The 109,915-nt window shown below is 72.4% G+C and carries 122 protein-coding genes (2 of these 122 cut by a window edge); 58 read left to right on the top strand and 64 right to left on the bottom strand.

Features of this window, described 5'->3' with window-relative positions; all coding sequences use genetic code 11:
- Positions 1-1,045: the 3' portion of an MFS transporter gene (locus FHX44_RS06840; RefSeq protein ID WP_147254693.1), read on the top strand. It extends 272 nt beyond the left edge of the window; only the last 1,045 of its 1,317 coding nucleotides appear in the window; its start codon lies beyond the left edge, outside the window; its stop codon occupies positions 1,043-1,045.
- A gap of 34 nt (positions 1,046-1,079) precedes the next feature.
- On the opposite strand, the gene FHX44_RS06835 is transcribed toward FHX44_RS06840, so the two are convergent.
- Together FHX44_RS06835 and FHX44_RS06830 are read right to left on the bottom strand one after the other, a co-directional pair.
- Positions 1,080-1,847 (bottom strand): alpha/beta fold hydrolase, encoded by a 768-nt coding sequence (locus tag FHX44_RS06835; protein ID WP_147254692.1) that lies wholly within the window; start codon positions 1,845-1,847, stop codon positions 1,080-1,082.
- Positions 1,847-2,221, bottom strand: a complete 375-nt coding sequence (locus FHX44_RS06830; protein ID WP_147254691.1) for a DUF1330 domain-containing protein — start codon at positions 2,219-2,221, stop codon at positions 1,847-1,849. Before FHX44_RS06830 ends, FHX44_RS06835 begins: the two co-directional genes overlap by 1 nt.
- A 79-nt stretch (positions 2,222-2,300) precedes the next feature.
- Between FHX44_RS06830 and FHX44_RS06825 the strand changes: the two genes are divergently transcribed.
- Together FHX44_RS06825 and FHX44_RS06820 are read left to right on the top strand one after the other, a co-directional pair.
- Entirely contained in the window at positions 2,301-2,924 is a 624-nt protein-coding gene (locus FHX44_RS06825; protein ID WP_147254690.1) for a TetR/AcrR family transcriptional regulator, read from the top strand.
- Between the two features lie 54 nt (positions 2,925-2,978).
- Positions 2,979-3,929, top strand: a complete 951-nt coding sequence (locus FHX44_RS06820) for an ATP-binding protein (RefSeq protein ID WP_147254689.1) — start codon at positions 2,979-2,981, stop codon at positions 3,927-3,929.
- A gap of 50 nt (positions 3,930-3,979) precedes the next feature.
- On the opposite strand, the gene FHX44_RS06815 is transcribed toward FHX44_RS06820, so the two are convergent.
- The gene (locus FHX44_RS06815) at positions 3,980-4,663 is read right to left on the bottom strand and encodes a PadR family transcriptional regulator (RefSeq protein ID WP_170308803.1); all 684 of its coding nucleotides are present in this window, start codon (positions 4,661-4,663) and stop codon (positions 3,980-3,982) included.
- Positions 4,664-4,808: 145 nt separating this feature from the next.
- Here FHX44_RS06815 and FHX44_RS42000 point away from each other — a divergent pair, with 145 nt between their 5' ends.
- Positions 4,809-4,979 (top strand): hypothetical protein, encoded by a 171-nt coding sequence (locus FHX44_RS42000; protein WP_170308802.1) that lies wholly within the window; start codon positions 4,809-4,811, stop codon positions 4,977-4,979.
- A 454-nt stretch (positions 4,980-5,433) separates the two neighbouring features.
- On the opposite strand, the gene FHX44_RS06810 is transcribed toward FHX44_RS42000, so the two are convergent.
- On the bottom strand, positions 5,434-5,928 hold the full coding sequence (locus FHX44_RS06810) for a hypothetical protein (RefSeq protein ID WP_147254687.1): 495 nt from the start codon (positions 5,926-5,928) through the stop codon (positions 5,434-5,436).
- Positions 5,929-6,165: 237 nt separating this feature from the next.
- Between FHX44_RS06810 and FHX44_RS42690 the strand changes: the two genes are divergently transcribed.
- Entirely contained in the window at positions 6,166-6,444 is a 279-nt protein-coding gene (locus FHX44_RS42690; RefSeq protein WP_212612365.1) for a YkvA family protein, read from the top strand.
- 53 nt (positions 6,445-6,497) lie between these two features.
- Positions 6,498-6,887, top strand: a complete 390-nt coding sequence (locus FHX44_RS06800; RefSeq protein ID WP_147254686.1) for a tautomerase family protein — start codon at positions 6,498-6,500, stop codon at positions 6,885-6,887.
- A gap of 23 nt (positions 6,888-6,910) precedes the next feature.
- Here the strand turns inward: FHX44_RS06800 and FHX44_RS41995 are convergent, their stop codons facing one another.
- The gene (locus FHX44_RS41995; RefSeq protein WP_170308801.1) at positions 6,911-8,590 is read right to left on the bottom strand and encodes a hypothetical protein; all 1,680 of its coding nucleotides are present in this window, start codon (positions 8,588-8,590) and stop codon (positions 6,911-6,913) included.
- A 244-nt stretch (positions 8,591-8,834) separates the two neighbouring features.
- Between FHX44_RS41995 and FHX44_RS06790 the strand changes: the two genes are divergently transcribed.
- A complete protein-coding gene (locus FHX44_RS06790) occupies positions 8,835-9,359 on the top strand; it encodes a TrmH family RNA methyltransferase (RefSeq protein ID WP_147254685.1) in 525 nt (174 codons plus the stop codon).
- A 36-nt stretch (positions 9,360-9,395) separates the two neighbouring features.
- On the opposite strand, the gene FHX44_RS42685 is transcribed toward FHX44_RS06790, so the two are convergent.
- Positions 9,396-9,563, bottom strand: a complete 168-nt coding sequence (locus FHX44_RS42685) for a hypothetical protein (RefSeq protein ID WP_212612364.1) — start codon at positions 9,561-9,563, stop codon at positions 9,396-9,398.
- A gap of 69 nt (positions 9,564-9,632) precedes the next feature.
- On the bottom strand, positions 9,633-10,244 hold the full coding sequence (locus tag FHX44_RS06785) for a TIGR03619 family F420-dependent LLM class oxidoreductase (RefSeq protein ID WP_212612363.1): 612 nt from the start codon (positions 10,242-10,244) through the stop codon (positions 9,633-9,635).
- Positions 10,245-10,309: 65 nt separating this feature from the next.
- Here FHX44_RS06785 and FHX44_RS06780 point away from each other — a divergent pair, with 65 nt between their 5' ends.
- A complete protein-coding gene (locus FHX44_RS06780) occupies positions 10,310-11,248 on the top strand; it encodes a LysR family transcriptional regulator (RefSeq protein ID WP_212612362.1) in 939 nt (312 codons plus the stop codon).
- On the opposite strand, the gene FHX44_RS06775 is transcribed toward FHX44_RS06780, so the two are convergent.
- From FHX44_RS06775 to FHX44_RS44155, 14 genes are all read right to left on the bottom strand, one after another.
- The gene (locus tag FHX44_RS06775) at positions 11,208-11,567 is read right to left on the bottom strand and encodes a MerR family transcriptional regulator (protein WP_147254684.1); all 360 of its coding nucleotides are present in this window, start codon (positions 11,565-11,567) and stop codon (positions 11,208-11,210) included. The two genes, FHX44_RS06780 and FHX44_RS06775, sit on opposite strands and share 41 nt — an antisense overlap.
- An 18-nt stretch (positions 11,568-11,585) precedes the next feature.
- Positions 11,586-11,792, bottom strand: a complete 207-nt coding sequence (locus tag FHX44_RS06770; protein ID WP_147254683.1) for a hypothetical protein — start codon at positions 11,790-11,792, stop codon at positions 11,586-11,588.
- A 110-nt stretch (positions 11,793-11,902) separates the two neighbouring features.
- Positions 11,903-13,033, bottom strand: coding sequence for a YeiH family protein (locus FHX44_RS06765; RefSeq protein WP_147254682.1), 1,131 nt, complete (start codon positions 13,031-13,033; stop codon positions 11,903-11,905).
- On the bottom strand, positions 13,033-13,176 hold the full coding sequence (locus tag FHX44_RS41990; RefSeq protein ID WP_170308800.1) for a hypothetical protein: 144 nt from the start codon (positions 13,174-13,176) through the stop codon (positions 13,033-13,035). The genes FHX44_RS06765 and FHX44_RS41990 overlap by 1 nt, the downstream gene beginning before the upstream one ends.
- Before the next feature lie 121 nt (positions 13,177-13,297).
- Positions 13,298-14,185, bottom strand: coding sequence for an ABC transporter permease (locus tag FHX44_RS06760; protein ID WP_147254681.1), 888 nt, complete (start codon positions 14,183-14,185; stop codon positions 13,298-13,300).
- Entirely contained in the window at positions 14,172-14,951 is a 780-nt protein-coding gene (locus tag FHX44_RS06755; RefSeq protein WP_147254680.1) for an ABC transporter ATP-binding protein, read from the bottom strand. The genes FHX44_RS06760 and FHX44_RS06755 overlap by 14 nt, the downstream gene beginning before the upstream one ends.
- Complete coding sequence (locus FHX44_RS06750) at positions 14,948-16,033, bottom strand: ABC transporter substrate-binding protein (protein ID WP_147254679.1); 1,086 nt, start codon at positions 16,031-16,033, stop codon at positions 14,948-14,950. The genes FHX44_RS06755 and FHX44_RS06750 overlap by 4 nt, the downstream gene beginning before the upstream one ends.
- 477 nt (positions 16,034-16,510) lie before the next feature.
- Positions 16,511-17,323: a sirohydrochlorin chelatase gene (locus FHX44_RS06745; RefSeq protein ID WP_147254678.1), complete on the bottom strand. Its 813-nt coding sequence runs from the start codon at positions 17,321-17,323 to the stop codon at positions 16,511-16,513.
- A gap of 4 nt (positions 17,324-17,327) precedes the next feature.
- On the bottom strand, positions 17,328-18,638 hold the full coding sequence (locus FHX44_RS06740; RefSeq protein WP_147254677.1) for a sulfate adenylyltransferase subunit 1: 1,311 nt from the start codon (positions 18,636-18,638) through the stop codon (positions 17,328-17,330).
- 1 nt (position 18,639) lies between these two features.
- A complete protein-coding gene (cysD, locus tag FHX44_RS06735; RefSeq protein ID WP_147254676.1) occupies positions 18,640-19,563 on the bottom strand; it encodes a sulfate adenylyltransferase subunit CysD in 924 nt (307 codons plus the stop codon).
- Positions 19,560-20,264: a phosphoadenylyl-sulfate reductase gene (locus FHX44_RS06730; RefSeq protein WP_147254675.1), complete on the bottom strand. Its 705-nt coding sequence runs from the start codon at positions 20,262-20,264 to the stop codon at positions 19,560-19,562. Before FHX44_RS06730 ends, cysD begins: the two co-directional genes overlap by 4 nt.
- Positions 20,265-20,337: 73 nt before the next feature.
- Complete coding sequence (locus FHX44_RS41985; RefSeq protein ID WP_170308799.1) at positions 20,338-20,493, bottom strand: PDDEXK family nuclease; 156 nt, start codon at positions 20,491-20,493, stop codon at positions 20,338-20,340.
- A complete protein-coding gene (locus FHX44_RS06725; RefSeq protein ID WP_246170251.1) occupies positions 20,490-22,178 on the bottom strand; it encodes a nitrite/sulfite reductase in 1,689 nt (562 codons plus the stop codon). Before FHX44_RS06725 ends, FHX44_RS41985 begins: the two co-directional genes overlap by 4 nt.
- A 63-nt stretch (positions 22,179-22,241) precedes the next feature.
- Positions 22,242-22,325, bottom strand: a complete 84-nt coding sequence (locus tag FHX44_RS44155; RefSeq protein ID WP_425468552.1) for a putative leader peptide — start codon at positions 22,323-22,325, stop codon at positions 22,242-22,244.
- 122 nt (positions 22,326-22,447) lie between these two features.
- Between FHX44_RS44155 and FHX44_RS06720 the strand changes: the two genes are divergently transcribed.
- The 4 genes from FHX44_RS06720 to FHX44_RS06705 all read left to right on the top strand — a co-directional run bounded on the left by FHX44_RS06720 (position 22,448) and on the right by FHX44_RS06705 (position 24,239).
- A complete protein-coding gene (locus tag FHX44_RS06720) occupies positions 22,448-22,798 on the top strand; it encodes a hypothetical protein (RefSeq protein ID WP_147254674.1) in 351 nt (116 codons plus the stop codon).
- A 25-nt stretch (positions 22,799-22,823) separates the two neighbouring features.
- Complete coding sequence (locus tag FHX44_RS06715; RefSeq protein ID WP_147254673.1) at positions 22,824-23,135, top strand: hypothetical protein; 312 nt, start codon at positions 22,824-22,826, stop codon at positions 23,133-23,135.
- Positions 23,136-23,295: 160 nt separating this feature from the next.
- The gene (locus FHX44_RS06710) at positions 23,296-23,730 is read left to right on the top strand and encodes a DUF7144 family membrane protein (RefSeq protein ID WP_147254672.1); all 435 of its coding nucleotides are present in this window, start codon (positions 23,296-23,298) and stop codon (positions 23,728-23,730) included.
- Positions 23,731-23,870: 140 nt separating this feature from the next.
- Entirely contained in the window at positions 23,871-24,239 is a 369-nt protein-coding gene (locus FHX44_RS06705) for a DUF1622 domain-containing protein (RefSeq protein WP_147254671.1), read from the top strand.
- Here FHX44_RS06705 and FHX44_RS06700 read toward each other — a convergent pair.
- Positions 24,208-24,624: a SpoIIAA family protein gene (locus FHX44_RS06700; RefSeq protein ID WP_147254670.1), complete on the bottom strand. Its 417-nt coding sequence runs from the start codon at positions 24,622-24,624 to the stop codon at positions 24,208-24,210. The genes FHX44_RS06705 and FHX44_RS06700 overlap by 32 nt on opposite strands.
- Positions 24,625-24,945: 321 nt before the next feature.
- On the opposite strand from FHX44_RS06700, the gene FHX44_RS06695 reads away from it, so the two are divergent.
- Positions 24,946-26,544 (top strand): MFS transporter, encoded by a 1,599-nt coding sequence (locus tag FHX44_RS06695; protein ID WP_147254669.1) that lies wholly within the window; start codon positions 24,946-24,948, stop codon positions 26,542-26,544.
- A gap of 273 nt (positions 26,545-26,817) precedes the next feature.
- On the opposite strand, the gene FHX44_RS06690 is transcribed toward FHX44_RS06695, so the two are convergent.
- The 4 genes from FHX44_RS06690 to FHX44_RS06675 all read right to left on the bottom strand — a co-directional run bounded on the left by FHX44_RS06690 (position 26,818) and on the right by FHX44_RS06675 (position 29,547).
- Positions 26,818-27,345 carry a hypothetical protein gene (locus tag FHX44_RS06690; protein ID WP_147254668.1) on the bottom strand — a complete coding sequence of 176 codons (528 nt, stop codon included), beginning with the start codon at positions 27,343-27,345 and terminating at the stop codon, positions 26,818-26,820.
- A gap of 106 nt (positions 27,346-27,451) precedes the next feature.
- On the bottom strand, positions 27,452-28,909 hold the full coding sequence (locus FHX44_RS06685) for a DUF2252 domain-containing protein (protein ID WP_147254667.1): 1,458 nt from the start codon (positions 28,907-28,909) through the stop codon (positions 27,452-27,454).
- On the bottom strand, positions 28,906-29,244 hold the full coding sequence (locus FHX44_RS06680; protein ID WP_147254666.1) for an amphi-Trp domain-containing protein: 339 nt from the start codon (positions 29,242-29,244) through the stop codon (positions 28,906-28,908). The genes FHX44_RS06685 and FHX44_RS06680 overlap by 4 nt, the downstream gene beginning before the upstream one ends.
- Before the next feature lie 48 nt (positions 29,245-29,292).
- Positions 29,293-29,547 carry a hypothetical protein gene (locus FHX44_RS06675; protein ID WP_147254665.1) on the bottom strand — a complete coding sequence of 85 codons (255 nt, stop codon included), beginning with the start codon at positions 29,545-29,547 and terminating at the stop codon, positions 29,293-29,295.
- Positions 29,548-29,940: 393 nt separating this feature from the next.
- Between FHX44_RS06675 and FHX44_RS06670 the strand changes: the two genes are divergently transcribed.
- Both FHX44_RS06670 and FHX44_RS06665 read left to right on the top strand, forming a co-directional pair.
- A complete protein-coding gene (locus FHX44_RS06670) occupies positions 29,941-30,360 on the top strand; it encodes a DUF7144 family membrane protein (protein WP_147254664.1) in 420 nt (139 codons plus the stop codon).
- A 252-nt stretch (positions 30,361-30,612) separates the two neighbouring features.
- Positions 30,613-31,020, top strand: coding sequence for a DUF7144 family membrane protein (locus tag FHX44_RS06665; RefSeq protein WP_147254663.1), 408 nt, complete (start codon positions 30,613-30,615; stop codon positions 31,018-31,020).
- 13 nt (positions 31,021-31,033) lie between these two features.
- Here FHX44_RS06665 and FHX44_RS06660 read toward each other — a convergent pair whose 3' ends face one another.
- The 4 genes from FHX44_RS06660 to FHX44_RS06645 form a co-directional block, all read right to left on the bottom strand.
- Entirely contained in the window at positions 31,034-31,240 is a 207-nt protein-coding gene (locus FHX44_RS06660) for a DUF4177 domain-containing protein (protein ID WP_147254662.1), read from the bottom strand.
- A gap of 59 nt (positions 31,241-31,299) precedes the next feature.
- Positions 31,300-32,655: a dipeptidase gene (locus FHX44_RS06655; protein WP_147254661.1), complete on the bottom strand. Its 1,356-nt coding sequence runs from the start codon at positions 32,653-32,655 to the stop codon at positions 31,300-31,302.
- Positions 32,656-32,675: 20 nt separating this feature from the next.
- Positions 32,676-33,509, bottom strand: a complete 834-nt coding sequence (locus FHX44_RS06650) for a class II glutamine amidotransferase (protein WP_246170250.1) — start codon at positions 33,507-33,509, stop codon at positions 32,676-32,678.
- A gap of 102 nt (positions 33,510-33,611) precedes the next feature.
- Positions 33,612-34,493 carry a DUF1028 domain-containing protein gene (locus tag FHX44_RS06645; RefSeq protein WP_147254660.1) on the bottom strand — a complete coding sequence of 294 codons (882 nt, stop codon included), beginning with the start codon at positions 34,491-34,493 and terminating at the stop codon, positions 33,612-33,614.
- Between the two features lie 361 nt (positions 34,494-34,854).
- Between FHX44_RS06645 and FHX44_RS06640 the strand changes: the two genes are divergently transcribed.
- From FHX44_RS06640 to FHX44_RS06620, 5 genes are all read left to right on the top strand, one after another.
- Entirely contained in the window at positions 34,855-35,991 is a 1,137-nt protein-coding gene (locus tag FHX44_RS06640; RefSeq protein WP_147254659.1) for an AI-2E family transporter, read from the top strand.
- Entirely contained in the window at positions 35,988-36,689 is a 702-nt protein-coding gene (locus FHX44_RS06635; protein WP_147254658.1) for an HdeD family acid-resistance protein, read from the top strand. Before FHX44_RS06640 ends, FHX44_RS06635 begins: the two co-directional genes overlap by 4 nt.
- 71 nt (positions 36,690-36,760) lie before the next feature.
- A complete protein-coding gene (locus tag FHX44_RS06630) occupies positions 36,761-36,955 on the top strand; it encodes a hypothetical protein (RefSeq protein WP_147254657.1) in 195 nt (64 codons plus the stop codon).
- A 19-nt stretch (positions 36,956-36,974) separates the two neighbouring features.
- Positions 36,975-38,126, top strand: a complete 1,152-nt coding sequence (gene hemW, locus FHX44_RS06625) for a radical SAM family heme chaperone HemW (protein WP_246170249.1) — start codon at positions 36,975-36,977, stop codon at positions 38,124-38,126.
- A gap of 154 nt (positions 38,127-38,280) precedes the next feature.
- Entirely contained in the window at positions 38,281-39,513 is a 1,233-nt protein-coding gene (locus FHX44_RS06620; RefSeq protein WP_147254655.1) for a right-handed parallel beta-helix repeat-containing protein, read from the top strand.
- Here FHX44_RS06620 and FHX44_RS06615 read toward each other — a convergent pair.
- Entirely contained in the window at positions 39,494-40,018 is a 525-nt protein-coding gene (locus tag FHX44_RS06615; protein ID WP_246170248.1) for a MarR family winged helix-turn-helix transcriptional regulator, read from the bottom strand. The genes FHX44_RS06620 and FHX44_RS06615 overlap by 20 nt on opposite strands.
- Before the next feature lie 48 nt (positions 40,019-40,066).
- Between FHX44_RS06615 and FHX44_RS06610 the strand changes: the two genes are divergently transcribed.
- Positions 40,067-40,468 (top strand): DUF5313 family protein, encoded by a 402-nt coding sequence (locus tag FHX44_RS06610; RefSeq protein ID WP_342792471.1) that lies wholly within the window; start codon positions 40,067-40,069, stop codon positions 40,466-40,468.
- 4 nt (positions 40,469-40,472) lie between these two features.
- Here the strand turns inward: FHX44_RS06610 and FHX44_RS06605 are convergent, their stop codons facing one another.
- From FHX44_RS06605 to FHX44_RS06570, 8 genes are read right to left on the bottom strand one after another with little or no spacing between them, the layout of a single operon-like run.
- The gene (locus FHX44_RS06605) at positions 40,473-40,898 is read right to left on the bottom strand and encodes a nuclear transport factor 2 family protein (RefSeq protein WP_147254654.1); all 426 of its coding nucleotides are present in this window, start codon (positions 40,896-40,898) and stop codon (positions 40,473-40,475) included.
- Between the two features lie 12 nt (positions 40,899-40,910).
- The gene (gene fdhD / locus FHX44_RS06600; RefSeq protein ID WP_147254653.1) at positions 40,911-41,750 is read right to left on the bottom strand and encodes a formate dehydrogenase accessory sulfurtransferase FdhD; all 840 of its coding nucleotides are present in this window, start codon (positions 41,748-41,750) and stop codon (positions 40,911-40,913) included.
- Entirely contained in the window at positions 41,738-42,982 is a 1,245-nt protein-coding gene (locus FHX44_RS06595) for a molybdopterin molybdotransferase MoeA (protein ID WP_147254652.1), read from the bottom strand. The genes fdhD and FHX44_RS06595 overlap by 13 nt, the downstream gene beginning before the upstream one ends.
- Positions 42,979-43,203, bottom strand: a complete 225-nt coding sequence (locus FHX44_RS06590) for a formate dehydrogenase subunit delta (RefSeq protein ID WP_147254651.1) — start codon at positions 43,201-43,203, stop codon at positions 42,979-42,981. Before FHX44_RS06590 ends, FHX44_RS06595 begins: the two co-directional genes overlap by 4 nt.
- 7 nt (positions 43,204-43,210) lie before the next feature.
- Positions 43,211-46,036, bottom strand: a complete 2,826-nt coding sequence (fdhF, locus tag FHX44_RS06585) for a formate dehydrogenase subunit alpha (RefSeq protein WP_147254650.1) — start codon at positions 46,034-46,036, stop codon at positions 43,211-43,213.
- Entirely contained in the window at positions 46,033-47,691 is a 1,659-nt protein-coding gene (locus FHX44_RS06580) for a formate dehydrogenase beta subunit (RefSeq protein ID WP_246170247.1), read from the bottom strand. The genes fdhF and FHX44_RS06580 overlap by 4 nt, the downstream gene beginning before the upstream one ends.
- Entirely contained in the window at positions 47,688-48,188 is a 501-nt protein-coding gene (locus FHX44_RS06575; RefSeq protein WP_246170246.1) for a formate dehydrogenase subunit gamma, read from the bottom strand. The genes FHX44_RS06580 and FHX44_RS06575 overlap by 4 nt, the downstream gene beginning before the upstream one ends.
- Positions 48,189-48,245: 57 nt before the next feature.
- A complete protein-coding gene (locus FHX44_RS06570) occupies positions 48,246-48,872 on the bottom strand; it encodes an ASCH domain-containing protein (protein WP_246170245.1) in 627 nt (208 codons plus the stop codon).
- A 27-nt stretch (positions 48,873-48,899) separates the two neighbouring features.
- Here FHX44_RS06570 and hrcA point away from each other — a divergent pair, with 27 nt between their 5' ends.
- The 8 genes from hrcA to FHX44_RS06530 all read left to right on the top strand — a co-directional run bounded on the left by hrcA (position 48,900) and on the right by FHX44_RS06530 (position 57,140).
- On the top strand, positions 48,900-49,919 hold the full coding sequence (hrcA, locus tag FHX44_RS06565) for a heat-inducible transcriptional repressor HrcA (RefSeq protein ID WP_147254649.1): 1,020 nt from the start codon (positions 48,900-48,902) through the stop codon (positions 49,917-49,919).
- Positions 49,920-49,981: 62 nt separating this feature from the next.
- Positions 49,982-51,136, top strand: a complete 1,155-nt coding sequence (dnaJ, locus tag FHX44_RS06560; protein ID WP_147260966.1) for a molecular chaperone DnaJ — start codon at positions 49,982-49,984, stop codon at positions 51,134-51,136.
- On the top strand, positions 51,133-51,906 hold the full coding sequence (locus tag FHX44_RS06555; protein ID WP_147254648.1) for an alpha/beta fold hydrolase: 774 nt from the start codon (positions 51,133-51,135) through the stop codon (positions 51,904-51,906). Before dnaJ ends, FHX44_RS06555 begins: the two co-directional genes overlap by 4 nt.
- Complete coding sequence (locus FHX44_RS06550; protein WP_147254647.1) at positions 51,903-52,640, top strand: 16S rRNA (uracil(1498)-N(3))-methyltransferase; 738 nt, start codon at positions 51,903-51,905, stop codon at positions 52,638-52,640. Before FHX44_RS06555 ends, FHX44_RS06550 begins: the two co-directional genes overlap by 4 nt.
- A 199-nt stretch (positions 52,641-52,839) precedes the next feature.
- Complete coding sequence (locus tag FHX44_RS06545) at positions 52,840-53,595, top strand: alpha/beta hydrolase family protein (protein WP_147254646.1); 756 nt, start codon at positions 52,840-52,842, stop codon at positions 53,593-53,595.
- Between the two features lie 139 nt (positions 53,596-53,734).
- On the top strand, positions 53,735-54,496 hold the full coding sequence (locus FHX44_RS06540; RefSeq protein ID WP_147254645.1) for a cyclase family protein: 762 nt from the start codon (positions 53,735-53,737) through the stop codon (positions 54,494-54,496).
- A complete protein-coding gene (locus tag FHX44_RS06535; protein WP_147254643.1) occupies positions 54,493-56,118 on the top strand; it encodes a thiamine pyrophosphate-binding protein in 1,626 nt (541 codons plus the stop codon). The genes FHX44_RS06540 and FHX44_RS06535 overlap by 4 nt, the downstream gene beginning before the upstream one ends.
- 116 nt (positions 56,119-56,234) lie before the next feature.
- Positions 56,235-57,140 carry an IS5 family transposase gene (locus tag FHX44_RS06530; RefSeq protein ID WP_147254064.1) on the top strand — a complete coding sequence of 302 codons (906 nt, stop codon included), beginning with the start codon at positions 56,235-56,237 and terminating at the stop codon, positions 57,138-57,140.
- Positions 57,141-57,311: 171 nt separating this feature from the next.
- Here FHX44_RS06530 and FHX44_RS06525 read toward each other — a convergent pair whose 3' ends face one another.
- From FHX44_RS06525 to FHX44_RS06505, 5 genes are all read right to left on the bottom strand, one after another.
- Positions 57,312-57,764: a nuclear transport factor 2 family protein gene (locus tag FHX44_RS06525; RefSeq protein WP_246170244.1), complete on the bottom strand. Its 453-nt coding sequence runs from the start codon at positions 57,762-57,764 to the stop codon at positions 57,312-57,314.
- A 43-nt stretch (positions 57,765-57,807) separates the two neighbouring features.
- On the bottom strand, positions 57,808-58,641 hold the full coding sequence (locus tag FHX44_RS06520) for a carbohydrate ABC transporter permease (RefSeq protein ID WP_147254642.1): 834 nt from the start codon (positions 58,639-58,641) through the stop codon (positions 57,808-57,810).
- Complete coding sequence (locus FHX44_RS06515) at positions 58,638-59,513, bottom strand: carbohydrate ABC transporter permease (RefSeq protein ID WP_147260964.1); 876 nt, start codon at positions 59,511-59,513, stop codon at positions 58,638-58,640. Before FHX44_RS06515 ends, FHX44_RS06520 begins: the two co-directional genes overlap by 4 nt.
- Before the next feature lie 68 nt (positions 59,514-59,581).
- Positions 59,582-60,889: a sugar ABC transporter substrate-binding protein gene (locus FHX44_RS06510; protein ID WP_212612360.1), complete on the bottom strand. Its 1,308-nt coding sequence runs from the start codon at positions 60,887-60,889 to the stop codon at positions 59,582-59,584.
- A 198-nt stretch (positions 60,890-61,087) separates the two neighbouring features.
- Positions 61,088-64,099 carry an alpha-mannosidase gene (locus FHX44_RS06505; RefSeq protein WP_147254641.1) on the bottom strand — a complete coding sequence of 1,004 codons (3,012 nt, stop codon included), beginning with the start codon at positions 64,097-64,099 and terminating at the stop codon, positions 61,088-61,090.
- Between the two features lie 227 nt (positions 64,100-64,326).
- On the opposite strand from FHX44_RS06505, the gene FHX44_RS06500 reads away from it, so the two are divergent.
- On the top strand, positions 64,327-65,385 hold the full coding sequence (locus FHX44_RS06500) for a PhoH family protein (protein WP_246170243.1): 1,059 nt from the start codon (positions 64,327-64,329) through the stop codon (positions 65,383-65,385).
- Positions 65,386-65,485: 100 nt separating this feature from the next.
- On the opposite strand, the gene FHX44_RS06495 is transcribed toward FHX44_RS06500, so the two are convergent.
- Positions 65,486-66,316 carry an IclR family transcriptional regulator gene (locus FHX44_RS06495; RefSeq protein WP_212612359.1) on the bottom strand — a complete coding sequence of 277 codons (831 nt, stop codon included), beginning with the start codon at positions 66,314-66,316 and terminating at the stop codon, positions 65,486-65,488.
- 91 nt (positions 66,317-66,407) lie between these two features.
- On the opposite strand from FHX44_RS06495, the gene FHX44_RS06490 reads away from it, so the two are divergent.
- The 7 genes from FHX44_RS06490 to FHX44_RS06460 all read left to right on the top strand — a co-directional run bounded on the left by FHX44_RS06490 (position 66,408) and on the right by FHX44_RS06460 (position 72,896).
- Positions 66,408-67,622 carry a CaiB/BaiF CoA transferase family protein gene (locus tag FHX44_RS06490; RefSeq protein ID WP_147254638.1) on the top strand — a complete coding sequence of 405 codons (1,215 nt, stop codon included), beginning with the start codon at positions 66,408-66,410 and terminating at the stop codon, positions 67,620-67,622.
- A complete protein-coding gene (locus FHX44_RS06485; RefSeq protein WP_147254637.1) occupies positions 67,622-68,410 on the top strand; it encodes an enoyl-CoA hydratase-related protein in 789 nt (262 codons plus the stop codon). The genes FHX44_RS06490 and FHX44_RS06485 overlap by 1 nt, the downstream gene beginning before the upstream one ends.
- Positions 68,411-68,418: 8 nt before the next feature.
- Positions 68,419-68,859, top strand: coding sequence for a PaaI family thioesterase (locus tag FHX44_RS06480; protein ID WP_170308798.1), 441 nt, complete (start codon positions 68,419-68,421; stop codon positions 68,857-68,859).
- Positions 68,860-68,912: 53 nt separating this feature from the next.
- A complete protein-coding gene (locus tag FHX44_RS06475) occupies positions 68,913-69,890 on the top strand; it encodes a Bug family tripartite tricarboxylate transporter substrate binding protein (protein ID WP_212612358.1) in 978 nt (325 codons plus the stop codon).
- A gap of 92 nt (positions 69,891-69,982) precedes the next feature.
- Positions 69,983-70,438 (top strand): tripartite tricarboxylate transporter TctB family protein, encoded by a 456-nt coding sequence (locus tag FHX44_RS06470; RefSeq protein WP_147254635.1) that lies wholly within the window; start codon positions 69,983-69,985, stop codon positions 70,436-70,438.
- A 19-nt stretch (positions 70,439-70,457) separates the two neighbouring features.
- On the top strand, positions 70,458-72,014 hold the full coding sequence (locus FHX44_RS06465) for a tripartite tricarboxylate transporter permease (protein ID WP_147254634.1): 1,557 nt from the start codon (positions 70,458-70,460) through the stop codon (positions 72,012-72,014).
- A gap of 120 nt (positions 72,015-72,134) precedes the next feature.
- Positions 72,135-72,896 carry a fumarylacetoacetate hydrolase family protein gene (locus FHX44_RS06460; protein WP_246170242.1) on the top strand — a complete coding sequence of 254 codons (762 nt, stop codon included), beginning with the start codon at positions 72,135-72,137 and terminating at the stop codon, positions 72,894-72,896.
- A 10-nt stretch (positions 72,897-72,906) separates the two neighbouring features.
- Here the strand turns inward: FHX44_RS06460 and FHX44_RS06455 are convergent, their stop codons facing one another.
- The gene (locus FHX44_RS06455; RefSeq protein ID WP_147254632.1) at positions 72,907-74,139 is read right to left on the bottom strand and encodes a D-arabinono-1,4-lactone oxidase; all 1,233 of its coding nucleotides are present in this window, start codon (positions 74,137-74,139) and stop codon (positions 72,907-72,909) included.
- Between the two features lie 236 nt (positions 74,140-74,375).
- Between FHX44_RS06455 and ybeY the strand changes: the two genes are divergently transcribed.
- The 5 genes from ybeY to era are packed head-to-tail and all read left to right on the top strand — an operon-like array spanning position 74,376 to position 78,783.
- Entirely contained in the window at positions 74,376-74,912 is a 537-nt protein-coding gene (ybeY, locus tag FHX44_RS06450; RefSeq protein WP_147254631.1) for an rRNA maturation RNase YbeY, read from the top strand.
- Positions 74,913-74,923: 11 nt separating this feature from the next.
- On the top strand, positions 74,924-76,279 hold the full coding sequence (locus FHX44_RS06445; protein ID WP_147254629.1) for a hemolysin family protein: 1,356 nt from the start codon (positions 74,924-74,926) through the stop codon (positions 76,277-76,279).
- Entirely contained in the window at positions 76,263-76,631 is a 369-nt protein-coding gene (locus FHX44_RS06440; protein ID WP_147254628.1) for a cytidine deaminase, read from the top strand. The genes FHX44_RS06445 and FHX44_RS06440 overlap by 17 nt, the downstream gene beginning before the upstream one ends.
- Entirely contained in the window at positions 76,628-77,857 is a 1,230-nt protein-coding gene (gene lhgO, locus FHX44_RS06435; protein ID WP_147254627.1) for an L-2-hydroxyglutarate oxidase, read from the top strand. The genes FHX44_RS06440 and lhgO overlap by 4 nt, the downstream gene beginning before the upstream one ends.
- Entirely contained in the window at positions 77,854-78,783 is a 930-nt protein-coding gene (gene era / locus FHX44_RS06430) for a GTPase Era (RefSeq protein WP_147254626.1), read from the top strand. Before lhgO ends, era begins: the two co-directional genes overlap by 4 nt.
- Positions 78,784-78,797: 14 nt before the next feature.
- Here the strand turns inward: era and FHX44_RS06425 are convergent, their stop codons facing one another.
- A complete protein-coding gene (locus tag FHX44_RS06425) occupies positions 78,798-79,982 on the bottom strand; it encodes a cytochrome P450 family protein (protein WP_147254625.1) in 1,185 nt (394 codons plus the stop codon).
- A 90-nt stretch (positions 79,983-80,072) separates the two neighbouring features.
- Here FHX44_RS06425 and FHX44_RS06420 point away from each other — a divergent pair, with 90 nt between their 5' ends.
- Positions 80,073-81,149 (top strand): TetR/AcrR family transcriptional regulator, encoded by a 1,077-nt coding sequence (locus FHX44_RS06420; protein ID WP_147254624.1) that lies wholly within the window; start codon positions 80,073-80,075, stop codon positions 81,147-81,149.
- Between the two features lie 29 nt (positions 81,150-81,178).
- Here the strand turns inward: FHX44_RS06420 and FHX44_RS06415 are convergent, their stop codons facing one another.
- Positions 81,179-81,979: a HugZ family pyridoxamine 5'-phosphate oxidase gene (locus tag FHX44_RS06415; RefSeq protein ID WP_212612357.1), complete on the bottom strand. Its 801-nt coding sequence runs from the start codon at positions 81,977-81,979 to the stop codon at positions 81,179-81,181.
- An 84-nt stretch (positions 81,980-82,063) separates the two neighbouring features.
- On the opposite strand from FHX44_RS06415, the gene recO reads away from it, so the two are divergent.
- Entirely contained in the window at positions 82,064-82,804 is a 741-nt protein-coding gene (gene recO, locus FHX44_RS06410) for a DNA repair protein RecO (RefSeq protein WP_147254623.1), read from the top strand.
- On the opposite strand, the gene FHX44_RS06405 is transcribed toward recO, so the two are convergent.
- The 4 genes from FHX44_RS06405 to FHX44_RS06390 form a co-directional block, all read right to left on the bottom strand.
- The gene (locus tag FHX44_RS06405) at positions 82,801-84,039 is read right to left on the bottom strand and encodes an FAD-dependent oxidoreductase (RefSeq protein ID WP_147254622.1); all 1,239 of its coding nucleotides are present in this window, start codon (positions 84,037-84,039) and stop codon (positions 82,801-82,803) included. The two genes, recO and FHX44_RS06405, sit on opposite strands and share 4 nt — an antisense overlap.
- Positions 84,040-84,110: 71 nt before the next feature.
- The gene (locus FHX44_RS06400; RefSeq protein ID WP_147254621.1) at positions 84,111-84,755 is read right to left on the bottom strand and encodes a response regulator; all 645 of its coding nucleotides are present in this window, start codon (positions 84,753-84,755) and stop codon (positions 84,111-84,113) included.
- Complete coding sequence (locus FHX44_RS06395; RefSeq protein ID WP_147254620.1) at positions 84,746-85,876, bottom strand: sensor histidine kinase; 1,131 nt, start codon at positions 85,874-85,876, stop codon at positions 84,746-84,748. Before FHX44_RS06395 ends, FHX44_RS06400 begins: the two co-directional genes overlap by 10 nt.
- 6 nt (positions 85,877-85,882) lie before the next feature.
- A complete protein-coding gene (locus tag FHX44_RS06390; protein WP_147254619.1) occupies positions 85,883-86,707 on the bottom strand; it encodes a DedA family protein in 825 nt (274 codons plus the stop codon).
- A gap of 96 nt (positions 86,708-86,803) precedes the next feature.
- Between FHX44_RS06390 and FHX44_RS06385 the strand changes: the two genes are divergently transcribed.
- Positions 86,804-87,589, top strand: coding sequence for an isoprenyl transferase (locus FHX44_RS06385; protein ID WP_147254618.1), 786 nt, complete (start codon positions 86,804-86,806; stop codon positions 87,587-87,589).
- Between the two features lie 17 nt (positions 87,590-87,606).
- Entirely contained in the window at positions 87,607-87,987 is a 381-nt protein-coding gene (locus FHX44_RS06380) for a hypothetical protein (RefSeq protein ID WP_147260960.1), read from the top strand.
- 16 nt (positions 87,988-88,003) lie between these two features.
- Here FHX44_RS06380 and FHX44_RS06375 read toward each other — a convergent pair whose 3' ends face one another.
- From FHX44_RS06375 to FHX44_RS06365, 3 genes are all read right to left on the bottom strand, one after another.
- Complete coding sequence (locus FHX44_RS06375; protein WP_147254617.1) at positions 88,004-88,189, bottom strand: DUF1918 domain-containing protein; 186 nt, start codon at positions 88,187-88,189, stop codon at positions 88,004-88,006.
- Between the two features lie 131 nt (positions 88,190-88,320).
- Positions 88,321-88,749, bottom strand: a complete 429-nt coding sequence (locus FHX44_RS06370) for a Fur family transcriptional regulator (RefSeq protein ID WP_147254616.1) — start codon at positions 88,747-88,749, stop codon at positions 88,321-88,323.
- On the bottom strand, positions 88,746-89,150 hold the full coding sequence (locus tag FHX44_RS06365; protein WP_147254615.1) for an ArsR/SmtB family transcription factor: 405 nt from the start codon (positions 89,148-89,150) through the stop codon (positions 88,746-88,748). Before FHX44_RS06365 ends, FHX44_RS06370 begins: the two co-directional genes overlap by 4 nt.
- A 97-nt stretch (positions 89,151-89,247) precedes the next feature.
- On the opposite strand from FHX44_RS06365, the gene FHX44_RS06360 reads away from it, so the two are divergent.
- Positions 89,248-89,574: an antibiotic biosynthesis monooxygenase family protein gene (locus FHX44_RS06360; RefSeq protein ID WP_147254614.1), complete on the top strand. Its 327-nt coding sequence runs from the start codon at positions 89,248-89,250 to the stop codon at positions 89,572-89,574.
- A 3-nt stretch (positions 89,575-89,577) separates the two neighbouring features.
- Here the strand turns inward: FHX44_RS06360 and FHX44_RS06355 are convergent, their stop codons facing one another.
- From FHX44_RS06355 to FHX44_RS06345, 3 genes are all read right to left on the bottom strand, one after another.
- Positions 89,578-90,759, bottom strand: a complete 1,182-nt coding sequence (locus FHX44_RS06355) for a winged helix DNA-binding domain-containing protein (RefSeq protein WP_212612356.1) — start codon at positions 90,757-90,759, stop codon at positions 89,578-89,580.
- Between the two features lie 116 nt (positions 90,760-90,875).
- Positions 90,876-91,502 carry an SRPBCC family protein gene (locus tag FHX44_RS06350; RefSeq protein ID WP_147254613.1) on the bottom strand — a complete coding sequence of 209 codons (627 nt, stop codon included), beginning with the start codon at positions 91,500-91,502 and terminating at the stop codon, positions 90,876-90,878.
- A gap of 2 nt (positions 91,503-91,504) precedes the next feature.
- The gene (locus FHX44_RS06345; RefSeq protein ID WP_147254612.1) at positions 91,505-91,855 is read right to left on the bottom strand and encodes an ArsR/SmtB family transcription factor; all 351 of its coding nucleotides are present in this window, start codon (positions 91,853-91,855) and stop codon (positions 91,505-91,507) included.
- 145 nt (positions 91,856-92,000) lie between these two features.
- Between FHX44_RS06345 and FHX44_RS06340 the strand changes: the two genes are divergently transcribed.
- Positions 92,001-93,398 (top strand): glycine--tRNA ligase, encoded by a 1,398-nt coding sequence (locus tag FHX44_RS06340; RefSeq protein ID WP_147254611.1) that lies wholly within the window; start codon positions 92,001-92,003, stop codon positions 93,396-93,398.
- Between the two features lie 117 nt (positions 93,399-93,515).
- Here the strand turns inward: FHX44_RS06340 and FHX44_RS06335 are convergent, their stop codons facing one another.
- Complete coding sequence (locus FHX44_RS06335) at positions 93,516-94,514, bottom strand: hemolysin family protein (RefSeq protein ID WP_147254610.1); 999 nt, start codon at positions 94,512-94,514, stop codon at positions 93,516-93,518.
- Positions 94,511-95,869 (bottom strand): hemolysin family protein, encoded by a 1,359-nt coding sequence (locus FHX44_RS06330; protein ID WP_147254609.1) that lies wholly within the window; start codon positions 95,867-95,869, stop codon positions 94,511-94,513. The genes FHX44_RS06335 and FHX44_RS06330 overlap by 4 nt, the downstream gene beginning before the upstream one ends.
- Positions 95,870-96,077: 208 nt before the next feature.
- On the opposite strand from FHX44_RS06330, the gene FHX44_RS06325 reads away from it, so the two are divergent.
- The 4 genes from FHX44_RS06325 to FHX44_RS06310 all read left to right on the top strand — a co-directional run bounded on the left by FHX44_RS06325 (position 96,078) and on the right by FHX44_RS06310 (position 99,734).
- On the top strand, positions 96,078-97,100 hold the full coding sequence (locus FHX44_RS06325) for an XdhC family protein (protein WP_246170241.1): 1,023 nt from the start codon (positions 96,078-96,080) through the stop codon (positions 97,098-97,100).
- A gap of 161 nt (positions 97,101-97,261) precedes the next feature.
- Positions 97,262-97,840 carry a YdcF family protein gene (locus FHX44_RS06320; RefSeq protein WP_246170908.1) on the top strand — a complete coding sequence of 193 codons (579 nt, stop codon included), beginning with the start codon at positions 97,262-97,264 and terminating at the stop codon, positions 97,838-97,840.
- On the top strand, positions 97,837-99,084 hold the full coding sequence (locus FHX44_RS06315; RefSeq protein ID WP_147254607.1) for a deoxyguanosinetriphosphate triphosphohydrolase: 1,248 nt from the start codon (positions 97,837-97,839) through the stop codon (positions 99,082-99,084). Before FHX44_RS06320 ends, FHX44_RS06315 begins: the two co-directional genes overlap by 4 nt.
- A gap of 62 nt (positions 99,085-99,146) precedes the next feature.
- A complete protein-coding gene (locus FHX44_RS06310; RefSeq protein ID WP_147254606.1) occupies positions 99,147-99,734 on the top strand; it encodes a carboxymuconolactone decarboxylase family protein in 588 nt (195 codons plus the stop codon).
- On the opposite strand, the gene sigJ is transcribed toward FHX44_RS06310, so the two are convergent.
- On the bottom strand, positions 99,661-100,587 hold the full coding sequence (sigJ, locus tag FHX44_RS06305; protein WP_147254605.1) for an RNA polymerase sigma factor SigJ: 927 nt from the start codon (positions 100,585-100,587) through the stop codon (positions 99,661-99,663). The genes FHX44_RS06310 and sigJ overlap by 74 nt on opposite strands.
- 39 nt (positions 100,588-100,626) lie before the next feature.
- Positions 100,627-101,343 (bottom strand): HNH endonuclease family protein, encoded by a 717-nt coding sequence (locus FHX44_RS06300; protein ID WP_147254604.1) that lies wholly within the window; start codon positions 101,341-101,343, stop codon positions 100,627-100,629.
- A gap of 119 nt (positions 101,344-101,462) precedes the next feature.
- On the opposite strand from FHX44_RS06300, the gene FHX44_RS41980 reads away from it, so the two are divergent.
- From FHX44_RS41980 to FHX44_RS06280, 5 genes are read left to right on the top strand one after another with little or no spacing between them, the layout of a single operon-like run.
- Entirely contained in the window at positions 101,463-101,618 is a 156-nt protein-coding gene (locus FHX44_RS41980; protein WP_170308797.1) for a hypothetical protein, read from the top strand.
- 20 nt (positions 101,619-101,638) lie between these two features.
- Complete coding sequence (gene dnaG, locus FHX44_RS06295) at positions 101,639-103,504, top strand: DNA primase (protein ID WP_147254603.1); 1,866 nt, start codon at positions 101,639-101,641, stop codon at positions 103,502-103,504.
- Positions 103,501-104,034, top strand: a complete 534-nt coding sequence (locus FHX44_RS06290) for a hypothetical protein (RefSeq protein ID WP_147254602.1) — start codon at positions 103,501-103,503, stop codon at positions 104,032-104,034. Before dnaG ends, FHX44_RS06290 begins: the two co-directional genes overlap by 4 nt.
- Positions 104,031-104,798, top strand: coding sequence for a trans-aconitate 2-methyltransferase (locus tag FHX44_RS06285; RefSeq protein ID WP_147254601.1), 768 nt, complete (start codon positions 104,031-104,033; stop codon positions 104,796-104,798). The genes FHX44_RS06290 and FHX44_RS06285 overlap by 4 nt, the downstream gene beginning before the upstream one ends.
- 44 nt (positions 104,799-104,842) lie before the next feature.
- Positions 104,843-106,021: an RtcB family protein gene (locus FHX44_RS06280; RefSeq protein WP_147254600.1), complete on the top strand. Its 1,179-nt coding sequence runs from the start codon at positions 104,843-104,845 to the stop codon at positions 106,019-106,021.
- A gap of 31 nt (positions 106,022-106,052) precedes the next feature.
- Here FHX44_RS06280 and FHX44_RS06275 read toward each other — a convergent pair whose 3' ends face one another.
- Positions 106,053-107,627, bottom strand: coding sequence for a putative glycoside hydrolase (locus tag FHX44_RS06275; protein WP_246170240.1), 1,575 nt, complete (start codon positions 107,625-107,627; stop codon positions 106,053-106,055).
- 123 nt (positions 107,628-107,750) lie between these two features.
- On the opposite strand from FHX44_RS06275, the gene FHX44_RS06270 reads away from it, so the two are divergent.
- Positions 107,751-108,743 carry a polysaccharide deacetylase family protein gene (locus FHX44_RS06270; protein WP_147254599.1) on the top strand — a complete coding sequence of 331 codons (993 nt, stop codon included), beginning with the start codon at positions 107,751-107,753 and terminating at the stop codon, positions 108,741-108,743.
- Here FHX44_RS06270 and FHX44_RS06265 read toward each other — a convergent pair.
- Positions 108,737-109,915, bottom strand: partial view of a family 20 glycosylhydrolase gene (locus FHX44_RS06265; RefSeq protein WP_212612355.1) — the 3' portion only. Its footprint extends 618 nt past the window's final position; the window shows 1,179 of its 1,797 coding nt (coding positions 619-1,797); its start codon lies beyond the right edge, outside the window; its stop codon occupies positions 108,737-108,739. The two genes, FHX44_RS06270 and FHX44_RS06265, sit on opposite strands and share 7 nt — an antisense overlap.

Here is a 109,915-nt window from a genome sequence, read left to right as displayed (position 1 = left end):
CGCCGTCGCCGCCGACCTCCCGCTCGCGATCCTCGCTCGGGTGCTGGTCGGCGCGGGCGACGCGCTGACCTTCATCAGCGTCCTCTCGGTCGTCACGAGCTGGTTCCCGGCCCGCCGCGTGCCGCTGATGACGCAGCTCACCGGCCTGATCGGCCAGCTCGGCCAGGTGCTGTCCGCAGTGCCGCTCGCCGCGGTGCTGCACAGTTCCGGCTGGACGCCCGCGTTCGTCTCCGCCGCGGCGCTCGGCGTCGCGGTGGGACTCGCGGCGTTCGCCGTCGTGCGGGACCGCCCGCCGGGCGCGCCCGCCCCGCCACCCGCGCAGTCACCCCGTGCGGTGCTGCAGGGGCTGGTCTGCTCGTGGCGCGAGCCGGGCACCCGGCTGGGCTTCTGGACCCACATGGGCACCCAGTTCTCCGGCCAGGTGTTCGCGCTGATGTGGGGCGTGCCCTACCTGGTGGCCGGGCAGGGCTTCTCGACGGGCGCGGCGAGCGCGATGCTGACGCTGCTCGTCGTGGCCGGGATCGTCGCCGGGCCGCTCTTCGGCGAGTTCACGGCCCGGCACCCCTTCCGGCGGTCCTGGCTGGTCCTCGCCGTGATCGTCACGACGGTCGCGGTCTGGACGGCCGTGCTGGCCGTCGCGCCGCCCGCGCCGCCGTGGTTGCTCGGCCTCCTCGTGGTCGTGCTTGCGCTCGGCGGACCGACCTCGATGATCGGCTTCGACTACGCGCGCACGTTCAACCCCGGCCACCGGCAGGGGGCCGCCGTCGGGATCATCAACATGGCCGGCTTCTCCGCGACGCTCACCGTCTCGCTCGCCATCGGGGTGGTGCTCGGGATCGCCGGACCGGGCGGCTACACGCCGGAGGCGTTCCGCGTGGCGTGGACGGTGCAGTACGTCGTCTGGGTGGTCGCGTTCGTCGGCGTCCTGGTGGCGCGCAGGCGGGCGCGGCGCAAGATGGCGGCCGAGGGCATCGTCGTGCCGTCCCTGCGGACCGTGCTGGCCACGCGGCGCGCCACTCCGGTGCGGAAGGGCGCGTCCCGCTGATCCGGGGCCTCCGCCTCGCCGCGGCGGTCCGCCGTCACCCGTTGTCCAGGGACGTCCAGAAGCCGGCGAGGGCGAGGGCGCCCCGGGCGGGATCGCGCGTCATCCACCAGTGGCCGAGCCCGTCGAGGGTCTCGACCCGGGCACCGGCTCGGCGAGCGGCGCGGCGCCGCTGCTCGGCCGTCCCGCCCACGTGGTCCGCGGTGGCGAGCACGACGAGTCCCGGCCGTTGCGCCGCGCGTTCCAGGTCGCGGCCGAGCTCGGCCATCACCGGCTGCACGGCGGAGCGGTAGAGCGCGAGCACGGCCCGACCCATCACCGCGTCCTGGCCAGGGGCCACCTGCTCTGCCACCGTCGCGCTCATCCCACGCTCCACGAGCGTGGCGACCCGCTCGTCGACGGGCGCGCCGAACCGCGCGGCCACATCGGCTTCTCCGACTCCGGGCGTCTGCCACCGCTGGGCGAGCTCGTGCCAGACGTAGTCGGTGTCGAAGATCCCGATCGCGTCGCTGACCCAGCTTCGTACGAGGTCCGGACGGCTCATCACCGCATTGAGGACGTGCCCGCCGCCCCAGTCGTGGCCCACGAGGTCGGCGGGCTCGGCGAAGCGCATCAGCTCGCCGATCAGCCAGTCGCGGTACTCGCCGACGGTTGCCCCGAACCCGGCAGGCACCGGCGCACCGAACCCGGGCGGGGACAGGCGGATCAGGCCGGGACGAGCCGCACCGGTGGCCTCCAGCTCGGCGAGCAGCGGATCCCAGACCGCCGCCGTCTCCGGATTGCCGTGCACGAAGACCGTGGGCATCAGGCCACGCCCGTGAGCGGCACGGTCGGCTGCAGGACCGATTCCACCAGCGCCTCGCTGCGGAGGTGGGACACCGCCTGGTACTCGGGGTCGCGGATCATCGCCGCGAACGCCTGCCGGCTCGGGTAGCGCACCAGCACCACCATGTCCCAGGCCTGGCCGTCCTCGGCGACCAGCGCCCGTCCGCCGTCCCCGAGGTACTCCACCTGCAGCCCGTACCGCGGGTTGATCGCCGGCCCGAGCGCCTCGGCGTAACGCCGGTAGCTCTCCCGGCCGCCGTCCGGACGGAACCTCAACAGGTTCAGCATCACGACGGGACCGCCCGGGTCCTCGGTCAGCAGGGCATCCAGGGCGCGCTCGTCAATCTCGATCATCGAAACCTCCACTCGGGGCAACGGCGTCAACCCTGCACACTTGTTGGTCGCATGACAAGTTTTTGCTAAGGTGCTCCTCGTGACCACCGCCCGCCGGACCCAGAAGGAGCGCCGCGAGCAGGCCGAAACCGCGTTGCTCGGCGCCGCCGCCGAACTGGTCGTCGAACAGGGGGTCCGCTCGTTGACGCTGGCGCGCGTCGGCGAGCGGGCGGGCTACAGCCGTGGCCTCGTCACCCACCACTTCGGGTCCAAGCAGGCGCTCCTCGAACGCCTGGCGCTCGCGACGCAGACCGGGTTCGTGCCCGGGCTCGACGGACTTCCGCCCGGCCTGGACCGTCTCCTGCGGCTCATCGAGGGATACCTCGGAGCATTGGGTGAGGTGGGCGTGCTGAACCGCGCGTTCCTGCTGCTGTGGGCCGAGGCGACCACGGCACCGGAGCTGGCCCCGATCTTCCGCCAGCGGGACGAGGCGTTCCGTGCCGATCTGCGCGAGGACGTCGCCGCGGGGATCGCCGACGGCACCATCCGGCCCGACGTCGCACCCGACGAGGTCGCGATCGCCGTCGTCGGGCAACTCCGCGGCGTCGGGCTGCAACGGCTCCTCGATCCGCGGGCCGTCGACACGGAACGGTTGCGGCGGTCGGTCACGGAGCACTGGCGTCGGGCGTTGGCGAGATCGCGACCCGCTCCCCTCACCCGATAGTGGCAATGATTATCATCTGCGCACAGGGTTCCGGCGAAGGCGAGAGGAGGCGGCGTGCGCATCGCGTTCGTCGGCAAGGGCGGCAGTGGGAAGACGACATCGGCGGCCGTGTTCAGCCGCTACCTCGCGGAGCTCGGCAAGCCGGTTCTCGCCATCGACGCCGACATCAACCAGCACCTCGGTCAGGCGCTGGGGTACGACGGCCCGCCGCCCCGCGCGCTCGGCTCCGACCTGCCGTGGCTCAAGGAGCACCTGCGGGGCACCAATCCGCGCATCGCAGGCCCGGACGCGATGATCAAGACGACGCCCCCCGGTCGCGGCTCGCGCCTGCTCGACCTCGACCCCGACGGCGAGCTGCTGACCCGGTACTCGGCGGTGGCGGGCGGGGTGCGCCACCTCGTGACCGGCGAGTTCGACGAGGCCGACATCGGCGTCTCCTGCTACCACTCGAAGACCGGCGCGGTGGAGCTCTACCTCAACCACCTCGTCGACGGTCCCGGTGAGTACGTGGTTGTGGACATGACCGCAGGTGCAGACGCGTTCGCATCGGGCCTATTCACCCGGTTCGACCTCACCGTTCTCGTCAGCGAGCCCACGCGGCGCGGGATCGGCGTGTACCAGCAGTACGCCGAGCACGCCCGCGGCCACGGCGTGGAGCTGCGGGTGCTCGGCAACAAGGTGACCGACGCAGAGGACGCCGCCTACCTGCGGGAGCAGGTGGGCGACGCGCTGCTGGGGTGGTTCGGCCAGTCGGCGTGGGTGCGGGCCGCAGAGCGCGGGTCCGTGGCGCCGGTGGGTGCCCTCGAGCCCGAGAACCTCGCCGTGCTCGACGCCGTGCTCACCGCGCTCGACGCGCGGGAGCGCGACTGGGCGGCCTACCACCGCGACACCGTGGAGTTCCACCTGCGCAACGCGGCGGCCTGGGGCAACCGAGCCGTCGGGGCCGACCTGGCTGCCCAGATCGACCCCGACTTCGTCCCGGGGATGCCCACGGTCCGCGCCTGACCCATGAGGGATACGAGCGCTCTGGCACCCGTATCCCCTCACGGCCCCCTCTACTCGGCCAGCAGGCGGTAGATCGCCTTGCGGGCCTCGGTGATCGTGGTGGTGGCCGTCGCGATCTGCTCCGGCGCGCCCGCCGACATCACCTGCGCCGCGGCCGCGTGCAGCTGACCCAGCTGCTCCCACAGCTCCGCGACGTCCTCGTCGTCGGGATCCCGGCCGACCGACGCCCAGACGGCGTCCAGCTCCGCACGGTGCTCCTCGACGTAGCGCGTGCCCTCCTCGGTGAGGTGGACGACGCGCCTGCCATCGGCCTGCTCGACGCGCACCAGGCCCTCGTCCTCCAGCTGGGAGAGCGTGGGGTAGACCGAGCCCGGGCTCGGCCGCCACACGCCGCCGGTGCGGTCGGCGATCTCCTGGATGATCTCGTACCCGTGCCGCGGCTGCTCCGCGACCAGCGCGAGCACCGCCGTGCGGATGTCGCCGCGCGACGTCCGGCGGCCGCGCCTGCCGCGTGGGCCGGGGAAGCCGCGCATCCCGGGGCCGAAGGGCGGCCCGAAGCCGGGGCCGAAGGGGTGCCTGCGGTGCCGGTGCCCGCGCAGGGCCTCCTCGCCCTCGCCGGGGCCGGCGAACGGCGGCACGGTTGGACCGTCGGGTCGGAACGGCCCTCGACGCGGTCCGCGGCGGCCGCGGAACCCGAACGGGGCGCCGGGCCAGGGAGTGTTCTGCTCGTTCATGTCGTTCTCCTGTTCATTGACGAACCTGACTGGCTCGTGTGCCATCACGATATATCGCGATAGTTGTTGTGGCAAGTCTCGGTGCCCGCGGGGAACTTCGCAGGCGCGCCACGCGTCGGATGGGTGAGGCGAGGAGGCCGGGGCGATGGTGCTGAAGGTTCTCGGGGGCGTGTTGCTCGTGTGGCTCGCGTTCACCGTGCTCGGAGCGCTCTTCCAGTTCCTCACATGGGCGCTGGTGATCGGCGCCGTCGCGTTCGTGGGCGCCGCCGCTTACACGGCGGTGAAGCGCCGCAACCGCCGCGCGCTCGGGCGTTAGTCGCTTGTGCGGCGCCGTCAGGTCGGCCCGGCGGTGGCACCGCGGCGCATGAACCGCTAGTGCTCCCCGCCGGAGGTTCGCCAAGGGTCTCGGCGGCCCAGCTCCACGCTGGACGCAGCGGCGAACAGCCCGAGTACGCCCGGTACGAGGGCCGTCCGCCGCCACGCCCAGCGAGAAGCTGGATCCACCGATACCCCCGACGAACCTCCGGCGGGAAGCACTAGTTCGGATCATGCCGCTGGCACCGAGTCGATCTGGTCGGGTGGGGCTGCGGAGGGCGCGCCGTTCCCGGCTCGGAGGACCGGCGATCGCCCGCTCTCCGGGCTTCTCCTCCCGGGTTGCCTTGGCGGCGGGTTGATCGCCGCGGGCAGCACGTCAGTGCGGACGCGGCAGCAATGCGGTACTGCTCGCGGCGATCATGGACACAACGATCTACAGCTGGAGCACTGGGCGGTCAGCGGCGGGTGCCGGCCGCGCCCGCCCTGCAGTTGCGCTCGACGTAGGCGCGCACCCGCTCACCCGCCCCGGTGAACTCGGGGGAGTTGAGCCGGTTCACGAGCTCGGTGTCGCGCGAGAGCGCCGTCTGGTCGCCACCGTTCGCCACCAGCACGTCCAGCTGCATGTCGAGCGCCTGCACCGTGCGCTCCACGTCGACGCGGATGTCGTCGGGAGCGGCGAACACCATGTCCTGCCCGGCCCTGCGGACGGCGGCGACGGTGTTCGCCAGCTGGTCGCGGGGAACCTGGCCCTGCGCCACGAGCCCGTTGAGCGGGCGGATCGCCTCCAGGTTGGCCTGGGCGGCGGCGCAGAACGGGTTGGGCGGCGCGGGGGCGTTGCGTGCGGGGTCGGGCGCGTCGGCGTCGGCCACCGAACTGCCGCACCCGAGCAGCACTGCACCGATCGTGACGACGAGGGCGGCCGACGCGCCCGCGCGCGGAATGAGGCCCATCGGATGTATCCCCCGGGAATGCGGTTGTGGTGCTCCGGCTCGACAGTAGCCCGTGCCGGTGTAGGTGCCTGTGAGGCGGGTCGCCCGTACCCGATCAGGGCATCCGGGACGGAACGGAACTTCGCGGGGCGCGCCTGCGTTGATGTGATCGTGGCGAGCATCGGGCCGCGGCGGATCGCGGCGTTCACGGCACTGTGGCGCGCAGTGACACGGTCGCGGCGCCCTGGCACACCGGCCATGGGGGAGCGGCTCCGTGCCCTCCCGCGCCTGCTGGGAGCCGCCGTCACGGGCCGGTACCCGGCGCTGTCGCGCGGCCGGATCGGGCTGATCCTGCTCGCGTTGGCCTACCTGGTCTCACCCCTCGACGTGGTGCCCGAGGCGTTGATCCCGCTGCTCGGCTTCGCCGACGACGGGGTGATCGCGCTGTGGCTGGGCGGGGCCTTCCTCGCCGAGACCGAGCGTTTCCTCGCGTGGGAGCGTGAGCAGCCCGCCGTCGTGAACGCGCCGCCGGGCTGAATCGCAACATCACGGATCTTGTTCGGCCACTGGCCGCTCCCTACGGTGTGCGCATGCCGGTCCTGGAAGTCCACCTCGTCGAGGGGCTGCACACCCCCGCCCAGCACGCGGAGCTGCTCGTCGCGATGAGCACCCGTTACGCCGAGCTCACGGAGGTGCCCCGGGACAGGGTGCGGGCCCACGTCACGCTCCACCGGCCCGAGCTGTGGGCCAACGGCGGCATCCCGGCCGACGGGCGGTCGGCCCCCTACTTCACGGCGGTCGTGTTCACCGACCGCCCCGCCGAGCTGCGGCGCAGGCTGCTGGGCGCGCTCACCGACCTCCTGGTCGACGTGCTCGGCGTCGACCGCAGGCTGGTGCACGGAGAGGTCATCCCGGTGCAGCCCGACAACTGGGCCGTCGGAGGCGTGTCGGCCGCCACCCCTCGCCGCGCCTTCGCCTAGACACGGCCTAAGTGCTCCCCTAGTCAGGCGGTGCCCGGCTGGGCGGCGCGACCGGTCCGGCCTGCGCCGAAGCGCAGCCACGTCCACAGCGCGGCCGCGCCGAGGAGGTAGACCCCGAGCAGCACGCCGAGCGCGCCCGTCCCGCCGGTGAGGACGTCGGTCGCAGGCCGCACCGAGAGGTGCACGAACGCGAAGCCGCCCGTGCAGGCGAAGAGCGCCCACAGCCCCGGCGACCAGCGCAGCAGCGCCGCACCGGGCAGGAACGACAGCGGCACGAGCGCGAACAGCAGGTTGGCCGCGGCGCTGACCGAGGTGGCCGTGAGCGCCGTTGCGACCGTGTCGGCGAGGAACGTCCCGGGCGCTCCGGCCGCGGTGACGAGCGGCTCGCGCAGGATCCACGCCGCGCCGCCGAGGGCGGTCAGCGCGGTGGCGGCGAGCGCGACGGCGGGCCCCTCCTCGTCGGAGCGCAGCGGGCGCGCGGTGCGGAACGCGATCAGCGTGCCCAGTACGAGCCCCGGCTCGAGACCCAGCGCGCGGGAGAGCACCACCCCGACCGCGCCGAGCAGCAGGAACCCGGGAACCGGGCCGACGTGGCAGCGGACGCCCCACCAGTGCGCCACGTACAGCAGCTGCGTTCCCTGCTGCGCCGCGGTCACCAGGACGAACGCGACGGCGAGTCCGACCAGCAGCGCCGGTGCGGACGTGTCGAACGGGAACTCGGGCGTGAGGAACCCGAGCATCACCGCGCCGGCCACCGCCGTGATCGCGACGGCGGTGAGGAACACCGCCGGTGCGGGCCGCCCGGCGCCCGGCGGGATGCGCAGCCGCGCCAGCATGGCCTCGACCCGGTGGGGCTGGTCGGCGGCGGCGCGGTTGAGCAGGCCGACGGGGAGGGCGAGCGCGGCGAGCAGCAGCAGCGTGAGGACCAGGCTCGGCAGGACCGCGCCGAGGTTCCAGCGGGCCTCGATCGGTGAGGGGAACGAGGTCGCGAACGCGACGGCGGCGAGGTCGGGGGTGTGCTCCGGCCCGGGCGCCGGCGGGGCGACGGGCTCGTCCTCGATCGGGGCCGGCGCGGGTGTGGGCCGCGGGTCCGGCTTCTCGGCCCGGCCCGGTGTGAGCGCACCGGTCCAGTCGAGGCCGGGCGCTCTCTCGCGGTCGACGGCGTCGCCGACGCCGGGGAGCACGGCGGACCCGACGGCGGCGCCGGCCCCGGAGTCCGCGGCGGGGGCCTTCCTGGCCGGCCGGTCATCCGACTCTGCGGCCGCGGGAACGGCGGCCTCCTCGTCCGTGGCGGCACCCTCGGCGTCGTCGGATCCCTCGTCGGCGGCCGCCGCGGTGTCCTCGGTGTCCTCGTCCGTGGACTCGTCGGCGTCGGCCTCCTCGGACTGCGCGTCCTCGTCGTCCTCGGAGGCGTCGTCGGACTCGTCGTCGTCCTGATCGCCGTCCTCGTCGTCGAGGCCGGGGAAGTCGGGGAAGTCGGGGAACTGCGGGTTGAGCAGACGGCCCGGCGCCGGCGCGTGGTCGGGCTGCTCCTCGCTGCAGGCCCCGCCGTGCAGCAGGGCCTCGACCGGGCCCGCGTCCGGGCAGACGTCCTCGCCGTCACCGGCCAGTGCCGGCGCCGTGACGCCGACGACGATCAGGCAAACCACCGCACCGGCCAGCGCACTACGGACCAGCGTGGCACTGCGCACCGTCATCTCCACCCGATCGACGTTCCCTCGCCCGGTTGGCCGAGCCACCGGCGCCCGCACGGGGTGCAACGAGCAGGGACGGAAGGAGTCACGATTCACCCGAAAGAGATCTTCTTCTCCGGGCGCGTCGCGCGCCGGGGCCGCGCCGGGGCCGGTTCCCGGTAGTCTTGCCGGCGATCTCCGTCGATGGTCCGGGCGCACCGCGAAGCGCTCCGCCGATGAAACTCCTCCTCGCCGGGAACCGCCCGCGCGGTCGATGACCGAGCCCGGCGCGCCACGTGCGCGCAGCCGCTCCGACCTGCGCCGGCAGCGCAGGCCCCGCAGCCACCGTTGCTGGGACCACCTCCTGCTCGCCCCGCTCTGGCCCAAGCACGACGCCAACCTGGGAACGCTGCTGCGCACCTGCGATGCGGTCGGCGCCTGCCTCGTGGTGCCTCGGGAGGCGTGGGTCCGGCGGGCGGTGGAGAAGGGCAACACCCTCCGGCGTCGCAGCTGCGTGCACCGTGTCCCGGACCCGTTGCGCTGGCTGGAGGCGCAGCGGCGCGCCGGCAGCAGGCTGCTCGCCGTCGAGCTCGCCGACGAGGCGATCCGCCTGGGTGACCTGCCGGCCGCACGGCAGCGGACGGTGGTGCTGCTCGGTCACGAGAGCGACGGGGTCCCGCCGGAGGCGCTCGCACTGGCCGACGACGTCGTGGAGATCCCGATGATCGGCACGGGGCTCAGCCTGAACGTCGCGGTCGCCGGCTCGCTGGTGGCGTACAAGCTGGCGGGGATGCTGTAGCGCTCCGTGTCCGGCCTGCTCGTCCGCCGCCCGCTCTCACCGGCTGATCACCGCGCCCGGCGCGTTGCGGTCGAGGAAGCGGAGCAGGGCGTCCGCGCCCGCATCGGGGCGTGGGGCGACGACGAGGCGATCCACCCCGGCGTCCGCGTAGGCTTGCACGGTGGCCGGATCGAGCCGGCGTTCCGGGGTCACCGAGATGTGCAAGGCCCGGTCCCGCCCGGCGGCCGCGGCGGCCTTGCGCAGCGCGGCGACGTGGTCCGCAGTCGACTCCGGTTAGTGCATGTAGCCGTACCAGCCGTCGGCGTCGCGAACGGCGCGCCGGTGGGCCGCCGCGGCCCGGCCGCCGATCACCACCGGGAGCGGGCGTTGCACCGGGCGCGGGTGGGCGTCGACGCCCGCGAACCGGACGTGCGTGCCGGTGTACGCGGGCGTGTCGGACGTCCACAGCGCGCGCATCGCGGCGAGGTACTCGTCGGTGCGGGCGCCGCGCTCGGCCATCGGCACCCCGATCGCCGTCAGCTCCGGCTCGAGGTAGCCCGCGCCGATCCCGACCACGAGCCGCCCACCGGACACCACGTCGAGGCTGGCCAGCTGCTTGGCCAGGACCAGCGGGTTGCGCTGTGGCAGCACGATCACCCCGGTGCCGAGCCGCACGCGTGACGTGTGCGCCGCGAGGTGTGCGAGCAGGACGAGCGGATCGAGGATCGACTCGTCGGGCTCCATCGGTGACGGCGCCACGCGCGGGCTCGGCACCACCACGTGCTCGCCCGCCCAGAGCGAGTCGTAGCCGAGGTCCTCGGCGTGCCGGGCCACTCGTGCGGCGACCGCCGGGTCCGACTGGACGGCGGCGTTGTGCAGGAACAGGCCGATGGTCGGGGCAGTCACGCGGCCTACCGTAGGCAGGGGCGAGAGATGCGAGTAGCGACATCTCGGAAGGGCTGGCATTCCCGATGGACATGGATCCGGCCGACCTGCGGCTGCACGTCGCCGTCGCGCGGCACGGGTCGTTCACCGCTGCGGCCGTACGGCTCGGGTACACGCAGTCGGCCGTGTCGCGGCGGGTCGCCGCGTTGGAACGGGCGGCGGGCGTCGCTCTCTTCCAGCGCGACGCCCGCGGTGTCCGGCTCACGGCCGCCGGTGCGGTGCTGCACCGGCATGCCCAGATCGTGCTGCGGGCGATGGACGACGCGGTCGCGGCGCTCGCCGCGGTGCGGGACGGCACGGCCGGACCGCTGCGCCTCGGTGCCGTACCCACGGCCAACGCGACGCTCGTGCCACGGGCCCTCGCACGGCTGGAGGCGGACCACCCGGAGGTGGAACCGCGGCTGCGGGAGGGCGGCAGCGTCGACCTCGCCGGCGCGGTCGCGACGGGCGACCTCGACATCGCGGTGGTGTTCGCCGTTCCGGTCGAACCCGCGCCGGCCGGCGTCGAGCTGGTCGATCTGGTGCGCGACCCGCTGCTGGTCGCGATGCCGCGCGACCACCGGCTGGCCGGGGCTCGCGAGGTCCGGCTCGCCGACCTGGCGGGTGAGCGCTGGGTGCAGGGCACACCCGACATGGCCGACGAGCTGTTCGCCGCCGCCGAGCCGGCTCCCGAGCACGTGTTCCGGGTGAGGGAGTGGACCGCGAAGCAGGGATTCGTCGCCGCTGGACTCGGCCTCACGGTGGTCGCGTCGCTCGCGGCCGACGGCGTGCGGCCGGACGTCGTGCTGCGCCCACTCACGGGCGCCGGTTCGGCGCGCCGGGTGGCGGCGGTGCTCCCACGGCCCGCACCGTCCGCCACGGCCGTGCGCCTGCTGGAACTCCTGCGCGAGGTCGCCGCGGAGCTGGACGCCGCCGCCCGGAGCGTCAGCGCGAGGCCGAGGCAGCCGCGTCGAGGTACCGGGTGAGGGCTTCGCGGTGGTGGGCGAGCTTGTCCATGCGCGCCTCGATGTTCTCCAGCACCTCCTGCAGGAGGGCGGAGAGGCCCGGGCACGCGTCGAACCGGGGAGGCTTGCCTTCGGCGCAGGGGAGCACCTCGCGGATCACCTCGGTGGGCAGGCCGGCGTCGAGCAGGGCGCGGATCTGCCCGACGATCATCGGGGCGCTCTCGGCGTAGTCGCGGTAGCCGTTGGGCAGCCGGGTGGAGGTGAGCAGGCCCTGCTGCTCGTAGTACCGCAGCAACCTCGGGCTCACCGACGTCAGCCGCGCGAGTTCCCCGATGAGCATGGGACCAGGCTACGGGGGTCAGTGCAGACGCGGGTGCCGCTGCAGCGCACTGCGCGCCACAGCCAGCTCGTGCGCCACCTCGGCGGCGATCAGCTCGGCGTGCAGCGCGGCCTGCCGGGCATCGGCCCCGGCGAGGGCGCGGTGGCGATGCACCAGGTCCTCGAGCGAGGTCAGCAAGCGGTCGGCGATGGACTGGTGGATGGACTCGCGGCTGTGGGTAGGCACTGGGATCTCCTCGTGAGGTGTCGGACGGACGGGAATGCCGTTCGTCCGACACCGCGCGCTCGCGTCGCGGCGCAGGTCCCGATCGCGCCGGGAAACGAGCACCGGCACGGTCATGGCCGAGCGGCCGAGAAGCCGGAGAAGAGCAGGACCGCGAGGCCGAGGCCGACGGCCAGGTTCACCACGGTGGCGCTCGCGAACACGCCGATCGGGCGCCAGCCGGCCTCACGCAACGGCGCGACGCGGAACTCCAGCCCGATCGCGACGAAGGCGAGGATCAGGAAGATCGTCCGCAGGTCGTTGACGGTGGAGATGAGCGGCCGTGCGGCGGCCGAGCCCACCGCATCGGTGAACACCGTCGCGATGATCGACGCCGTGAGGAACCCGAGCACGAACTTCGGAAACCGCTCCCACAGCTCCCTGGCGCGGGGCCGGGCGGAGCCAGCGCTGTGTTCGACGCGGAACGCGAAGTAGGCGGTGAGTGCCACGGCGACCACACCCAGCAGGGCGTTCTGGGTGGTCTTCACGATCGTGGCGATCTGCAGCGCCTCCTCGCCGACGACCGCACCCGCCGCGCTGACGGCCGCCGTCGTGTCGATGTTGCCGCCGACCCACGCCCCGCCCACCGCCGGGCCGAGGTCGAAGGCGTCGACGAGGGCGGGAAGCAGGAAGATCGATGGGAGCGCGAAGAGCACGACCAGGCTCGCGGTGTAGGCGAGCTGCTCGCGCTTCGCCTGGACCGCTCCCGCCGCGGCGATCGCCGCGCTCACCCCGCAGATCGAGACCGCCGACGCCAGCAGGGCGCGCAGCTTGTCGTCCAGCCCGAGTCGGCCGCCGAGCCACCACGTGAACCCGAAGACGACGCTGATCAGCACGAGGGCCTGCGCGATCGCCGGTCCGGTGACCCGCACGATCACCGCGATGTTGATCGAGGCGCCGAGCAGCACGAGCCCGGTTTTGATGAAGAACTCGGTGCGGAACCCGGCGGCGAGCCGATCGCGCAGCCCGAGCTGGGCGAGCGCCACGTTGCCCAGCAGGCCCAGCACGATCGCGTACACCGGGTACTCGATGACGGCCGCAACCTCGCCGAATGCCGAGCCCTCTGTGGCCGCGGGGATCGTCTGCTCGAGGTATCGGGTGGCCGCGCCCAGCACCAGTACGACAGCGACGCCGACGAGCGCCCATCCGGTCGTGGCCACGGAGGCGTCGACGGGCGCTCGGGTGCGCTCCGCTGCGGCGCCCATCAGGGCACCAGCCAGCCGGGCAGCAGTTCGCTGAGTACCAGCGCGAGCAGCAGCAGGCCCACGATGGTGGCGGTCCAGTCCTCGTTGAGCGCGGTGCGGCGGGCGCCTCGCACCGCGGGGTCGTCGGGAGATGTGTCGGTCATGGCTCGTCCTGTCGACGGAGGGTCCGGCTCGCCACGCGGCACCGGAGGACGGTCCGTCAGGGACGACAGGTGGAGCTGTGCACGTGACCGTGGTCGACGTGCCTGCGCCGGACCGCGGTGATCATCCGAGGGCCAGCCCGCGAGCCCGCAGGACCCGCCGCTCGATCGGTCGGAACGCCAGCAGTTCGATGCCGACCCCGACGAGCAGGATCAGGAAGATCGCCGCGATGACGCCGGGCATGCTGTTGAAGTCGCTGCCCTCCTTGAGGTAGGCGCCCAGGCCGATGCCGAGTTGCGGGGAGGTAGCGATGATCTCGGCCGCCATCAGCGAGCGCCAGGAGAACGCCCAGCCCTGCTTGCATCCGGAGAGGTAGCCGGGCAGCGCGGCGGGCAGCAGGATCAGGCGCGCGGAGTCGAGCCGACCGGCGCCCATGACCTTCCCGACGCGCGGGAGGATCGGCGGGACCTGGTCGATGCCGGCCACGAGCCCGTTCGCGATCGACGGGATCGCGCCGAGCAGCACCACGAAGTAGATCGTGGCGTCGGTGAGCCCGAACCACAGGACGGCGGCCGGCACCCACGCGACGGACGGGAGGCTCTGCATCCCGGCGAGCAGCGGGCCGATCGCGGCCCGCACGACCGGGACCTTCGCGACGAGGAGTCCGAGCGGCGTGGCGATCACCACCGAGGCCAGGAACCCGAGGACGGCGCGGTGCACCGAGGTCCAGACGATCTCCCATATCCGGCCGTCGACGACGGTGCCGACAAATTCCTGCCAGACCGCGAGGGGCGCGGGCAGCTGGTACTCCGGGTAGATCGCCGACGCCCAGACCGCCTGCCACACGCCGAAGAAGAGCGCCAGCGCGATCAGGGGCGGCAGCACGGTGCCCAGCAGCCGGCGCAGCACCGGCTCCCGAGCGGTCGCGGGGGTGTCGAGCGCGTCGAGACCGGCGCCGACGGCCGCCGTGTCGACGGTGCGCGCCTCGGGGAGAACCTCAGGTCCGGCCATGGGTCGAGATCACCTCCCGCAGCCGCGCCGTGATCTCCTCGGTGAGCTGCTCGCGGTCGGGGCCCGCCTCCGCGACGTTCCACTCCCGCACCACCGTGCCGGGCCGCGACGAGAGCAGCACCACCCGCTGGCCGAGGCGCACGGCCTCACGGACGTCATGGGTGACGAACAGCACCGCGGTCCGGGTGGCGCGCCAGATCCGCTGGAGCTCGCCCTGCAGGAAGTCGCGCGTGATCGCGTCGAGCGCGGCGAACGGCTCGTCCATCAGCAGGAGCCCGCCGTCGCCGTCCTCCGTGGCGGCGAGGGCCCTGGCGAGCGCGACGCGCTGGCGCATCCCACCGGAGAGCTCGTGCGGGCGCTTGCGGGCCAGCCCGTCCAGCCGCACGAGATCGAGCAGCTCGTCGGCGCGCGCCCGGCGCGCCTTGCGGCCTGCGCCCGCGAGTCGTAGAGGGAGCTCCACGTTGCGCCCGGCGTCGAGCCAGGGGAGCAGGGCGGGCTCCTGGAACATGACGGCGGGGCGCTTGCTTGCCACCGCGACAGTGCCTCTACTTGCCTTGTCCAGCCCTGCGACGAGGTTGAGCAGCGTGGTCTTGCCGCAGCCGGACGCGCCGAGCAGCACGACGAACTCGCCGGGCTGCACGCGCAGGTCGACCCCCTCCAGGGCCGTCACGGTGTCGTTGCCGCGGCCGAAGACCTTGCCGACGCCCTGCAGGTCGACCGCGACGCGCTGGTCGGTGGCGACGGGCCGGTCGAGGATGGCGGTCATGAGTTGCCTCCAGGCTTGTCGAGTCCGGCGGCGTCCACGGCGGGGGCACCGGTCGCCTGCAGTTCGGTGTTGAGCGGGCCGACGTCGACGAAGCCGGCGAGGTCGGTGGGCGACTCGGTGATGCCCGCCGTGACGCTGTCCTGGGCGAGCTGCGGGAACGTCGACGCGAGGGGGTCAGGGGCGAGGGTGATGTTCCGGAAGGCACGCTCGATCACCGGGGCGGCGAGCGTGTTCCCGGTGAGCTTCTCCAGACCCTGGTTGACGATCGTCTGCGCCTGGGCGGGGTCGCGCCCGGCCAGGTCGATCGCCTTCAGGTGCGCCCGCAGCACCGCGCGGACGGTCTCGGGGTACTGCTGCAGGAACTCGGCACGGACCAGGACCACGGTGGTCGGGAACTGCCCGTTCGGCCAGAGGGTGCGCTCGTCCAGCAGCACGCTGGCGCCGGCGTCGAGCACCAGCCGCGAGCTCCACGGCTCGGGGAGCCAGCCACCGTCGACGCTGCCCTCGCGGAACGCGTCGAGGGTGCGCGGGTTGTCGAGGTTGGCGATCTTGACGTCCTGCGGTCCGTCGCCTGCGGTGAGCCCGTTGGCCTGCAGCCACTTCTTGAGCGCGATGTCCTGGGTATTGCCCAGCTGCGGGGTGGCGATCGTCCGGCCGCGGAGCTGATCCGGGCTGGTGATCTCGGGCTTCACCACGAGCTGCGCGCCGCCCTCGGTGGCGCCGGCGACGAGTCGGACGGCCCCCTCCGACTTCGCGAAGGCATTGATCGCTGGGCCGGACCCGATGTAGGTGATGTCCAGCGAGCCGCCGAGCAGCGCGTTGACCGCGTCGCCACCGGCGTTGAAGGTCTGCGGGGTCAGTGTCGTGCTGCCGAGCTCGGCGGTGAAGAGTCCCTGTTCGACCGCGATGATCGCCGGGGCGTGCGTGACGTTCGGGAAGTAGCCGAGACGCACCTCCTGGGCGACGCCTCCGTCGACGGGGGCGGCAGGCTCGGAACGGTCGGGTTCGGCGCGCGAACACGCCGCTGCGGCGAGCAGCGCGACGACAGCGGCGATCACGGCTAGGGGGCGGAGCCGGGGCATGGGTGTCCTGTCTGGAGTCCGGGGGCAGGCGGCGCGGGCGCGCGGTGGCGTCAGCGGGCGGTGCGGAGACTCAGCGACAGAACTCGTCGAACGCGTGGCACCGGCGCGACGGCCAGAACCGCTCGAGATCCGAGTGCAGGAACGCCCTCATCGACGACTCAGGCCGCCGAGAACCGGCGGGCAGCAGCGCGGACGGGGACACCACACCATCGTGCGTCCCCGAAATTGCCACGACAACCGGGTGTCCGCGCTGCGGGATGGCGCTGAAATGTCCGGACTTCTGCCGGTGGGCGCCCGGGGCGCCGGCCGATCTTTGTCCGTACCTTCTGGATGGAACTCTGACCAGCGGTTTTGTCGGCGCGAACCGGATCGGCGCACGGTGGTCAGCGGGTGCGGGCCCGCCTCGCGGGACGAAACGGGTTGCCGGCGTGAGCAGGACCACGGGTGGGCCACAGACTGGACGCAGCTGCGTGCTGCTCAGCTGGCCGCACGCCGATGTGCGGAACCGGCGACGGTATCGTCGTAGCGGTCGAGAACCGCGAGGACCACGCCCGGATCGGCCGCGAGCGCGTCGGCGACGAGCGCGCCGACTGCGGTGCCGTCCCGGACGATCCGATCGGGCAGCAGCCCTGGTGCGAGGATCCATTGGGCGACGGCGACCCTGCGCGCCCCACGGGCGCGGAGATCAGCGACCGCCTGGGACACGGTGGGGGTGGTCGTCGTCGCGAAGGCCGCGCTGCCGCCGTGCCAGCCGAACCGGCGGGTCCAGCTCGCCACGAGCTCCGCCACGGCGGCGTTTGCGGGGGCGTGCGACGAGCCGATCGCGGCGAGCACGACCCCGAGGCCGGGGTCGTGCAGGCCGGCGACCGCGGACCTGCTTGCAGGGTCGGCCATCAGCACCGCAGACCTGCTTGCGGGGTCGGCCACGAGCGCCGTGGAGAGGCGGCGCAGCGCGGCCGTCGAGAGGCCCCGGTGCCCGCCCAGCACCTCACTGGTCGTGATGTCCAGGCCGGGCAGGCGGGCCGCGGCCTGGGTGACCGCGCCGGGTACGTCGACGCTCGCGTGGAAGGCGTGCCCGAGCAGCAGCGGTACGACGACGGCCCGCCGGTGCCCGTCGGCGGCCACCGCGTCGAGGACGTCCGGCAGCCGCGGCGCGGACAGGTCGAGGAAGGACAGGCGCACGTCCAGCCCGGGGCGCTGCCGGCGCACCTCCTCGACCAGCTCGGCCACCGTGGCGGCCGAGCGTGGGTCGCGACTGCCGTGCGCGACGGCGACGAGTGCCGCAGACATGCGCTTACGGGGCCACCGCGAGCGGCGTGCCCACCAGCCCGGCGGCGAGGGTGTTGCCGGTGGGCGGGTCGATGAGCAGGAAGCTGCCGGTGGCGCGGATGTCGGCGTACTCGTCGACGGGCAGCGGGTCGGCTGTGCGCAGCGCCGCGTGCGCGATGTCGTTGATCCCCAGCTGCTCGGGCGCGGGCTCCCAGGTCGGGACCTCGGAGTCGAGCGACAGCCGCTCGCCCACAGCGCCCACGACCACCGGGGTGACGCGGGTGCCGTGCTTGAGCAGCAGCCGGGCACCGGGCCGCAGTGGCTTCTCGGCGAGCCAGCACAGCGTGGCGTCCAGCTCGTCGGTGACGCGTGGGGGCTCGGCGGCCGAGGCGAGCACGTCGCCGCGGGAGATGTCGATGTCGTCGTCGAGCAGCACGGTGACGCTGCGGCCTGCGGCGGCGGCGGCCAGGGGCCCGTCGGCGGTCTCGACAGCGGCGACCGTGGTGCGCGCGCCGCCGGGGAGCACTACGACCTCGTCGCCGGGAGCGACGGTGCCGGCCGCGATCTGGCCTGCGTAGCCGCGGTAGTCGTGGAGCTCATCTGTCCGGGGACGGATCACGTACTGCACCGGCATGCGGAACGGCGCGGCCACCTCGGGGCCGGTGACCGGCACCGACTCCAGGTGCCCCAGCAGCGTCGGGCCCTCGTACCAGGGGGTGCGCTCGGAGCGCTCCACGACGTTGTCCCCGACGAGTGCCGAGACCGGGATCGTGACGACGGCGTCGTCGGCGAACCCGAGCGAGCGCGCGAGCCCGGCGAAGTCCTTCGCGATCGCGGCGAGCACCGCCTCGTCGTAGTCGACGAGGTCGATCTTGTTGATGGCCAGCACGAGCCGTGGGACGCGCAGCAGCGCGAGCACCGCGGCGTGCCGGCGGGTCTGCTCCACCACGCCGTTGCGGGCGTCGACGAGCAGAACGGCCAGTTCGGCGGTGGACGCACCCGTGACCGTGTTGCGCGTGTACTGCACGTGGCCCGGGGTGTCGGCGAGCACGAACTCGCGCTTCGGGGTGCCGAAGTAGCGGTACGCGACGTCGATCGTGATGCCCTGCTCGCGCTCGGCGCGCAGACCGTCGACCAGCAGCGACAGGTCCGGTGTGGACAGTCCCTTGTCGACCGACGCGCGCTGCACCGCCTCGATCTGGTCGGCGAGCACCGACTTGGTGTCGTACAGCAGCCGCCCGACGAGCGTGGACTTGCCGTCGTCCACGCTGCCGGCGGTGGCGAAGCGCAGGAGATCTCGCGCCGTGCCGTTCGAGGCCCTCGAATGCTCGGTCATGTCAGAAGTAGCCCTCGCGCTTCCGGTCCTCCATGGCGGCCTCGGACAGTCGGTCGTCGGCTCGCGTGGCCCCGCGCTCGGTGAGCCGCGACGCCGTGACCTCGGCGATCACCTCGTCGAGCGTGGTCGCGGTGGACTCGACGGCGCCGGTGCACGAGCCGTCGCCGACGGTGCGGTAGCGCACCGACCTCTTCTTGAGTGTCTCGTTGCCGCGCGGCCCACCCCACGGGCCTTCGGCGAGCCACATCCCGTCGCGGCGGAACACCTCGCGCTCGTGCGCGAAGTAGATCGGCGGCAGCTCGATGCCCTCGCGCTGGATGTAGCGCCAGACGTCCAGCTCGGTCCAGTTGGAGATCGGGAACACGCGGACGTGCTCGCCGGGGGCGTGCCGGCCGTTGTAGAGGTTCCACAGCTCGGGCCGCTGCTTGCGGGGGTCCCAGCGGCCGAACGCGTCGCGCAGGCTGATGATCCGTTCCTTGGCGCGGGCGCGCTCCTCGTCGCGGCGCCCACCGCCGAAGACGGCGTCGAAGCGGTGCTCGTTGATCGTGTCGAGCAGCGGCACGGTCTGCAGCGGGTTGCGGGTGCCGTCCGGGCGCTCGACGAGCCGGCCGTCGTCGATCCAGTCCTGGACGTGCGCGACCTCGAGGCGGAGCCCCAGCCGCTCGACGAGCCGGTCCCGGAAGTCGATGACCTCCGGGTAGTTGTGGCCGGTGTCGACGTGCAGCAGCGGGAACGGCACCGGTGCAGGCGCGAACGCCTTGACGGCCAGGTGCACCAGCAGCGTGGAGTCCTTGCCGCCGGAGAACAGGATCACCGGGCGGTCGAACTCGCCCGCGACCTCGCGGAAGATGTGGATGGCCTCGGACTCGAGGGCGTCGAGCGCATCGAGCGCCGACGCCGGGGCGATGGGCAGCGTCGCGGTCATGAGACGTGCAGCCCGCACTCGATCTTGCCGGTGCCCGCCCAGCGCCCGGAGCGCTTGTCGGCGCCAGGGGCCGGCTTCGCCGTGCACGGCGCGCAGCCGATCGACGGGTAGCCCTCGGCGACCAGCGGGTTCACCAGCACGTTGTGCTCGGCGATGTAGGCATCCATCTCCTCGTCGGTCCACGCGGCGATCGGGTTGATCTTCACGAGCCCGAACTTCTCGTCGTACGTGACGAGCGGGGTGTTCGCCCTGGTCGGCGCCTCCACCCGGCGCACGCCGGTGACCCACGCGTCGTACCCGGCGAGGGTGTTCTGCAGCGGCGCGACCTTGCGCAGCGCGCAGCACTGGTTGGGATCACGGGCGAACAGGTCCTTGCCGAGCAGCGAGTCCTGCTCGGCGACCGTGTGCTCCGGCCGCGCGTTGACGATCCGCACGTCGTAGACGGTCTCGACGGCGTCGCGGGTGCCGATCGTCTCGGCGAAGTGGTAGCCGGTGTCGAGGAACAGCACGTCGACACCCGGGCGGGCCTTCGCGGCCAGCTCGACGAGCACCGCGTCCTGCATGTTCGACGCCACGATCATGCGCTTGTCGAACGTCTCGGCGGCCCAGGCGAGCACCTGCTGCGCCGTCGCGTCCGGGCCGAGCTCGGTCGCGCCGCGCTCGGCCAGCGCACGTAGATCGACTTCGGTGGCAACACTCATCGTTCTCCCTCGCTGCGCTCGGTCGTCCGCTTCGCGGGGACGCTGTGTCGACTGTTCGCTCCGCAAGCTCCGCTCACCGGGTAACCTCCGGGACTCCGATACCGATCATCTTCAGCGAGAAGGTGCGCAAGCAGGCCGCGCAGTACCAGGCGCCGTGCGACGCCTCCGACGGGCGCAGGTCCTCGTCGCCGCAGTACGGGCAGTAGAACGGAACGGCTCTCTCGCTCATTTCAGGTCGGCCTCCTCGGCCCGCAGCACCCACTGGGCGAACCGCTCGCCCTCGGTGCGCTGGGCCAGGAAGCGGCGCACGAGACGCTCGACGTAGTCGCCCAGCTCGGCGCTGGTGACCTTCAGGCCGCGCAGCTTGCGGCCGAACCCGGCGTCGAGCCCGAGGCCGCCGCCCAGGTGCACCTGGAAGCCCTCGACCTGGTTGCCGTCGGCGTCGGTGACGATCTGGCCCTTGAGCCCGATGTCGGCCACCTGCGTGCGGGCGCAGGCGTTGGGGCAGCCGTTGAGGTGGATCGAGATCGGCACGTCGGGGGAGACACCGGCGAGCCGCTGCTCCAGGTCCTCCACCAGCCGGATCGCCCGCTCCTTGGTCTCGACGATCGCGAGCTTGCAGAACTCGATCCCCGTGCAGGCCATCGTCGAGCGCCGCCACGGCGACGGGGTGACCTGCAGGCCGAGGGCGGCGAGCTCGGCGGACAGCGACGCGACGTTCTCGTCGGGCACGTCGAGCACGACGACCTTCTGGTACGGCGTGAGCCGCACCCGCCGCGAGCCCGCCGTTTCGGCGGCCTTCGCGAGCGCCACCAGGGTGGATCCCGAGACGCGGCCGGACGCGGGGGCCGCGCCGACGTAGTTCAGGCCGTCCTTCTGCTTGTGCACGCCGACGTGGTCGATCGGCCGCTCGGGGATCACGGGCGCGGGCCCGTCGGCCAGCTTCCGGCCGAGGTACTCCTCCTCCAGCACCCGGCGGAACTCCTGGGCGCCCCAGTCCGCGATCAGGAACTTGATGCGGGCGCGGTGGCGCAGCCGGCGGTAGCCGTAGTCGCGGAAGATCGAGACGATGCCCGCCCACACCTCCGGGACGTCCTCGAGCGGCACCCAGGCGCCCAGCCGCTGCGCGATCTTCGGGTTGGTCGACAGGCCGCCGCCCACCCACACGTCGAAGCCGGGCCCGTGATCGGGGTGCTCGACGCCGACGAACGAGACGTCGTTGACCTCGTGGGCGATGTCCTGCAGCCCCGAGATCGCGGTCTTGAACTTGCGCGGCAGGTTGGAGAACTCCGGGCTGCCGATGTAGCGATCGAGGATCGTGCGGACGGCAGGCGTGCCGTCGATCGTCTCGTCGACCGAGATCCCCGCCACCGGCGAGCCGAGGATCACGCGGGGGGTGTCACCGCACGCCTCGGTGGTCTGCAGCCCGACCGCCTCGAGCTTCTGCCAGATCGCCGGCACGTCCTCGATCTCGATCCAGTGGTACTGGATGTTCTGCCGGTCGGTGACGTCGGCGGTGTCGCGGGCGTGGTCCTGGCTGATCTCGCCGACCACTCGCAGCTGGTCGGTGGTGAGCGCCCCGCCGTCGATGCGGACGCGGAGCATGAAGTAGCGGTCGTCGAGCTCCTCCGGCTCGAGCGCCGCGGTGCGGCCGCCGTCGATTCCGGGCTTGCGCTGGGTGTAGAGGCCCCACCAGCGGAACCGGCCGCGCAGGTCGGCGGGGTCGATCGAGTCGAAGCCGCGCTTGGAGTAGATGTTCTCGATGCGGGACCTGACGTTGAGCCCGTCGTCGTCCTTCTTGGTGCGCTCGTTGGGGTTGAGCGGCTCGCGGTGGCCCAGCTTCCACTGGCCTTCGCCGCGCTTGCGTTTCACGGGCGTGGTGGGGGGCAAGGCGGTGCCTCCGGATCGCAGCACGGCCGCACCGCGCGGGACTGGCGGCGGGGCTCGGAGCTGAGGTGGTGGGGTCGGGGCGCGAGATCAGCGGGACCGACAGAGCGCGCTGCTCACCCGGCGCAGATCCACGTGGCGGCGGGCCACGAGTCGCAGGGTCAGCGCATGCATACCTGCAAGGGTGCCACTTGTCCGGTCCACGATCCATCGGCGTCCGCATGCTGGGAGCGGGCTCACACGGTGTTCGCCGAACCGGCCCGCGACGAGGACCGCTCGTCCTACGCTCATCCGTCGTGGCGGCGGACGAGATCGACCTCACAGCTCGCGACCGATCCGCCCGTGTCGTGCGGTGGATCGGCCACGTGCTCGTCCTGCTGGTCGCCGCGGGCTGCCTGGCCTCCTTCGTCGCAGGGCCGGAGGAGACGGCCGTGCGGCTGATCGCCGGCGGCGCCGGTCTGCTGACCGTTCTCCTCTACGCCTGGGTGCTGGTCACGCGCCGTCGGCTACCCACCCGGCTCGTGGTGGACCACGAGGGGATCCGGGTGCGGGACGGGCGCGGGAAGGTCGTCGTGCGCCTGGCCTGGACCGAGCTGTCCGGGGTGGGTGTCATGACGAACGGTGGGTCGCTGCCGGCAGCAGCGTGACGCGGCCGGCGACCTGGTGCCCTGGGTGAGCCGCCGCATGGTCCGGGTCCCGATCTGGCTGGAGCTGTACCCGGCGGACGCCCAGGCCGTCGCGCGGCATCCGGAGTTGGAGCGGGCCTGGACGCTCGGCGGGGTCACGGCTCCCGGCGAGGAGCGCAGGTGGCTGGTGAGCCTCGGCGACGGGCAGGGGCAGGAGTTCCCGGTCGGCGAGGCCGTGCAGCGCCGGCGGCCGCGGCTGTGGCGGGGTCACCGGTCCGGCTCGTTCCTGCTGGGTGGGGAGGGGGCCTCGCGCGTTCCTCGGGGAGCGCCCCGGGCTCGCAGTGTTCGCCTGCGGTGAGCGCTGTGCTGTGCTTGATCTGTGCTTGATCTGCCTCCGCCGCGCTCCGGCGGCTGACGTGGGCGCAGATCGCGGTGGGCTTTCACCCGTGCCGGGCGTGGCCGGGTGCCCACCGTTTCGGCAACGGTCAGCGGGCCGAATGCCGGATGAGGAGCCGCAGATGTGTGCCGAGTCCACGCCCGCGCCGGTGACGCCCCCGACGCAGACAGAGCCCGGTCTGGTCACCGGCCTCGTCGTGTTCGCCGGGACGTTGATGGTCGTCGTCGGGGTGTTCCACGCGCTCGTCGGGATCGCCGCGCTCGTGGACGACAAAATCTATGTGACGACGCCGAACTACATCTACTCGGCTGACATCGCGATGTGGGGCTGGCTGCACCTGCTACTGGGAATCCTCGTCGCGGTCGTTGGAATCGCGGTTCTCCGGGGACGGGCCTGGGGCCGGGTCGTCGGGATCGGGCTCGGTGCGCTCGGCCTCGTCGCCAACTTCCTCTTCATCCCCTACCACCCGCTGTGGTCCGTACTGATCATCGCCCTCGAAGTCGCCATCATCTGGGCACTCGCCACCTACCGCGACGCTCGTGACGACACGTCGTGATCCACCCTGGCCGATGCGAATGACATCGGCTGCCCGCCCCACCCACCCGCCCCGGACGATGCGTGCCCGTTCCGGCGTCGGCACCGTGCGGGGACACTGCACTAGAGCTTTGGGCGGATTCCGTGACCTTCACTGAGACGATGGAGCACGTCGCGACCGGCGTGGAGTTACTGGGTGTCGGGGTGCTCGTCGTGGGAATCGCGTGGTCGGGCGTGCGCGCTGCGATCGGGTGGGTCCACACGTCGGATGGTCGTCGCACCTACGCCGAGCTGCGTGAGAGCATCGGCGGGAGTCTGCTGCTCGGCTTGGAGATCCTGGTCGCAGCGGATCTCATCAAGACCGTCGCCGTTGCGCCCACCGTGGACAACGTGCTCGTGCTCGGTCTGATCGTCCTGATCCGGACTTTCCTCAGCTTCTCGCTGCAGATCGAGATCGACGGGGCATTGCCGTGGAGGCGCGGCCGTCGTGAAGCCGGCTCTATCCGTGGGGCGAGCCCGAGGGGGTCGTGAGCGGCCTTCCCCGTTCCTCGAACCCTTCGGCGAGCCAGGACTTCGCCGCTTCCAGCGCGCTCACGGGGAAGCCGCGGATCTGCCCGGGTGCAAGCACCGAAAGAAGCCGCAGCGCCGGCCGTAGCCACTCCTCGTCGGTCACGACCGCCACCTTCTCGTACGCCGAGGGATGACGCGCCACGGAGCGGACCTCCTCGCCGAATGCGTCCGCCTCGTACTTCCGCATCCGGGGACCGAGCAGGTACAGGACACGCACCTTCCCGCCCTGCGCTATGTGGTTGCGCAGGACGGGGCCGACCGTGTCCTCGACGTCGTCGTCGTCGACCTTTCCGACGGCTTCGAACCCGAAGGTCCCTGTCGGCATTCCGCTGATCCGCTCGAACATGTCCACCCTCCCAGGGACCCGGACGATGGTGTCAGCACGCGGACCGGCGGGCGACGACAACCGCTCCGAGCACGAGTACGAGTACCGCTGCGATGATGAGCGCGATCTTCACGATGGCCTCCTCGGCGGAACGGTCCATGCTCGGTGGAGCCGCCGGGGGCGACCGCGGCAGTCCCGGCCGTGTCCGGTGTTACACCGTCGCGGGCATCGGCCTCTCGCGCGTCACCCGCTGGGGGTGATGCCGCTCTTCCCGGCGGCTGTCACGGTGACCTGCATCGACTGGGAGCGCGCTCGTGCGCGGAGACCGGATGCGAGGTTCCCATGGCCGATCGGTCTGGAATCGCCGGTCCCGAGCGCGTGGCGGGCCGGCAGAAGCTGCTCGCCGTCCTGCTGGCGATGGCGATGTTCGTTCTCGTCGTCGACACGTCGCTGATGAACGTCTCGATCTCGGCGGTGGTGCGCGACCTGGATACGACCGTCAGCGGCGTGCAATCGGCGATCGCGCTGGAGGCGCTGGTGTCCGCCGCGTTCATCCTGATCGGCGGCAAGGTCGGCGATCTCGTCGGGCGCAAGGCCGCTTACGTGACAGGACTGCTGGGCTACGCCGTCGGCGCCACGGCGATGACCGTCGCGCAAGGCCTGACCGCCATCATCGTCTTCTGGGCCATCGTGGGTGGTATCGGCGCCTCGCTGTTGCTGCCGGCAATGCAGTCGCTCATTCACGGAAATTTCGAGGGCGGGGCACGGAAGAAGGTGTATGCCCTGGTCGGGGCGGCGGCCGCGATCGCCGCGGCGGTCGGGCCGCTGCTCGGCGGATTCATCACCACCTTCGTGACCTGGCGGCTGGGCTTCGCGCTCGAGGTCGTCGTCATCGCCGTCGTCCTCTCCGGGATCCGGCTCGTGCGCGACGTGCCCTACACAGGGGCACGGGGTGTGGACCTGGTGGGTGCGATGCTCTCGGTGCTGGGCATGGGCGGCGTCGTGCTCGGCGTCCTGGTCTGGCAGGAGGGCGGCGAGTTCGTCGGGGCGCTCATGGTCATGGGCGTGGCCGCGATCGTCGGGCTCGGCTTCTGGCTGGTGCGGCGCAAGCGCCGCGAGCGGCCCGCCCTGCTCGATCCGGACCTGTTCCGGTCGGCGCTGTTCCAGGTCGGCGTCTCGCAGCAGTGTCTTCAGCAGATCGCGCTCGGCGGAATGATGATCGCGCTCCCGATCTACCTGCAGATGGTGCTCGAGTACAACGCGTTGCAGGCGGGGCTGTCGCTCGCCCCGCTGTCGCTCAGCATGTTCGCGGTGGCGTTGATCGCGGGGAAGCGGGCAGGCCGACGGCGCCCGAGCACCGTCGTCCGATGGGGGTTCCTGCTCTTCGCGATCGGGACTTCCCTGCTGATCCCGATCGTGCCGCGGGCGGAGTTCGGCTGGGCCCTCCTCGTCCCGCTGGCGGTCGCGGGGACAGGGCTGGGGCTGCTGGTCTCGCAGCTGAACAACTACACGCTCTCCCCGATCCCGGAGGCGCGGGCCAGCGAGGCGGCCAGCGTGAACTCGGCGGCGGGATCGTTCGGACTGTCGCTCGGCCTGGCCCTCGCAGGCGCCGTCATGCTCGCCGCACTCTCGGCCACCTTCACCAGCCGGACGGAGGAGAGCACGGTGCTCCCGCCCGCCGATCAACAGCGGGTCGCGACCGCGCTCGAGCGCGACGCCCAGGTCATGAGCAACACCGAGCTCTCCCGCCTGCTGGCCGAGGAGCCGGCGGAGATCCGTGACGAGATCATGCGCATCAACACCGAAGCCCGGCCGCTCGCCCTCCAGATCGCGCTGCTGGTGCCGCTCGTCGCCGCCCTCGCCGGATTGATCAACTCGTTCCGCATGGGGCGGCTCCCGGATCCCAAACCCTCCGGTTCGGGCGACCTGGTCCTCGGCTGACGAAGCGCGGCCCATTGCCGGAGCCCCGTTCGTCGAGCACGCCTGCGATCCAACACCGCCTCCGCCTCGTACTTCCCGCGTCCGGTGCTGCGGCCGGATGGCCTTCCAGCGGTGGTTGATCGAGGTCGGGCCGGCCGGGGGAGACCCCGGCCGGCCCGAGTGCCCTAGCTCATCGGCGCCGCACCAGCCGCCGGGCGACGCGCCGCCCCGTGCGGCGACCAGTTCGGCGCGCGATCCGCCGGTGAGGTCCCAACATCGCTACACCACCCCTGTTCAGACCGTGTCCGCCGACATCGCAGCGAGCGCTTCGGCTTCTTCCGCCTCGACGAGCCCCACCGCGACCAGGTCCAGCGGGCTGATGAACTCCGATGCCAACCGCACCCCGCGAGCCCGCATGATCGCGTCCCGCAGCGGGATCGCCCAGCGGTGTTCGAGCAGGATGAGCGCGGCCGCGGAGTCCTCCGGGATCTCGGCGAGCGCATCCCACGCTTCCTCTCCGAACACACCGCCCTGGTCGGCGACCCGCTCGGCCCCGGCGGCTGCGCCCGCCTCGACTCCCACGCCTTCGCCCAGCCCCACCAGCGCGCCGACCAGCGCCCCGAACTCCACCATCTCCTCGGCGGCGAGCTGGCTCTCCTTCAGCGCCGTCACCTCGCCTCCCGCCGTCTTGTGCACGCCGAGGAAGTCGATCACCCGAACCGTGTCGTTGTCGCGCAGGCGCTCCAGCTCCGCCCGGATCTCCCCGTGGAATTCCGGACGGTCGAACCCGAGCACCAACAACTGCACCGGACCGATCGTCATCGCAGCTCCTCCTTCGTCTTCGCCGACCACCGAAGGCTCTACTCCGCGCACGACGTCAGCACCGCCCGAGGCGGATGAGTCTGGGCGACCGGACGCGTCTTCTGCCTCAGTCGATCAACGGCTCCGCGGCCACGACCTGCCCCGAGCCGATTGCCGAGACGAGCGCGCCGTGGTCGTCGGTGTTGCGGTCGGCGTACCGGCGGGCGAACTCGGCGACAGCGACGTCGAAGGAGGCCCCGGAGCCGAGGTAGGCGGCGATCGCGATCCGGTCCCCGGATCGGGCGTGAGCGCGGGCGAGCGTCCACCCGCACAGCTCCCCGTACGCCTTCATCCCCGCAGGGAGCATCGTCTCCACCTCGGCCGAGCCCTTCCAGTCCCGCAGCTGACGGAGGTAGAAGTCGCGGCGACGGCCGTCGAAGCCGGAGACCCGGATCCAGCCGAGGAAGATGTCGCTGACCGTCTGCATGAGCCGCTGCCCGACCACCACCCGTTGGCCGGCGTTGTCGTACTCGCTGCGCCCGACGTAGGCCTCCAGCGCCGACGGCTCAGCCTCCTTGGCCTGCAGGAACAACGGGTCCCGCTCGTCGGTGCCGAGCAGCAGGAGCATCCAGCACCGAGTGCCTACACTGCCGACCCCGACGACCTTGCGCGCCATGTCGACCAGCTGGAACCGGTCGAAGAGGGCCCGCCGTTCCGGCTCGAGCGTCTCGCGGTACCGGGCGAGCATGTCCCGCAACTGGGCAGCCAGCTCGTCCGGGTCGGTTCCGGGCTCCACGAGGTCCCGGACCGGGACGACGAGCGGGGCGTCGGCCAGCAGGCGCTGCTGCCCGTCCTGCTCCCCGACGAAGCGCCGCAGCGCCCCGAGGTTGCCGCGAGTGCGTGCCTTCGCGAAGGTCTTGGAGAGCAGCTTCCGCCCGGACCGGGACACCTGCGAGCCGAACCGCTCGGCCAGCTCGTCGGAGGTGATGTGGGTGTACCAGACCTCGAGCGAGGTCTTCCCGGCGAGATCACGCATGCAGTTCCGGTAGGCGGCGACCGACGCCTCGACGATCGCGCGCCGCTCCTTGGCCGGGTAGCCGTTCTCCCGGCCGGCGACCTCGACGCTGGTCGCGAGACGCTTGACGTCCCACTCCCACGGCCCGGGCAGCGTCTCGTCGAAGTCGTTGATGTCGAAGACCAGGCGACGCTCCGGGGAGGCGAAGAGCCCGAAGTTGGACAGGTGCGCGTCACCGCACGCCTGGACGGTGAGCCCGGTGCGGGGGGTGGAGGCGAGGTCGTCGGCCATGACCTGCGCCGCGCCCCGGTAGAACGTGAACGGCGAGACCGCCATCCGGGCGTACCGGATGGGCAGCAGCTCCTGTACCCGGGTCGCGTCCTGCGAGCTCAGCAGCTCCAGTGGATCCCGATCGCGGCGCGCGGGAGGCAGCTCGGCGTGACTGGAACGGGGAACCTCGCTCCGCAATGCTCGTCCCGTTGCCACCCGCTCCGCGCGCGTCGGGTGCCGCACCTCGGCGGCGCCCGGGGTTCCTGCGGCCGCCCTCGTCCGTGCAGTGGTCCGTGTCATCGCGCACTCGCCTTGCGTCGAGCGGAGTGATGAGCGTGAGCATCCTTGGCCTGCTCGTCCGCGGTGTCGGGCTCGGTCTGCTCCACAGGCGGCGCCGACTGGTCGCGCGTCGCCGTCTTCCACGTCAGCTCCACCTCGAACTCGACCTCGTCCCGGTCGATCTCCACTTCGACCTTGCAGCGCACCTTCCCCGGGACGCGCACCTTCATCTTCGTGGCACCGAGTTCGAGCTCGACCTCGCCCTCGTCGGCGAGCGCCGCGGCGAGCGCGGACAGGTACCGGGCGGTCTCGTCCCTGGTCAACGGCTCCTTGTAGGTGACTTCGACGTCCGACATAGCGTGGCTCCGATGGGTTCGTCCGGGCGCCGGGATCGGCGTCGGGTCTCAGCGGGGTGTGAGGGCCTGGTCGATGACCAGACCCAACCGCGCCAGCAGCTGTTCGGAGTCCGCGGCGCTGATCACACCACCTCGAGCGGCGGCGCGGACCTCCGCCCGGAGGAAAGCCATCAGCTCCTCCACCCACAGGGCCTGCTCGGATGGGACCGGTGCGAACGCGACGCGGCCGCCGGGAATCCCGGCGGTCGGCCTCGGCGGGACCACTCGCAGGTGACGGAATCCGTCGGCCAGATCGTCCGCCATGATCGTTCCTTTCGCGGTCCGCACATGTGCTCCTGCGCTGCCATCGCAGGTGGGTGCAGTCTCGACCGTCAGCCGGCGGGACACCTCATCCGCGCGGGGTGAGCGTCCCTCCCGGCGCGGCGGCGTGCTCCTGACCGTCGCCGACGTGCGCTCTTTCCTGTCGCCGGTGTCGTTCCACCGGCGGGCCTGCTGCGGGTGGTCGCCAGCCCGCAACCGCCGTCGGTGCAGGACGCGATGCTCGTGTCGGTCGCCGTCTACGACTGCGCGATGACGCCGGCTCGCAGGAGGTGCCGGGACCCGCGGAATCACCCGTCACGGATGGGGGACGCGAGCTCGCGAGGGGCCAGCGTTCGCGTGTAGCCGACAAGTGGCAGACAACGGAAGGAATCCGCGATGAGCACACCCGCCGCTTCCCGCCCGAGCGTGCCGGGAGGTCCGTCCGCAACGTTTGCGACCGGCTTCGCCATGTTCGCCGGCGTCCTGATGATCATCGCAGGTCTGTGGAGCGTCCTCACCGGAATCGCGGCGATCCTGGGCGACCAGGTGTACGTCACAACGCCGGAGTACGTGTACGCCTTCGACATCACCGGCTGGGGTTGGATCCACCTGATCCTCGGTGTGCTCGTGGCGGTCGCTGGCGTCGGCGTCGTCCAGGGCGCGACGTGGGGAGTCGTGTTCGGCATCGCGTTGGCCTCGCTCAGCGCCCTCGCGAACTTCGCGTTCATCCCTTACTACCCGGTCTGGTCGATTCTGATCATCGCCCTGGACGTCGTCATCATCTGGGCGCTCGTCACCTACCGACGCGAGGCGTGACCGCACGCGCGACGCGCCTTCGGTCCCCCTGGTTGTCCCCTCGTTCGTCCGACGCGGATGGAGGAGGCCGGGCACCGGGATGGGAGCGGGCGGCTGAAGGGTCGCCTGAGGCGGCTCACCCGAAGGAGAGATCGAAATGGTGCTGGCGGCGACTACCAGCGGCTACCCGGAGACCCTCGGCGAAAGGCGCTCGGGCTGCCGGCGGCCGAGCAGGCACGCTGACCCGTGGGACACGGCGACGGAGCCCGAAGGATGACCGCAGGAGAGGAAACCGAGTCGGCGCGCACGAGGCAGGTCGCAGGCATCAGGACGTTCGCCGGCGTGCTGATGCTCCTCATCGGCGGATACCACGCGATGGCCGGTATCGCCGCTCTGATGGAGGATGAGATCTTCATCGAGACCCCGAGCTACACCTACGCCCTGGACGTGACGACGTGGGGGTGGGTGCACATCGGGCTCGGCGTCCTCGTCGCGCTCGCGGGGGCCGCGGTGCTACGGGACCGGTTGTGGGGCCGGCTCGTGGGCATACTGCTGGCAGGGCTCAGCCTGTTCGCCAACTTCCTGTTCCTGCTCTACTACCCGCTCTGGGCGGCGCTGATCATCGCCTTCGACGTAGTGATCATCTGGGCGCTCGCGGCGTACCGACCTGAGCAGGCTTGATCGATTCGATCGTTCAGGCGACCAGGCGTTCGAAGGTGATGAGCAGGCCCTCGACGCCGCCCGGACCGACCCGGCCCTTGACCTCGGTGCTCGTGATCGCCTTGAGCTGCCAACCCTTACGGGCTTCGTCGTTGAGGACGTCCTCCAGCTTGTCCGGCGAGAACTTGCCGCCGATCATGCTCTCGCGCATCTGCAGGACCTGGTACTCGAAACGTTGCATGCGCCGAATGTGGCACGTCCTCCAGGCTCTCGCCTCGCCTCGATCAGGTGGTCGAAGGCTCAGCCGCGGGCCGCCGAGTAGATCTGTAGGAACAGTGCCTCTGTGAGAGCCATATCCGCGATCTCCTCGGGGTCGACGCTCTCGTTGGGCGCGTGGATCAGCGTCAACGGCTCCTCCACCCCGATCAGGATGATCTCCGCTTCGGGGTAGGTGTTCGCGAACACGGTGCAGAGCGGGATGGACCCTCCCTGTCCGAGCTCGGTCATCGGTGTGCCGTACGCGGCCTCCATCGCGTCGCTCATCGCCCGGTAGGCGGGCCCGGTCGTGGCCGCACGGAAGGGATGTCCGGCCGTCTCGACGTCCACCGTCACCCGGACCTGCCATGGCGCCACCTCCTTCAGGTGGCGGACGAGCGCCGCAGTTGCCTGCTCGGGTGTGACGCCCGGCGGGATGCGCAGGTTCAGGCGTGCCCGGGCCCGCGGCGCGATGGCGGCAGCGGACCCGACGACGCGTGGACAGTCGATCCCGAGGATGGTGAGTGCCGTACGCGCCCAGAGCATGTCGGCGACGGTGCCGTCGCCCAGCAGCGCCGCTTCGTTCGGCAGGCCGGCATCGTGCCTGAACTGCTCCGGGGGGTAGGCAGCGCCCGGCCAGACCTGGGTGTTCGGCAGGCCCTGCACGGTCGTGTTGCCCTGTTCGTCGCGCAGCGTCGCCAGCATCGCGACGAGCGCGGCAAGGGCGTCGGGTGCGGCGCCACCGAAGACGCCCGAGTGCAGTTCCGAGGTGAGCGCCGCCACTGCCACGACGACGTTGACCGTGCCGCGCAGGCTCACCGTGACCGCGGGCCGGCCAACCGCCGCGTTGCCGGTGTCGCAGATGAGGATCGTGTCGGCGCGGAGGAGGTCGGGGTGCGCGGGGACGAACGACTCGAGCCCGCCGGTGCCCTGCTCCTCGGATCCTTCGACGACCACCTTCAGGTTGACAGGAACGCCGTCCCCGAGGGCCCGCAGCGCCGTCAGGTGCACCAGGATGTTGCCCTTGCAGTCGGCCGCCCCGCGTCCATACCAGCGGTCGTTCACCTCGGTCAGTCGGAACGGCGGCGTGTGCCAGGCCTGTTCGTCCAGCGGGGGCTGCACGTCGTAGTGCGCGTACAGCAGCACGGTCGGGGCGTCCGCGTTCGCACATGCTCGCGACCCGATGACCGCGTTGCTCCCGTCCGCTGTCTCGGCGAGTCGTACGTCGCCGAAGCCGAGGCCGGCAAACCGGTCGGCCACCCACTTCGCGGCACGGAGGCACTCCTCCGGTGGGAACTGGCGCGGGTCGGCGACCGACCGGATGGTGACGAGCTCGGACAGCTCCTCACGGGCCTGCGGCATCAGGGCGGCGATGCGTTCGCGCAGGTCGACGTCGCTCACCGGTGTTCACCCACCCCCGGTCAGCCGCCGCGGACCGGCTCGAAGGGGTGGATCTCCTGCTTGCCCCGGCGCACGAATCCCCACGAGCCGTCCGGGACCTCGTTCCATGCTCCCGGGAGGTCACGCAGCGGTTCGGAGACGATCAAGCGGGCATCGGGTCCCAGGCGGTCGAGGACGTCCAGCTCCGGATGCAGCTGCCGGAGCTGGGCGACATCGGTCGAGTAGTACAGCGAGCTCGTGTTCCCCTCGCTCGAGTAGCGGAACGCCCAGATCGTCTCGCCGTCGGTGGTGGCAACGGTCATGTGGACCGGGTACTCCACTCCGCGGCGCCGGCCGATCTGTTCGGTGAGGCCGACGGCGCGGGCGACCGCGTTGGGCGGGTCCTCGGTCAGACCGAAGGTGAGGGCCAGGAAGAACAGGGCTTCGGTGTCGGTCGATCCTTCGATCTTCGGATACAGCGCCGGGTCGACCGCCATCATCATGTCGTGCTTGAGCTCAGGAAATCTCGCGAGTGACCCGTTGTGCATCCACAGCCAGCGGCCATACCGGAAGGGGTGGCAGTTGCTGCGCTGTACGGGCGTTCCGCTCGAGGCGCGGACGTGTGCGAACAGCAGAGGGGTGTTGATCTGGGTGGCGACCTCGTGCAGATTCTCGTCGCTCCAGGCGGGATGGGTGCTCTTGAACACGGCAGGCACCGAGCCGGTGCCGTACCACCCGATGCCGAAGCCGTCACCGTTCGTCGTAAAGCTCCCGAGCTTGGCATGCAGGCTCTGGTCGATGATCGAGTGTTCCGGCCGGAACAGCAGATCCTCGACGGGGACCGGGTCGCCGAAGTAGGCCATCCACCTGCACATCGCAACCTCGCCTGGCTCTGAACCGACTCAATCCCGGGCCGCCAATGAACCACGCCCGGCCTGCCGGACCTTCACCCGCGGAGGGTGAGCCGTGCTTGCCGACTACTGGGGCGTGCTCCGATGGCCATACCTGAGGCGCAGGTCGGCGAGGACCTCGACATCGAACAGACCACCGTTGTCGATGCGGTTGTCGTAGTTCTCGCTGCCCAGAAACAGCTCCAGCTGCCTTTGGGTGGACGCGTCCCAGCTGTCATCCAGCTCCCCTCGGTGGTAACCACGGGTTGCCATCAGGCTCTTCAGCTCGAGAGCGAGCTCGGGGTCGATCGGAACCAGGTTCGTCGGGTCGCTCGGAAAGTAGGAGAGTCGGTGCAACCGGTAGCATCGCAGCAGTTCCTGGATCGGCTGTTCATGATCGTATATGGAGATCACCACGTGCCGGTCGTCGAGTGATCCATAGCCGCCGTCGCGTCGCACCACCAGCAGTGCGGCGGATTGCTGACCTCGTATGTCACCGCCGGCCCGTTCGCCCGCCTGGAGGGCCGACATGAGTCGCTCCGCGAGCGAGGCGCGAGAGCCCTCGAACGCTGTGATCATACGATCGACCACAGCGCTGCCTGCGAGGCCGTTTCCCAGCGCGACGCAGTCATGACTCGCAGCGCTACCCGACCATCCGTTCCAGCTGTGCAGATCGGTTCCGGTGTACGCGGCGACGCGGCCGCGCCCATCGACCATGGCGAACTGCCGCTCGTGACGCCGGCTGTCGTCATTGAGCAGCACTTCGAGCGCTTGCTGCGGGGTGGCGCCGGATTTCAGCAGTTTCAAGCCGACGGATCCATGTCGTGGGTTTCCGAACCCTTGTGTCGCGACGACTCCGACGTCGGCCTCGCCGTAGGGGACGAGACTCCCGACCCCGGGAAACTTCGATTGAACGGCGACGCCCAGGTCACCATTGGAGGCATCGCGGCCGAGAATCGAGTACGTCATCGACGCCCCTTCACCAGCGGCAGGACAATTAGTCGGGCAGTCGCCCTCCCATCTGTCACCGGACCACCGTGCGAGGCGGGCGTCAGCAGCGCTTCACCCGATCATGGTGATCCGGCATGGCGGATTGCGTCGCCAAGACGTCGAAGCGGTCCTCGGGCCGGGGGCGTCCGCGAGGACGCGTCGCGCATGCTCGCCGTATCCGCCGGTCGACCGTCCCACGGCTCCCGCCGGCAGTGCTGACGATCTCACCCTCTGCGGGTGACTCCCAACGGATGTTTGCGCAATTACGGTCACTGATGTGACGGGGCTCACACATCGCAAGCGGGTCGCAGGACGCAGGACGAACCTCCGCGGTGGGGGCATGCGCGCAGCGCCCCTCTGGGCCCTGCCACGGGGCCTGATCGTCCTGCTCGGGCTCGCGGCGGTCGTCATTGCCGCAGCCGGCATACAGGTGATGGCGTGGCTCGTCGGCCCGGTGTTCCTCGCCCTCATGATCGTGATCTGCGTCAGCCCGTTGCAGGGCTGGCTTCGTCGACATGGGTTCCCGCGGTGGGTGGGGACCCTCGTCCTCGTCCTCGTGGTCTACGCGGTGCTGCTCGGCATGGTTGCCGTACTGATGGTGTCGGTCGCCCGGCTCGCCACCGAGCTGCCGCGCTACGCGGCACGAGCGGATGAGATGATCGCGGCGGCGACAGGCTTCCTGGCCCGGTTCGGCGTCGGACCGGAACAGCTGGGGGAGACGGCGCAGTCGCTCGACTGGGAGCGGCTCACCGCGCTGGTGGGAACGCTGCTGTCCGGGGTCGCCGGGCTGGTGGGCAACCTCGTGTTCCTGCTGATCTTGCTGTTGTTCCTGAGCCTCGAGGCGAGCTCGGTCGGCGCGCGGATGCAGGCGATCGGCTACGACAGGCCCGAGGTCGCAGAGGCGCTGTCCGGTTTCGCCGTCGATACCCGCAAGTACATGGTGGTGACCACCGTGTTCGGGCTCATCGTGGCCGTGCTGGACACGATCGCATTGACGCTGATGAGTATCCCGCTGGCCGTCACCTGGGGACTTCTGGCGTTCATCACCAACTACATCCCCAACATCGGGTTCGTCCTCGGGGTCATCCCACCGGCGGTGCTCGGCCTGCTCGAGGGCGGCCCCGCCCTCATGGCCGGCGTGATCGTCGTCTATTGCGTGCTGAACTTCGTCGTGCAGTCGCTGATCCAGCCGCGGTTCGTGGGCGACTCGGTCGGATTGTCGGTGGTCGTGACATTCCTTGCGCTGGTGTTCTGGGCATGGCTGATCGGCCCGCTGGGGGCCCTGCTTTCCATCCCACTGACGCTGCTGGCCAAAGCCCTACTCGTGGATATCGACCCCCGGGCGAGCTGGGCCGATGCGCTGCTGCGCAACCGGCCCGCGGTCTCGCCGCCACCGGTGCGGGAGGGGAGGGCGCCGGAGCCCGGCGTGCGGCGCGAGGTGCTTGCGGCCACTGGCAGCAATGCCGCGCCCGCGTGAGATTCGGGCTCGCTCCCTCGGCGGGTCGGATCACCCGGTTCGGGCGAGGTGGACCTGGCCTCGGGCGGGAAAGGTGGCCCGAAGAAGGCGAGGAGGAAGCCATGTCCGGCCACGCGGCAGGGAAAGAATCGGCCGGCGAGCGCATCGCGCGCGTCGGTGAGTCGCCGGGTCTGGTACTCGGCGCGGGCGTGGTGAGCATTCTGATCGGTGTGCTCGTTCTCGCATGGCCGGGAGCTACGATCAAAGTCATCGCATGGCTGTTCGCGATCCAGCTGCTCGTCGGCGGAGTACTCCAGTTGATCTCGGCGTTCGCGGCCGGCCGAGGGCCGGGCGGGCGCGTGCTGTTCGCGCTGCTGGGTGCGCTGTCGATCCTCGTCGGGTTGCTGTGCCTGCGTGAGCCGTTGCAGACCGCGCTCGTGATCGGACTGCTCATCGGTGCGATGTGGGTCATCCAGGGCGTCGTCGGCATCGTCGAGGCGATCGGGAACGAACGAGGTGCGGGTCGCGGCTGGATGATCGCCTCGGGTGTCCTGTCGGTGATCGGTGGCGCGGTCGTCCTCGTCTACCCGGGGGCGAGCCTCGTGGTCCTGACGTGGCTGTTCGGGGCCGTGCTCATCGCCATCGGCGTCCTGCTCATCGTTCAGGGCATCGCAGCCCGACGGGCTCGCACAATGGCCCCGGCCGCCGCGAATTCGTGAGATCGAGGTCCGATCCGGAATGCAGGAACAATTGGCAGCGATGAAGACCACGGTGTGGGGACGCTGACGGTATGGCGATTCGGCACGGCGGATGGAGCGCAGAACGCCCTCGCGACCGCGGAACGGCTGCAGAAGGAGGAGCGATCCGGCGGATCGCGCCCGGCTTCGACGCCGACCTCGTGGCCGTCCGGGGCGACCCGCTCGCCGACCTCGCCGTGCTGCACCGTCCGCTCGCCGTGTTCGCCCGCGGTGGGCGCGTGCGCTGAGGTGGCAGACTGGTCGTCCGTGCCGCCTTTCGGGATCTACGTCCACGTGCCGTTCTGCGCGGCGCGCTGCGGCTACTGCGACTTCAACACCTACACCGCCTCCGAGCTGGCCGGATCCGGCGCGTCGCCGGACGGGTGGCTCGCGGCCGTGCGGCAGGAGCTCGACCTGGCCGTCCGGACGGTCGGGCAGCGGCCGGTCGACACCGTGTTCGTGGGGGGCGGCACGCCGTCGCTGCTGGGCGCCGCCCGCCTCGGCGAGGTGCTCGGGGCGGTCCGGGACGCGTTCGGGCTCGTGCCGGGCGCGGAGGTCACCACCGAGTCCAACCCCGAGTCGACCTCCCCCGAGTTCTTCGCAGGGCTCGCGGAGGCCGGGTTCACCCGCGTGTCGCTGGGCATGCAGTCGGCTGCGCCGCACGTGCTGCGCGTGCTGGAGCGCCGCCACACGCCGGGCCGGGCCGTGGCGGCGGCCGAGGAAGCGCGGGCGGCCGGCATCGGCCACGTGAACCTGGACCTGATCTACGCGACGCCCGGCGAGACCGACGACGATCTGCGCGCCTCGCTCGACGCCGTGCTCGACGCCGGCGTCGACCACGTCTCCGCGTACTCCCTCATCGTCGAGGACGGCACCGCGCTCGCCCGCCGGGTGGCCCGCGGCGAGCTACCCACCCCCGACGACGACGTGGCCGCCGCCCGCTACGAGATGATCGACGACCGGCTGACCGCCGCCGGCTTCGACTGGTACGAGGTGTCGAACTGGGCGGCCTCGCCAGAGGCGACCTGCCGGCACAACATCGGTTACTGGCAGGACGGCGACTGGTGGGGCCTCGGCCCCGGCGCCCACTCCCACCTCGCGGGCGTGCGGTGGTGGAACGTCAAGCACCCGGCGCGCTACGCGACCCTGCTGGCCGACGGGAAGACCCCGGAGGCCGGCCGCGAGTTCCTCACCGACGCCGAGCAGCGCACCGAGCGCGTGATGCTGCAGCTGCGGCTCGCGACGGGCCTCCGGTTGGCCCTCCTCGACGACGCCGGGCTCGCGGCCGCCTCCCGCGCGGCCGAGGACGGCCTGCTCGACCCGGCAGCGCTGGCCGCGGGCCGAGCGGTGCTCACCCGCCGCGGCCGCCTGCTCGCCGACCGCGTCGTGCACCAGCTCCTGGCCGGAGCCTCCGTCTGACGCGGAAACACCTCCGCCACTGCCGGCCTCGCTCGTCGCGAGACCACCGCTATGGCGCGATCACGGGCTCCGCTTCACGGCAATATCAAGGGACCGCCGCAAGACTGCGGCCGCGCGTGCCACAACCCGACTCGCACAACGGACCCCACACCACATGAGCCCAACTCTGACGCCGAACAACCGCCGGACGATCGCGATCGTGGGGATGGCGATCGCGGCGATCGCCATCCTCCTCGTCGTCGTGATCTTCTCGAACACCGGTCGATCGGTCCCGGACCTGCCCCCCGAGCCGGAGCCGGGAGCTCAGCAGCTCTACGTGAGCCCCACCGGCAACGACACCGGTGACGGTTCCCAGGCCGCGCCGCTGCGGAGCATCCAGGCCGCGCTGGACGAGGTGGAGGCGGGCGGGGTGATCAACCTCGCGCCTGGGGAGTACCGGGAGCAGCTGACGACCCAGCGCGACGGCGAACCCGGCGCGCCGATCACGATCAGGGGGCCGGAGAACGGCAAGGACCCGTCAGGGCGCAACCAGGCGGTGCTCTACGGCACGGGCCGCATCGTGAACATCGACCACAGCCACTACACGCTCGAAGGGTTCACGATCGACGGGCAGGAACGGCTGCGCGCCGAGCAGCTGCCCACGGATCTTCGTGCGGTCGACGGGTTCAAGAACGGCGCACAGACGCAGATCGAGGACAGCAAGCTGATCTACGTCGGCTCGGCCGACACGGCCACCGACGTCACCGGCATCACGATCCGCAACATGTTCCTCACCGAGGCCGGCACGGAGTGCGTGCGCCTGCGCAACAACGCCAACGGCAACACCATCGCCGACTCGGTGATCCAGTACTGCGGCCTGCGCGCCGGGAGCAGCAGCGACGACGACGATGACCGGTTCCCGTACCACAACGGCGAGGGCGTCTACATCGGCACGAGCCCGAACTCGGACAACCAGCCGATGGCCGACAACGACGGCAGCGCGAACAACGTCGTGACCGGCAACGTCATCCGGACGTTCGGCTCGGAGTGCCTCGACGTCAAGGAGAACGCGCACGACAACGTGTTCGAGAACAACGAGTGCTCGGGCAACACCGAGCCTCGCGAGTTCAACGGCAGCAACGTGGAGCTGCGCGGTCACGGCAACATCGTGCGGGGCAACACCATCGCCGACAGCGCCGGCTGGAACATCAAGATCCAGGCCGACGACGAGGACGACTACGACAACGGCGGCAACGTCGTCGAGAACAACACCCTCTCCGGGTCCGCCGCCGAACCCGTGCGGATCGGATCGGACGCCCCGCAGGGGGCGTTCTGCGGCAACCGGGTCACGGCGGCCGAGCCGGTCGACGGGCCGTCCCCCGGCGACATCACGGCGCCGTGTTCGTGAGGTCGTCCGCGGGCTGATCGGTGCCGTGACCGGGTCGCTCCCCGGAGGTGCGGGTCGCCGCGATCACGGTGGTGAGCTCGGCGTGCAGGCGCTCCAGGTCGGCGAGCGGCATGCCGAGCCGTTCCACCACGGCCGGGGGGATCCGCTCCGCCTCGGCGCGCAGGGCCCGTCCCCGCTCGGTGAGGCCCACCGCCAGCGTGCGCTCGTTGCCGCGCACCCGCTCCCGGGACACCAGGCCGGCCGCCTCCAGCCGTTTGAGCAGCGGTGACAGCGTGCCGGGATCGAGGGAGAGCACGGTGGCCAGCTCGGTGAGCGAGCGCGGCGAGCGCTCCCACAGCGCGAGCATCACCAGGTACTGCGGATGGGTGAGGCCCATCGGCTCGAGCAGCGGCCGGTAGAGCGCGATGACGTTGCGCGCAGCCACCGCGAGCGCGAAGCAGACCTGGCGGTCCAGGCGCAGCAGGTCGGCTGCGTGGGGGTCGTCACGGTGCGGTTCGGCGGCCACGTTCCCCAGCGTACGATACTTGGGACACCAAGAGTTGGGGTGACAATCGTGGCTCTCCGCCGTCCTGGTCCGCTGCGCTGGCTGGCTTACGCCTACGGAGCAGGACTACCGCCCGAGTACCGGGAGTGGGTGCTGCACGACGTCACCGCCCGCACGTGGCAGCTGCGGCACCTCGGGCGTGCGATCGCGCAGCTGGTCCCGCTGCTCGTGGTGATCTACCTGGTCCTGCCGGGCCCGGCATGGGTGCGGGGCTGCGCAGCGCTCGGCGGTGCCCTGATCGGTCTCTTCTACTCGATGGCCTACATGTACGAGTCGGCCGAGCACCGGACGCTCAAGGCCGGCTACCCACGGGGCACCAGCAGGCACGTCCGCGAGGAGGCCGACGCGGAGGGGCGGGCCGAGCGTGCGTCGCGCTACGCGGAGCGGTGGCGCAGGGACACCACCCAGTAAGGGGTCAGGCCGGTGACACGCGGGTCCAGAAGTCGGTGAACTCGATCGTGTCGAAGAAGGCGATCACCTCGACGATCGCGCCGTCGGAGATCCGCATGTACCAGGTGTAGGTGTTCTCGTACGGCTTGCCGTCGCGGGCGGTGGCGGCCGCGTCGAACAGCGCGATGACCCAGTCGCCGTCGGCGTAGAGCGCGCGGACGCTCGGCCGGAGCGGAACCTGCATGCGGGCGTTGAAGGGGTCGATGACGACGTCGAGGAACTCCTGGCGGCTGGAGTAGGTGCGCGACACGGGGCTGTTGCCGACGATCGTCCAGGTGGCGTCCTCGGCGAGGAGCCCGAACGGGCCGCCCGTGCCCGCGGCCCACTCGTCGAACGCCTTCCGGATGAGGTCCTTGTTCGCATCCTCGGTGGCGAGGTCACGTTCGCCCACGGCGTTCCTCTCTCACGACGCGTGAGCGGCCTGCGTCAGCCGCTCGCCGTGAGAGTAGACGTTCATCCGCCCGTCCCGGACGAAGCCGGCCAGGGTGAGCCCGCACTCGACCGCGAGCTCGACCGCGAGCGAGGACGGCGCCGAAACGGCCGCGAGCACCGGCACCCCGGCCATCACGGCCTTCTGCACCAGCTCGAACGACGCGCGCCCGGACACGACGAGCACGGTTCCGCCGACCGGCACCCGCCCCTGCATGAGCGCCCAGCCCAGTACCTTGTCGACGGCGTTGTGCCGCCCGACGTCCTCGCGCACGACCAGCGGCTCGCCCGCCGCGGTGAACAGGCCGGCCGCGTGCAGACCGCCGGTGCTGTCGAACACGCGCTGCCGCTCGCGGAGGACGTCGGGGAGGGTCGCCAGTACCTCGGCCGCCACGCGTGTCGCGTCGTCCCTGGGGGAGTGTCGGGTGCGGAGCCGCACGGCGTCGAGCGAGGCCTTGCCGCACACGCCGCAGGAGGACGTCGTGTAGAAGTTGCGCTCCACGCCCGCGTCGGGGGGCGGTACGCCTTCGGCGAGGCCGATGTCGAGCACGTTGTAGGTGTTGCGGCCGTCCTCGTCGCGCGAGCCGCAGTAGCGGGCGTCGCGAACGTCCTCGACCGCGCCGATGACGCCCTCGGTGAGCAGGAAGCCGTGCGCCAGCTCGACGTCGTGGCCGGGGGTTCGCATCGTCACGGCGAGGGGACGCCCGTCGACGCGCAGTTCGAGGGGCTCCTCCACGGCGAGGGCGTCCGGTCGGCGGCTCGTGCCGTTCGGGGTGAGCCGCAGGACGGGGCGACGGGCGATCAGACGGCCCACGGGCGTGCTCCCGGGTCGAGGGGGAGGAGGCGGGCCGCGATCGCGTCCGCCGGGCCGGGGTCGACCACCGCGAAGGCGTCCGCAGCAGCGGCCCCACGCAGCATCGCCGAGCCCGCGTGGCCCACCGGAACGGCCCCGTACGGTTCGACGACCACCGGGACCAGCCGGGTGTGCACGGGATGCCGGGCGATCCCGCCCGGGACGGGCACCGCTATCAGTCCGGGAAGTGGCTCCCCGCGCAGGCCGGCCAGCGCGGGGACGGCGACGGTCAGGAACGCGGCGAGCGCCGCGAGGGGGTTGCCCGGCAGGCCCACCACCAGCGTGTCGCCGATCCGGGCCAGCGCCTGCGGGTGCCCGGGGCGGCAGCGCACGCCGTCGACGAGGATCTCGGCACCGAGCTCGGTGAGCGTGGGCCGGAGGTGGTCGGCCGGGCCTGCCGCGGACGATCCCGACACGAGCACCAGGTCCGCCGAGCCGACGGCTGCCGCCAGCGCGGTGTGCATGACGTCCCTGCCGTCGGGGACCGCGACCGGGTCCGCGAGGCGGGCACCGGCGCGCGTGACGAGCCCGGGGAGCATCGGTCCGATCGCGTCCCGGACCTGGCCCGGCCCGGGGCGCCCGCTGCGGACCAGCTCGTTCCCGGTGACGAGCGCGGTGACGCGCGGCAGCGGGTGCACGAGCAGGCGGTCGTGGCCGAGTGCCGCGGCGAGGCCGAGCGCGGCCGTCGTGACCCGGGAGCCCGCGGGCAGCACCTCGTCGCCCGCCGCGCACTCCTCGGCGGCCGGACGGATGTGACGCCCGGGCGGAGCCGCTCCGCGCAGCAGCTCCCCATCCCGGACGGCGTCCTCGTCGGCGAGGACGGATGTCGTGCCCACCGGCAGCGAGGATCCGGTGACGACGGCGCACGCCTGTCCCCCGGCCAGGTGCCCCATTGCAGCACGGCCACCTTCACGCAGCGAGATGGCATGAAGGTGGCCATCCTGCAATCCGGCGTCGACCACCCGCCATGGCGGCGCACCGCTCACCGCGTAGCCGTCCATCGCCGAACGCGCTACCGGCGGGTGGTCCGTCGCCGCGACCAGCGGAGCGGCTAGCACCGCGCCGTCCGCGTCGGCGAGGGCCACCTCGCGGGGCGGCAGCGGCGTCGCGGCGGCGTGAGCGACCTCGCGCGCCGCATCCCACGCGAAGGTGCCGGCCCCGACGGCCGCGTGCCGGACGTCCGCACTGGTCATCGGACACCGGCCGGGCGGAGCAGCTCCGCCGCCCGAAGGGCGATCGGGTCGAGCCCCGCGCCTCCCGCGGCGATGTGCTCGAGGAGCGCGGTGCGCATCCGCGGCTCCCAGAACGTCCGCATGTGCGTGGCGACGGCCTGCGCCGCCTCGTCGAGCGGCCGGTGCGTGAACTGCTCCGCGATCTCGTTGGCCAGCCGGACGTGGGGAGGGGTGTGGTCCATCGGCACTTCACTCACCCGCCGCGGGGACGGGGCGGGAGGCGAGCTCTTCGCGTACGGCCGCCTGTTCCGGCGCGAGCGCGACCTGCACGGCCGTGACCTTGTACTCGGGGCAGTTGGTGGCCCAGTCGGAGTTCTCGGTGGTGACGACGTTCGCTCCGGTGACCGGGTGGTGGAAGGTCGTGTAGCAGACGCCCACGGGCATGCGTTCCGCGATCACCGCCCGCAGCGTGGTGCGGCCGACCCGGCTGGAGAGCACGACCATGTCGCCGTCGGCGATGCCGCGCACCTCGGCGTCGTGCGGGTGCAGTTCGAGGAGGTCCTCCGGGTGCCAGGCCACGTTGGCCGTGCGCCGGGTCTGCGCGCCCACGTTGTACTGGGAGAGGATCCGGCCGGTGGTGAGGATCAGCGGGAACTTCCGGGTGCTGCGCTCGCGGGTGGGCACGTAGGTGGTCTCGACGAAGCGGCCCTTGCCGCGCACGAAGCCGTCCACGTGCATGATCGGCGTGCCTTCGGGCGCCTTCTCGTTGCACGGCCACTGCACGCTGCCGACCTTGTCGAGGTGGTCGAACGAGACCCCGGCGAACGTCGGGGTGGTGAGCGCGATCTCGTCCATGATCTGGTCGGCCGAGTCGTACTGCATCGGGTAGCCCATCGCCTGCGCGATCTCGCAGACGATCTGCCACTCGTGCTTGCCGGTCTTCGGCGCCATCACCGGGCGGACGCGGTTGATGCGGCGTTCGGCGTTGGTGAACGTGCCGTCCTTCTCCAGGAACGACGTGCCGGGCAGCAGCACGTGCGCGAACTTCGCGGTCTCGTTCTCGAACAGGTCCTGCACGACGAGGAGTTCGAGCGCGGCGAGCGCGGCGTGCACGTGCTGGGTGTTCGGGTCGGACTGCGCGATGTCCTCGCCCTGCACGAAGAGCGCGCGGAACGACCCGTCGAGCGCGGAGTCGAACATGTTGGGGATGCGCAGCCCCGGCTCGTCGAGGATCGGTGTGCCCCACAGCTGCTCGTAGATCTCCCGGGCGCCGTCCTCCGAGACGTGCCGGTAGCCGGGCAGCTCGTGCGGGAACGACCCCATGTCGCAGGAGCCCTGCACGTTGTTCTGGCCGCGCAGCGGGTTGACGCCGACGCCGTCGCGGCCGATGTTGCCGGTGGCCATCGCCAGGTTGGCCATGCCCATGACCATCGTGGAGCCCTGGCTGTGCTCGGTGACGCCGAGGCCGTAGTAGATGGCGGCGTTCCCGCCGGTCGCGTAGAGCCTCGCTGCGGCCCGCAGCTCGGCGGCGGGCACCCCGGTGATCTCCTCCACGGCTTCCGGGCTGTGCTCGGGGCCGGCGATGAACGCCTCCCACTCCTCGAAGCCCTCGCAGCGGGCCTCGACGAACTCACGGTCGACCAAACCCTCGGTGACCACGACGTGCGCCATCGCGTTGACGACCGCCACGTTGGTGCCGGGGGCGAGCTGCAGGTGGTGAGCGGCTTCGACGTGCGGGGACCGGACGAGGTCGATGCGCCGCGGGTCGAGGACGATCAACTCCGCGCCCTGCCGCAGCCGGCGCTTCATGCGCGAGGCGAAGACCGGGTGCCCGTCGGTCGGGTTGGCCCCGATGAGCAGGATCACGTCGGACTTGGCGACGGACTTGAAGTCCTGGGTGCCCGCCGACGTGCCGAAGGTCTGCTTGAGCCCGTAACCGGTGGGGGAGTGGCAGACGCGGGCGCAGGTGTCGACGTTGTTGTTGCCGAACACCGCGCGCACCATCTTCTGGACCGCGTAGACCTCCTCGTTCGTCGTGCGCGACGAGGTGATCGCCCCGATCGAGCCCGTGCCGTGGGCGGCCTGGATCTCCCGGAGCCGTCTCGCCGTGAACGAGATGGCCTCCTCCCAGGACACCTCGCGCCACGGGTCCGCGATCGACTCGCGCATCCTCGGCGTGAGAACGCGGTCCGGGTGGCTGGCGTATCCGAACGCGAAGCGGCCCTTCACGCACGAGTGGCCCTCGTTGGCGCCGCCGTCCTTGTACGGGACCATCCGGACGAGCTCGTCACCGCGCAGCTCGGCCTTGAACGAGCACCCGACGCCGCAGTACGCGCAGGTGGTGACGACGCTGCGGGTGGGCATCCCGAGCTCGATGACCGACTTCTCCTGCAGAGTGGCGGTGGGGCAGGCCTGCACGCACGCGCCGCAGGACACGCAGTCGGACTCCATGAAGGACACACCGGCGCCCGCCGCGACCTTCGAGTCGAAGCCGCGGCCCTCGATCGTCAGGGCGAGGGTGCCCTGCACCTCGTCGCAGGCCCGCACGCAGCGCGAGCAGGCGATGCACTTGGAGGCGTCGAAGTCGAAGTAGGGGTTGGACGTGTCCGTCGGGGCGTCCATGTGGTTGGCGCCCGCGTCCACGCCCGAGCCGTAGCGCACCTCGCGCAGCCCGGTGACGCCCGCCATGTCCTGCAGCTCGCAGTCGCCGTTGGCGGAGCAGGTGAGGCAGTCGAGCGGGTGGTCGGAGATGTAGAGCTCCATCACGCCGCGGCGCAGCTTGCCCAGCTTCTCGGTCTGGGTGCGCACCACCATTCCCGGCGCGACGGGCGTGGTGCAGGAGGCCGGAGTGCCACGGGCCCCGTCGATCTCGACGACGCACAGCCGGCAGGAGCCGAACGCCTCGAGGGAGTCGGTGGCGCAGAGCTTCGGGATGTCGAGGCCGGCCTGCTTGGCCGCGCGCATCACGGACGTGCCGGGCGGGACGGTGACCGCGACGCCGTCGATCGTGACCTCGACGGTGGCGGCCCCCTCTCGGGCCGGTGTGCCGTAGTCGGGTTCCTTGAGCAAACTCATCGTGTGAAGTCCTCCCCGAAGTGGCGCACCGCGCTGCGCACGGGCATGGGGGTCAGCCCGCCCATCGCGCAGAGCGACCCGTCGGTCATCAGCTCGCACAGGTCCTCGAGCAGCACGAGGTTCTTCTCCCGGTCCTGACCGGTGCGGATGCGGTCGATCGTCTCGACGCCGCGCACCGCGCCCACCCGGCACGGCGTGCACTTCCCGCACGACTCCTCGGCGCAGAAGGAGAAGGCGAAGCGGGCCATCGCGGCCATGTCGACCGTGTCGTCGAAGACGACGATCCCGCCGTGGCCGAGCATCGCGCCTGCCTCGGCGAACGCCTCGTAGTCCATCGGCAGGTCGAACTTCTCCACCGGCAGGTACGCCCCGAGCGGGCCGCCCACCTGCACGGCGCGCGCCGGTCGGCCGGACGCGGTGCCGCCGCCGAGGTCGTCGATCAGCTCGCCGAGGGTGATGCCGAACGCGGTCTCGACGATCCCGCCGCGGGCGATGTTGCCGCCGAGCTGGAACACGCTCGTGCCCCGGGAGCGGCCGACGCCCAGCGCGGCGTACGCGTCGGCGCCGTCGGCGAGGATCGCGGGCACCGAGGCGAGCGAGAGCACGTTGTTGACGACGGTGGGGCGGCCGAAGAGCCCTTCGAGGGCCGGGATCGGGGGCTTGGCCCGCACCTGGCCGCGTTTGCCCTCGAGGCTCTCCAGCATCGAGGTCTCCTCGCCGCAGATGTAGGCGCCCGCCCCGACCCGGACGTGCAGGTCGAACGTGAGGTCCGAGCCGAGGATCCGCTCGCCGAGCCAGCCGCGCTCCCGGGCGGCCTCGATCGCCGCCGTCAGGGTCTCGACGGCGTCCGGGTACTCCGAGCGCAGGTAGACGTAGCCCTCGGTCGCGCCGACGGCGTGCGCCGCGATCGTCATGCCCTCGATGAGGGTGAACGGGTCGCCCTCGATGAGCATCCGGTCGGCGAACGTGCCGGAGTCGCCCTCGTCGGCGTTGCAGCAGACGAACTTGACGTCGGCCTCGGCGCCGAGGACCGTGCGCCACTTGATCCCGGTGGGGAAGCCTGCGCCGCCGCGGCCGCGCAGACCCGAGGTGACGACCTCTTCCACGACGTCCGCCGGGCTCATCGCCAGCGCCGTGCGCAGCCCGGCGAGGCCGCCGTTGGCCTCGTAGTCGTCGGGGGAGTGCGGGTCGACGACGCCGACCCGGGCGAACGTCACCCGCTGCTGGCGGCGCATCCACGGCAGCTCCTCGACGAGCCCGAGGTACACGCCCGACTCGCCGTGCCGGATCGCGGGACTCGCCGCGTCGACCCGCCCCCCATCGGGCGAGTCCGACATCTCGTCGCGGCGAGTCGGACGTTCCGGCCCGCCGAGTCCGGCGTCCTGCCCGTCGAGCATGCCCGCGGCCACCAGCCCGTCGACGTCCTCGGGGGCGACCGGCCCGTATCCGACGCGCCCGGCCGGCGTCTCCACCTCGACGAGGGGCTCCAGCCACAGCATGCCGCGCGAGCCGGTGCGCACCACCTCGGCGCCGGCCGCGACGAGCCGCTCGGCCACCGCGTCGGCGCCGACGGAGCGGGCCGCCGAGTCCCGAGGGACGAACACGCGGAGCTTGCCCTCGCCCATCCCGGCTCCGCCGGCTTCCATCCCGCTCATCGGGCCACCTCCCCGAGCAGCGCGTCGAGGCGGGCCGGGGTCACCCGGCCGTGCAGCCTGCCGTCGACCTGCACGGCGGGTCCGAGGGCGCAGTTCCCGAGGCAGAAGACCTCGTCGAGGGTGACCGCTCCGTCGGACGTGCTGCCGCCGAAGTCGACGCCGAGCCTGCGGCGGGCGTGCTCGCCGAGTGCTTCGGCACCGACCGCCTGGCAGGCCTCGGCCTGGCAGATCCGCACGGTGGCCCGCCCGCCGGGGGCGCGGCGGAAGTCGCGGTAGAACGTGACCACCCCGTGCACCTCGGCGGCGGAGAGGTTGAGCACGTCCGCGATCACCGGCACGTCCGCCTGATCGATGTGGCCCAGGTCCTCCTGGACCGCGTGGAGGATGGGGATCAGGGGACCGCGCAGCCCGAGGTGGGCGGTCGCGATCTCGCGGACCCGCCCCACCCGCACCGCGGCAAGATCGGTGACGTCCGTCGACATACTGTAGACGATCACGGCCTGACCTGCGGCAAGTCAAAGCAATGTTCGTGATCCCTTCATAAACCAGATCTATCAGCCGCGGCGGTAGGCCCGCCCCCGCGGCGACAGCCGGTAGCCCACCTCCAGGCTCTCGGTGAGCCCGAGCTCCTTGAGCTTGCGGACATCCCGCTTGAACGGCAGCGTCTCCCGGCCCATGCGCGCGGCCAGATCGGGGGCGCGCACGCCCGGGTTCTCCGCGATCAGCTGCAGCACCGCCGCGGTCCACGGGCCGTGGGGCGAGCTGCGGTCCATCCGTGCCAGGCGGGTGTCGATCTCGGCGCGCTCGGCCTGCGACAGCCGGCGCTTCGCCCGCAGCGCCACGCGCGGATCGGGACCTGCCAGCCGCAGTCCGACGCGGTAGAGCTGACCATCGCCGCGCTGCGCCTCCTGCAGCGCGGCGAGATCGGCGAATCCGGCGGCGCGGGCGTCCTCGAGGGTGAGGTCTGACGCCTCGACCGGATCCACGGAGGTGAACTCCAGGACACCGATCTGGGTGCGCTGGCTGCCGCCGACGCGCACCCGGGGCCGGTCCCATCGCCGGAACGCGCACGTGACGGTTCCGGCCGCGATGGCGTCGAGGACGGGGCGGCGGATCTGCACACGCCACATCGTGCCTGCGCTCCCGCCGCTGCAGAACACATAGACTGGGGGGAAGTCCACGAGCACACCGCCGGGAGGAGCGCTGCCGTGAACGCCGACGAGCGTCGCTTCGCCGTGCTGCGGGCGATCGTCGCCGACTACGTTTCCACCCACGAGCCCGTCGGCTCGAAGATGATCGTCGAGCGGCACAACCTGGGCGTCTCCAGCGCCACGGTCCGCAACGACATGGCCGTGCTGGAGGACGAGGGCCTGATCGCCCAGCCCCACACCAGCGCGGGGCGCGTGCCCACGGACAAGGGCTACCGGCTGTTCGTCGACCGGTTGGCGCAGGTCAAGCCGCTGTCGGCGGCGGAGCGGCGCGCCGTGCAGGCGTTCCTCGACGGCGCCGTCGACCTCGACGACGTGCTCCGTCGCAGCGTGCGGCTGCTCGCCCAGCTCACCCGGCAGGTGGCGGTGGTGCAGTACCCCACGCTCACCCGCTCCACCGTGCGCCACTGCGAGATCGTCCAGCTCACGCCCGCCCGGCTGATGCTGGTCGTGATCACCGACAGCGGCCGGGTGGACCAGCGCGTGGTCGACCTCGGTGACGTGATCTCCGACGACGCCGTGGGGCAGGTGCGCACGCTGGTGAACGGCGCGCTCGTGGGGCGGCCGCTCGCGGCCGCGTCCGCCGCCGTCGCCGAGCTGCCCAACACCGCGCCCGCCGACCTGCGCGACGCCATGATCGCGGTGTCGACGGTGCTGATCGAGACGCTCGTCGAGCACCCGGAGGAGCGGCTGCTCCTGGGCGGCACCGCCAACCTCACCCGAAGCGCCGCCGACTTCCCGCACTCGCTGCGGCAGGTGCTCGAGGCCCTGGAAGAGCAGGTGGTCGTGCTCAGGCTGCTGGCATCAGCCCAGGAGCCGGGCACGGTCACGGTGCGCATCGGCGAGGAGAACGAGGCCGAGGAGATGCGCGACACCTCCGTGGTGTCCATCGGCTACGGGCCGGGCACCGTGCTCGGCGGGATGGGCATCCTGGGGCCCACAAGGATGGATTACCCGGGCTCCATCGCCGCGGTGCACGCGGTGGCCCGGTACGTGGGTGAGATCCTGGCTGGACGCTGACGCGCGGCAGGACGCCGCATCCGGAGCAGTACCGAGCGAGAAGGACCATGGGGAACGCGCACGTGGTACGGGATTACTACGGGACACTCGGCGTCTCGCCAGACGCCGGGCCCGACGAGATCAAGCGGGCCTACCGCAGGCTGGCGCGTGAGCTGCACCCCGACGTGAACCCGGACGCGGCGGCGCAGGAACGCTTCCGCGAGGTCAGCGCCGCGTACGAGGTGCTGTCCGATCCGGAGAAGCGGCGCATCGTCGATCTCGGCGGCGACCCGCTGGGCAACGGCGGGGGCGGGGCCGGCGCGGCCGACCCGTTCAGCGCGTTCGGCTTCGGCGACATCATGGACGCCTTCTTCGGCGGTCAGGCGGGCGGGCGTGGGCGGGGCCCGCGCAGCCGGGTGCAGCCCGGCGCCGACGCCCTGATCCGGATGCGGCTCACCCTCGAGGAGTGCGCGAGCGGCGTCACCCGCGACCTCACGGTCGACACCGCCGTCCTCTGCAGCGAGTGCACCGGCTCGGGCTGCGCGCCCGGCAGCGCTCCCACGATGTGCGACATCTGCAACGGCCGCGGCGAGGTGCAGAGCGTGCAGCGCTCGTTCCTCGGCCAGGTCGTCACGTCTCGGCCCTGCCCCAACTGCCGCGGCTTCGGCGAGGTCATCCCCGAGCCGTGCCGGCAGTGCGGCGGCGACGGGCGGGTGCGGTCGCGACGCACAGTGGGCGTGCGCATCCCGCCGGGCGTCGCCGACGGCATGCGCGTCCGGCTGGCCGGGCAGGGCGAGGTCGGACCCGGCGGCGGGCCTGCAGGCGACCTCTACGTGGAGGTGGAGGAGGAGCCGCACGACCTCTTCACGCGCGACGGCGCCGACCTGCACTGCACCGTTCAGCTGCCGATGACGGCCGCCGCGCTCGGCACCACGCTGCCGCTGCCCACCCTCGACGGCACCGAGGAGCTGCACATCGAGCCCGGCACCCAGGCCGGCACGGTGCGCACGCTGCGCGGCAAGGGCATGCCGAGGTTGCGCTCCACCGGCCGCGTCGACGGCCAGGGCGACCTGATGGTGCACGTCGACGTCGCCGTTCCCACCAAGCTCGACGCCAAGCAGACCGAGCTGCTGCGCCAGCTCGCGGCGCTGCGCGGCGAGGAGCAGCCCGACCTCGCGGGCGGCAACCGCAACGGGCACGGGATCTTCTCGCGGCTGCGCGACTCGTTCGGTCGATGACCGGATCCGTCGTCCCGGTGGCTGGTCGGCCCACCTGGTACGCCGAGTACGGCGAAGGGGATCCGCTCGTCTACCTGCACGGCGGGTTCTCCAGCTCGCGCGAGTTCGCGCCGGTGCGCGAGGCGTACGCCGCGCGGTTCCACGTGTTCACCCCCGACCGGCGCGGTCACGGGCACACCCCCGACGTCCCGGGCTCGTTCACGTACGAGCTGTACGCCGGGGATGCCGTCGCGTTCCTCGAGGAGGTCGTCGGCGGACCCGCGCATCTCGTGGGCTACAGCGACGGCGCGATCACCGCGCTGCTCGTGGGGCTCGCGCGGCCCGACCTCGTGCGGCGGATGGTGCTGATCAGCGGCCAGTTCCACCAGAGCGGCCTGCTCCCGGCGTTCTTCCACGGGCCGGACGCGGTGGCCGAGCTGCAGGCGTCCCCGCTCGGCGCCTGGTACGCGGAGGAGTCCCCGGACGGCGCCGAGCACTTCCCGGTGGTCGCGGCGAAGATCATCGAGAGCGCGCTCACCGGACCGACGCTCGTCGCCGAGCAGCTCGCGGGGGTGCCGGCGCGGACGCTCGTCATGTCCGGCGACGACGACGCGGTGACCCTTGAGCACACGATCGAGATGTACCGGTCGCTGCCCGACGCCGAGCTGGCCGTGGTGCCGGGCACCTCGCACGTGCTGTGCATGGAGAAGCCCGATCTGGTCACGCAGCTCGTGCTCGGCTTCCTCACCACGGATCCGGTGCCGACGATCGCGCCCATCCGCCGCGCATGAGTACCGCGCCGCTCTTCCTGCTCGACCCCCTGCCTGCCGCCGGGGCCGCCCGGCTGGAGGGCCCGGAGGGTCGGCACGCCGCCACCGTCAAGCGGCTGCGCCCCGGCGAGGCGGTGCTGCTGTCCGACGGCCGCGGCGGGCTCGCCCATGCCGTGGTCGATGCTGCCGGGCGCGACACCGTGGACCTCACGATCGTCCGTCGCGCCGACGCCGACGTGCCCGCCCCTCGGGTCCTGCTGGCCCAGGCGCTCTTGAAGGGCGACCGCGGCGAGCTGGCCGTCGAGTCGGCCACCGAGGCGGGCGTGGACGGGATCCTGCCGTGGCGCGCCGCGCGCTGCGTGGCCCGCTGGGAGGAGGGGCCGCGCGGGGAGAAGGCGCTCGCGCGCTGGCGCAGCACGGTGCGCGAGGCGGCGAAGCAGGCCCGCAGGCCGTGGCTGCCGGTCGTCGAGGAGCTGGTCACCACGGCCGCGCTCGTCCGGCGGGTCAGCGCGGTCGACCTGGCGGTCGTGCTGCACGAGGGCGCCTCCCGACGGCTCGCCGACGTGCCGCTGCCGCCGCGTGGTGAGCTGCTGCTCGTGGTCGGCCCGGAGGGTGGCATCACCGATGCCGAGACCGACATGCTCGTCGCGGCCGGCGCGCTGCCGGTGCGTTTGGGGGCCGAGGTGCTGCGCGCCTCCACCGCGGCCGCGGTGGCACTGGGCGCATTGGGGGTGCTCACCTCGCGGTGGGGTTGACATCCCCGTCAACCGGGTGAGAGCGGGTTCGCCCTGGTCGTGGCGGAGTACCGTTCTCCTTGTCGCGGTGCCGTGCCGCGGGTGTTCGCACCCACGGGGCCGCCGGCGTGATTCCCCCAGCCGGCGGAGCCGCGTCGCGGTGGGCGTACCCCCCACGTCCACCGCGGCGTGGCAACCCGGTACGTGCGATGCTGCCCCCGTGCCGACGCCGCTCCGGATCGTCTACGGCGACCACCCCAGCCAGTTCGGCGAGCTCACGCTCCCCGATGGTCAACCGCGCGCCGTCGTCGTGGTGGTGCACGGTGGGTTCTGGCGGCAGCGCTTCGGCCTGGAGCTCGGCAGGCCCCTCGTCGCCGATCTCGTCGCCGCCGGGTACGCGGCCTGGAACATCGAGTACCGGCGGGTGGGCGGCGACGGTGGCTGGCCGGCCACGTTCGACGACGTCGCAGCGGCCCTCGACCTGCTCGTCGGGCGGGACCTGCCCCTGGATCGGGTGGTGGCCGTCGGGCACTCGGCGGGCGGGCACCTCGCCGCCTGGCTCGCCGCGCGTCCCGGCCTGCCTGCCGACGCCCCGGGTGCCGCGCCCGCGGTGCGGCTGCGCGGTGTGGTGAGCCAGGCCGGGGTGCTCGACCTCGTCGACGCCGAGCGGAACGGCGTGGGCAACGGCGCGGCCAAGGACCTGCTCGGCGGCGGCCCGGACGACGTGCCCGACCGGTACGTCCTCGCCTCGCCGGTGGAGCGGCTCCCGCTCGGCGTCCGCGTGGTGTGCGTGCACGGCACGGCCGACGTCAACGTGCCGATCCGGCAGAGCGAGCGGTTCGTCGCTGCGGCCGGTGACGAGGCGGAGCTGGTGACCCTGCCCGGGGTGGAGCACTTCGCGGTGATCGACCCGGCGACGGAGGCGTGGAAGGCGTGCCGGGAGGCGGTGGACCGGCTGGTCGGCCCCGCCGGCTGAGCGTCACGCCGCGGCCCGGAAGTTCAGGAAAGCCACATTCAGGGCCAGCACAGCCCTGAATGTGGCTTTCCTGAACTCCGCCGGGAGGGCCTGGGGCCATAGGTTGGGGGGAGATTGGTGCCGAACCCCGGGAGGAACAGTGACCGTGCTCTCCGACCTGGTCGCCGCGTTGCGCGACCGCACCGTCGAGGTCGTCGACCTGACCGCTCCGCTGCAGGCGGACACCCCGGTGCTGCAGCTGCCCCCGCCGTTCGCCAACGCGTCCGCGTTCGGGCTCTCCGAGATCAGCCGCTACGACGACCGGGGCCCTGCCTGGTACTGGAACGACATCCACACCTCCGAGCACACCGGCACCCACTTCGACGCGCCGGTCCACTGGGTCACCGCGAAGGACGGGGAGGACATCGCGCAGGTCGCGCCGCAGAAACTGCTCGCGCCGGCCGCCGTGCTCGACGTCGCGGACCAGGCCGCGGCGAACCCCGACTTCCTGCTCGAGATCGAGCACGTGCGGACCTGGGAGAAGGAGCACGGGCCGCTCCCCGAGGGCGGCTGGCTGCTCTACCGCACCGGGTGGGACGCCCGCAGCGCCGACGCCGATGCGTTCCTGAACGCGGGCGCGACGCCGGGGATCTCGGTCGAGTGCGCGAAGTGGCTCGCCGAGGAGGCGCCGGTGATCGGGATCGGCGTGGAGACCGTCGGCACCGACGCGGGTGCGGCGCACGGCTTCGACCCGCCGTTCCCGTGCCACAGCTTCCTGCTCGGCGCGGGCAAGTACGGGCTCACCCAGCTGCAGAACCTGGCCCAGCTGCCGCCCACCGGGGCGGTGGTCGTGGCGGGCCCGCTACCGATCGTCGGCGGGTCGGGCAGTCCCGCGCGCGTCCTCGCGTTGGTGGAGCGGTGACGGTCGCGGAACTCGTCGGGCGAGCCCTCGCCGAGCTCGGCGTCGGGCACGCGTTCGGCGTGGTGGGCAGCGGCAACTTCCACGTGACCAACGCGCTGCGCGACGGCGGGGTGCCGTACGTCGCGGCGCGGCACGAGGGCGGCGCCGCGACGATGGCCGACGCGTACGCCCGCACCAGCGGGCGCGTCGGCGTGCTCACGGTGCACCAGGGCTGCGGGCTCACCAACGCGATGACCGGGATCACCGAGGCGGCGAAGAGCCGCACCCCGATGATCGTGCTCGCCGCCGACACCGGGGCGGGCGCGGTGCGCTCGAACTTCCGGATCGACCAGGACGTGCTGGCCCGCGCGGTGGGAGCGGTGGCCGAGCGGGTGCACTCGCCCGCCACCGCGCTCGCCGACGTCGTCCGCGCCTACCGCACCGCGGTGGAGCAGCGCCGCACCGTCGTGCTCAACCTGCCGCTCGACGTGCAGGCGGCGGACGTGGACGCCGGGCCCGTGCCCGCCGTGCAGCCGCTCGCCCCGGTCCGTCCGGGCGCGGAGGCGGTCGAGGCGCTCGCCGCCCTGATCGCGGGGGCGGCGCGGCCGGTGTTCGTCGCGGGTCGCGGTGCCCGCGCGGCTGGTGCGCAGCTGCGCGAGTTGGCGGCCGCGTCCGGCGCCTTGCTGGCGACGTCCGCCGTCGCGGCGGGTCTCTTCGCCGACGATCCGTGGTCCCTGGGGATCTCCGGCGGCTTCGCCACCCCGCTCGCCGCCGAGCTGATCTCCGGCGCCGATCTCGTCGTCGGGTGGGGCTGCGCGCTCAACATGTGGACGATGCGCCACGGCGCGCTGATCGGCCCGGACGCGACGGTCGTCCAGGTCGATCTCGACGCCGACGCGATCGGCGCGAACCGGCCGGTGCACCTGGGTGTGCTCGGGGACGTCGGAGCGACGGCCGAGGACGTGCGCGCGGCGCTCGACGGCCCGCCCACCGGCTACCGCACACCCGAGGTCGCGGCCGCGATCGCGGAGCGCGGCCGCTGGCGCAGCGAGCCCTACAAGGACCTCACCGGCGCCGACGGCATCGACCCGCGCACGCTGACGATCGCCCTCGACGACCTGCTGCCCGCCGAACGGACGGTGGCGGTCGACTCGGGCAACTTCATGGGCTATCCCAGCGCCTACCTGCGGGTGCCCGACGAGCACGGCTACTGCCTCACCCAGGGCTTCCAGTCGATCGGGCTGGGCCTGGCCACCGCGATCGGCGCCGCGTGCGCCCGGCCGGACCGGCTCACCGTCGCGGCGCTGGGCGACGGCGGCGCGTTGATGTCGGCGGCCGAGCTGGAGACGGTGACGCGGCTGGGCCTGCAGATGGTGGTCGTGGTGTACGACGACCGCGGCTACGGCGCCGAGGTGCACCACTTCACCGGCGAGGACCACACCACCGTGGCGTTCCCGGACACCGACATCGCCGCCATCGGCCGGGGCTACGGGTTCGAGGCCGTCACGGTGAACGCGCAGGCCGACCTCGACGCCGTGGCGCACTGGGTGGCCGGGCCCCGGGACGCCCCCCTGCTGGTGCACGCGCGCATCGCCTCGGACGGCGGCTCCTGGTGGCTGGCGGAAGCCTTCCGGGGGCACTAGCGCCTGTTTAGAAAGTGGATCTTCGTCGTCGGCCAGCGCGTGTCGGTCGGCGGAGATGAGTGAGGCCTCCGGTAGATGGATCAACGACCAAGAAGACCATCACCACCGGAGACCTCGTGGGGACCGTACCCGCGGGTGCCCGTCATGACCTCACCGACGCGCAGTGGCAGCTGCTTGCACCCCTGCTACCTGCGGTGAGTGGGCGTGGGCGGCCCCGAACGTGGACCAGACGACAGTTGATCGACGGGATCCGGTGGCGGACCCGTGCCGGCACACCGTGGCGGGACATACCCGAGCGGTACGGGTCCTGGCAGTCGGTCTACGGCCTGTTCCGGGCCTGGCAACGTGACGGCATCTGGACCCGGATCATGGAACGCCTGCAGCAACTCGGTGACGAGGCTGGCCTGATCTGCTGGGACGTGTCGGTGGACTCCACGATCGTGCGGGCGCACCAGCACGCCGCGGGCGCCCGCCAAGACCCGGCCGGTCAAGTCGAACCACCCGGTGATGAGCCGGCCGACCACGCACTCGGCCGGTCCCGTGGCGGATGGACCACAAAGCTGCATCTGGCTTCTGAGCAGGGGCGTAAGCCGCTGTCGATGCTGCTCACCGCCGGGCATCGAGGAGACAGCCCGCAGTTCGTGCCGGTCCTGGAACGCATCCGGGTCCTGCGGCCCGGGCAGGGGCGGCCCCGGACCCGACCGGACCGGGTACTGGCCGACAAGGCCTACTCATCCTGGGCCAACCGCGCCTACCTACGCCGACGCGGTATCCGCGCGACTATCCCGATCAAGCGCGACCAGCAGGCCCACCGGCGTAAGCGTGGATCACGTGGTGGACGGCCTCCACGGTTCGACCCCGACATCTACCGCCAGCGGCATGCCGTTGAGTGCAGCATCAACCTGCACAAACAGCACCGAGGGTTCGCCACCCGCTACGACAAGCTCGCCCTGCGCTTCGAAGCCACCACCCAGATCGTAGAGATCAACATCTGGCTCCGCCGATTAGTAAACACGCGCTAGTGCTCCCCGCCGGAGGTTCGCCAAGGGTCTCTGCGGCCCAGCTCCACGCTGGACGCACCGGCGAACAGCCCGAGTACGCCCGGTACGAGGGCTGCCCGCCGGCACGCCCAGCGAGAAGCTGGATCCACCGATACCCCCGACGAACCTCCGGCGGGAAGCACTAGCCACGGATCACCTGGCCGCGCGGGTAGCGGTGTGCGGAACGGCCCGGCAGGCGTCCGCGATCGCCGCGGTGTCCCAGTAGAACGGCCACACCTCGGTGATGCGCCCCTCGGCGACGCGCACCGTCTGCAGGATCGGGAACTCCAGCTTCCGGCCGGTCGCGCGGGCCGTGGCGCGCACCTCGGTGCGCACGACGACCACGTCGCCGGCCGGGTGGAACTCCTGCTCGAGCATCTCGAACGCCTCCCAGGCCGTGCTCATCGCTGCGAAGAAGCGCTCCAGCCCGGCGTGCCCGCGCCAGGTGCCGCCGTAGGGCAGCGTCTCGGCCTGGTGCAGCACCACGTCGGGCGCGAAGAACGGCGCCAGGGTCTCGAAGCTCGCCCTTCCGGGCCCGCCCGCGTCCAGGTACTCCTGCTCGGCCGCGTACATGCCCCGCAGCACGGTCAGTGCGTCGTCGGTCATGGGACCGAGTCTCGACGCCGCGCCGAGCGGGGGCTGGCGGAGATCAGCCCTTGATCCCCGACTCCGCGACTCCCTGCACGAGGTAGCGCTGCAGGAACACGAACACGAGCACCAGGGGCACGATCGAGATGAGCGCGGCCATGAACACCTGGTGCAGGTTGATCGTCTGGGCCGTCATCAGCGTCGAGAGCGACACCTGCACCGTCCACATCGACGGGTTCTGCCCGACGACGAGCGGCCACAGGAACTGGTTCCACGAGGCGATGGCCGTGATGACCGAGATGGCGGCGAAGAAACCGAGCGAGTTCGGCACCACGATCCGCCAGAAGACGCCGAGGTAGCCGAGGCCGTCGATGCGGCCCGCCTCCTCCAGCTCCCGCGGGAAGTTGAGGAAGTACTGCCGGAACAGGAACGCGGTGAACCCGCTGAACAGGACCGGGACGATGATCCCCTGGTAGGAGTTCACCCAGCCCAGCCGGGACACGATGATGAAGCTCGGCACGAACGTCACGGCGGGCGGCACCATCAGCGTGAGCAGCACCGCGTAGAAGATCGGGGTGGCGTACCGGAACGGGATGCGGGCCAGCGCGTACCCCGCCATCGACGAGAGCAGCACCGTCCCGGCCGTCTGCGTCACCGCGATGAACGCCGAGTTGAACATGGCCCGTGCGAGGTTCGCCGTCGGGTCCGCGAAGGCCTCGGCGACGTTGCCCCACCGCAGCGAGCTCGGGAAGATCGTCCAGTCGACGCCGGTGATCTCCCGGTCGGTCGCGAGCGCGTTGCGCAGCATCAGGTAGAACGGCAGCAGGAACAGCACGGTCGCGACGACGAGCGCGGCGTACCGCGCCACGGTCACGGGGATGCCGGACTGCCTCATGTCTCCGGCCTCCCGAACCCGTAGATGCGGTTCTGCGCCAGCGTCACCAGCACGATCAGGGCGGCGAGGATCATGGCGCCTGCGCTGCCGTGGCCGTAGTCCTGGTTGCTCTGCGCGGTGTAGTAGAGGTAGACGAGCGGCGGCCGGGCCAGCGAGCTGTTGCCCAGGAGGTTGTAGAACTCGTCGAACGCCTGGTAGGCCGCGATCAGGTTGAGCAGCAGCACCGCCACCGACGTCGTCCGCAGCTGCGGCAGGGTGATGTGGCGGAACGTCTGCCACCCGGCCTTGGCACCGTCCACGTACGCGGCCTCGTAGAGCTCGGGGGAGATCCGCTGCAGCCCGGCGAGGAACAGGATGATGTAGAAGCCCAGCTGCAGCCACAGCCGCACGGTGGCCAGCACCAGCCAGTACCACGGCGGGCTCACCGACGACAGCCACGCGATGTTCTCGACGCCGAACAGCGAGAGCACCTGGTTGGCCAGCCCGAACCGCACGCCGTTGAAGATCGACAGCTTCCAGATCAGCGACGCCACCACGTAGGAGCACGCGGTGGGCAGGAAGAAGGCCGACCGGAAGAAGGCCCGCGCCACGGCGATCTGGTTGAGCAGCACCGCGAGCAGCAGCGACAGCACGAACGTGAGCGGCACGATGATCGCGGCGAAGACGGTGAAGGTCCACAGGCTGTCGAGGAACGGCCCGGGCCCGAGCAGGTCGAGGTAGTTCTGGAGGCCGACGAACTCGCGGGGCTGCACCGTGTTCTGCGCCCGGTTGAAGCTGAGGACGAAGCTCCAGGCGATCGGCAGGTACACGAACACGACCAGGCCCGCGAGGAACGGCCCCATGAAGAGCCAGAACGCAGGCGTGGCCCCCATGCTCCCGCGGCGCCGCGGCCGGGCGCCTGCCGCGTGCCGGGGCGGCGACGGCGGTGCTTCGACCGTGCTCACGCCGCGAGGCGGGCCAGCTCGGCCTCGACCGCCTGCTGCGCCTTGGCGAGCTCGGCGTCGATGTCTCCGCCGCCGCGGACGATCGCGGTGGCCGCATCGGCGAACGCCGACTTCATCTTCGGGGTCCACATCGGGTTCGGCGCCACCGCGGACTCGTTGAAGATGCGCAGGGCCTCCGCCGCGACCCCTTCCTGCAGCTTCTGGGCGCTCGCAGCGAGGCTCTTGCGCGGCGGGATGTGGAAGCCGTACGAGAGGTTGAAGTCCTCCTGCGCCTCGGCGTTGTCGATCCACAGCCACTTGACGAAGTCCTTGGCCAGGTCGACGTCCCGCGCCTTGGCGCTGACGAAGGAGGTCCAGCCGCCGAGGAAGGTGACCGGCTTGCCGACGGTCGCGCTCAGCGCGGGCCACGGCACGATGCCGAAGTCGTCGCCGAATGCCTCTTTGATCTTCGGCATCGCCCAGAGCCCGCACCACTGCATGGCGGCGAGCTCCTGGGTGAACGCCGACGGGTCCCAGAAGTCGGTGGGCGCCCCGAGCAGGATCGAACCGCTCTCGGCGAGCTCACGCAGCTTGCGGAACGAGTCCTTCGCCTCCGGCGTGGTGAAGCCGATCCTGTTGTCCGCGGTGAGGTTCGCCGTTCCTGCCGACCACAACACGAGGTCGAGCAGGGCGCCGCCGCCGAACGCGGGGGTGACCCCGGCGTCGTTGCCGATGAACAGGCCCTTGACGCCGTCCCGGTTCAGCGCGCGGGAGGCGTCGATCAGCTCGTCCATCGTGGTGGGCGGCTGCACGCCCGCCGCGGCGAGGAGGCTCTTGCGGTAGTAGAGGAAGCCGGTGTCGTCGACGATCTTCACGCCGTAGATCGAGCCGTCGAGCGACGTGGCCGTGACGTCGGTGTCGGTGTAGTCGCCCCGCACCGGGCCGACGATGTCGTCGAGCGGGACGATCTGTCCGCTGCGGACCATGTCCACGTTGAGCTGGTACTCGAAGACGTCAGGGCCGCTGTCGGACAGCAGCCCGGACGACAGCTTCGACTCGTAGTCGCCGGGTGTCCACTGCACCTCGACGGTGGCCCGCTCGTAGCCCTGGGCGTAGCGCTGCACCGCCTGCTCCGTGCCCGACTCGCCGTAGAGGTGGTACCACTGCTTGAGCGTCGGCTTGCCGCCGCCGGACCCTCCACCGCTGTCGAGGCCACCGGTGTCCCCACCGCACGCGGCGAGCGCGCCTCCGATGCCGAGCGCACCCACCAGGGACAGGAACGTGCGGCGGGTGGACACCGGCAGGTGGGACATGTCCGCAGGCATGCGTGGACCTCTCGTCGTCGCTGACGGGGTGGGCGGAAAGCCCTTACTCGCGGACGCTATGGCCGGCCTCTCACGGGTGTCAATGCCCTTCGGTTGCTCCGTCGGGGCGCCTCGGTCCGGGGAGGGTCCCCGCGCCGATCCCTAGCGTCATGGCCCGACACCAGGAGCGGCCGGGGGACGCACACGACCCCAGGATGATCATCCGCGGCGGTATCGCAGCGTGACGATCCGGAACGGGCGCAGCCGCAGCGTTCCGTCGCCCGCCAGGGCGACCGGCTCGGGGAGCGGGCGTTCCAGGAGGTCGGTCTCGACCACCCCCGAGTGCTCGAAGCCGGCCGTGACCCGGGCGCTCGCCCGCCCGCCGTGCGCCTCGTAGAGCCGCACGACGACGTCGCCGCTGCCGTCCTCGGCGAGCTTGACGGCCTCGACCACCACCGCGGGGGAGTCGACCGTCACGAGCGGGGCGATCGGCGCGCCGCGGACGGTGCGCAGCGGCAGGTTGAGCCGGTAGCCCTCTGCCACCGCGTCCGCGATCGTGGCGCCTGCCCTCAGGGAGACCCGCAGGCGGTGCTCGCCCTGGTCGGAGGTGGGGTCGGGGAAGAGCGGTGCGCGCAGCAGCGAGAGCCGCACGACCGTGGTCGTGCCGCCGTCCGGGCGGGTGGAGCGGGTGACGTCGTGGCCGTAGGTCGAGTCGTTCGCGACGGCCACGCCGTAGCCGGGCTCGCCCACGTGCACCCAGCGGTGGGCCACGGTCTCGAACCGCGCGGCGTCCCACGAGGTGTTGGTGTGGATCGGCCGGTGCAGGTGCCCGAACTGGATCTCCGACGTCGCCCGCTCTGCGTGCACGTCGACCGGGAAGGCGAGTTTGAGCAGCTTCTGCCGCTCGTGCCAGTCCACGTGGGTGTCGATCTCGATCGAGGCCGACCCGGCGGCGAGCGACACGACCTGCGTGATCGTCGACGCGCCCGCCTTGCGCACGATCCGCACGGCGGCCCGTTCCGGCCCGCGCTCGACGACCGCCAGCTCGGCGACGTCGGTGAGGTCACGGCCGTGGCGGCGGTAGTGCTCGTCGATGTCCCACGCGTCCCACTGGGTGGGGGTGTCGCGGTGCAGCTGCAGCAGGTTCGCGGCCGAACCGGGTGGCACGAGCTCGCGGTCGGCGGCGAGGTCGTACACGGAGGTGAGCAGCCCGCGCCGGTCGACCACGACGCGTACCGCGCCGCTGTCCAGCACCGTGCCGTCGCCGTTCTCCTCGACGCGCACCGCCTCGGCGGACGCGGCGATCGCACCGCCGCCCAGCGCAGGCACGCCGTCGACCGGGTAGGGACCCGCGTTGACCGTGACCGCGCCGTCCCCGTCGCCGGCGAGGGCGGCGAGCGAGCGGGCGACGACGGCTTCGAGGTCCTCGGCGACGCGGGCGTAGTTGCGCTCGGCCTCCTGGTGCACCCAGGCGATCGAGGTGCCGGGCAGGATGTCGTGGAACTGCTGCAGCAGCACGGTGTGCCAGCAACGTTCCAGCACGTCGGCGGGGTAGGGCAGGCCCGCCCGGACGGCCGCGGTCGCGGCCCACAGCTCGGCCTCGCGCAACAGGTGCTCGCTGCGGCGGTTGCCGCGCTTGGTGCGGGCCTGCGAGGTGTAGGTGCCGCGGTGGAACTCGAGGTACAGCTCGCCCGACCACACGGGCGGGCGCGGGTACTCCGCCTCGGCGGTGGAGAAGAACTCGGCGGGCGGGGTCATCCGGACCGCGGGCGAGCCTTCCAGTGACTTCGTGCGGGCCGCGGCGGCGAGCATCTCCCGGGTGGGCCCGCCGCCGCCGTCGCCCCAGCCGAACGGCACGAGCGAGGTGTTGGCGCGCCCCTTCTCGGCGTACTGCCGTTGCGCGCGGGCCAGCTCGTGCTGGGACAGCTCCGCGTTGTAGGTGTCGACCGGCGGGAAGTGCGTGAACACCTGGGTGCCGTCGATGCCCTCCCAGCGGAACGTGTGGTGGGGCATCACGTTGGTCTCGTTCCAGGAGATCTTCTGGGTGAGGAACCAGCGGGACCCGGCGGCGGTGATGAGCTGCGGGAGTGCGGCGCTGTAGCCGAAGGAGTCGGGCAGCCACACCTCGAGGGGCTCCACGCCCAGCTGCTCGATGAAGAATCGCTTGCCGGCCACGAACTGGCGGGCCAGCGCCTCGGAGCCGGGCATGTTGGTGTCCGACTCGACCCACATCCCGCCGACCGGCACGAACCGGCCCTCGGCCACGCGCTGCTTGACCCGCTCGAACAGCTCCGGCTGGTGCTCGGCCAGCCACGCGTACTGCTGGGCCGAGGACGCGGCGAACACGAACTCCTCGTCGGTGTCCATCAGGTCCAGGACGTTCGCGAACGTCCGCGCCACCTTCCGGACGGTCTCGCGCACCGGCCACAGCCATGCGGAGTCGATGTGGGCGTGCCCGACGGCGTGCACCCGGTGCGCGCTCGGCCACGCCGGGCTCGCCAGCGCGTCCACGAGCTCGGCCCTGCCCAGCGCGGCGGTGCCCGCCACGTCGTCCGGGTCGACGACGTCGACGGCCCGCTCCAGCGCACGCAGCACCTCGGCGCGCCGCGGCAGGTCGGTGGGCAGCTCGGCGACCAGCCCGGACAGCGTCCAGAAGTCCTGCGCCAGCTCCCAGACGGTGACGTCGAGCAGCGCGATGTCGGCGGCGACGAGCCGGTAGAGCGGGTCGTCCCCCGCGGTCGCCGGGTCGCCCATGCGGGTCGGGGTGTACGTCCAGTCGGCGGCCACGCCCGGGTTGGACGCGGCCTCCACGTAGAGGTCGACCGCGGAACCGGGCCCGCCGGGCAGCGGGACGTGCGCGTTGCGCGGCTCGACGGCGGCGACGACCTTCCCCTCCGGGGTGTACGCGAGGCCCTCGGACTGGAAGCCGGGCTGCACGCCCGCGAACCCGAGGTCGACGGCGAGCTCGGGGCGGGTGCCCGGATCGGTCCAGCCGGCCGGCACGACGCCCCTGAGGTGGAACCAGACCGTGCCCCATGGCCATCCCCACGGCGAGCCGATCGCGAACGGCGCGTACTCCTGGCGCACCGCTTCGGCGAACGGCACCGGTTCGCCCGGCGCCGTCCAGGCGGTGACCTCCACCGGGACACGCTCGCGGTACATCGCCGGGACGAGCCGCTCGCGCACGAAGCGCGCGATCCGCTGCTGGACCAGCTTCGAGTCGTCATGCACTGTGTCTGTTGCCTCCGCTTCGCTCCGGCGTGCTCGCGGGCCCTTCGAGGCGCCATCCTGCTCCCCCGCAGGACGACACCAGGCCGCTCGCATATAAATCCAATCTCTGGACTAAATGCCCTGTCAAGGGGCCCGTGCCCGTCGGAAACAACACGCGTTCCGTCGGGGGCTCGCGGTAGCATCGTGGGAGTTCACACCGGCAGAGACGAGAGCAGGCGGCACAACCCTTGACCCATCCGGATCCCGTCCAGTCCCGTATGGCCGTTCCGGACGCTGCTCTGCTCGCGCTGCTGGGCTCGCGCGACGAGAGCCTGCGCGTCGCCGAGGAGATGCTCGAGGCCGACGTCCACGTCCGTGGCAACGAGCTCACGCTCACCGGTGCCCCGGCCGATGTGGCCTTCGCCGAGCGCGTCTTCACCGAGCTGATCATGCTCGCGGAGCGGGGCCAGCAGGTCTCGCCCGACGCCGTGCGCCGCACCGTCGAGATGCTCGGCGACGGCGACGCCGACGAGCGCGCCCGCATCGGCGAGTCGCCCGCCGAGGTGCTCTCGCTCGACATCCTGTCGCGGCGCGGCAAGACCATCCGGCCCAAGACGCTCAACCAGAAGCGCTACGTCGACTCGATCGACGCACACACGATCGTCTTCGGCATCGGCCCGGCGGGTACGGGCAAGACCTACCTCGCCATGGCCAAGGCCGTGCAGGCGCTGCAGGCCAAGATGGTCACCCGCATCATCCTCACGCGGCCTGCCGTCGAGGCGGGGGAGCGGCTGGGCTACCTGCCGGGCACGCTCTACGAGAAGATCGACCCGTACCTGCGGCCGCTGTACGACGCGCTGCACGACATGCTCGACCCGGAGTCGATCCCCAAGCTGATCGCCGCCGGCACGATCGAGGTGGCGCCGCTCGCGTACATGCGCGGGCGCACGCTCAACGACGCCTTCATCATCCTCGACGAGGCGCAGAACACCACGCCCGAGCAGATGAAGATGTTCCTCACCCGGCTCGGCTTCGGCTCGAAGATCGTGGTCACCGGGGACGTCACGCAGGTCGACCTGCCCGGCGGCACCCGCTCCGGGCTCACCGTCGTGCGCGACATCCTCGGCGACGTCGACGACGTGCACTTCGCGCAGCTGTCCAGCACCGACGTGGTGCGCCACCGCCTCGTCGCCGACATCGTCGACGCCTACGCGAGGTGGGACGCGGCGGGCGAGCGCCCCAACCTGCGCGCCGCCGCGCCGCGCAACGGCCCGCCCCAGGACCACCGCCGCCGCAACCGCCGCTGACCTGGCGGTAGCCCGACGCACCCGATGTCGGCCGACGCTCCCGTTCGACGGGGTGCGTGGGCCGAGTCGGTGTGCGCGAGCCGCGGTGCGTGAGCGAGCGTCAGGCGTCGCCGCCCGCCACCTGCACGGTGCGGGCCACCGCCTCGGCCGTCGCGCCCAGCGTCTCCGACACCTCCCAGGCCACGGCGCGGACGCGCTCGCCCAGCTCGGCGGCCCGCCGGTCGTCCATGCGGACCTCCGGCACCGAGGTGCCGAGGGCGCCGACCACGGCGCCGGTGTGGTCGAAGAGCGGGGCCGCGACGGCGCGGATGCCCGGATAGCGCTCGGCCTGTGACCCCGCCCAGCCGCGGGCGCGGATCGTGACGAGCTGGGCGCGCAGCTCGTCGGGGTCGGTGATCGTGCGGGGCGTGGCGGCCGGGATCGGCCGGGAGAGCCAGCGCTCCTGCCGGTCGGGCGGCAGCATCGCGAGGATCGCCTTGCCCGGCGCGCCGTGCGGCAGGGCGAGCGGTACGCCGATGTCGGTGTAGGTGCGCCGCAGCTCCTGGTGGCTCTCCACCTGGTCGACGACGGCGCGCTCATCGGTGGGCAGCAGCTCGTGCACGGCGACGGTCTCGTCGATCTCGTCCCGCAGCGCGCGCAGGAACGGCAGCGCCGCGTCGCGCAGCGTGGTGGGCACGGCCCCGCTGCGCGCGAGCTGGACGAGCAACGGTCCGAGCCCGTAGCGGCGGCCCGGGGTCTGGCGCACCAGGCTGTTGCTCTGCATCGCGGCGAGCAGCCGGTGGGTGGTGCTCGTCGACAGTCCCGTCATGCGGGCGATCTCGCTGATGCCCAGCTCGGGACGACGCGCGTCGAAGCAGCGCAGGATCGCGACCGCCCGGTCGATCGACTGGACGCCGGCCCGTGTGGGGGCGTCCGCTGCGTCCGCGCTCACCGCTCCTCCGTCGCCCTTGACCAGGGAAGGGACGGATCGTACTGTTTCCATAACACGGGATAATATCCCGTGATACGGGAAAGGCGGTCACGTGCTCCCGCTCGACGGATTCCGAGTCCTCGACCTCACCCGGTTCCTCTCCGGGCCGTACTGCACGATGGTTCTGGCCGAGCTGGGCGCTGACGTGATCAAGGTCGAGCAGCCGGTCACCGGCGACGACTCCCGCAGGCTCGCGCCGAAGGTGGAGGGTGAGAGCTACCCCTTCGCGATGCCCAACCGGAGCAAGCGCAGCATCTCGCTCGACCTCAAGACCGACCGCGGCCGCCAGATCTTCCTGCGCCTCGTCGCAGAGGCCGACCTCGTGATCGAGAACTTCCGCCCGGGTGTGGTGCGCCGTCTCGGCATCGACTACGCGGCCGTGAAGGCGGTCCGGCCCGACGTCATCTACTGCTCCATCAGCGGCTTCGGGCAGACGGGGCCGTACCGGGACCGCCCGGGGTTCGACATCATGGCCCAGGGCGCCGTCGGCCTCATGCGCATGACCGGCGAGCCGGGAGGCAGGCCGGTCAAGGTCGGCATCGCGATCAACGACATCGCGGCCGGAGCCACCGCGATCTACTCCGTGCTCGCGGCGCACATCCAGCGCTCGCGCACCGGCGAGGGGCAGTACCTGGACATCTCGCTGGTCGACGCGGGCCTCGCGTGGACGGTGTGGGAGTCGGGCGCGTGGTTCGGCGGGGGTGAGGAGCCCGCGGCCACGGGCACCCGGCACCGGCGGTCCACGCCGTACCAGGCGTACCGCACGGCCGATGGCTACGTCACGATCGGCGCCAACAACGACCGGCTGTGGGAGCGCCTGGTCACCGGTGTGCTCGACCGGCCCGAGTGGCTCACCGACCCCCGGTTCGCGACGCTGCCGGACCGGATGGCGCACATCGACGAGCTCGAGGTCGAGATCGAGCGGCTCACCACCACCCGCGCCACCGAGGAGTGGATCAAGCGCCTCGACCGGGCGGGCGTGCCCGGCGGCCCGGTGCTCACCTACGCCGAGGCGCTCGACGACCCCCACGTCGTCGAGCGCGGGATGATCGTCGAGCAGGAGCACCCGATCATGGGGCCCATGCGGACGATCGCGCCGCCCACCAAGTTCTCCACCCTCGACTTCCGGGTGCGCGGCCCCGCGCCGTGGCTCGGCCAGCACACCGCGCAGGTGCTGCGCGACAGCGGGATCGGCGACGACGAGGTGGCCGAGCTGTTCGCGAGCGGCGTGGCCTACGACGCCCACCCCGAAAGGCAAGCGAGCTGATGTCCGACCAGATCCTCATCGAACGCGCCGGGCCGGACGGCGTGGCCACCGTGGTGCTCAACCGGCCCCAGAGCCACAACGCGATCACCATCGACATGTACCGGGAGCTCCCCGGCCTGCTCGCCGGGCTCGACGCCGACCCGGACGTCAAGGTCGTGGTGCTGCGCGGGGCCGGGCAGAAGGCCTTCGCATCGGGCGCGGACATCGCGGAGTTCGAGCGCGAGCGCGGCGACGCCGAGCGCGCCCGCCGCTACAACGAGCACGTCGCGGCCGCCGAGCGGGCGCTCGACGGCATGGTGAAGCCGACGATCGCGATGGTGCACGGCTACTGCATCGGCGGCGGGGCAGGCCTCGCGCTGGCCTGCGACCTGCGCTTCGCCGACGAGCGCGCCCGCTTCGCGATCACGCCGGCCAAGCTCGGGCTCGTCTACAGCCTCGAGTCCACCCGCCGCCTCGTGGACCTCGCCGGGCCGTCGCGCGCCACGTGGATCCTCGTCTCCGGCCAGCAGATCCCGGCCGATCGCGCGGTGGCGCTCGGCCTCTTCGACGAGGTCGTGCCCACCGACGACCTCGCCGCCACCACCTATGGGTTCGCCGAGGTCGTCACCACGCGCGCGCAGTACAGCGTGCGGAAGGGCAAGGAGATAGTCCGCCGGGTCGTGGCCGGCCAGCTCACCGACGACGCGGAGACCACCGCCATCCGGAACGGGTCGTTCGACACCCCCGACTACGCCGAGGGCGTGCGCGCGTTCCTGGAGAAGCGCCCGCCGCGGTTCACGTGGGGATGAGCCCCGACATGAACACCGATGTCACGGCGCGTGCCGCGCAGGCCGCCGCGGAGGCCCGCCCCGAGTTCGGGGCGTTCTTCCTCGCCCGCTTCCTCGACCTCGACATCTCCTACGACGACGAGGCCCGCACCTGCACCGTCGGGCTGCCCTATGCGGGGCACCTGTGCAACCCGCAGGGCTCGGTGCACGGCGGGGTGATCGCCACCGCGATGGACGTGTCGATGGGGCACCTGTGCCACCGCTTCCTCTCCACCGCGGTGACGGTCGAGATGAACCTGCGCTTCTTCCGGCCGCTCACCGGCCGGGGTCGCTGCACGGCCGCGCTGCTGAACGCCGGCCGACGACTCGTGCACCTGGAGTCGCGCCTCGTCGACGACGAGGGCCGGCTCGTGGCGTTCGCCGCCGGTTCGTGGCACCGACTCGAACGCAAGGACCCCGACGTGGCCTGAATGTCCCGCCCCCAGCCCCAACTCCGGCACCGTCGCCGGGAAGGGAGACCGCCATGCCCCGCACGTTTCTCCGGAGGGCGCTCGCCGCGGCCGCCGTGATGGTCCTGGCCGGTTGCTCCGGAGCCGGGACCGCGGAGTCCCCGGAGGAGTACCCGTCGCAGGACCTGGACTGGACGATCGCCTTCGGCCCGGGCGGCGGGAACGACATCATGGCGCGCACGATCGTCGACATCCTGCAGAAGCACCGGCTCTACCCGCACGACATCGTCGTCGAGAACCGGGAGGGCGGCAGCGGCGCGACGGGGTGGGGGCACGTCTTCAGCGACGCAGGCAGCGGATACTCCATCTCCACGACGTCCGGCTCGTTCATCACCACACCCCTGCAGGCCGACACGGGGTGGCAGCCGCAGGACTTCACGCCCGTCGGGCTCTTCGCCACCGACGACTCGCTGTTCCTGGTTCCCGGCACGAGCCCGATCACCGACTGGGCGAGCTGGGTGGAGCACGCCCGCGGGAAGGGCAGCGTGGTCGTGGGCGGGATCGGCACCGTCAACGTCGACTTCATCGTCCACGCGATGCTCGCCGACCAGGCCGGTTACCGGATCGAGTACGTGCCGTTCAACGACGAGGGGCAGATGCAGACGGCCATGTTGTCCGGCAGCCTCGAGGCGATCATCTCCAACCCGGGCACCGTGCTGGGCCACGTGCAGGCCGGCCAGTTGCGGGCCCTGCTCACCACGGCGGCCGAGCCGCTGCCGGAGATCCCGGACGTGCCCACGGACGAGTCGCTCGGGTTCACCGGCCTCCCCTCGATGCCCCGCGGGCTGATCCTCCCGCCGGACGCCCCCGAGCACGCGCAGCAGTGGTGGATCACGACCATGCAGCAGGTCGTCGAGACGCCGGAGTGGAAGGAGTACGTGGCCAGCAACCACCTGTCGGAGGACCTGCGCTGGGGGGCGGACTTCAGCGCGTTCCTGGACCAGACGCAGGCGGACTTCAAGCGCATCCTCACCGAGCGGGGCGCGCTGTGACCGCGCGCAGCGAGGAACGAGCGACCGAGCACCGGAGGAGCGAGACGGCGTCACCAGGGGCCCGCAAGCCCGCCGGAGCGAAGCGGAGGCCGATGAACACGGTGTTCTTCGGGATCCTGCTGGTCGTCCTCGCGGGCTACTTCCAGCTCGCGCTCGGCATGGAGTGGCGTACGGCCGCCGGCCGCATCGGGCCGGGCTTCTTCCCCCGTTTCATCGGTGGCATCGGGATCGTGCTCACCCTCGTCGCGCTCGTGGGCAGCCTGCGCCGCGTCGAGCCCGAGCCCGAGGTCGACGGGCCCGATCTCGGACGGCACCCGCGGACGATGGCGATCGTCGTGGTGGCCGCCGCGGCGCTCGCGGCCGCGTTCACGGTGCTGGGGGCGGTCATCGCCGGTGCACTGTTCCTGCTCGGCTGCCTGTGGCTGCTCAACCGCGAGCACCCGGTGCTGAACGCCGTGCTCGGCATCGGACTGTCCGTCGGGCTGTACGTGCTCTTCCAGACGCTGCTGAACGCGGGCCTTCCGGCCGGCGTCCTGCCGCGGTTCTGACGGCCGGGGGAGGGACGCCGTGGACGTCTTCGCCGATCTCGGGCAGGGGATCCTCGCCCTGCTCACCGTGCAGAACGTGCTCCTGCTCGCGGCGGGCGTGGTGCTCGGGATGGTCGTCGGCGTCATGCCGGGGCTCGGCCCGTCGGCCGGGCTCGCGGTGCTGCTGCCGCTCACCTTCGGCCTCGATCCCACCGGCGCCATCATCATGCTGGCCGCGGTCTACTACGGCGCGATGTACGGCGGCACGATCACGTCGGTGCTGATCAACACTCCGGGGGAGTCGGCCACGGTCGCCAGCACCTTCGACGGCTACCCGCTCGCGCGGCAGGGCCGGGCGGGTCCCGCGCTGGTGATGGCCGCCGTCGCCTCGTTCGTCGCCGGGACGCTCGGTGCCCTGCTGATCAGCGTCGCCGCGCCGGTCACCGCGGCGGTGGCGAGCAGCTTCGGTCCGCCGGAGCTTTTCCTCGTGGTCGTCGCCGGCCTGCTCACGCTCATCGTGATCATCGGCCGCAACTGGCTGCTCGGCGCGCTGTCCGCGCTCGTCGGGTTCGCGCTCGCGACCGTCGGCGTCGACATCGGCGGCGGGGCGCAGCGCTACACGTTCGGCTCCACCGAGCTGATCAACGGCATCGACTTCATCCCGGTGGCGATCGGCCTGTTCGGCATCGGCGAGATCCTGCACACCCTGTGGCGGGGTGGGCACCTCGAGCGCATCGGCTACTTCACGGTGGGCTCGCGCGGACGCGCGTTCTGGCCGAACCGGGAGGACGTGCGCGAGTCGCGCGGCCCGATCCTGCGCGGCTCGCTGCTCGGATTCGCCGTGGGCACGGCACCGGGCGCGGGTGCCACGGTGGCGTCGCTGATGTCGTACAACCTCGAGAAGTCGATCTCGCGGAGGCCGGAGCGGTTCGGCAAGGGCGCGATGGCCGGGCTCGCCGGGCCGGAGGCGGCGAACAACGCGGCCTCCGCCGGGGCGATGGTGCCGCTGCTGACGCTGGGCATCCCGGGGTCGGCGGCCACCGCCGTGCTGATCGGCGGGTTCCTGATGTGGGGGCTGCAGCCGGGCCCGCTGCTCATGGAGCAGAACCCGGAGTTCGCCTGGGGCCTCATCGCCAGCATGTACCTGGGCAACGTGATGTTGCTGCTGGTGAACGTGTTCTGCATCCCGGCGTTCGCGAGCATCGCCCGCGTGCCGTTCCGGGTGTTGGCACCGGTGATCATCCTGCTCTGCGTGGTCGGGACCTACTCGGTGAACGGCAGCATCGTCGAGGTCGGGATCATGCTGGCCTGCGGTGTGCTCGGGTTCTTCATGCGCCGGTACGGCATGTCGCCCGCGGCGCTGGTGATCGCGCTCGTGCTCGGGCCGCTCGCGGAGGAGACGCTGCGCCAGACGATGATCATCTCCGGTGGCGACTTCACGATCTTCGTGCAGCGCACGACGAGCCTGGTGCTCCTGATCGTGATCGCGACGCTGGTCCTGCTCCCGACCGTGCTGCCGCGCATCCGGAAGGCGGTCACGTCGAGGCTGGCCGAGTGGGGCAGGCGCCGGACCCCCGAGCACACGTCGGAGCAGTAGGCGTTCGTAGGCTGAGCGGAAACTGCGAGGAGAGGACCCATCTGCATGCGGTTGGCGAGCATTCGTGTCGACGGGACCGAGATCCCGGCCGTGGTCGAACAAGGACGTGGGGTCGCCCGCGTGCCCGACCTGCTCCCCGGGTTCGACGGCGACGTCCGGGCCGTCCTCGTCGAGGAGCGCGTCGCCGAGCTGGCGAAGGCCGTCGAGTCCGCCGGCGATGCCCTGTTCGTGCCCGAGTCCTCGGTGGCGTTCGGCGCGCCGTACCGGCATCCGCGGCTCATCTGGGGCATCGGCCTGAACTACGTCGACCACGCCGCCGACCTGTCCGAGCAGGTGCCCGATGAGCCGGCGTCGTTCATCAAGGGCGACCACACGGTGATCGGCCCGGGTGAGGAGATCCCGATCCCGCCGCAGAGCTCCCGCACCACCGCGGAGGCCGAGTTGGGCCTCGTGATCGGGCGCTACTGCCGCGACGTGAGCGAGGCGGACGCGCTCGACCACGTCTTCGGCGTCACCACGGTGCTCGACCAGACCGCCGAGGACATCCTGGAGCGCAACCCGCGGTTCCTCACCCGGTCCAAGAACTTCCCGGGCTTCTTCTCCTTCGGGCCGCAGATCGTGCCGCTCGCCGAGGTGGGTGACCTGGCGTCCGTCGAGGTCAGCACCGTGCTGGACGGCGGGGTGCACCGCAGCAACACGGTCTCGCGCATGCGTTACTCGCCGCAGTTCCTGGTGAGCTTCCACAGCGCGGTGATGCCGCTGTACCCCGGGGACATCATCTCCACCGGCACCCCGGGGGCGGTGCACATCCGGCCCGGCACGGTGGCGGAGTGCCGCATCCCCGGGGTGGGTGTCCTCACGAACCCGGTGGTGCAGGGGTAGCTTCGGGGCTTCAGCGGGGCAGGTAGGTCTCCAGCATCGCGTTGCGGAACTTGCCTTCGGGGTCGTGCTTCAGCGTGAGGGTGGCGAAGTCGTTCAGGCGCGGCCAGAGTGAGGCGACCGTCGCCGGGGCGGTGCCGAACACCTTGCCCCAGTGCGGCCGGGTACCGAACTGGGCCAGCGCCGACTCCAGCGCGGCCACCGCGGGGAGCACGGCCTCGGTGTCGGGCACCCAGGTGAAGTGCAGCGCCGCGGTCTCGCGGCCCTGGGCGGGGGAGAGCCACAGGTCGTCGGCCGCCACCGTCCGGATCTCGGAGACCTGCAGCACCGGCGTCACGTGGTCGCGGACGGCGTCGACCGCGCGCAGGGCGTCGGGGAGGGCCTCGCGCGGCACGAAGTACTCCGACTGCAGCTCGTCGCCGCTGCTCGGGGTGAACTCGAGCCGGAAGTGCGGCAGGCGCGCGTGCCACGGCCCCGGCTCACCCAGCTGCGGGGTGCAGTGCTGCGGGTCGACGCCGGGCACCATGTGCACCGGTGCCGGAGCCCTCGTGGCGCCGAGCCAGCGGACGGGCGGCTCGGGATCGGTGTCGAGCTGCTTGAGCCAGACCTGCTCGAAGCCCGCGCCCCTCCAGTGGGTGAACAGGCTGACGCTGTAGCCGCCGGCGAGCGCCTCCTCGGCGGCGTCGAGGGCGAGACCCTCGTAGATCCACTGTCGGATGCCGAACGTCGGGCGCAGGTCCAGCGTGAGCGCGGTGACGATGCCCAGCGCGCCGAGTGCCACGACCGAGCCGGGGAACTCCGCGTCGCCGCGGCGGACGGTGCGCAGCTCGCCGTCGGCCCCCACGAGCTCGACGGCGGACACGGCCGTGCCGAGCGCGCCGTTGGCCTGCCCGGACCCGTGGGTGCCGGTGGCGCAGGCGCCCGCCACGACGATGTGGGGGAGCGATCCCAGGTTCGGCAGGGCGAAACCGGCGTCGTGCATGCGCCCGGTGAACTCGCCGTACCGCAGGCCGGCCGAGACGCGCGCGGTGGCGGTGGCCGCATCGATCTCGACGACGGGCGGGAGCCCGGCGAGGGTGACGTGCTCGCCGTCGGTGTCGGCGATCCGGCTGAACGAGTGCCCCGAGCCGAGCGCCCGTACCCGGTCGCTGCCCGCGACCAGCTCCTGCAGCTGCGCAACCGATGTCGGGCGGTGCACCTCCCGCGAGGAGAAGACGACGTTGCCTGCCCAGTTCGCGGTCACCATGGACGCGAACCTAGCGCCCCGTCCAGGAAGGTCCGCACGTATCTCGGCGGCCCAGGCGTCCGCTGGCTGCGTTGTCGGAAGGCCCGAGTACGCCCAGTACGCGGACCTTCCTCCGCCTTGCCAGCGAACGCCTGGATCCACCGATCTACGCACCGACCTCCCTGGACGGGGCGCTAGCCACTGTGCTCGACGGTCTAGGCTGGTTGTCCGGTAAGCGAGTGGAGCAGGGGAAATCCGTGTCTATCGAGGTGTGCAACGAGTCGGGCGTGGCCGTCGACGAGTCGCTGCTGGCCTCCGTGGCGCGCTTCTCCCTCGACGCGATGCACGTCAACCCCGCGGCCGAGCTGTCGATCCTCGTCGTGACCGAAGAGGTCATGAGCGAGCTGCACGAGCGCTGGATGGACGAGCCGGGGCCCACCGACGTCCTGTCGTTCCCGATGGACGAGCTGGTGGAGGAGTCGCGGCGCCCGGACGCCCCCGACACCGGCCCGGCGCTGCTCGGCGACATCGTGCTGTGCCCGGACTTCGCCAAGGCGCAGGCCCGCAAGGCGGGCCACACCCTCGCCGACGAGATGCACCTGCTCACCGTGCACGGCGTGCTGCACCTGCTCGGCTACGACCACGCCGAGCCGGAGCAGGAGCGGGAGATGTTCGGCCTGCAGAACCGGCTGCTCGCCGACTGGCAGGCCGCACGCCAGAAGGCCGCCGCCGAGGCCGCGCGGCACCGCAGCGACTCCGCGGTGCTCGGCACCGCAGGCCTCGAGGACTCCTGAACCCCCCGGTCATGGACGGCACCCTCCCGCTGATCGTCACCGCGATCCTGCTGGTCCCGCTCGCGGGGTTGTTCGCAGCGGCCGACGCGGCCCTCAACACGGTGTCGCGCGCCCGCGTCGACGCCCTCGTGCGCGCCGGCCGCCCCGGTTCGCGCGCACTCGCCGCCGTCGCCGCCGACCGTCCGCGGCACGTCAACCTGCTCCTGCTGCTGCGGTTGGCCGCCGAGACCGCCGCCACGGTGCTGCTGGCGATCGCGCTCATCCAGATCTTCGACCGGGACTGGGCGGGTGGCCTCACCGCCGGCGCGGTCATGGTCGTGGTCAGCTACGTGCTCATCGGCGTCGGCCCGCGCACGCTCGGCCGCCAGCACCCCTACCGCATCGGGATGCTCGTCGCGGCGCCGGTCCGCGCGCTCGCCACCCTGCTCGGCCCGCTCACCAAGCTGCTGATCCTCGTCGGCAACGCGATCACCCCGGGGCAGGGGTTCCGGCAGGGCCCGTTCTCGTCCGAGGTGGAGCTGCGCGAGCTCGTCGACATGGCGAGCACCAGCGGCGTCGTCGACGAGGACGAGCGGCAGATGATCCACTCGGTGTTCGAGCTGGGCGACACGATCGTGCGTGAGGTGATGGTGCCGCGCCCCGACGTCGTGTGGACCGACCGGGCCACGCCGGTCGACAAGGTGCTGCGGCTCGCCCTCAAGAGCGGCTACTCGCGCATCCCGGTGCTCGGCGAGAACATCGACGACATCATCGGCGTCGCCTACCTCAAGGACCTCGTGCGCGCGCAGGTCGAGCAGCCGGACAGCCCGCTCGCGGAGGTCATGCGGCCCGCGGTGCTCGTGCCCGACACCAAGCGGGTGGACGAGCTGCTCAAGGAGATGCAGGCCGCGCGCAACCACATGGCGATCGTGGTGGACGAGTACGGCGGCACGGCCGGCGTCGTCACCATCGAGGACATCCTCGAGGAGATCGTCGGCGAGATCACCGACGAGTACGACACCGCGGAGGTTCCCGACGTCCAGGAGCTGGACGAAGGGCGGCTGCGGGTGTCGGCGCGGCTCCCGGTGGAGGACCTCCTCGAGCACTTCGGCGGCCCCGACGGCCCGGCCGGGCAGGAGGACGACCTGGGCGAGGTCCTCGCCGCCGCCGACGTCGACACCGTCGGCGGGCTGCTCGCCCAGCGGCTCGGCCGCGTGCCGCTGCCCGGGGCCGAGACCGAGGTGGCAGGCCTGCGGCTCCTCGCCGAGGGTGGCAAGGACGCGCGCGGGCGGGTACGGATCAACACGGTGCTGGTGGAGCCCGTCGAGAAGCAGGCGCCCGACGAGGACGCCGCACAGCGTGAGGAGAGCGATGCCCGACCAGGCTGACCCGGAAGACGTCAAGATCGTCACGCTGGCCAGGTCGGCCCGCGCGCGCACCGGCGCCGCCGAAGGAGCCGCGGTCCGCGACACCGACGGGCGCACCTACGCCGCGGCCACCGTCGCGCTCCCGTCGCTCACGCTCACCGCGCTGCAGGCGGCGGTCGCCGCCGCGGTGTCGAGCGGGGCACCCGGGCTGGAAGCGGCCGCCGTCGTAACGGGGTCGGACTCCGTCGACGCGGCCTCGCTGGCCGCGGTGCGCGACCTCACGCCCTCCGCCTACATCCTGCGCGCCGACGCGTCCGGCGCCGTCGTACAGAAATACAGCGCCGAGACCCTGACCCCGGAGACCAGTTCATGAGCACCCCCTCGTTCGACGTCGTCGTGGTCGGCGGCGGCATCGTCGGCCTCGCCACCGCCCACGCCGTGGTGCGCACCGGCCGGTCCGTCGCCGTCGTCGAGCGCGAGCCGCAGCTCGCCCGCCACCAGACGGGCAACAACTCCAACGTCATCCACTCCGGGCTCTACTACGCCCCGGGCGGCTACAAGGCGCGCCTCGCGGTGGCCGGCTGCGCGGAGACCGTGGCGTTCTGCCGTGAGCACGACCTGCCGCACGAGGTCACCGGCAAGCTGGTGGTCGCCACCGACCCGGAGGAGCTGCCGCGGATGGCGGAGCTCAAGCGGCGCGGCGACGCCAACGGCGTGGAGAACCACGAGCTCGACCAGGCCGGGATGCGCGAGCACGAGCCGCACGTCCGCGGTATCGCCGCGCTGTACGTCCCGTCCACCGGGATCACCGACTACCGCGCGATCGCCGAGAAGATCGGCGAGCTCGTCGCCAAGGAGGGCGGCGAGATCCACCTGAACCGGGCGGTGACCGGGATCGCGCCTCGCGCGGACGACGTCGTGGTGCGCACCGAGACAGGCGACCTGCTCGGCAAGCAGGTCGTCGTGTGTGCCGGGCTGCGCTGCGACGAGGTCGCCAGGGCGGCCGGCGCCGACCCGGGCGTGCGGATCATCCCGTTCCGCGGCGAGTACTCCGGTTTCAGCGACCGCGCCGCCGAGCTGGTGAAGGGCCTGATCTACCCGGTGCCCGACCCGGCGTTCCCGTTCCTCGGCGTGCACGCCACCCGCGGCATCGACGGGCACGTGCACGCCGGCCCGAACGCGGTGCTCGCACTGGCCCGCGAGGGCTACTCCTGGGGCGTGGTCAAGCCCAAGGAGTTCCTGCAGACGATCACCTACCCGGGCATGATCAAGGTCGCCAAGAAGCACTGGAAGTACGGTTTCGGCGAGATGCACCGGTCGCTCTCGCGCGCGGCGATGGTCAAGCAGATCCAGCGGATGCTGCCCGACGTGCGCGCGGAGGACCTGCACCGCGCGGGCGCGGGAGTGCGGGCCCAGGCGGTGAAGGCCGACGGCACCCTCGTCGACGACTTCCTGTTCGTCGAACAGGGGTCGGGCGCCGGTTCGGTGCTGCACGTCCTGAACGCGCCCTCGCCCGCCGCCACCGCGGCGTTGCCGATCGGCCGGGAGATCCTCGAGAAGCTCACCGGCGAGAAGCTCGCGCCCCTGACGGTCTCGTGACCGGGTTCGCGCAGGTCCCGGACGATTTCCGGTCCGGTTTCGCCTGCTTCGTCGGCCGGCCCAACGCGGGCAAGTCCACGCTGACCAACGCGCTGATCGGGCAGAAGATCGCGATCACGTCGAGCCGGCCCCAGACCACCCGGCACGCGATCCGCGGCATCCTGCACCGCAAGGACGCGCAGCTCGTCGTCGTCGACACGCCCGGGCTGCACAAGCCGCGCACGCTGCTCGGCAGCCGGCTCAACGACGTCGTCCGGGAGACGTGGGCCGAGGTCGACGTGATCGGCTTCTGCGTGCCGGCCGACCAGCCGGTGGGCCGCGGCGACGAGTTCATCGCGAACGAGTTGCGCTCGGTCGCCGGACGCACGCCCGTGCTCGGCATCGTCACGAAGACCGACGCCGCCCAGCCCGACCAGGTCGCCGAGCGGCTCACCCAGATGGCGGGGCTCATGGAGTTCGCCGAGGTCGTGCCCTGCTCGGCGGTCAACGGGTTCCAGGTCGACCTGCTCACCGACCTGCTCGTCGCCCGGCTCCCCGAGGGCCCGCCGCTGTACCCGGACGGCGAGCTCACCGACGAGCCGGAGGAGACCCTCGTCGCGGAGCTGATCCGCGAGGCCGCCCTCGAAGGGGTGCGCGACGAGCTTCCGCACTCGATCGCCGTGGTGATCGAGGAGATGGTGCCCCGCTCGGGGCGCCCCGAATCGGCACCGCCCCTCCTGGACGTGCACGCCAACATCTACGTCGAGCGGTCCAGCCAGAAGGGCATCGTGATCGGCAAGGGCGGCGCCCGGCTGCGGCAGGTGGGCGCCGACGCGCGGCGGCAGATCGAGGCGCTGCTCGGGACGAGGATCTACCTCGACCTGCACGTGAAGATCGCCAAGGACTGGCAACGGGACCCGAAGCAGCTGCGCAAGCTGGGCTTCTGAAGTGAGCGCGCCCGTCAGAGCGTGACGGGCAGCGCGGCCAGCCGCCAGGTGCCTCCGTCGGAGGCGCGCTGCACCTCGCCGAGCGCGAGGCCGGGGGCTCGGCGCAGGAGGGCGGTCAGCGCGACCTGGGTCTGCACGCGGGCGAACGCGGCGCCCAGGCAGAAGTGCGGGCCGTGGGCGAACCCGAGGTGGGGAGCGGAGCCGTCGCGGCTGATGTCGAGCATGTCGGCATCGGCGAACGCCCGGGGGTCGCGGTTGGCGGCCGCGATCACGGCGACGACCGGTTCGCCTCGGGGGATCCGCACGCCGGACAGCTCCACGTCCTGCGTCGTGAACCGCGGGAACGCCAGCAGCTGGGGGCCGCACCAGCGCGTCAGCTCCTCGACGGCCCGCGGCGCGAGCGTGGGGTGGGCGCGGAGCGCGGCGAGCTGGTCGGGGTGGGTGAGGAGCACCTCGACGGCGTTGGCGAGGAGGTTGGTCGGGACCTGCCCGCCGAGCACGAGCTGCCAGACGAGGGTGACCAGCTCGACGTCGCTGAGCCGGTCGCCGTCCTCGGCCTGGGCGCGGACGAGGTCGGAGACGAGGTCGTCGCGCGGCTCGGCCCGGCGCGCGGCCACCGCCGCCCTGGCGCCCTCGATGATGCCGGGGATCGCGTCGACGAACGCGGCACCGGCGCCCGCCGCCACCGCCGCCCCGTACTCCCGCCAGCGCGGACGGTCCTGCTCCGGGATGCCGACGAGCTCGCAGATCACCGCCATCGGCAGCGGCCGCGCGAGATGCGCGATCAGGTCGGCCGGGCCGTCCGTCGCCTGCTCGGCGAGGTCGTCGAGGAGCTCCTCGACGATCGCCTCGATCCGCGGCCGGAACTGCGCGGCCCGCCGCGGCGTGAACGCCGGGGACACCAGCCTGCGGAGCCGCGCGTGCTCGGGGCCTTCCATCTCCTGCATGGACCGCAGGTAGGGCTTCAGCTCGTCGGACACATCGGGCTTGAAGGCGAACGTGGCCGGGCTGAGGGCGAACCGCGCCGGGTCGGAGAGCACCGCCCGCGCCTCCGCGTAGCGCGACACGCCCCACATCGCCGCCATCCCGGGCACGAGCAGCCGGACGAGGGGCGAGCGCTCCCTGGCCTGCCCGTGGGCGGTGAACGGGTCGCGGAGCACCGCGGGATCGGTGAGGTCGATCTCGGGCAGGGCAGGCACGCGTCCTCCAGATGTTAAAGACAGATGTTCTCATCATTCGAATGGCGACCGTAGCATCGTGGCGCCAGAGGCGGCTACGACGGGAGGGCGATGGCCCGGCTCACGAGGGCCCAGGCGCAGGAGCGCACGCGCGAGAGGGTGCTCGCCGCGGCCCGCACCGAGTTCGTCGAACGGGGCTTCCGCGAGGCCAAGATCGATGTGATCGCCGAGCGCGCGGAGCTCACCCGCGGCGCGGTCTACTCGAACTTCCCGGGCAAGCGCGCGCTCTACCTCGCTGTGCTCGCCGCGGAGGCGGAGCGGGCGCCGATCCCGCAGGTGGTCCCCGGCACGACGCCGCGCACGGCACTCGGGGCGTTCGCCAGGGCGTGGGTGGGGCGGCTCCCCCTCGCCTCGGCCGACCCCGACGGCACGACGCCGCTCGGCGCCGACCTCGTGCCGGAGGTGCTGGCCGACGAGCGCATGCGCACGCCGTTCGCCCAGCTCATGGCCCTCGACGCGGTCCTGCTCGGACTCGCGCTGGAGCAGATGCACGGGCCGTCACGCGAGGGCCGCCGGGTGCGCGCGGCCGAGGTCGCGCTCACCACGCTGCACGGCGCAGGCCAGCTCGCCGCCGCCGCGCCCGGCTTCGCCGACCCGTTCGACGTCGTCAGCGCCTGCGAAGGGCTCGCCGACCTCGAGCTCGGCAGCGGGCGGGGGGACGAGTGGGCCCCACCTCACCTGCCGTACGTACCGCGGGCTCGTCCGGCCGGACGGCCATGGGAGCCTCCCGCCGCCGTGGACGCCGTGCGCGGCACACCGGCCGACCTCGCAGGCGACGGCGTCGTCGCCGTGCTCGGACTGCACCGGCTCGTGGCCGTCGAGGAGGCGGTGCGGGCTGCGCCGCCCGGCTCGGTCGTCACCGCGGTGCTGGTCTCCGGCGAGCCCGGCGAGCTGGCCTCGCTCGCCCGGCTCGTGGTGGCGGACGTCTGCCGCTGCATCCGGCCTGCGTTCCCCGAGTCGGCGTGGCCCCGGCTCCAGGTGGTGCACGACGAGGCGGGCGCCGTCGCGGCGGCGGCGGGCGAGCGGGTCGTCAGCGACGCCACGGAGGCGGCAGTGCGCATCGCGGGTGGCCGGATCGTGGCGCACGCCGAGGGGCGGGGGGCCTGCCACGCGGCCGCGTCGGCCTGAAGATCGCTGCTGGTGGGCGCGGGTCCCGGCTACGCGGCACGCGCGCGGCGCACAAGCTCGATCATCGCCTTCCGGACGCCGTCCGGGGTGTCCGTGCGCTCGTGGAACGGCAGGCGCACCGCGGTCTGCCGGCCGCCCGCCTCGTCCGCGGCGAGCACGGCGAACCCGTACCGGTCGACCGCCACCATCCGCGCCTCGGTGGTGTCCGGCCGTTCGGCGAACCGGCGGCAGAACAGCACCAGCGCGTCGGCGTGGTCGTCGTTCATGTGGGCGATGATCCGCTCGGCGTGCGGGCGCAGCGGGTCGGGCTCGGCGTCGGCGTAGCTCGCGGCGTCCACCCAGCTCATCCGGCCGAACCCGCCGACGTACCGGACGGACTCGACCTCGAGCCGGTAGAGGCGGACGTCGCCGAACCCGGCGTAGAACGCGCCGGGCTGGGCCTCCTGGTAGATCTCCAGGGCGGCCGCGCGCTCGCCGCCCTCGAGCTCCCCGACGCGGCCGATCACGGTGACCCGGGCCAGTGCGAGGGGGTCGCCCGCACCGGCTTCCGTGGCCATCAGCGACGCCCTCGGGTCGGCGGCGAGGTTGCGGCTGTGCTCGGCCAGGTCGCTGAGCAGCAGCAACGGCCGTCCGCTCGGGTCGACGGCGTGCGAGACGAGCGAGCCGAACGGGAACCCGCCCTCGCCGATCGTGGAGAGGGAGCCGGTGCGGACTGCGGTGATCAGCGTGCGGGAGCGCTCGGCGTCGCTGAGCTCGCCTCGCACCCCCGGAGTGGCCGCGAGGGTGTGCTCGGCCGCGGCGCGCTGGTGCTCGGGCACGACATGGGTCACCGGGTCTCCTCGGATGTCGAATTAGGGTCACCTCACCTGGTGTGGGGGGCAGTGTCAAGCGGGGGCCGGCCGTAGGCTGGGCCGGTGACCCTGTGGCGTGACACCGGCCTGGTGCTGCGGGTGCAGAAGCTCGGCGAGGCGGACCGCATCGTCACGCTGCTCACCCGCCGCCGCGGCAAGGTGCGCGCGGTGGCGAAGGGCGTGCGGCGCACCCGGTCGCGCTGGGGTGCGCGGTTGGAGCCGTTCAACCACGTCGACGTGCAGTGCTACACCGGCCGGTCGCTGGACATCGTCACCCAGGCCGAGACCGTCGACGCGTTCGGCGCCGGGATCATCGGCGACTACCCGCGCTACACGGCGGGCTGCGCGATGCTGGAGACGGCCGACCGGCTCGTCGCCGAGGAGGGCGAGCCCGCGCTGCGCGTGTACCTGCTGCTGGTGGGTGCCGTGCGGGCCCTCGCAGGTCGGGAGCGTGACCCGTCGCTCGTGCTCGACGCGTTCCTCCTGCGCGCAATGACCCACGCCGGGTGGGCACCCGCGATCTCCGAGTGCGCCCGCTGCGCCGAGCCCGGCCCGCACGTCGCGTTCAACATCCCCGCCGGGGGAGCGGTGTGCCCGCGCTGCCGTCCTCCCGGCTCGGTGCGGCCGTCGCAGGAGACGTTCGCGCTGCTCGACGCGCTGCTGCACGGCGACTGGGGCACCGCCGACACCGCGACCACCGTCACCCGCCGCGACACCAGCGGGCTCGTGGCCGCCCACCTGCAGTGGCACATGGAGCGCCAGCTGCGGTCCCTGCCGCTGGTCGAGCGGCGAGCTGTCACCTAAGGGCTCGCCGCGGCGCGCCGGGCGAACGCGGGCGCGTGCTCGGGCCGCAGCCCCACCCCGATCAGGTACGCGGGCACGAACGACGCAGCGGGGATCGCCTTCAGCAGCGCGACGACCGGCTTCGGCGGGCCCTGGCGCTCCCCGTCGATGATCGGCTTCAGGACGGCGCGGTGCAGGATCTGCTGCAGGGTCTGCACGGCGATCGTCGGCACCAGCCTCCGCCTGCGGATCCTGGCCAGCGCGGCCGCGCCGACGTCGCCCCGCCGCAGCGGCTCGGCCAGCAGGGTCGCGGCGGCGACGGCGTCCTGCACGGCGAGGTTGATCCCGACCCCGCCGATGGGGGACATCGCGTGCGCCGCGTCGCCGATGCACAGCAGCCCGTCGACGTGCCAGCGGTTCAGCCGGTTCAGCCGGATGTCGAGGTGCTTGACGTCGTCCATCGACGTCAGCTCGCCGACCCGGTCGGCGAGCCACGGCACGGCCGTGGCGATCTCGTGGCGGAACCATTCGACGCCCCGCTCACGCAGCCGGGCGTCGCTGCCCTTCGCGGCGAAGTACGCGAGCTGGAGGAAACCCTCGCGGGGGATCACGAGCACGAAGCGACGGTCGCTCACGACCGGTGTCAGCGCGGTCGGGTCGTCGGCGGGGTTGCGCGACAGCCGGAACCACCACGTGTCGATCGGCACCGGCAGTTCCTTCGGCTGCAGCTCCGCCTGCGCGCGGGCGATCGACCAGCGCCCGTCCGCGGCCACCGTGAGGTCGGCGCGCAGCTCGTGGAGCTCGCCGTCCTCGGTGCGGTAGCGCACGCCACGCACCCTCCCGCCCTCGCGGATCAGCTCGGTGACCTCGGTGCGCATCCGCAGGGTGTACGTCGGCTCCCCCTCCGCCGCCTCCGCGAGCAGGTTGAGCAGGTCCCACTGCGGCACCATCGCGATGTAGGGATGGGCGACCTTGAGTCGTCGCAGGTCGCCGACGACGACGCGGGATCCGTCGGGGAACGGGAAGGCGATCTCACGCAGCTCGCTGTGCGGGAGCTCGGCGAAGCGGGCGCCGAGGCCGAGCTCGTCGAGCAGCTGCAGGGTGGACGGGTGGACGGTGTCCCCGCGGAAGTCGCGCAGGAAGTCGCCGTGCTTCTCCAGGACCGTGACGTCGACGCCTGCCCTGGCGAGCAGGAGACCGAGCACCATGCCGGCCGGACCGCCGCCGACGACGGCGCAGGTCGTGCGCTCGTTCATCGCGATACCCACTTTTCATCGATTGATGAATATGGGCGACGGTACTCCGCGCAGGAGGGCGGCGTCCAGGCTCACGAGCCGAGGTAGCGCAGGACCGCCAGCACCCGCCTGCTGTACCCCGCAGCCTCCGCGATGCCCAGCTTCCCGAAGATGGAGGCCACGTGCTTCTCCACGGCGCTGACCGACATCCGGAGCCGCTCCGCCGTACCGGCGTTGGTGAGGCCCTCGGCCATGGCGTCGAGCACGTCGCGTTCCCGGGGCGTGAGGCGGGAGAGCGGGTCGGCGCGCCTGCCGGCGGCGAGCAGCTGCCGCACCACCTCCGGGTCGAACGCCGCGCCGCCTGCGCCCACCCGCTCCAGCGCGTCCAGGAACTCCTCGACCTGCGTCACCCGGTCCTTGAGCAGGTAGCCGACGCGCCCGCCGTCGTCGCCGATCAGCTGCGCGGTGTGCCTGCGCTCGACGTACTGCGACAGCACGAGCACCCCGACCTGCGGCCACCGGCGCCGGATCTCCAGCGCCGCGACCACGCCCTCGTCGCTGTGGGTGGGCGGCATGCGCACGTCGGCCACCACGACGTCGGGCTGCTCGCGCTCGACGGCCCCGAGCAGCGCTCGGACGTCGCCGACCGCGGCCACCACCTCGTGCCCCTCGTCGACGAGCAGGCGGACGAGCCCCTCGCGCAGCAGCGCGGAGTCCTCGGCGATCGTCACGCGCACGGCAGCTCCGCGGTGACGACGGTCGGCCCGCCGGCCGGGCTGTCCACCGTGAAGGCGCCGTCCGCTGCCGCGACCCGGCGCGCCAGCCCCGCAAGGCCCCCGGCCGCCGGGTCGGCGCCGCCGCGACCGTCGTCGCGGACGGTGGCGCGCAGCCGGCCGTCCACCATCGCCACCTCCACGTCCACGCGCAGCGCGCCCGAGTGCTTTGCCGCGTTCGTCACCGCTTCGCTGATGACGAACCAGGCGGCCGCGCGCACGGTAGCGGGCGGCTCGACGGGCAGGTCGCAGTGGATCCGGACCGGCAGCGGGGCCCGCTCGGCCACCGACTCCAGCGCGGCCGCGAGGCCACCGGTGTCCAGTGCGGCCGGGTAGACGCGCCAAGATACGTCGCGCAGCTCCACGAGCGTGCGCTGGGCCTCGTCGTGGGCCTGCGCGACGAGCTCGGCAGCGCGGTCGGGGTGGCGGCGCGCCCTGCCCAGCAGCATGCCGAGTGCCACCAAGCGCTGCTGCACGCCGTCGTGGAGGTCGCGCTCGATGCGGCGGCGCTCGTCGTCGACGGCCGCGACGATCGCGTCCCGGGTGCGCGAGAGCTCCTCGACGCGACGGGTGAGCTGCTCCTCGCGCGAAGGCGCGAGCAGCCGGCCGAGCAGCGTGCGTTCCCAGCGGGCCACGCCCCCTGCGCCGGCGAGCGCCAGGTAGAGCAGTACCGCGCCGGGGACGGCGTAGTACGCGACGAGCAGGCCGCTCACCACGACGGCCGCCTCGCGCTCCATGACCCAGGGCGTCTGCGTGACCCACGAGAAGAGGAGGGTGGCGGCGAAGGTCAGGCCGATGCCGAGCAGCGTGAGCACCGCCCCACCCAGCAGCCCGACGGGGATCCGCGTTGCGAGGTAGCGCAGCGCTCGTGCCGGTGGCGGCTCCGCACGCCCGCCCGTCCCGCCGAGCAGGACCACGATCCGGCGGCGCTCCAGCCCGGCGAGCCGGCAGACTACCGACTCCGCCACCGGACGGAGCGCGGGCACGAGCAGTGCCGCGGCGACGGGGAGCGCGAGCAGCAGGTGCACCGCCGCGGTGCAGGCGCCGAGGACGAGGCCCGAGCCGGTGCGTGCCCAGGTCCGCACGCGTCGCTACCGCCGCGACCGCTGCGCAGGCGGTGCGTCGGGCCGGATCACGGGGAGCCGCTGGGTGGGCTGGGCCGACCACTCCGTGGACGACGGCTCGGCCGACCACTGCCGCATGGGCTCCGGGCGCGGCACCCGCACCACCGGGATCCGCTCGGTGGGGGCGTCGCCCTGGTCCGCGGGGACGTCCTGATCCGCGGGGACGTCCCGGCCGCGGCGCCTGATCCGCACGACCACGAAGACCACCACCGCGATCGCGATCACCACGAGCACCACCTTCGAGAAGATGCCCGCGTAGCTCTCGACGATGTGCCAGTTCTCGCCGAGCAGGTACCCGGCCATCACGAAGATGGAGTTCCAGATCAGGCTCCCCGCGGCGGTGAGTGCGAGGAAGAGCGGAATGCCCATGCGCTCGACCCCGGCCGGCACCGAGATCATGCTGCGGACCAACGGCACCATCCGCCCGAAGAACACCGCCTTCGCGCCGTGCCTGGCGAACCAGGCCTCCGCCTTGTCGATGTCGCCCACGTCCACCAGCGGCATCCGATCGGCGATCGCGCGCAGCCGGTTCCTGCCGAGCGCGGCGCCGAGCGCGTACAGCGCGAGCGCGCCGACGACGGACCCGATGGTCGTCCAGGCGATCGCCGCGACGAGGCTCAGCTCACCTCGCGAGGCGGCGAACCCGGCGAGCGGCAGGAACACCTCGCTGGGCAGCGGCGGGAACAGGTTCTCCAGTGCGATCGCGAGACCGACGCCGGGCGCGCCGAGCGTCTCCATCAGATCGACGACCCAACCGACGATGCCGTCGAGCTGTGGGGCGGGGGCGGTCATGATTCACACGGTAGAGGGATGGGTGGTATGCCCGGAGTGGGGTGCTCGCCGGAGGGACCCTGAGGTTTCCCGCACCCCGACCCCTAGGGTGAGTTCGTGAGCCGGTTCCAGCCACCGCCGCCGCACCCGTCCGGTGCGCGCCCCCCGGTGATCCCGCCCGAGCTGGTGCCGAACCACGTCGCACTGGTCATGGACGGGAACGGGCGCTGGGCCAATGCCCGCGGGCTGCCCCGGATCGAGGGGCACCGCCGCGGAGAGGCCGCCCTGATGGACGTGGCCCGCGGCGCGATCGACATCGGCGTCCGGTGGCTGTCGGCGTACGCGTTCTCCACCGAGAACTGGAAGCGCAGCCCCGACGAGGTGCGCTTCCTCATGGGCTTCAACCGTGATGTGATCCGCCGCCGCGTCGACGAGATGGACGCCATGGGTGTGCGGGTGCGCTGGGCGGGCCGGCGCCCGCGGCTGTGGCGCTCGGTGATCAAGGAGCTGGAGATCGCCGAGGAGAAGACGAAGCACAACGACGTGCTGACGCTCACCATGTGCGTCAACTACGGCGGGCGGGCGGAGATCGCCGACGCCGTGAAGCAGATCGCGCGCCAGGTCGCCGAGGGCAGGGTCAAGCCCGACAAGATCGACGAGCGCATGATCGCCCGGTACCTCGACGAGCCCGACATGCCCGACGTCGACCTGTTCGTGCGCTCCTCCGGCGAGCAGCGCACCTCGAACTTCCTGCTCTGGCAGTCGGCGTACGCGGAGCTGGTCTTCCTCGACACGCTCTTCCCCGACTTCGACCGCCGCCACCTGTGGCAGGCGATCGAGATCTACGCGAGGCGCGACCGCCGCTTCGGTGGAGCCCTCGACACCCCGGAGGCCGCCTCGTGACCAGTTCCATCGCCGACATGTTGGCCGTGGCCCGCACCGCGCTGGAGCGCTACCACGACGTCACCGTCGACGACGACGGCGCACTCACCTTCGCCCACGGCGGCGTGGTCTGCGCGCTGCAGGGGCTGGACCTGGAGGACGGCCTGCCGGTCCTCAACCTCACGTGCGTGGTGGCGTGGGACCTGCCCGCCGAGTCCGACGTGCCATCGCAGGTGGCGCTCGGCCTGGGCGAGGGGTTGTTCGGCACCGCGCGGGTGATCCGTGGCGACGCAGGCTGGGACGTCACGTGGCGCTACGCGTTCCCGGCCTCCGGACTCGACGAGAAGGCGATGGGAACGCTGCTGATGCTCGTGGTGAGCGGCGCCTCCAGCCTGCGTGCGGCGCTGCAGCCCGAGTAACGCCGAGTGGCGCCGCTCAGCCCGGGGACGTGACGTGCGCGCCCGGGCCGGGCTGGAAGACGGACTCGTGGCCGTCCTGCCAGCGCACCCGGTAGCACCTGCGGTCGCCGGAGCCGATCACTTCGAGGACCTCGCCCTCGCGCCGCGCCTGGTCGACGATCGTGCCCTCCACGACGATGTGGTCGCCCGCTTTCGCCTCCATCGGCAGGTCATCCCCTTCCGGTTCGGGCTCGCCCCGATGCTCCCGCAGCGGGCCGCCGCGGTCCAGAGGGCGTCACGATCGGAGGTACCGCTCGCAGGATCTGCGGCAGCGCCGACCGTCAGGGCCGATCGTCAGCGGGCGGCGCCGCAGTCCTTGCAGAGGCCGAAGACCTCTGCCGTGTGGCTCAGCTCCACGAACCCGTGGTCCTCGGCCACCCGCTTCGCCCAGGTCTCCACTGCGGGGCCCTCGATCTCGACGGTGTGGCCGCAGCGGCGGCAGACGAGGTGGTGGTGGTGCTCCGCGGAGGCGCAGCGGCGGTAGACGGCCTCGCCCGAGCCGGTGCGCAGCACGTCGACCTCGCCGCCGTCGGCGAGGGTCTGCAGCGTGCGGTAGACGGTGGTGAGGCCGATGCCCTCGCCGGTGCGCCGCAGTTCCTCGTGGATCTCCTGGGCGGAGCGGAAGTCGTCGAGCCGGTCCAGCAGCGCCGACACCGCCGCCCGTTGCCGGGTGGCGCGCAGCGCTCTCGTGGTGGGCGCCTGCCCGTTCACATCGGTGTTCATCGCCCCTCCTCGACGTGTGCGACCGCGTCGACCACGATGTGCGCCAGGTGATCGTCGACCAGGGAGTACACCACCTCGCGACCGCGGCGCTCGCCGTGCACCACCCCGGCCGACTTCAGCACCCGAAGGTGCTGGCTGATGAGCGGCTGGGCGACCCCCAGCGCGTCGACGAGGTCGTGCACGCACCGGTCGGACTCCAGCAGCTGCAGCACGATCGCGATGCGCACCGGCGCGGCGAGCGCGCGCAGCAGGTCGCCTGCGGCCGCGAGCGTACGCGGGGTGCGTACCGGGGCTGGCCTGGAGGCCGGGTGGCCGGCCACGTGCTCGACGTGATCGTCGGCGGTCAGCCCGTCAACGGCGGCGGCTCGGCCGGTGGGCCCCGCACCTGCGACGATCGACATCGGCGTCCCCATCCCCGGAAGCGGCGGCCGCGCTCCCCGGTGGTCAGTGCAGACGGGCCGCGCCTCCATCGTAGGCGCGTGCTGGAAGGGTGGGGGCGTGCTGCTCGTGTGCCGGTTCACCACCACCCCCGATCTCGCGCCCGAATTCTCGGCCCGCGCCCGTACCGCGCTGGAGCTGCTCACCGCCGCGGACGGGTGCCTCGGCGGCGAGCTGGGACGGTCGGTCGACGAGCCGGACCGCTGGGTGCTGACGGTCCGCTTCTCCTCCGTGGACGCCTACCGGCGCGCCCTGTCCCCGTTCCCGGTGCGCGAGCACGTCGTGCCGCTGCTGAGCGAGGCCCTGGCGGACGAGCCTGCGACGTTCGAGACGCTGGTGACGGCGGCGGCCGGCGCGGCGACGGCACATCGGAGCCTGCTCGCCTGAGCCCTAAGTCCGTAGTTCCGCCTGGAGCGGGGCCGGGAACCTCGGTGTGAAGCGGACCCCTCCCAGCAGCTGTTCCAGCTCGTGGGCCTTGCTCTCGACCTCGGCGTGTCGCTCGGCGCCGATGTCCTCCAGCACCCGGACGGCGATGGTGCCGTCGACGCGCTGCACCCATCCGCCGACGATCCGGCCGTCGACCCAGATCGTCGGGCCACCGTTGCCGTTGCGGTCGAACAGGAGGGGGCCGTGGGCCGGGTCGAGGTGGAAGTCGCGCTGCTTCCAGCCCATGGTGGACGGGTCGAGTCCGGGCAGGAGCGCGACGGACGGCTCGGCGGGCGGGGCCGGGTCGACGTCATCGGGCAGGACGTAACCGGGGCCCTCGCCGAGCTCGACCTCCACCGCGCCGACGTCGGCGAGCGCCCGCTTGGTGGTGGCGACCGTCCAGCCGGTCCACCATTGCAGGTCGGTGCGGGTGCCGGGGCCGAACGCGCGCAGCCAGGCGCGGGCCACCGTTGCGGCCGCCTCGCTGGGGTCGAGCGGCTCGGTGAACTCCGGCGACCAGGCGTGCGCTGCCGCCCAGCGGTACTGCCCGTTGATCCACGTGCCGGTGGGGCGGGCCCGCAGCACCCGCCCCTCGAAGCCCAGCACCAGCAGCACGCGGGTGTGCGCGGACAGCACGGCGGCCTGGCGGCCGGTGCCGATCGTGATCGGAACGGCCAGGTTCGGCACCAGCGTCCCGAGCTCGCGCGCGCTGAGCGGGCCCTTGTCGGCGAGCACCGCGAGGATCTCCTCCGAGGCGGCCGCCACCCAGCGCTCGGGGTCGGGGGCCAGCCCCGCCGCGGTCACGGCGTCGAGCAGCAGCGTGCGCTGGCGCCCCAGCAGCGTGACCGTGGACGAGTGGTGGGCGGCCCGGGCGAGCTCGCGGCCGAACACCCACAGGGTGCGGCGCATCGCGTGGTGGCGCACCAGCGTGCGGTGCTCGTAGAGCGCCTCGTCCACAGCGGGCAGCCGGGGGTGCAGCATGCGCGCCGCCGCCGACAGGTGCACCGTGACGGGGTCGGTGGAGTGCAGCCCGGCCATGGCGTCGGCGATGGCGACGACGTCGTCGGTGCGGGTGGCCGGCGTGAGCCGGTGGCGGACGGCGAGCCGGGCGCGGCGCTCGGCGACGTCGATGTGGCGGGGAGGCACGGCCGGAGCCTGCCAGAGGCCACCGTCAGGCGGACGGCACACACCGCGTGGGGGCGCACGCACGACGGGCGCTGTGTGCCGTCCGCACGGAGCGTGTGCCGTCGGCCGGTTCGTCGTCAGCCGCCCGTGTACGCCGCGACGCAGCGGTCGGTGGCACCGCGGGCGGCCTCGGGCGCCGCGCCGCCCGCGACGTCGGCCTCGTACCAGCGGTCCCCGGCCGCGGCGAGGAACTGCTTCGCCGCGTCCGTCGCCCACCACTCCGCGTGCTCCTGGTCGTTGGTGACGCCCCCGGTCCGCAGGTGGAGGGCCAGCGCGGCAAGGGCCATGTCGTACCCGAGCCCGACGGCCCCGGGCCCGTACGTGTCCCAGTGCTCCTCGGGGTGGGCGGTGTGCTCGAGCTCGAAGCGCGAGCCGCCACCGGCCTCGGGCGACAGGCGCACCTCGACCCAGCTCACCCCGCCGCCGAACTCCCACGTGAGGGAGAAGCTCTTGGGCGGATCGCAGCTCTCGACCGTGCCGCTTGCGTTGCCCTCGATCTGGTAACGCCCGCCGAGGCGCAGCTCTCCCGAGACCGGGGCGAACCAACGTCCCAGCCGGTCGGCTGTCGTGCAGGCTTCCCAGAGGTCGTCGACGTCGGTGTCGAACGCCTGGCTGATCGTGACGACCTTCGCCTCGCGGCCGTCGCGCTCCCTGGTGCCGACCGTGCGGCTGACCGCGCTGATCTGGGGGTCGATGTCGAACATGGTCACTCCTCGGGGTGGTCGTTGCGCAGCCGGCGTTCCCGCTTGCCGCGCTCGATCTCGGTGGCCAGTGCCGCCAGCCGCGGGGTCCAGAACCGCCGGAAGCGGTCGAGCCACGCGTCGACGTCCTGGAGCGGCTCGGGGCGCACGGCGTAGAGCCTGCGGGTGCCCTCCGGCCGGACGGTGGCGAAGCCGCTCTCGCGCAGCACCTTGAGGTGCTGGGACACCGCGGGCTGGGAGATGCCGAACTCCGCGCAGACGACGGCGGTGACCGCTCCTGAGGTCTGCTCGCCCTCGGCGAGGAGCTCGAGGATCCGGCGCCGGACCGGGTCGCCGAGGACGTCGAACGCGTGCACGACGCCAATATACAGACGTCACTTATATAAGTACAGCCTTGTTAATGGTGACCCCCTGATCGGGGTGCGCGGACCGGGGGCGGGCAATGCGGTGGAGCGCGCCGGATACGCTGGGAGCTCACCGTCCGTCCACCTGGAGTCACCCGTGGCCAGCAAGCCCTCGTCCGCAAAGATCGACACCATCGTCGCGCTCGCCAAGCGGCGCGGCTTCGTCTTCGCGTCGGGGGAGATCTACGGCGGTACCCGGTCGGCGTGGGACTACGGCCCGCTGGGCGTCGAGCTCAAGGAGAACATCAAGCGGCAGTGGTGGAAGGCCACCGTCACCGGCCGCGAGGACGTCGTGGGCCTCGACTCCTCGGTGATCCTGCCTCGCCAGGTGTGGGTGGCGTCCGGCCACGTCGGCGTGTTCACCGACCCGCTGGTGGAGTGCCTGTCCTGCCACCGCCGCTTCCGGGCCGACCAGCTCGCCGAGGAGTACGCCGAGCGCACGGGCAAGGAGGTGTCGGAGGACGACCTGTCCGACGTGCCCTGCCCGAACTGCGGCACGCGCGGCCAGTACACCGAGCCGCGCGACTTCAACATGATGCTCAAGACCTACCTCGGCCCGGTGGAGTCCGAGGAGGGCCTGCACTACCTGCGCCCGGAGACGGCGCAGGGCATCTTCGTGAACTTCCTCAACGTGCAGACCACGTCGCGCAAGAAGCCGCCGTTCGGCATCGGCCAGATGGGCAAGAGCTTCCGCAACGAGATCACGCCCGGCAACTTCATCTTCCGCACGCGCGAGTTCGAGCAGATGGAGATGGAGTACTTCGTCGAGCCCGGCTCCGACGAGGAGTTGCACCAGTACTGGATCGACGAGCGCACCGCCTGGTACGTCGACCTGGGCATCGCGCGGGACAACCTGCGCCACTACGAGCACCCCAAGGAGAAGCTCTCCCACTACTCGAAGCGCACCGTCGACATCGAGTACCGCTTCGGCTTCCAGGGCCAGGAGTGGGGCGAGCTGGAGGGCATCGCCAACCGCACCGACTTCGACCTCACCACGCACTCGAACCACTCCGGCGTGGATCTGTCGTTCTACGACCAGGCCTCCGGCGCGCGGTACCGGCCGTACGTGATCGAGCCCGCGGCCGGTGTCGGGCGTTCGATGATGGCGTTCCTCGTCGAGGCCTACACCGAGGACGAGGCGCCCAACGCCAAGGGTGGCGTCGACACCCGCGTGGTGCTGCGGCTCGACCGGCGGCTCGCGCCCGTCAAGGCCGCGGTGCTGCCGCTCTCGCGCAACGCCGACCTCTCGCCCAAGGCGCGCGACCTGGCCGCCCGGCTGCGCAAGCACTGGAACGTCGAGTTCGACGACGCCGGCGCGATCGGTCGCCGCTACCGGCGCCAGGACGAGATCGGCACGCCGTTCTGCGTCACGGTCGACTTCGACACCCTGAACGACCAGGCCGTCACGATCCGGGAGCGCGACTCGATGGCGCAGGAGCGCGTCGCGCTCGACCAGGTGGAGTCCTACCTGGCCGCCCGCCTCATCGGCTGCTGACGTTCCGACGAGCGGCGCGTTCGTCGGATAGGTTCCGACGCCATGCATGTCTGAGGGCTGCGCGCGCCGCGAAGCAAGCGCGCGGCCCTCAGTGGCACAACAGCGCCGCTCGTCGGTTCAGGCGGCCGCCGGGAGCAGGCGGTCGAGCAGGTCGTGGAGCGTCACCAGGCCCACGACCGCACCATCGGACTCCACCAGCGCGATCTGGCTGCGCCCGGCCTGCATGGCGGACAGGGCGTCGTGGATCGGCAGGTCGGCCGGCAGTGTGCGGATCGGGCGCATGAGCTCGCCCGCCGTGGTGCCGGCCGGCACGGCCAGCGCGTCGCGCACGTGGACCACGCCGACCGGGCGCCCGTCGGCATCGCCGACGACGAGGCGCAGGTGGCCGCTCTCCCGGGCGGCGGCGCGGATCGCCGGAGCGTCGGCGCCGGTGGGCACGCCCGCCACCTCCGAGCGCGGCCGCACGACCTCGCGCAGCGGGGCACGGTCCAGCTCGAGCGCGGTGACGATCTGGTCGCGCCGCTCCGGGTCGAGGGCGCCCGTGCTGGCGGAGTGCTCCACCAGCTCGCGCAGGTCGTCCGGGTTGTGCCCGCCCGCCAGTTCGTCGACCGGTTCGACGCCCACGCGGCGCAGGCACCAGTTGGCCATGCCGTTCAGCCCGACGAGCACCGGCCGGGTGAGCACGATGAACGCCCGCATCGGCAGCGCCAGCATCGTGGCGGAGCGCTCGGGGTGGGCGATCGCCCATGACTTGGGCGCCATCTCGCCGACGACCAGGTGCACGAACGTCACGACGATCAGCGACAGCACGAACGAGACCACCGTGGACCACGGGTCGCCGAGTCCGCCGAAGAGCGGGTGCAGCAGCTCCTCGACGGCGGGCTTGCCGATCGCGCCGAGGCCGACCGTGCAGAGGGTGATGCCCAGCTGCGATCCGGCGAGCAGCATCGACAGGTCCCGGGCCGAGCGCAGCGCCATTCGAGCCGACACGCTGGTGGCGGCGGCCTCCTCCAGGCGGTAGCGGCGGGCGGCGACGAGCGCGAACTCGATCGCCACGAAGAACGCGGAGAGCGCGACCAGCACCACGGAGACGCCGAGTGCGACACCGACACTCATGCCGGCACCTCCGCTTCGGCCCACGCCAGCCGCACGGAGGACGGCACGTGGCGCTCGACGGTGAGCACGGTGATCTCCAGCGTGCGCGGCGGCTCGCCCTCCTCGGACAGCGACGGGTTCTCGAGCCGGAGCCGGACGCCGTCGCCGGGTTCGGGGAGGCGCTGCAGCTCGTCGATCACCAGGCCGCCGATGGTCTGGTACTCGCCGTCCGGCAGGTCGGCGTCGAGCAGGCGCTCCACCTCCTCGACCGAGAGCGTGCCGGGCACGGTCCACTCGCCGTCGTTCGCGGCGAGGCCGTCGGCACCGGCCGGGTCGTGCTCGTCGGTGATCTCGCCGACGAGCTCCTCCGCGATGTCCTCGACCGTGATGACGCCTGCGAGGCCGCCGTACTCGTCGACGACCACCGCGAACTCGTCGTCGGCCCCGCGAAGGCGGTCGAGGACGGTGGGCAGTGGCAGCGACGCCAGCACGAGCACGGGTGTGCGGGCCACGTCGATGACGCGCAGGGTGGCCAGGTCGGACCGCCCTTCCAGGGCCAGCACGTCGCGCAGGCAGATCACGCCGACCACGTCGTCGGGGTTCTCCCCGATGACCGGCAGGCGCGAGTGGCCCGATGCCATCACCTCGACGAGCTCGGAGATCGGGGCGCCGGCCCGTACCGATGTGACCCGCGGCCGCGGGATCATCGCGGCCCGCGCGGTGCGGTCGGTGAAGTCGAGCACGCGGTCGAGGAGGGTGGACAGGTCGTCGTCGAGGTCGCCGCTGTCGCGGGACTCGTCGATGATCGCCTCGAGGTCGCGCGGGGTCGCAGCGTGCTCGACGTCGTGCACCGGCTCGATCCGCAGCGCCTTGAGCAGCACGTTCGAGGCGGCGTCGAAGAGCCGGATCAGCCAGCCGAACGCGGCGAGGTAGATCGACGTGGAGTACGCGAGTGCACGCGCCACCGGCTCGGGCCGGGCGATCGCGAGGTTCTTGGGGAACAGCTCGCCGAACACCATCTGCACGACCGTGACGACGACCAGCGCCACCACTGCGCCGATGACCAGCCCGGCGCCCGCCGGCACACCGGTGCCGCCGAGGAGCTCGGCCACGCCGTCACCGATCATCGGCTCGGCCACGTAGCCGGCCAGCAGGCCGGTGACGGTGATGCCCAGCTGGGCGCCGGACAGCATGAACGAGGTGCGGCGGGTGATGCCGAGCGCGCGCCGCGCAGCCGCGTCACCCGCGGAGGCGCGGGCCTGGAGCCGGGAGCGGTCGACGGCCATGTACCCGAACTCCTGGGCCACGAAGTAGCCGGTGAGCACGGTGAGGCCGACGACCGTCAGCACGCCGAGGAGGATGGAGAGGATGGTCACGGGCGACCGGCCCGTTCGAGCTGCCGCCCTGCGAGGGCGGCGCCGGTACTGTCTGCGGGATCCATGATTCCTGTGCTGTGGTGATGACGGTTCGTCTCTCCCAACGTTCGAGATCACCACGTAGTTCCTCGGCCGCCTGCCGATCACGTCACACGATCGGCGCGTTCGTGCCCCGACTCGGTCCGCCCCGGTCGCTACCCTGGGCCCCGTGACGGAAGCGGGCGCGGCCCCCGTGTCGGGGCTCCGGGAGCTCGGTGCGGCATTGCGGAAGTGGGCGCCCGACGGCGTGGGTGTGGTGCGCGTGCTCGCGCGCCACGGGTTCGGCACGGTCGAGAGCGGGCAGCTCGTGGCGGGCACGGCGGGTGGCGCCGTGGCCGGTGCGCTCTACCGCGGCACGCTCGACGACGCGGTCCTCCCGCTGGCCGCGGCGGCGGTGTCCGGGCCGCAGACCCGCGAGGCGCACGTCGCGGAGGCCACCGCGCTCGACGCGGGCCTCGCCTGCGCAGGCGGCGCCACGCTGCTGGGCCACCCGCTGCCCGCCGAGCAGGCGGCCGCGCTGGGTGAGGCCCTCGAACGGGGCGCGCCGGCCGCGCTGGTCTCGACCGCGCAGGGCGCGGGGGCGATCGTGCTCGCGGGGCCCGAGCTCGAGGCCGTGCACGGGTCACTGGGCACGCCCGAGCTCGACACGGAGGCCACCGGGGCCGCCCGCGGGCTGCTGCGCCGCGGTGCCACCGCCACCGAGCGCGTGCCGGCCGGCGACGTCGAGCTGCTGGTCGACATCTGGGTCCCGGTGCCGTCGGTGCTGGTCGCCGGGGCGGGCGCCATCGGCGAGGCGCTGCTCGCGCAGGCCGGGCTGCTCGGCTGGGCGGCGCGTGCCGAGACCGACCTCGACGCCGTCCACAGCGCCGTCGCCGCGTTCACCGACGCCGACGTCCTCGTGCTGCTCGACCACGCGCCCGCGTTCGACGTCGTGCTGGTCGACGCGCTCCGGCGGGGCCGGGGGTTCATCGGCGCGCTGGGGTCGCGCCGCACCCAGGCCGCGCGCCGCGAGCGGCTACTGGCCGCAGGCCTCACCGAGGCCGAGCTGGCCCGCCTGCACGGGCCGGTCGGGCTCGACCTGGGCGCGCGCACCCCGGCGGAGACGGCGGTGTCGATCGTCGCGCAGGTCGTGGCGGCCCGGTCCGGGCGGACGGGCAGCGCGCTCGCCGCAGGCGACGGCCGGATCGGCTGATGACCGCCCGCCACGACCTCACGCGGGCGCTCTCCACCCCAGGTCCGCCGCGGCGTGTCGCGGACCTGACCGGGGCGGAGGCGCCGACGCTCCCGCTGCGCGACCTCCCGCCGCCGCGGCGGCGGGGCTGGGTCTTCCGGCTCGTCGTCGGCGCCGTGTTGATGGCCGCGCTGGTGGTCGGGGGCACCGCGTTCCGGGTGTGGCAGGTCGCGCGGGTCGACGACCGGGAGCCGGTCGACGCCGTGATCGTGCTCGGAGCCGCGCAGTACGACGGCGAGCCCAGCTCGATCTTCGCCTACCGGCTGCGGCACGCGGAGGCCCTGTACGAGGACGGCCTCGCCCCGCGGATCGTCACCACCGGCGGCGGCCGGATCGGCGACGCCTACACCGAGGCCGAGGCCGGGCGGCGTTACCTGATCGAGCGCGGGGTGCCCGCCGAGTCCGTGATCGCCGTCGCCGAGGGATCGGACACGCTCGGCAGCCTGCAGGCCGTGGCCGCGCGGGCCGAACAGGACGGGTGGTCGAGCGCTCTCGTCGTGAGCGATCCGTGGCACTCGTTGCGAGCCCGCACCATGGCCCGCGACAGCGGGCTCGACGCGTGGACCTCGCCCACCCGCAGCGGCCCGGTGGTGCAGACGCGGGAGACGCAGCTGCGCTACATCGTCCGCGAGACGGCGGCGCTCCTGTACTACCAGCTCACCCACGCGTCCGTGGACACCGAGTCCACCGGGCTGGGATGACGACCGAGTACTCCGCGCACGACCGAGCCCGTCCGGCGCCGGAGTCCCCGAAGGGCGCGGGCAAGGAGCGGCGCAGCCCGTTCGCCCGCGACCGCGCCCGGGTGCTGCACTCGGCGGCCCTGCGCCGGCTGGCCGGCAAGACCCAGGTCGTCGGGCCGGGGGAGGGCGCCGAGATCAGCGGCGTGCCGCGCACGCGGCTCACCCACTCGCTGGAGGTCGCGCAGATCGGGCGCGGCATCGCCGAGGAGCTGGGCTGCGACCCGGACGTCGTCGACACGGCCGGGCTCGCCCACGACATCGGTCACCCGCCGTTCGGGCACAACGGGGAGCGCGCCCTCGACGAGTTCGCGGCCGACTGCGGGCTCGACGGCGGTTTCGAGGGCAACGCGCAGACGCTGCGCATCCTCACCCGGCTGGAACCCAAGATCGACGGGGTGGGCCTCAACCTCACGCGGGCCTCGCTGGACGCCTCGTGCAAGTACCCGTGGGTGCGCAGGCCCGGTGATCGCAAGTACGGCGCCTACCCCGAGGACGCCGACGTGTTCGCCTGGGTCCGCGAGGGTGCGCAGGAGGAACGGCGCTGCCTCGAGGCGCAGATCATGGACTGGTCCGACGACGTCGCGTACTCGGTGCACGACGTCGAGGACGGCATCCTCGCCGGGCGCATCGACCTCGCCGCGCTCGGCGTGCCGGGGGAGCGGGCCGCGCTCGTGGACCTCGCCGTGCGGCACTTCGGAGGCGAGGCTTCTGCGCTCGCGGAGGCCGCGGACGCGCTGCTGGCGCTCCCGGTCGTCGCCGCCGTGCGCGGCTTCTCGGCCGCCTCCGCGTCCGCCGCCGACCACGTCGCGCTCAAACGGCTCACCAGCGAGCTCGTGGGACGGTTCGTGCACGCCGCCGTCGACGCCACCGGCGCCGCTCACGGCGACCGGCCGCTGCTGCGCTACACCGCCGACCTCGTCGTGCCCGCCCCGGCCGCGGCGGAGGTCGCCCTGCTCAAGGCGGTGGCGCTGCGCTACGTGATGAGCGACCCCGGCAGGCTCGCCATGCAGGCCCGCCAGCGCCTGCTGCTCGTCGAGCTGGCCACGGCCCTGCGCGACGGCGCCCCGGAGTCCCTCGACCCGGTGTTCGCCACCGAGTGGAAGTCCGCCGCCGACGACGCGGCCCGGCTGCGCGTGGTGCTCGACCAGGTCGCGATCCTCACCGACCAGCAGGCCGTCGCCCGCCATCGCGCCGTCGCCCGCTGAATCCGTCACGAATCCCGGCGCCGTCTCGTCCCCACTGCGTAGGCGACATCGAGGAGGACGACATGCCACGCATTCCCGCGGTTCCCGAGTCGGAGGCCGGGTTCTTCGGCCGGCTCGTGTACCGGTTCGCGCGCCGGAGGTTCGGCGACGTCCCGGAGCCGTTCGCGGTGTTCCGGCACAACAGGCGGCTGTTCTGGGCGTCGCTGGTGGCGGAGGGCGTGCAGGAGTGGGCGCCTCGCGTGCTGCCGACGCGGGTGCGCGAGCTCGCCGTGTACCGGACGGCCACGGTGGTGGGCTGCTCGTGGTGCGTCGACTTCGGCACGATGCTCCAGCGCCTCGACGGGCTCGACGTCGAGCGGCTGCAGCACATCGACGAGTACGCGACGAACCCGCTCTACGACCGGGCCGAGCGGCTCGCGATCGCCTACGCCGACGCGATGACCGCGCAGCCGATGACGGTGACCGACGCGCAGGTGGCCGAGCTGGAGGCCGAGTTCGGGCGGGCCGGGGTCGTGGAGCTCACCCACGCCATCGCGCTGGAGAACATGCGCGGCCGGGCCAACCACGCCCTCGGCATCACCGACCAGGGTTTCGACGCAGCGTGCCGGGTGCGTCTGGCCCCTGCAGATGCGCCAGCTTCTCGGGGTTGACGACGTGGTAGACGGCGGCGATCCGGCCGTCGCGGACCGCGAAGACCGCGACGGCGCCCGCGGGTGACTCGACGGCAGGCGTGCGGAGGCCGAGATCGCCGTTGACCTGCAGCATCGACGAGCGGCGGATCATGTCCTCGCCGTACGTCGCGAGCAGGCCGAGCAGCAGCCTGGCCACCTTCTCCGCGCCGAGGATGGGGCGGCGGGCGGCCTTCGCCTTGCCGTCCGAATCGCTCACCCAGACGACGTCCGGGTGCAGCAGCTCGACCAGCGCGGCGCCGTCGGCCCGCGCCATCGCCTCGGCGAACCGGGCCAGCACGGTCTCCTGCTCGGCGGTGGTCACCCGCGGCGGCGGGTCGGCGTCGGCCACGATCTTGCGCGCCCGCGCCGCGTGCTGCCGGGCGGTGGCCTCCGGGCAGCCGAGCACCTCGGCGATCTGCGCGTACGGCAGGGCGAGTGCCTCGTGCAGCACGAACGCCACCCGCTGCGGCGGCGACAGGCGCTCCAGGACGACCATCGCGGCCATCCGCACGCCCTCGTCGCGCACCACCGCGGCGAGCGGCTCGTCGGGATCGCCGGTGGTGATCAGCGGCTCGGGCAGCCACGGGCCGACGTACCGCTCGCGGCGGGCGGCCGCCGAACGCAGCCGGTCGAGGCACAGGCGCCCGACAACGGTGGTGAGCCACGCGCGCTCGTCGCGGATGTCCGCCCGCGCGGCCTCGTCCAGCCCGGCGAGGCGCAGCCAGGCCTCCTGCACGGCGTCCTCCGCGTCGGCGACGCTGCCGGTGATCCGGTACCCGACCCGGACGAGATGTGCCCGGTGCTCCTCGAACACACGCTCGTCGGTCAACACGGTGCCGACGCTACGCGGAGCCGCCGACGGTCGCGGCGGCTACGCCCCGGCGATGCCCGAGTCGGGCGGCAGTTCCTGGCCGGGGCATCCGCTCAGCACCCCGGCGATCGCGTCCCGCTCCGCGTCCGTGACCCACAGCCGGTACTTGGCCTTCACCGCCACCTGCCGGGCCACGTAGTCGCAACGGAAGCCGCGGGCGGGTGGGAGCCAGGTGGCCGCGTCGCCGTCGCCCTTCTGCTGGTTGACCGAACCCTGCGTGGCCATCAGGTTGAGCGGGTCGTTCGCGAACCGCTCGCGGACGTCGACGTCGAGCTGCTGGGCGCCGGTCCGCCACGCGTCGGCCAGCGCCACGACGTGGTCGATCTGCACGTCGTCGCTGGTGTCCCGCCCGCGCCGGAACGGGATCGTGCGGCCGGAGTACGGGTCGGCGAACATGCCGGCCAGCACCACGCACGAGTCCGTCCCGGGCCGGTACTCGACCTCGGCGAGGTCGCGTGCGAGCACGTCGTTGCGCTGGTCGCAGCCGTTGCGGTCGATGTCGCGCCAGCTCTGGCCGAACTGTTCCCGGTCGTACCCGGTGAGCGGCGCCCTGCCCTTGACCGGGAGCGTGGCGAGCACCGTGGCGGCGTCGCCGGTGGGGATCGGGGCCGGGTCGATCCGCACCTGGAACTCGGCGCAGCCCGTCAGCCCCGTCAGCACTGCGGTGAAGAGGACGACGAGAATGACGTCAGCCCATCGCCCCTTACGCACGGTCATATTCTGCACGTGCAGCGTGGGCGGCGCCGGGGCCCCATCGGCCGAACGGCCGAGCGTCCACGGAGAAGCCCTACCTCCGGCTGAGGCGGCTCTCCGCGTCCCCGGCGGATCGTGTGGGCATGACGAACTTCGCAGATGTGCTCACGGTGCTGGCCGCAGGCGGCGGGCTGGCCGTGCTGCTGGTGATGGCCGCGGTCCCACTGATGCTCGAGCGCGACCGCAGGCCGGAGCGGGCGACGGTGCAGCGTGCCGGTGGCGCGCCGGCTCGTCGGTAGGCGCGCCTACACTCCTCACCGTGGCGGGCCGGATCCGGGACAATGACATCGCGGAGGTCCGCGACCGAGTCCGGGTCGACGAGGTCGTCGGCGAGTACGTGGCCCTGCGCCGGGCCGGAGCCGGGTCGCTGAAGGGCCTCTGTCCCTTCCACGACGAGAAGACGCCGTCGTTCAACGTCCGCCCCAGCCACGGCACGTTCCACTGCTTCGGCTGCGGCGAGGGCGGCGACGCCATCGCGTTCCTCATGAAGATGGACCACATCTCGTTCGTCGAGGCGGTGGAGCGGCTCGCCGAGCGGGTCGGGTACCGCCTCACCTACGAGGGTGGCGGCAGCTCGGTGCAGCGCGACCGCGGCACGCGCTCCCGGTTGCTCGAGGCCAACAAGAAGGCCGCCGAGTTCTACGCCGCGCAGCTGCACACCCCCGAAGCGGCACCGGCGATCCAGTTCCTCACCAGCCGCGGCTTCGACGTCGCGGCGGCGCAGCGCTTCGGCTGCGGATACGCGCCCGCAGGCTGGGACTCGCTCACCCGCCACCTGCTCGCTGCCGGGTTCACGCTCGACGAGCTGATGAAGGCGGGCCTGTCCAAGGAGGGCCGGCGCGGCCCGATCGACCGGTTCCACCGGCGGCTGCTGTGGTCGATCAAGGACCTCGGCGGGGACGTCGTCGGGTTCGGCGCGCGCCGCCTGTTCGACGACGACGGCATCGAGGCCAAGTACCTCAACACCTCCGACACCCCGGTCTACCGCAAGACGCACGTGCTATTCGGGCTCGACCTCGCGAAGCGGGAGATCGCCAAACGACGCCAGGTGGTGGTCGTCGAGGGCTACACGGACGTGATGGCGATGCACCAGGCCGGCGTGCCCACGGCCGTCGCGTCGTGTGGCACGGCCTTCGGGGCCGAGCACATCGCGGTGATCCGTCGCCTCATCGGCGACGACTCGTTCGACCTCGGCGAGGTGATCTACACCTTCGACGGCGACGCTGCGGGGCAGGCGGCGGCGCTCAAGGCGTTCGAGGGCGACCAGAGCTTCGCCGCGCAGACATTCGTCGCCGTGGCGCCCGACGGGCAGGACCCGTGCGAGCTGCGCCAGTCCCACGGCGACACCGCCGTGCGCGACCTGGTGGCGCGCCGCGAGCCGCTGTTCGAGTTCGCGATCCGCAGCATGCTGCGCGACCACAACCTGGACACCGCGGAGGGCCGGGTCGCCGCGCTGCAGCGCACCGTGCCGCTGGTCGCCCGGATCAAGCGCGAGGACCTGCGCGACGAGTACGCCCGCCGCCTCGCGGGCTGGACCAGCTGGGACGACATCGCGATGGTGGTCCGGCGGGTCCGGGAGGCGGCCGGGGCACCCCCCGAGCCGGTGCGCGGTGCCCGCAACGGGCGCCGGGAGCCGCCCACGCCGCCGCCCAAGGACGACCCGCGGCTGCACCTGCAGCGCGAGGCGCTCAAGGCGGCCCTGCAGATCCCCGCTGTGGCCGGGCCGAGCTACGACGAGCTGCCCGAGCAGGTCTTCGTCCACCCGGCGTTCGCCGCCGTCCACCGCGCGGTGCAGGCGGCGGGCGGCGTGTGCAGCGGCCGCGAGGGCCACGCGTGGCTGGAGGCGGTGCTCGCGGAATGCCCGCAGGAGGCGCGCCCGCTGGTCACCGAGCTGGCCGTGGAGCCCCTCGAACTGCCCAGGCGCAACACCGACGAGGCCCGCTACGTCGGCAGCGTCATCGCAGGGGTCCGGTTGGCGCTGGTCGAGGCGCAGGTGGCGGAGCTGAAGGCACGGCTGCAGCGCACCAACCCGGTGGAGGAGCCCGACGCCTACCACCAGCTCTTCGGTGACCTGGTGCCGCTGGAGCAGTACCGGATCGCGCTGCGGGAGCAGGCGGCCCGATGAAGTTCTTCCGCAAGCTGCTGGGGCGCGAGGAGGCGCCCGCCGACGTCGCGGCGCGGCTCGCCACCGACGAGCGCGTCCTCGCGATCGCCACGCTCCGTGCCGACGAGTACAGCGACGAGGAGCACCTCGTCGTCACCTCCCACGGGCTGTGGCTGCCCGGCCAGGAGGGTGTGGGGCACGTGGGATGGCACCTGGTCAGCAAGGCCACCTGGGGAAACGGCGTCCTCACGCTCGTCGAGGCTGAGGAGGCCGAGACCATCGGAGGGGCGGTGCTGGTCACCGACCTGCCACCGCGCCGGCTGCGGCTGGCCGAACCCGGCCGCGTGCCGGAGACGGTGCACGCCCGGGTGGAGGCGTCGATCCGCAGCCGCCACCACCGCGACCTGCCCGGCGGCGGGGCCTGGTTCGTGCAGCGCAAGGTGCCCGGCCGCGACGGCATCGTGCTGCAGGTCCGGCCCGACCCGGGCACCGACGTGGCGGTGGTGCGCCAGGTCGTGGCCGACGTCGAGCGCACGCTGGGGCGCGCGTGACCGCGACGTCCTGGGATCCCGCGCTCTACCTCGACTTCGACGACCACCGCTCGCGCCCGTTCCGCGACCTGCTCGCGCGGGTGGGAGCCACGTCCCCGCGCCGCGTCGTCGACCTCGGCTGCGGCCCCGGCCACCTCACCGGAGTCCTCGCCGGCCGCTGGCCCGGCGCGGAGGTCAGCGCGCTGGACTCCTCCCCGGAGATGGTCGTGGCCGCGCGGGAGCGGGGGATCGCCGCGGAGCTGGCCGACGTCGTCGACTGGGCACCGGCGCCCGACACCGACGTCGTGATCACCAACGCGGTGCTGCAGTGGGTGCCGTCGCACCCGCGGCTGCTGCCCCGCTGGCTGCAGGCCTTGCCTGCGGGCGCGTGGTTCGCGATGCAGGTTCCGGGCAACTTCGGCGCCCCGTCCCACGCCCTGGTCCGGGAGCTGCTCGCCGAGCCGCGGTGGCGGGGGAGCGTGGAGCTGCGCGGCGAGCTCGCCGTTCCGGAGCCTGCCGAGTACGCGGAGCTCTTCGCCGCGCACGCGGCGGACGTCGACGTCTGGGAGACCACCTACCTGCAGCGGCTCACCGGGGAGGACCCGGTGCTGCAGTGGATCAGCGCCACCGCGCTGCGTCCGGTCCGGGACGCGCTGCCCGCCGACGACTACGCGGCCTTCCGGGCCGAGCTGGCACCCCGACTGCGGGCGGCGTACCCGATGCGTCCGGACGGGAGCACCTGGTTCCCGTTCCGCCGCATCTTCGCGGTGGCGCACAAGGCGTAGGAACTCGCGCGTGTGGGCCGGCCGATGGCTGGTGACCCTCTCGCGTGGAGCAGATCACCAAGGGCCTGCTGAACTGGGCGTCGATCCTCGAGGACGCTACCCGGGAGCAGGCGCTGCAGACCGCCCGGATGCCGTTCGTCCGCCCGCACGTCGCGCTGATGCCCGACGCGCACCTCGGCATGGGATCCACCGTCGGCAGCGTGATCCCCACGGTGGAGGCGGTGATGCCGGCGAGCGTCGGCGTCGACATCGGCTGCGGCATGGCGGCGGTGCGCACCCAGCTCACGAAGGACGACATCGCCGAGGCGGGTCCACTGTCCGCGCTGCGGGAGGCGATCGAGGCGGCCGTACCCGTCTCCAAGGGTGGCTACAACCGGAAGCTGACGGACACGGCCGCGGCCCGCGTCGCCGAGCTGGAGGCGCTCGCCGAGCGTGCGCAGTTCGACCCGGGTTCCTATGCGGGGAACTGGCGGCTGCAGCTCGGCACGCTCGGGTCCGGGAACCACTTCATCGAGCTGTGCCTGGACGAGGCGGACCGGCTGTGGGTGTTCCTGCACTCCGGCTCGCGCGGGGTGGGCAACAAGATCGCGCAACGGCACGTCCGCACCGCGCAGCAGCTGTGCGAGCGCTGGTGGATCGAGCTGCCGCACCGCGACCTCGCCTACCTGCCGGAGGGGATCGACGAGTTCTGGCACTACATCCGGGAGCTCCGCTGGGCCCAGCGTTTCGCGCTGGAGAACCGCGCCGAGATGCTCGACCGGATCGTCGGGTGCATCGCCGAGTGGGCGGGCCGGGAGATCGAGCGTGCCGAGGACGTCCAGTGCCACCACAACTACACCGAGCAGGAGCGGCACTTCGGTGTGGACGTCTGGCTCACCCGCAAGGGCGCGATCGACGCCTCGGCGGGGCGGCCGGGGCTCATCCCCGGCTCCATGGGCACGCGGTCCTACGTGGTGACGGGCCTGGGCAACCCGGCCTCGTTCAACTCGGCGCCGCACGGCGCGGGCCGCAACTTCTCCCGGCGGGCCGCGCGGGAGAAGTTCACGGTGGAGCAGCTCGCCGAGGCGATGGAGGGCATCGAGTGGCGGGCCTCCAACGCGGCGGCGTTCCTCGACGAGATCCCGGAGGCCTACAAGTCCATCGACGTCGTGATGGAGGACGCGAAGGACCTGGTCACGGTGGACCACACGCTGCGGCAGGTCCTGAACGTGAAGGGCGACTGACGGGTCGGTACGGCCTCGGCACGCCGAGCGCTCACTGCGACGCGGGCCGCAACGCGGCGGCCTGCGTGTAGCGGCAGTTCGGGTCCCAGAGGATGAACGAGCGGATGCCGTTGGCCTCGGTGGCATCGATCTGCGCGCGCACCTCGGCCGCACCGTAGGGCACCCGGAGCGTGAACGCCTGCAGCCACGGGATCACCGAGGTGGGAGTGCCCTGCGTGAGCTTCACGAAGTCGGCGAGCGAGCGCGCGGTGATGTCGTAGGGCGACGACTCGGGGCTCATCACGCCGTACTCCCCGCGACCCCAGTGCGACGGGTACACCATCGGCGCCACGTAGTCGGTGTACGGCGCCATCAAGACGATGTCCTGTGCGATCTGGGTGGGGCGGGTCGCCGCTATCCCGAAAACCGACGCGCCGAGCAGCGCGCCGTGCTTGCGCACCGCCGGTCGGGTCTCCGCGAGAAAGTCGGCGATCGACTGCTCGGGGGTCGTCGTGAGGCCCTCGAAATGCATTCCGGAAATCGGGCCGTCCGGGCGCCGCACGTAGTCGTAGAGGATCTCGTCGAACCCGAGCCCGGCCGCCTCCTCGGCCAGCGCCACATTGTAGGAGCGCACCTCGGGATTGGCGAAGTTCGTGAACGAGTACTGACCGTAACCACTCGTATAGGGGGTGCCGTTCGCGTTCTGCACCAGCCGTTCGTGGTGGCCGTCGCGCCACGATGCCGCCCCGAGCACGGGGTCGCGGAACGCCACGATCCGCCCGACGACGCGAATCCCCGCCGCGTGCATCTGGTCCAGCACCGCGCGCGCGTCGTAGTAGCCCTTGCTCGCGCCGATCTCGACGGCCAGCGGCACCTGGGAGGCGTAGCCCACCTCGCCGCTCTCGTCCTTGATGTCCAGCTGGATCGTGTCGATGGCGCCGTCCTTCGCCAGCTGCAGCACGGGCTCTCGCAGCGACGGCGCGCTCCACGCCTGCGCGGTCATGTGCACCGCGCGCATGCCCGGGTGCTGCACCGGGATCGGCACCTTCTGCGCGACCGTGTTGCCGGCCTCGTCGCGCGCGAGCAGGTCGACGTCGGCGGCACCGGCCGACTCCGTGACGGTGAAGGCGCCGTCGTCGTCCAGCTCGAACGGCGCGCCGTTGACGAGTAGCTCGTCAGCGCCCTCGACCCGGCCCTTGACCTCCGCGGACGCGTCGAGCGCCGTCGGGGGGACCGGGTCGACGAACAGGGCGGGCGGGGTGGCGTCGACGGTGAAGTCGATCGTCGTGCCGGTGCCGGGCAGCGGCATCGCCGCGTCCGGGGAATGGACCTGCAGGGTGTGCTCGCCCTCGGGGAGCGCCGACGCGTCGAGGACGAAGCGCACCCCGTCACGGCGCACGGGTGCCGGGGCACCGTCGAGCAGCACCTCGACCTGCGACGGGTCGGCGAGCGCGGTGATCTGGACGTCACGAAGGGCTGCGGGGGTGAAGGATCCGCCGTCGGCCACGCCGGTCACGGTGACGTCCGGCTGCAGCCACGCCACGACCAGAACCAACATGCCGGCGACGATCAACGCGATCGCGCCCGGCACCAGGTACCGGTGGGGCGCGGACACCGGGCGGTCCATCGGAACTCCTTCGACACGGTGGAAGGTGATCACTCTCGCATTACCCGGACCGTCCGTGTGCTGGAACAACACCATTGTGTGATCAAGTCATAATCCGGGTGGCCTCCCGGGTAGCGTCCTCCCATGCCTCGGTTGCGTATCGTCGCGGCGTCGGTCGCCGTGCTTCTCGCCGCCGGTTGCGGAACGGATTCCGACAACGCACAATCCGTTTCTGCGCCTGCGGCCCCGGCCCCTGCGCCCGTCGATCCAGCGCAGGTTCAGGCCAACGAGCTCGGCCGCATTCCGGTGCTCATGTACCACCGGGTCATCGCCACGCCCACGTCGGTCTACGACCGCACCCCGGACGATTTCCGGGCCGAGCTGGAACGGCTCGCGCGCGAGAACTACGTGCCCGTCACCACGGCCGATCTCGCCGCCGGGCGCATCGACGTCCCGGCCGGTGCGCACCCCGTCGTGCTGACGTTCGACGACGGCGACCCGACCCAGATCACGCTCGGCCCGGACGGCACGCCCGCGCCCGGTACCGCCGTGCGCATCATCCTCGACGTCGCCGCCGCCCACCCGGGGTTCCGGCCGGTGGCGAGCATGTACGTCAACGCCGAGCCGTTCGGCGGTGGTGAGCCGGGCGCGGCGGCCATGCGCTGGCTGCACGACAACGGGTTCGAGATCGGCAACCACACCTTCAGCCACCTGAACCTGCGCACCGCGCCTGCGGAGAAGGCGCGGCAGGACATCGCCCGCGGCGACACGGCGATCCGGCAGGCGGTCCCCGGCCACCGGCCCGCCACGCTCGCGCTCCCGTTCGGCGCGCGGCCGCGGGACCCGCAACTGGCCGCCCGTGGTGACGGGTACGACTACTCGGGCGTGCTGCTGGTGGGCGCGAACCCGGCGCCGTCGCCGTTCGCCGAGGAGTTCACCCCGCAGGCCATCCCGCGGATCCGCTCCCAGGGCCCGGACGGGAGCGAAGCCGAGTTCGGGTCCACGGTGTGGCTCGACAAGATGGCGGCGAGCCCCGCCACCCGCTACACCTCCGACGGCAACCCGGCCGTGATCTCCTACCCGACCGGCAAGGAAGGTCCCGCCGACCGGTACGCGGCGGCCGCGGCCCCCTACTGACGCGCTGCCGCCCGCTCCACGAGGGCGGATCGCAGCGGGGCGAACGTCGCGATGCTGTCGTCCAGGCCCCCAGGGCGGGCGCTGAGCAGCCAGCACGCGCGCTGCTCGACGAGCAGCGCGTCCAGCCGGTGCAGCAGGTCCCCGGCGGCCGCGGGCGTCAGCCGGGCGACCCCGCCCGCGGCGAGGAGCGCCAGCGCGAACCGGGCGATCGCGATGGCATGGGCGGTCTCCCTCACCGCGATGTCGCCGTCGGCGGCGGCCGGCCGGGCGTGCGCGAGGGCGTCGGTCGCCGCCGACAGCACGCGCTCGGCCTCGGCGAGCGCCTCGGGTGCGACGGCAGGCACGTCCTCGCGCCCGAACAGCACGGCGGAGAGCGCGGAGCCGTTGAGGAGCGGTGCGTCGACCACGTCGGCGACCGAGCCCGCCGCGATGAGCGCAGACCCGAGGCCGGGGCCGTCGAAGACGATGCGGTCGAGCGCCGCGGCGAGATCCATCTCGCGGTTGCTGTCCAGGCACCAGCTCACGGCCGCGCCGAACAGCAGCCCGGGATACGTCACGGGTGGCGGCTCGTGGTGGCCGTGGTCGCCCCACGTCGTCACCACGTAGCCGCCTGCGCCGTGTTCGCGGCCGATCTCGGCGGCGTCGAGGAGGTTCTCCACCGCGTTGTCCAGCCGCCCGATGACCGAGTTCCACGCCCCGGTGCCCGGCGCCACCCAGAACGGCCTGCCCGCCGACGTGAGGGCCTTGGCCCGCTCCCGGAAGCCGCCGGCGAGCGCGTCCATGTCGAACCCGTCGGCGGCCCACTGGCGGCGTTGTTCCGGCGTCGCCCGGTCGAGGGCGGCCCGGGCATGGACCGGGCCGTCGTACTGCCACACCACCGGCACCAGGCCCGACGTCGGAAGGGCTCCGGCCACCTCAGGGTGGTCGGCGAGGACGTCGGCCCAGAACATGACCTCGTAGCCGTCCTCGATCAGCGGGACGGCCACGCGCAGCAGGTGGTCGAGGTAGACCTGGCCGAGGCCACGCTCGGCCGCGTCGGCGGCGCTCCGGCCCTTGCCCAGCTCCCACGGCTCGTCGGCGCCGATGTTCACGCGGCGGGCGCGCACGGTGGCGGCGAGCTCACGCACCAGCCCGAGGGCGAACTCGGCGTTCTCGGGGGTCGGCTGCAGTGT

It is taken from the genome of Pseudonocardia hierapolitana, assembly GCF_007994075.1.
GTDB classification, from domain to species: Bacteria; Actinomycetota; Actinomycetes; order Mycobacteriales; family Pseudonocardiaceae; genus Pseudonocardia; species Pseudonocardia hierapolitana.
Note: the sequence above shows the minus strand (reverse complement) of the source record. Positions and strands in the feature narration are given on the sequence as shown.

Excerpts from the sequence above, each read along its gene's own strand:
- FHX44_RS06835 (WP_147254692.1), bottom strand. The coding sequence starts at position 1,847 with ATGCCCACGGTCTTCGTGCACGGCAATCCGGAGACGGCGGCGGTCTGG.
- FHX44_RS06830 (WP_147254691.1), bottom strand. The coding sequence starts at position 2,221 with ATGATCGAGATTGACGAGCGCGCCCTGGATGCCCTGCTGACCGAGGAC.
- FHX44_RS06815 (WP_170308803.1), bottom strand. The coding sequence starts at position 4,663 with ATGAACGAGCAGAACACTCCCTGGCCCGGCGCCCCGTTCGGGTTCCGC.
- FHX44_RS42000 (WP_170308802.1), top strand. The coding sequence starts at position 4,809 with ATGGTGCTGAAGGTTCTCGGGGGCGTGTTGCTCGTGTGGCTCGCGTTC.
- FHX44_RS06810 (WP_147254687.1), bottom strand. The coding sequence starts at position 5,928 with ATGGGCCTCATTCCGCGCGCGGGCGCGTCGGCCGCCCTCGTCGTCACG.
- FHX44_RS42690 (WP_212612365.1), top strand. The coding sequence starts at position 6,166 with ATGGGGGAGCGGCTCCGTGCCCTCCCGCGCCTGCTGGGAGCCGCCGTC.
- FHX44_RS06800 (WP_147254686.1), top strand. The coding sequence starts at position 6,498 with ATGCCGGTCCTGGAAGTCCACCTCGTCGAGGGGCTGCACACCCCCGCC.
- FHX44_RS06790 (WP_147254685.1), top strand. The coding sequence starts at position 8,835 with ATGACCGAGCCCGGCGCGCCACGTGCGCGCAGCCGCTCCGACCTGCGC.
- FHX44_RS06780 (WP_212612362.1), top strand. The coding sequence starts at position 10,310 with ATGGACATGGATCCGGCCGACCTGCGGCTGCACGTCGCCGTCGCGCGG.
- FHX44_RS06775 (WP_147254684.1), bottom strand. The coding sequence starts at position 11,567 with ATGCTCATCGGGGAACTCGCGCGGCTGACGTCGGTGAGCCCGAGGTTG.
- FHX44_RS06765 (WP_147254682.1), bottom strand. The coding sequence starts at position 13,033 with ATGGGCGCCGCAGCGGAGCGCACCCGAGCGCCCGTCGACGCCTCCGTG.
- FHX44_RS41990 (WP_170308800.1), bottom strand. The coding sequence starts at position 13,176 with ATGACCGACACATCTCCCGACGACCCCGCGGTGCGAGGCGCCCGCCGC.
- FHX44_RS06760 (WP_147254681.1), bottom strand. The coding sequence starts at position 14,185 with ATGGCCGGACCTGAGGTTCTCCCCGAGGCGCGCACCGTCGACACGGCG.
- FHX44_RS06755 (WP_147254680.1), bottom strand. The coding sequence starts at position 14,951 with ATGACCGCCATCCTCGACCGGCCCGTCGCCACCGACCAGCGCGTCGCG.
- FHX44_RS06750 (WP_147254679.1), bottom strand. The coding sequence starts at position 16,033 with ATGCCCCGGCTCCGCCCCCTAGCCGTGATCGCCGCTGTCGTCGCGCTG.
- FHX44_RS06745 (WP_147254678.1), bottom strand. The coding sequence starts at position 17,323 with ATGTCTGCGGCACTCGTCGCCGTCGCGCACGGCAGTCGCGACCCACGC.
- FHX44_RS06740 (WP_147254677.1), bottom strand. The coding sequence starts at position 18,638 with ATGACCGAGCATTCGAGGGCCTCGAACGGCACGGCGCGAGATCTCCTG.
- cysD (WP_147254676.1), bottom strand. The coding sequence starts at position 19,563 with ATGACCGCGACGCTGCCCATCGCCCCGGCGTCGGCGCTCGATGCGCTC.
- FHX44_RS06730 (WP_147254675.1), bottom strand. The coding sequence starts at position 20,264 with ATGAGTGTTGCCACCGAAGTCGATCTACGTGCGCTGGCCGAGCGCGGC.
- FHX44_RS41985 (WP_170308799.1), bottom strand. The coding sequence starts at position 20,493 with ATGAGCGAGAGAGCCGTTCCGTTCTACTGCCCGTACTGCGGCGACGAG.
- FHX44_RS44155 (WP_425468552.1), bottom strand. The coding sequence starts at position 22,325 with ATGCATGCGCTGACCCTGCGACTCGTGGCCCGCCGCCACGTGGATCTG.
- FHX44_RS06710 (WP_147254672.1), top strand. The coding sequence starts at position 23,296 with ATGTGTGCCGAGTCCACGCCCGCGCCGGTGACGCCCCCGACGCAGACA.
- FHX44_RS06705 (WP_147254671.1), top strand. The coding sequence starts at position 23,871 with ATGGAGCACGTCGCGACCGGCGTGGAGTTACTGGGTGTCGGGGTGCTC.
- FHX44_RS06700 (WP_147254670.1), bottom strand. The coding sequence starts at position 24,624 with ATGTTCGAGCGGATCAGCGGAATGCCGACAGGGACCTTCGGGTTCGAA.
- FHX44_RS06695 (WP_147254669.1), top strand. The coding sequence starts at position 24,946 with ATGGCCGATCGGTCTGGAATCGCCGGTCCCGAGCGCGTGGCGGGCCGG.
- FHX44_RS06690 (WP_147254668.1), bottom strand. The coding sequence starts at position 27,345 with ATGACGATCGGTCCGGTGCAGTTGTTGGTGCTCGGGTTCGACCGTCCG.
- FHX44_RS06685 (WP_147254667.1), bottom strand. The coding sequence starts at position 28,909 with ATGACACGGACCACTGCACGGACGAGGGCGGCCGCAGGAACCCCGGGC.
- FHX44_RS06680 (WP_147254666.1), bottom strand. The coding sequence starts at position 29,244 with ATGTCGGACGTCGAAGTCACCTACAAGGAGCCGTTGACCAGGGACGAG.
- FHX44_RS06675 (WP_147254665.1), bottom strand. The coding sequence starts at position 29,547 with ATGGCGGACGATCTGGCCGACGGATTCCGTCACCTGCGAGTGGTCCCG.
- FHX44_RS06670 (WP_147254664.1), top strand. The coding sequence starts at position 29,941 with ATGAGCACACCCGCCGCTTCCCGCCCGAGCGTGCCGGGAGGTCCGTCC.
- FHX44_RS06665 (WP_147254663.1), top strand. The coding sequence starts at position 30,613 with ATGACCGCAGGAGAGGAAACCGAGTCGGCGCGCACGAGGCAGGTCGCA.
- FHX44_RS06660 (WP_147254662.1), bottom strand. The coding sequence starts at position 31,240 with ATGCAACGTTTCGAGTACCAGGTCCTGCAGATGCGCGAGAGCATGATC.
- FHX44_RS06650 (WP_246170250.1), bottom strand. The coding sequence starts at position 33,509 with ATGTGCAGGTGGATGGCCTACTTCGGCGACCCGGTCCCCGTCGAGGAT.
- FHX44_RS06645 (WP_147254660.1), bottom strand. The coding sequence starts at position 34,493 with ATGACGTACTCGATTCTCGGCCGCGATGCCTCCAATGGTGACCTGGGC.
- FHX44_RS06640 (WP_147254659.1), top strand. The coding sequence starts at position 34,855 with ATGCGCGCAGCGCCCCTCTGGGCCCTGCCACGGGGCCTGATCGTCCTG.
- FHX44_RS06630 (WP_147254657.1), top strand. The coding sequence starts at position 36,761 with ATGGCGATTCGGCACGGCGGATGGAGCGCAGAACGCCCTCGCGACCGC.
- FHX44_RS06620 (WP_147254655.1), top strand. The coding sequence starts at position 38,281 with ATGAGCCCAACTCTGACGCCGAACAACCGCCGGACGATCGCGATCGTG.
- FHX44_RS06595 (WP_147254652.1), bottom strand. The coding sequence starts at position 42,982 with ATGACCAGTGCGGACGTCCGGCACGCGGCCGTCGGGGCCGGCACCTTC.
- FHX44_RS06590 (WP_147254651.1), bottom strand. The coding sequence starts at position 43,203 with ATGGACCACACCCCTCCCCACGTCCGGCTGGCCAACGAGATCGCGGAG.
- fdhF (WP_147254650.1), bottom strand. The coding sequence starts at position 46,036 with ATGAGTTTGCTCAAGGAACCCGACTACGGCACACCGGCCCGAGAGGGG.
- FHX44_RS06580 (WP_246170247.1), bottom strand. The coding sequence starts at position 47,691 with ATGAGCGGGATGGAAGCCGGCGGAGCCGGGATGGGCGAGGGCAAGCTC.
- FHX44_RS06555 (WP_147254648.1), top strand. The coding sequence starts at position 51,133 with ATGACCGGATCCGTCGTCCCGGTGGCTGGTCGGCCCACCTGGTACGCC.
- FHX44_RS06550 (WP_147254647.1), top strand. The coding sequence starts at position 51,903 with ATGAGTACCGCGCCGCTCTTCCTGCTCGACCCCCTGCCTGCCGCCGGG.
- FHX44_RS06525 (WP_246170244.1), bottom strand. The coding sequence starts at position 57,764 with ATGACCGACGACGCACTGACCGTGCTGCGGGGCATGTACGCGGCCGAG.
- FHX44_RS06520 (WP_147254642.1), bottom strand. The coding sequence starts at position 58,641 with ATGAGGCAGTCCGGCATCCCCGTGACCGTGGCGCGGTACGCCGCGCTC.
- FHX44_RS06515 (WP_147260964.1), bottom strand. The coding sequence starts at position 59,513 with ATGGGGGCCACGCCTGCGTTCTGGCTCTTCATGGGGCCGTTCCTCGCG.
- FHX44_RS06510 (WP_212612360.1), bottom strand. The coding sequence starts at position 60,889 with ATGCCTGCGGACATGTCCCACCTGCCGGTGTCCACCCGCCGCACGTTC.
- FHX44_RS06485 (WP_147254637.1), top strand. The coding sequence starts at position 67,622 with ATGTCCGACCAGATCCTCATCGAACGCGCCGGGCCGGACGGCGTGGCC.
- FHX44_RS06480 (WP_170308798.1), top strand. The coding sequence starts at position 68,419 with ATGAACACCGATGTCACGGCGCGTGCCGCGCAGGCCGCCGCGGAGGCC.
- FHX44_RS06475 (WP_212612358.1), top strand. The coding sequence starts at position 68,913 with ATGCCCCGCACGTTTCTCCGGAGGGCGCTCGCCGCGGCCGCCGTGATG.
- FHX44_RS06470 (WP_147254635.1), top strand. The coding sequence starts at position 69,983 with ATGAACACGGTGTTCTTCGGGATCCTGCTGGTCGTCCTCGCGGGCTAC.
- FHX44_RS06455 (WP_147254632.1), bottom strand. The coding sequence starts at position 74,139 with ATGGTGACCGCGAACTGGGCAGGCAACGTCGTCTTCTCCTCGCGGGAG.
- FHX44_RS06445 (WP_147254629.1), top strand. The coding sequence starts at position 74,924 with ATGGACGGCACCCTCCCGCTGATCGTCACCGCGATCCTGCTGGTCCCG.
- FHX44_RS06440 (WP_147254628.1), top strand. The coding sequence starts at position 76,263 with ATGCCCGACCAGGCTGACCCGGAAGACGTCAAGATCGTCACGCTGGCC.
- lhgO (WP_147254627.1), top strand. The coding sequence starts at position 76,628 with ATGAGCACCCCCTCGTTCGACGTCGTCGTGGTCGGCGGCGGCATCGTC.
- FHX44_RS06420 (WP_147254624.1), top strand. The coding sequence starts at position 80,073 with ATGGCCCGGCTCACGAGGGCCCAGGCGCAGGAGCGCACGCGCGAGAGG.
- FHX44_RS06405 (WP_147254622.1), bottom strand. The coding sequence starts at position 84,039 with ATGAACGAGCGCACGACCTGCGCCGTCGTCGGCGGCGGTCCGGCCGGC.
- FHX44_RS06390 (WP_147254619.1), bottom strand. The coding sequence starts at position 86,707 with ATGACCGCCCCCGCCCCACAGCTCGACGGCATCGTCGGTTGGGTCGTC.
- FHX44_RS06380 (WP_147260960.1), top strand. The coding sequence starts at position 87,607 with ATGTTGGCCGTGGCCCGCACCGCGCTGGAGCGCTACCACGACGTCACC.
- FHX44_RS06375 (WP_147254617.1), bottom strand. The coding sequence starts at position 88,189 with ATGGAGGCGAAAGCGGGCGACCACATCGTCGTGGAGGGCACGATCGTC.
- FHX44_RS06370 (WP_147254616.1), bottom strand. The coding sequence starts at position 88,749 with ATGAACACCGATGTGAACGGGCAGGCGCCCACCACGAGAGCGCTGCGC.
- FHX44_RS06365 (WP_147254615.1), bottom strand. The coding sequence starts at position 89,150 with ATGTCGATCGTCGCAGGTGCGGGGCCCACCGGCCGAGCCGCCGCCGTT.
- FHX44_RS06350 (WP_147254613.1), bottom strand. The coding sequence starts at position 91,502 with ATGTTCGACATCGACCCCCAGATCAGCGCGGTCAGCCGCACGGTCGGC.
- FHX44_RS06335 (WP_147254610.1), bottom strand. The coding sequence starts at position 94,514 with ATGAGTGTCGGTGTCGCACTCGGCGTCTCCGTGGTGCTGGTCGCGCTC.
- FHX44_RS06320 (WP_246170908.1), top strand. The coding sequence starts at position 97,262 with ATGGCCGCGCTGGTGGTCGGGGGCACCGCGTTCCGGGTGTGGCAGGTC.
- FHX44_RS06315 (WP_147254607.1), top strand. The coding sequence starts at position 97,837 with ATGACGACCGAGTACTCCGCGCACGACCGAGCCCGTCCGGCGCCGGAG.
- FHX44_RS06310 (WP_147254606.1), top strand. The coding sequence starts at position 99,147 with ATGCCACGCATTCCCGCGGTTCCCGAGTCGGAGGCCGGGTTCTTCGGC.
- FHX44_RS06300 (WP_147254604.1), bottom strand. The coding sequence starts at position 101,343 with ATGACCGTGCGTAAGGGGCGATGGGCTGACGTCATTCTCGTCGTCCTC.
- FHX44_RS41980 (WP_170308797.1), top strand. The coding sequence starts at position 101,463 with ATGACGAACTTCGCAGATGTGCTCACGGTGCTGGCCGCAGGCGGCGGG.
- FHX44_RS06290 (WP_147254602.1), top strand. The coding sequence starts at position 103,501 with ATGAAGTTCTTCCGCAAGCTGCTGGGGCGCGAGGAGGCGCCCGCCGAC.
- FHX44_RS06275 (WP_246170240.1), bottom strand. The coding sequence starts at position 107,627 with ATGGACCGCCCGGTGTCCGCGCCCCACCGGTACCTGGTGCCGGGCGCG.
- FHX44_RS06270 (WP_147254599.1), top strand. The coding sequence starts at position 107,751 with ATGCCTCGGTTGCGTATCGTCGCGGCGTCGGTCGCCGTGCTTCTCGCC.